At 72.6% G+C, this 114,398-nt stretch carries 96 protein-coding genes, 2 pseudogenes and 1 riboswitch (2 of these 99 running past the window's edge); of the genes and pseudogenes, 65 read left to right on the top strand and 33 right to left on the bottom strand.

Features of this window, described 5'->3' with window-relative positions:
* The 3 genes from ACFZDL_RS03165 to ACFZDL_RS03155 form a co-directional block, all read left to right on the top strand.
* Positions 1–56, top strand: partial view of a CinA family protein gene (locus ACFZDL_RS03165; RefSeq protein WP_353590826.1) — the 3' end only. It extends 487 nt beyond the left edge of the window; only the last 56 of its 543 coding nucleotides appear in the window; its start codon lies off the left edge, out of view; it ends in the stop codon at positions 54–56.
* Positions 57–165: 109 nt separating this feature from the next.
* Entirely contained in the window at positions 166–549 is a 384-nt protein-coding gene (locus ACFZDL_RS03160; protein ID WP_065965310.1) for a helix-turn-helix domain-containing protein, read from the top strand.
* A 199-nt stretch (positions 550–748) separates the two neighbouring features.
* A complete protein-coding gene (locus ACFZDL_RS03155) occupies positions 749–1,228 on the top strand; it encodes a DNA starvation/stationary phase protection protein (RefSeq protein ID WP_353590827.1) in 480 nt (159 codons plus the stop codon).
* A gap of 406 nt (positions 1,229–1,634) precedes the next feature.
* Here the strand turns inward: ACFZDL_RS03155 and ACFZDL_RS03150 are convergent, their stop codons facing one another.
* From ACFZDL_RS03150 to ACFZDL_RS03140, 3 genes are all read right to left on the bottom strand, one after another.
* Positions 1,635–2,408, bottom strand: coding sequence for an SDR family NAD(P)-dependent oxidoreductase (locus tag ACFZDL_RS03150; RefSeq protein WP_353590828.1), 774 nt, complete (start codon positions 2,406–2,408; stop codon positions 1,635–1,637).
* A gap of 80 nt (positions 2,409–2,488) precedes the next feature.
* Positions 2,489–3,286, bottom strand: a complete 798-nt coding sequence (locus tag ACFZDL_RS03145; RefSeq protein ID WP_353590829.1) for a DNA-formamidopyrimidine glycosylase family protein — start codon at positions 3,284–3,286, stop codon at positions 2,489–2,491.
* Positions 3,287–3,328: 42 nt separating this feature from the next.
* Positions 3,329–7,933: an ATP-dependent helicase gene (locus tag ACFZDL_RS03140; protein ID WP_353590830.1), complete on the bottom strand. Its 4,605-nt coding sequence runs from the start codon at positions 7,931–7,933 to the stop codon at positions 3,329–3,331.
* A gap of 100 nt (positions 7,934–8,033) precedes the next feature.
* Between ACFZDL_RS03140 and ACFZDL_RS03135 the strand changes: the two genes are divergently transcribed.
* The 3 genes from ACFZDL_RS03135 (at position 8,034) to ACFZDL_RS03125 (ending at position 10,047) form a co-directional block, all read left to right on the top strand.
* A complete protein-coding gene (locus ACFZDL_RS03135) occupies positions 8,034–8,906 on the top strand; it encodes an AraC family transcriptional regulator (RefSeq protein WP_353590831.1) in 873 nt (290 codons plus the stop codon).
* 80 nt (positions 8,907–8,986) lie between these two features.
* Positions 8,987–9,748, top strand: a complete 762-nt coding sequence (locus ACFZDL_RS03130) for an AzlC family ABC transporter permease (RefSeq protein ID WP_391190145.1) — start codon at positions 8,987–8,989, stop codon at positions 9,746–9,748.
* Positions 9,745–10,047, top strand: coding sequence for an AzlD domain-containing protein (locus tag ACFZDL_RS03125; RefSeq protein WP_353590832.1), 303 nt, complete (start codon positions 9,745–9,747; stop codon positions 10,045–10,047). Before ACFZDL_RS03130 ends, ACFZDL_RS03125 begins: the two co-directional genes overlap by 4 nt.
* Here ACFZDL_RS03125 and ACFZDL_RS03120 read toward each other — a convergent pair.
* Positions 10,044–10,976: a hypothetical protein gene (locus ACFZDL_RS03120; protein ID WP_353590833.1), complete on the bottom strand. Its 933-nt coding sequence runs from the start codon at positions 10,974–10,976 to the stop codon at positions 10,044–10,046. The genes ACFZDL_RS03125 and ACFZDL_RS03120 overlap by 4 nt on opposite strands.
* Before the next feature lie 80 nt (positions 10,977–11,056).
* On the opposite strand from ACFZDL_RS03120, the gene ACFZDL_RS03115 reads away from it, so the two are divergent.
* The 4 genes and pseudogenes from ACFZDL_RS03115 to recX form a co-directional block, all read left to right on the top strand.
* Entirely contained in the window at positions 11,057–11,251 is a 195-nt protein-coding gene (locus tag ACFZDL_RS03115) for a DUF3046 domain-containing protein (protein WP_353590834.1), read from the top strand.
* A gap of 75 nt (positions 11,252–11,326) precedes the next feature.
* Positions 11,327–12,538 carry an AI-2E family transporter gene (locus tag ACFZDL_RS03110; protein WP_353590835.1) on the top strand — a complete coding sequence of 404 codons (1,212 nt, stop codon included), beginning with the start codon at positions 11,327–11,329 and terminating at the stop codon, positions 12,536–12,538.
* 139 nt (positions 12,539–12,677) lie between these two features.
* A complete protein-coding gene (gene recA, locus ACFZDL_RS03105) occupies positions 12,678–13,811 on the top strand; it encodes a recombinase RecA (protein WP_353590836.1) in 1,134 nt (377 codons plus the stop codon).
* Positions 13,778–14,416, top strand: a pseudogene (recX, locus tag ACFZDL_RS03100) (recombination regulator RecX); the annotation flags it as partial. The gene recA and the pseudogene recX, both read left to right, overlap by 34 nt.
* Before the next feature lie 124 nt (positions 14,417–14,540).
* Here recX and ACFZDL_RS03095 read toward each other — a convergent pair.
* From ACFZDL_RS03095 to ACFZDL_RS03060, 8 genes are all read right to left on the bottom strand, one after another.
* The gene (locus ACFZDL_RS03095) at positions 14,541–14,933 is read right to left on the bottom strand and encodes a rhodanese-like domain-containing protein (protein ID WP_353590837.1); all 393 of its coding nucleotides are present in this window, start codon (positions 14,931–14,933) and stop codon (positions 14,541–14,543) included.
* Positions 14,934–14,937: 4 nt separating this feature from the next.
* Positions 14,938–15,495: a cysteine dioxygenase gene (locus tag ACFZDL_RS03090; RefSeq protein ID WP_353590838.1), complete on the bottom strand. Its 558-nt coding sequence runs from the start codon at positions 15,493–15,495 to the stop codon at positions 14,938–14,940.
* Between the two features lie 61 nt (positions 15,496–15,556).
* Complete coding sequence (locus ACFZDL_RS03085; protein WP_353590839.1) at positions 15,557–15,646, bottom strand: putative leader peptide; 90 nt, start codon at positions 15,644–15,646, stop codon at positions 15,557–15,559.
* A gap of 127 nt (positions 15,647–15,773) precedes the next feature.
* Positions 15,774–17,570: an FAD-dependent monooxygenase gene (locus tag ACFZDL_RS03080; RefSeq protein ID WP_353590840.1), complete on the bottom strand. Its 1,797-nt coding sequence runs from the start codon at positions 17,568–17,570 to the stop codon at positions 15,774–15,776.
* 174 nt (positions 17,571–17,744) lie between these two features.
* Positions 17,745–18,686: an amino acid ABC transporter permease gene (locus ACFZDL_RS03075; protein ID WP_353590841.1), complete on the bottom strand. Its 942-nt coding sequence runs from the start codon at positions 18,684–18,686 to the stop codon at positions 17,745–17,747.
* On the bottom strand, positions 18,683–19,330 hold the full coding sequence (locus ACFZDL_RS03070) for an amino acid ABC transporter permease (protein WP_311723818.1): 648 nt from the start codon (positions 19,328–19,330) through the stop codon (positions 18,683–18,685). The genes ACFZDL_RS03075 and ACFZDL_RS03070 overlap by 4 nt, the downstream gene beginning before the upstream one ends.
* A gap of 72 nt (positions 19,331–19,402) precedes the next feature.
* Positions 19,403–20,308 (bottom strand): glutamate ABC transporter substrate-binding protein, encoded by a 906-nt coding sequence (locus tag ACFZDL_RS03065; RefSeq protein ID WP_353590842.1) that lies wholly within the window; start codon positions 20,306–20,308, stop codon positions 19,403–19,405.
* 97 nt (positions 20,309–20,405) lie between these two features.
* Complete coding sequence (locus ACFZDL_RS03060; protein WP_353590843.1) at positions 20,406–21,182, bottom strand: amino acid ABC transporter ATP-binding protein; 777 nt, start codon at positions 21,180–21,182, stop codon at positions 20,406–20,408.
* 273 nt (positions 21,183–21,455) lie between these two features.
* Here ACFZDL_RS03060 and ACFZDL_RS03055 point away from each other — a divergent pair, with 273 nt between their 5' ends.
* Positions 21,456–22,166, top strand: coding sequence for a response regulator transcription factor (locus ACFZDL_RS03055; protein ID WP_353590844.1), 711 nt, complete (start codon positions 21,456–21,458; stop codon positions 22,164–22,166).
* 21 nt (positions 22,167–22,187) lie between these two features.
* Positions 22,188–23,597 (top strand): HAMP domain-containing sensor histidine kinase, encoded by a 1,410-nt coding sequence (locus ACFZDL_RS03050; protein WP_353590845.1) that lies wholly within the window; start codon positions 22,188–22,190, stop codon positions 23,595–23,597.
* Positions 23,598–23,642: 45 nt separating this feature from the next.
* Here the strand turns inward: ACFZDL_RS03050 and ACFZDL_RS03045 are convergent, their stop codons facing one another.
* Positions 23,643–24,641 carry a TAXI family TRAP transporter solute-binding subunit gene (locus ACFZDL_RS03045; RefSeq protein WP_353590846.1) on the bottom strand — a complete coding sequence of 333 codons (999 nt, stop codon included), beginning with the start codon at positions 24,639–24,641 and terminating at the stop codon, positions 23,643–23,645.
* A 116-nt stretch (positions 24,642–24,757) separates the two neighbouring features.
* On the opposite strand from ACFZDL_RS03045, the gene miaB reads away from it, so the two are divergent.
* From miaB to ACFZDL_RS03030, 3 genes are all read left to right on the top strand, one after another.
* The gene (miaB, locus tag ACFZDL_RS03040) at positions 24,758–26,275 is read left to right on the top strand and encodes a tRNA (N6-isopentenyl adenosine(37)-C2)-methylthiotransferase MiaB (protein WP_353590847.1); all 1,518 of its coding nucleotides are present in this window, start codon (positions 24,758–24,760) and stop codon (positions 26,273–26,275) included.
* Between the two features lie 132 nt (positions 26,276–26,407).
* Complete coding sequence (locus ACFZDL_RS03035; RefSeq protein ID WP_353590848.1) at positions 26,408–26,743, top strand: hypothetical protein; 336 nt, start codon at positions 26,408–26,410, stop codon at positions 26,741–26,743.
* 10 nt (positions 26,744–26,753) lie between these two features.
* Complete coding sequence (locus ACFZDL_RS03030; protein ID WP_353590849.1) at positions 26,754–27,476, top strand: class III extradiol dioxygenase subunit B-like domain-containing protein; 723 nt, start codon at positions 26,754–26,756, stop codon at positions 27,474–27,476.
* A gap of 201 nt (positions 27,477–27,677) precedes the next feature.
* Here ACFZDL_RS03030 and ACFZDL_RS03025 read toward each other — a convergent pair whose 3' ends face one another.
* Positions 27,678–27,926 (bottom strand): antitoxin, encoded by a 249-nt coding sequence (locus ACFZDL_RS03025; RefSeq protein WP_353590850.1) that lies wholly within the window; start codon positions 27,924–27,926, stop codon positions 27,678–27,680.
* Positions 27,927–27,950: 24 nt separating this feature from the next.
* Entirely contained in the window at positions 27,951–28,289 is a 339-nt protein-coding gene (locus ACFZDL_RS03020) for a hypothetical protein (protein ID WP_353590851.1), read from the bottom strand.
* A gap of 108 nt (positions 28,290–28,397) precedes the next feature.
* Here ACFZDL_RS03020 and miaA point away from each other — a divergent pair, with 108 nt between their 5' ends.
* The 6 genes from miaA (at position 28,398) to hflX (ending at position 36,683) form a co-directional block, all read left to right on the top strand.
* Positions 28,398–29,336: a tRNA (adenosine(37)-N6)-dimethylallyltransferase MiaA gene (gene miaA, locus ACFZDL_RS03015; RefSeq protein WP_353590852.1), complete on the top strand. Its 939-nt coding sequence runs from the start codon at positions 28,398–28,400 to the stop codon at positions 29,334–29,336.
* Positions 29,337–29,443: 107 nt separating this feature from the next.
* Positions 29,444–30,034 (top strand): hypothetical protein, encoded by a 591-nt coding sequence (locus tag ACFZDL_RS03010; RefSeq protein ID WP_353590853.1) that lies wholly within the window; start codon positions 29,444–29,446, stop codon positions 30,032–30,034.
* A 95-nt stretch (positions 30,035–30,129) separates the two neighbouring features.
* Entirely contained in the window at positions 30,130–31,044 is a 915-nt protein-coding gene (gene dapF, locus ACFZDL_RS03005) for a diaminopimelate epimerase (RefSeq protein ID WP_353590854.1), read from the top strand.
* Positions 31,045–31,179: 135 nt separating this feature from the next.
* A complete protein-coding gene (locus tag ACFZDL_RS03000) occupies positions 31,180–33,369 on the top strand; it encodes an HD domain-containing protein (protein ID WP_353590855.1) in 2,190 nt (729 codons plus the stop codon).
* Positions 33,370–33,482: 113 nt separating this feature from the next.
* Positions 33,483–35,060, top strand: coding sequence for a M1 family metallopeptidase (locus ACFZDL_RS02995; RefSeq protein WP_353590856.1), 1,578 nt, complete (start codon positions 33,483–33,485; stop codon positions 35,058–35,060).
* Positions 35,061–35,177: 117 nt separating this feature from the next.
* On the top strand, positions 35,178–36,683 hold the full coding sequence (hflX, locus tag ACFZDL_RS02990; protein ID WP_353590857.1) for a GTPase HflX: 1,506 nt from the start codon (positions 35,178–35,180) through the stop codon (positions 36,681–36,683).
* Between the two features lie 172 nt (positions 36,684–36,855).
* On the opposite strand, the gene ACFZDL_RS02985 is transcribed toward hflX, so the two are convergent.
* Positions 36,856–38,082: a hypothetical protein gene (locus ACFZDL_RS02985; RefSeq protein WP_353590858.1), complete on the bottom strand. Its 1,227-nt coding sequence runs from the start codon at positions 38,080–38,082 to the stop codon at positions 36,856–36,858.
* Positions 38,083–38,333: 251 nt separating this feature from the next.
* Here ACFZDL_RS02985 and ACFZDL_RS02980 point away from each other — a divergent pair, with 251 nt between their 5' ends.
* The 3 genes from ACFZDL_RS02980 (at position 38,334) to ACFZDL_RS02970 (ending at position 43,213) form a co-directional block, all read left to right on the top strand.
* Positions 38,334–40,310 carry an IucA/IucC family protein gene (locus ACFZDL_RS02980; RefSeq protein ID WP_391190213.1) on the top strand — a complete coding sequence of 659 codons (1,977 nt, stop codon included), beginning with the start codon at positions 38,334–38,336 and terminating at the stop codon, positions 40,308–40,310.
* An 88-nt stretch (positions 40,311–40,398) separates the two neighbouring features.
* A complete protein-coding gene (locus tag ACFZDL_RS02975) occupies positions 40,399–41,094 on the top strand; it encodes a GNAT family N-acetyltransferase (protein WP_353590860.1) in 696 nt (231 codons plus the stop codon).
* 112 nt (positions 41,095–41,206) lie between these two features.
* Positions 41,207–43,213 carry an ATP-dependent DNA helicase gene (locus ACFZDL_RS02970; RefSeq protein WP_353590861.1) on the top strand — a complete coding sequence of 669 codons (2,007 nt, stop codon included), beginning with the start codon at positions 41,207–41,209 and terminating at the stop codon, positions 43,211–43,213.
* Positions 43,214–43,346: 133 nt separating this feature from the next.
* On the opposite strand, the gene lexA is transcribed toward ACFZDL_RS02970, so the two are convergent.
* Positions 43,347–44,150 (bottom strand): transcriptional repressor LexA, encoded by an 804-nt coding sequence (lexA, locus tag ACFZDL_RS02965; RefSeq protein ID WP_353590862.1) that lies wholly within the window; start codon positions 44,148–44,150, stop codon positions 43,347–43,349.
* Positions 44,151–44,582: 432 nt separating this feature from the next.
* Between lexA and nrdR the strand changes: the two genes are divergently transcribed.
* The 3 genes from nrdR (at position 44,583) to ACFZDL_RS02950 (ending at position 48,918) form a co-directional block, all read left to right on the top strand.
* Positions 44,583–45,104, top strand: a complete 522-nt coding sequence (gene nrdR, locus ACFZDL_RS02960) for a transcriptional regulator NrdR (protein WP_353590863.1) — start codon at positions 44,583–44,585, stop codon at positions 45,102–45,104.
* A 113-nt stretch (positions 45,105–45,217) separates the two neighbouring features.
* Positions 45,218–48,091, top strand: a complete 2,874-nt coding sequence (locus ACFZDL_RS02955) for a vitamin B12-dependent ribonucleotide reductase (RefSeq protein ID WP_353590864.1) — start codon at positions 45,218–45,220, stop codon at positions 48,089–48,091.
* A 221-nt stretch (positions 48,092–48,312) separates the two neighbouring features.
* Positions 48,313–48,918: a YdbC family protein gene (locus tag ACFZDL_RS02950; RefSeq protein ID WP_353590865.1), complete on the top strand. Its 606-nt coding sequence runs from the start codon at positions 48,313–48,315 to the stop codon at positions 48,916–48,918.
* A gap of 54 nt (positions 48,919–48,972) precedes the next feature.
* On the opposite strand, the gene ACFZDL_RS02945 is transcribed toward ACFZDL_RS02950, so the two are convergent.
* Positions 48,973–49,596, bottom strand: coding sequence for a TetR/AcrR family transcriptional regulator (locus ACFZDL_RS02945; protein WP_353590866.1), 624 nt, complete (start codon positions 49,594–49,596; stop codon positions 48,973–48,975).
* Positions 49,597–49,715: 119 nt separating this feature from the next.
* Between ACFZDL_RS02945 and abc-f the strand changes: the two genes are divergently transcribed.
* The 5 genes from abc-f (at position 49,716) to ACFZDL_RS02920 (ending at position 54,546) form a co-directional block, all read left to right on the top strand.
* Entirely contained in the window at positions 49,716–51,326 is a 1,611-nt protein-coding gene (abc-f, locus tag ACFZDL_RS02940) for a ribosomal protection-like ABC-F family protein (protein WP_353590867.1), read from the top strand.
* A gap of 9 nt (positions 51,327–51,335) precedes the next feature.
* Positions 51,336–52,010, top strand: a complete 675-nt coding sequence (locus ACFZDL_RS02935) for a histidine phosphatase family protein (RefSeq protein WP_353590868.1) — start codon at positions 51,336–51,338, stop codon at positions 52,008–52,010.
* Positions 52,007–52,906, top strand: a complete 900-nt coding sequence (locus ACFZDL_RS02930) for an ADP-ribosylglycohydrolase family protein (RefSeq protein ID WP_353590869.1) — start codon at positions 52,007–52,009, stop codon at positions 52,904–52,906. The genes ACFZDL_RS02935 and ACFZDL_RS02930 overlap by 4 nt, the downstream gene beginning before the upstream one ends.
* Before the next feature lie 218 nt (positions 52,907–53,124).
* On the top strand, positions 53,125–53,826 hold the full coding sequence (locus tag ACFZDL_RS02925; RefSeq protein ID WP_353590870.1) for a ribonuclease HII: 702 nt from the start codon (positions 53,125–53,127) through the stop codon (positions 53,824–53,826).
* A gap of 60 nt (positions 53,827–53,886) precedes the next feature.
* Positions 53,887–54,546, top strand: a complete 660-nt coding sequence (locus ACFZDL_RS02920; RefSeq protein WP_353590871.1) for a hypothetical protein — start codon at positions 53,887–53,889, stop codon at positions 54,544–54,546.
* A 12-nt stretch (positions 54,547–54,558) separates the two neighbouring features.
* Here ACFZDL_RS02920 and ACFZDL_RS02915 read toward each other — a convergent pair whose 3' ends face one another.
* Together ACFZDL_RS02915 and ACFZDL_RS02910 are read right to left on the bottom strand one after the other, a co-directional pair.
* Positions 54,559–55,182 carry a hypothetical protein gene (locus ACFZDL_RS02915; protein ID WP_391190111.1) on the bottom strand — a complete coding sequence of 208 codons (624 nt, stop codon included), beginning with the start codon at positions 55,180–55,182 and terminating at the stop codon, positions 54,559–54,561.
* A 218-nt stretch (positions 55,183–55,400) separates the two neighbouring features.
* Complete coding sequence (locus ACFZDL_RS02910) at positions 55,401–57,590, bottom strand: DEAD/DEAH box helicase (RefSeq protein WP_353590872.1); 2,190 nt, start codon at positions 57,588–57,590, stop codon at positions 55,401–55,403.
* A 110-nt stretch (positions 57,591–57,700) separates the two neighbouring features.
* Between ACFZDL_RS02910 and ACFZDL_RS02905 the strand changes: the two genes are divergently transcribed.
* The 6 genes and pseudogenes from ACFZDL_RS02905 to ACFZDL_RS02880 all read left to right on the top strand — a co-directional run.
* Entirely contained in the window at positions 57,701–59,050 is a 1,350-nt protein-coding gene (locus ACFZDL_RS02905; protein WP_353590873.1) for a DUF4192 domain-containing protein, read from the top strand.
* 97 nt (positions 59,051–59,147) lie between these two features.
* Entirely contained in the window at positions 59,148–59,909 is a 762-nt protein-coding gene (locus tag ACFZDL_RS02900; RefSeq protein ID WP_353590874.1) for an NUDIX domain-containing protein, read from the top strand.
* A gap of 129 nt (positions 59,910–60,038) precedes the next feature.
* A complete protein-coding gene (locus ACFZDL_RS02895; RefSeq protein ID WP_353590875.1) occupies positions 60,039–62,300 on the top strand; it encodes an ABC transporter ATP-binding protein in 2,262 nt (753 codons plus the stop codon).
* 302 nt (positions 62,301–62,602) lie between these two features.
* Positions 62,603–63,553: an FCD domain-containing protein gene (locus ACFZDL_RS02890; RefSeq protein WP_353590876.1), complete on the top strand. Its 951-nt coding sequence runs from the start codon at positions 62,603–62,605 to the stop codon at positions 63,551–63,553.
* A 462-nt stretch (positions 63,554–64,015) separates the two neighbouring features.
* Positions 64,016–65,578, top strand: coding sequence for an RNA polymerase sigma factor (locus ACFZDL_RS02885; protein ID WP_353590877.1), 1,563 nt, complete (start codon positions 64,016–64,018; stop codon positions 65,576–65,578).
* Between the two features lie 178 nt (positions 65,579–65,756).
* A pseudogene (locus ACFZDL_RS02880) lies at positions 65,757–66,578 on the top strand (S1 family peptidase); the annotation flags it as partial.
* A gap of 294 nt (positions 66,579–66,872) precedes the next feature.
* Here ACFZDL_RS02880 and ACFZDL_RS02875 read toward each other — a convergent pair.
* On the bottom strand, positions 66,873–67,103 hold the full coding sequence (locus tag ACFZDL_RS02875; protein ID WP_353590878.1) for a hypothetical protein: 231 nt from the start codon (positions 67,101–67,103) through the stop codon (positions 66,873–66,875).
* Positions 67,104–67,545: 442 nt separating this feature from the next.
* On the opposite strand from ACFZDL_RS02875, the gene ACFZDL_RS02870 reads away from it, so the two are divergent.
* The 5 genes from ACFZDL_RS02870 (at position 67,546) to ACFZDL_RS02850 (ending at position 74,066) form a co-directional block, all read left to right on the top strand.
* A complete protein-coding gene (locus ACFZDL_RS02870) occupies positions 67,546–69,678 on the top strand; it encodes a DNA topoisomerase IV subunit B (RefSeq protein WP_353590879.1) in 2,133 nt (710 codons plus the stop codon).
* A 138-nt stretch (positions 69,679–69,816) separates the two neighbouring features.
* Entirely contained in the window at positions 69,817–70,968 is a 1,152-nt protein-coding gene (locus ACFZDL_RS02865) for a histidine kinase (RefSeq protein WP_353590880.1), read from the top strand.
* Between the two features lie 77 nt (positions 70,969–71,045).
* On the top strand, positions 71,046–71,843 hold the full coding sequence (locus tag ACFZDL_RS02860; protein WP_353590881.1) for a response regulator transcription factor: 798 nt from the start codon (positions 71,046–71,048) through the stop codon (positions 71,841–71,843).
* A gap of 172 nt (positions 71,844–72,015) precedes the next feature.
* Positions 72,016–72,462: a DUF485 domain-containing protein gene (locus tag ACFZDL_RS02855; protein ID WP_391190210.1), complete on the top strand. Its 447-nt coding sequence runs from the start codon at positions 72,016–72,018 to the stop codon at positions 72,460–72,462.
* Positions 72,459–74,066 (top strand): cation acetate symporter, encoded by a 1,608-nt coding sequence (locus ACFZDL_RS02850; protein ID WP_353590883.1) that lies wholly within the window; start codon positions 72,459–72,461, stop codon positions 74,064–74,066. The genes ACFZDL_RS02855 and ACFZDL_RS02850 overlap by 4 nt, the downstream gene beginning before the upstream one ends.
* A 14-nt stretch (positions 74,067–74,080) precedes the next feature.
* On the opposite strand, the gene ACFZDL_RS02845 is transcribed toward ACFZDL_RS02850, so the two are convergent.
* From ACFZDL_RS02845 to ACFZDL_RS02835, 3 genes are all read right to left on the bottom strand, one after another.
* Positions 74,081–74,800 (bottom strand): response regulator, encoded by a 720-nt coding sequence (locus ACFZDL_RS02845; protein ID WP_353590884.1) that lies wholly within the window; start codon positions 74,798–74,800, stop codon positions 74,081–74,083.
* Between the two features lie 13 nt (positions 74,801–74,813).
* Positions 74,814–76,484 (bottom strand): sensor histidine kinase, encoded by a 1,671-nt coding sequence (locus ACFZDL_RS02840; RefSeq protein ID WP_353590885.1) that lies wholly within the window; start codon positions 76,482–76,484, stop codon positions 74,814–74,816.
* 107 nt (positions 76,485–76,591) lie between these two features.
* Positions 76,592–77,605 (bottom strand): sucrase ferredoxin, encoded by a 1,014-nt coding sequence (locus ACFZDL_RS02835; protein WP_353590886.1) that lies wholly within the window; start codon positions 77,603–77,605, stop codon positions 76,592–76,594.
* A 201-nt stretch (positions 77,606–77,806) separates the two neighbouring features.
* Here ACFZDL_RS02835 and ACFZDL_RS02830 point away from each other — a divergent pair, with 201 nt between their 5' ends.
* The gene (locus ACFZDL_RS02830) at positions 77,807–78,226 is read left to right on the top strand and encodes a tetratricopeptide repeat protein (RefSeq protein WP_353590887.1); all 420 of its coding nucleotides are present in this window, start codon (positions 77,807–77,809) and stop codon (positions 78,224–78,226) included.
* 43 nt (positions 78,227–78,269) lie between these two features.
* Here ACFZDL_RS02830 and ACFZDL_RS02825 read toward each other — a convergent pair whose 3' ends face one another.
* Positions 78,270–80,270 (bottom strand): BTAD domain-containing putative transcriptional regulator, encoded by a 2,001-nt coding sequence (locus tag ACFZDL_RS02825; protein WP_353590888.1) that lies wholly within the window; start codon positions 80,268–80,270, stop codon positions 78,270–78,272.
* Between the two features lie 118 nt (positions 80,271–80,388).
* On the opposite strand from ACFZDL_RS02825, the gene ACFZDL_RS02820 reads away from it, so the two are divergent.
* Positions 80,389–81,267: an alpha/beta hydrolase gene (locus ACFZDL_RS02820; RefSeq protein ID WP_353590889.1), complete on the top strand. Its 879-nt coding sequence runs from the start codon at positions 80,389–80,391 to the stop codon at positions 81,265–81,267.
* Between the two features lie 82 nt (positions 81,268–81,349).
* On the opposite strand, the gene ACFZDL_RS02815 is transcribed toward ACFZDL_RS02820, so the two are convergent.
* Positions 81,350–83,803 (bottom strand): DNA topoisomerase IV subunit A, encoded by a 2,454-nt coding sequence (locus tag ACFZDL_RS02815; RefSeq protein ID WP_353590890.1) that lies wholly within the window; start codon positions 83,801–83,803, stop codon positions 81,350–81,352.
* A gap of 212 nt (positions 83,804–84,015) precedes the next feature.
* On the opposite strand from ACFZDL_RS02815, the gene ACFZDL_RS02810 reads away from it, so the two are divergent.
* The 4 genes from ACFZDL_RS02810 to ACFZDL_RS02795 all read left to right on the top strand — a co-directional run bounded on the left by ACFZDL_RS02810 (position 84,016) and on the right by ACFZDL_RS02795 (position 89,087).
* Entirely contained in the window at positions 84,016–85,401 is a 1,386-nt protein-coding gene (locus tag ACFZDL_RS02810; protein WP_353590891.1) for a pitrilysin family protein, read from the top strand.
* Positions 85,402–85,418: 17 nt separating this feature from the next.
* A complete protein-coding gene (locus ACFZDL_RS02805) occupies positions 85,419–86,801 on the top strand; it encodes a pitrilysin family protein (protein WP_353591092.1) in 1,383 nt (460 codons plus the stop codon).
* Positions 86,802–87,032: 231 nt separating this feature from the next.
* Positions 87,033–87,227, top strand: a riboswitch (cyclic di-AMP (ydaO/yuaA leader).
* Between the two features lie 13 nt (positions 87,228–87,240).
* The gene (locus tag ACFZDL_RS02800; RefSeq protein ID WP_353590892.1) at positions 87,241–88,065 is read left to right on the top strand and encodes a M23 family metallopeptidase; all 825 of its coding nucleotides are present in this window, start codon (positions 87,241–87,243) and stop codon (positions 88,063–88,065) included.
* Positions 88,066–88,346: 281 nt separating this feature from the next.
* A complete protein-coding gene (locus tag ACFZDL_RS02795; protein ID WP_353591093.1) occupies positions 88,347–89,087 on the top strand; it encodes a GntR family transcriptional regulator in 741 nt (246 codons plus the stop codon).
* A 212-nt stretch (positions 89,088–89,299) separates the two neighbouring features.
* On the opposite strand, the gene ACFZDL_RS02790 is transcribed toward ACFZDL_RS02795, so the two are convergent.
* Positions 89,300–89,581, bottom strand: coding sequence for an HPr family phosphocarrier protein (locus ACFZDL_RS02790; protein ID WP_353590893.1), 282 nt, complete (start codon positions 89,579–89,581; stop codon positions 89,300–89,302).
* Positions 89,582–89,793: 212 nt separating this feature from the next.
* Here ACFZDL_RS02790 and ACFZDL_RS02785 point away from each other — a divergent pair, with 212 nt between their 5' ends.
* From ACFZDL_RS02785 to ACFZDL_RS02770, 4 genes are read left to right on the top strand one after another with little or no spacing between them, the layout of a single operon-like run.
* Positions 89,794–92,751: a GNAT family N-acetyltransferase gene (locus tag ACFZDL_RS02785; RefSeq protein ID WP_353590894.1), complete on the top strand. Its 2,958-nt coding sequence runs from the start codon at positions 89,794–89,796 to the stop codon at positions 92,749–92,751.
* A gap of 59 nt (positions 92,752–92,810) precedes the next feature.
* A complete protein-coding gene (locus ACFZDL_RS02780) occupies positions 92,811–93,407 on the top strand; it encodes a DUF5998 family protein (protein WP_353590895.1) in 597 nt (198 codons plus the stop codon).
* The gene (locus tag ACFZDL_RS02775) at positions 93,407–94,648 is read left to right on the top strand and encodes a nucleotide pyrophosphatase/phosphodiesterase family protein (protein ID WP_353590896.1); all 1,242 of its coding nucleotides are present in this window, start codon (positions 93,407–93,409) and stop codon (positions 94,646–94,648) included. The genes ACFZDL_RS02780 and ACFZDL_RS02775 overlap by 1 nt, the downstream gene beginning before the upstream one ends.
* A 54-nt stretch (positions 94,649–94,702) precedes the next feature.
* Entirely contained in the window at positions 94,703–95,353 is a 651-nt protein-coding gene (locus ACFZDL_RS02770) for a thymidine kinase (protein WP_353590897.1), read from the top strand.
* Between the two features lie 236 nt (positions 95,354–95,589).
* Here ACFZDL_RS02770 and ACFZDL_RS02765 read toward each other — a convergent pair whose 3' ends face one another.
* Complete coding sequence (locus tag ACFZDL_RS02765; RefSeq protein WP_353590898.1) at positions 95,590–96,387, bottom strand: VOC family protein; 798 nt, start codon at positions 96,385–96,387, stop codon at positions 95,590–95,592.
* 275 nt (positions 96,388–96,662) lie between these two features.
* On the opposite strand from ACFZDL_RS02765, the gene ACFZDL_RS02760 reads away from it, so the two are divergent.
* Positions 96,663–97,499, top strand: coding sequence for a sulfurtransferase (locus ACFZDL_RS02760; RefSeq protein ID WP_353590899.1), 837 nt, complete (start codon positions 96,663–96,665; stop codon positions 97,497–97,499).
* A 76-nt stretch (positions 97,500–97,575) separates the two neighbouring features.
* On the opposite strand, the gene sepH is transcribed toward ACFZDL_RS02760, so the two are convergent.
* From sepH to ACFZDL_RS02745, 3 genes are all read right to left on the bottom strand, one after another.
* On the bottom strand, positions 97,576–98,664 hold the full coding sequence (gene sepH, locus ACFZDL_RS02755) for a septation protein SepH (protein WP_391190089.1): 1,089 nt from the start codon (positions 98,662–98,664) through the stop codon (positions 97,576–97,578).
* Between the two features lie 487 nt (positions 98,665–99,151).
* Positions 99,152–100,462, bottom strand: coding sequence for a D-arabinono-1,4-lactone oxidase (locus tag ACFZDL_RS02750; RefSeq protein ID WP_353590901.1), 1,311 nt, complete (start codon positions 100,460–100,462; stop codon positions 99,152–99,154).
* Positions 100,431–101,687, bottom strand: coding sequence for an MFS transporter (locus ACFZDL_RS02745; RefSeq protein WP_353590902.1), 1,257 nt, complete (start codon positions 101,685–101,687; stop codon positions 100,431–100,433). Before ACFZDL_RS02745 ends, ACFZDL_RS02750 begins: the two co-directional genes overlap by 32 nt.
* Positions 101,688–101,826: 139 nt before the next feature.
* Here ACFZDL_RS02745 and ACFZDL_RS02740 point away from each other — a divergent pair, with 139 nt between their 5' ends.
* Together ACFZDL_RS02740 and ACFZDL_RS02735 are read left to right on the top strand one after the other, a co-directional pair.
* Positions 101,827–102,981: a ferrochelatase gene (locus ACFZDL_RS02740; RefSeq protein ID WP_353590903.1), complete on the top strand. Its 1,155-nt coding sequence runs from the start codon at positions 101,827–101,829 to the stop codon at positions 102,979–102,981.
* A 132-nt stretch (positions 102,982–103,113) separates the two neighbouring features.
* Positions 103,114–103,932: an inositol monophosphatase family protein gene (locus ACFZDL_RS02735; protein ID WP_353590904.1), complete on the top strand. Its 819-nt coding sequence runs from the start codon at positions 103,114–103,116 to the stop codon at positions 103,930–103,932.
* Positions 103,933–104,027: 95 nt separating this feature from the next.
* Here ACFZDL_RS02735 and ACFZDL_RS02730 read toward each other — a convergent pair whose 3' ends face one another.
* Entirely contained in the window at positions 104,028–104,198 is a 171-nt protein-coding gene (locus ACFZDL_RS02730) for a hypothetical protein (protein WP_353590905.1), read from the bottom strand.
* A 327-nt stretch (positions 104,199–104,525) separates the two neighbouring features.
* Here ACFZDL_RS02730 and ACFZDL_RS02725 point away from each other — a divergent pair, with 327 nt between their 5' ends.
* The 4 genes from ACFZDL_RS02725 to ACFZDL_RS02710 all read left to right on the top strand — a co-directional run bounded on the left by ACFZDL_RS02725 (position 104,526) and on the right by ACFZDL_RS02710 (position 107,913).
* Complete coding sequence (locus tag ACFZDL_RS02725) at positions 104,526–105,179, top strand: response regulator transcription factor (RefSeq protein WP_065965394.1); 654 nt, start codon at positions 104,526–104,528, stop codon at positions 105,177–105,179.
* A 6-nt stretch (positions 105,180–105,185) separates the two neighbouring features.
* Entirely contained in the window at positions 105,186–106,424 is a 1,239-nt protein-coding gene (locus ACFZDL_RS02720; protein ID WP_353590906.1) for a HAMP domain-containing sensor histidine kinase, read from the top strand.
* Positions 106,425–106,888: 464 nt separating this feature from the next.
* Positions 106,889–107,191 carry a DUF4193 domain-containing protein gene (locus tag ACFZDL_RS02715; RefSeq protein WP_014175864.1) on the top strand — a complete coding sequence of 101 codons (303 nt, stop codon included), beginning with the start codon at positions 106,889–106,891 and terminating at the stop codon, positions 107,189–107,191.
* A 14-nt stretch (positions 107,192–107,205) separates the two neighbouring features.
* A complete protein-coding gene (locus tag ACFZDL_RS02710; RefSeq protein WP_391190081.1) occupies positions 107,206–107,913 on the top strand; it encodes a hypothetical protein in 708 nt (235 codons plus the stop codon).
* A 25-nt stretch (positions 107,914–107,938) separates the two neighbouring features.
* Here ACFZDL_RS02710 and ACFZDL_RS02705 read toward each other — a convergent pair whose 3' ends face one another.
* Positions 107,939–108,385, bottom strand: coding sequence for a DUF3093 domain-containing protein (locus tag ACFZDL_RS02705; protein WP_353590907.1), 447 nt, complete (start codon positions 108,383–108,385; stop codon positions 107,939–107,941).
* A gap of 59 nt (positions 108,386–108,444) precedes the next feature.
* Here ACFZDL_RS02705 and ACFZDL_RS02700 point away from each other — a divergent pair, with 59 nt between their 5' ends.
* The 5 genes from ACFZDL_RS02700 to ACFZDL_RS02680 form a co-directional block, all read left to right on the top strand.
* Positions 108,445–109,050: a PaaI family thioesterase gene (locus ACFZDL_RS02700; protein ID WP_353590908.1), complete on the top strand. Its 606-nt coding sequence runs from the start codon at positions 108,445–108,447 to the stop codon at positions 109,048–109,050.
* Between the two features lie 62 nt (positions 109,051–109,112).
* Positions 109,113–109,640, top strand: coding sequence for a dUTP diphosphatase (gene dut, locus ACFZDL_RS02695; protein WP_353591095.1), 528 nt, complete (start codon positions 109,113–109,115; stop codon positions 109,638–109,640).
* A gap of 1 nt (position 109,641) precedes the next feature.
* Positions 109,642–110,436, top strand: a complete 795-nt coding sequence (locus ACFZDL_RS02690; protein ID WP_353590909.1) for a DUF3710 domain-containing protein — start codon at positions 109,642–109,644, stop codon at positions 110,434–110,436.
* Positions 110,437–110,716: 280 nt separating this feature from the next.
* Positions 110,717–111,601, top strand: coding sequence for a hypothetical protein (locus ACFZDL_RS02685; RefSeq protein ID WP_353590910.1), 885 nt, complete (start codon positions 110,717–110,719; stop codon positions 111,599–111,601).
* 236 nt (positions 111,602–111,837) lie between these two features.
* A protein-coding gene (locus ACFZDL_RS02680) for a sensor histidine kinase KdpD (RefSeq protein WP_353590911.1) crosses the window boundary here: on the top strand, positions 111,838–114,398 show its 5' portion. It continues 13 nt past the right edge of the window; only the first 2,561 of its 2,574 coding nucleotides appear in the window; it begins with the start codon at positions 111,838–111,840; its stop codon lies off the right edge, out of view.

Below are 114,398 nucleotides of genomic sequence, written 5' to 3'. Positions count from 1 at the left end.
GGGAATTGATCGCGACTGCGAGGGCACAGGATACGGAACAACACGGGGGGATTTGATGTTTGCAGCCCTGAGTGAACACGACATCGCTCCCCGCACGGGCGAAGCAAGAGGCGGTACGGTGGGGCGTGAAGGATCCGGATCCGAGGTCCGAGGAGGGAGCCAGCGATGATTCTGCTCCGTCGCCTGCTGGGTGACGTGCTGCGCCGGCAGCGCCAGCGCCAGGGCCGTACCCTGCGCGAGGTGTCCTCCTCCGCCCGGGTGTCCCTCGGCTATCTCTCAGAAGTGGAGCGCGGCCAGAAGGAGGCGTCCTCCGAGCTGCTGTCCGCGATCTGTGACGCACTGGACGTCAGGATGTCCCAGGTCATGCGAGAGGTGAGCGACGAGCTGTCGCTCGCGGAGCTGGCGGAGTCGACGGCGGCGAGCGAGAAGGTGCCCGCGCCGATGCGGCCCATGCTCAATTCGGTTTCCGTGACGTCCGTGACGGGTGTCCCGGAGGAGCGGGTGACCATCAAGGCGCCTACGGAGGCTGTGGACGTGGTCGCGGCCTGAGCGCCGTGGCGCCCTGGAGCGTCGCGCCCTGACAGCGGAGAGCTTTTGAGCCCCGGTCGGTACTGCACCGACCGGGGCTCGACGTTTGCCCGGTCGCGCACGGGTGACTCTATGGGAAGGTGGAGGGAGGGATCAAAAGGCACCAAATGGTTCAAAAGGTATTCAAAAAGTAGTCAACAGGTCGAAAAGGAGGAGATGGATGTCTGTGGTGAAGAGCCCGCTCTCGGAGGAGAACCTCAAGGTCGTCGGCGACGCGCTGCAGGGTGCTCTCGTCGACCTCGTCGACTTGGCGCTCGTGAGCAAGCAGGTCCACTGGACCATCGTCGGCCCGCGGTTCCGTTCGGTCCATCTGCAGCTGGACGAGGTCGTCACCACCGCCAGGACGCACGCCGACACCGTCGCGGAGCGGGCCTCGGCGCTCGGGGTGCCCCCGGACGGCCGTGCCGCCACTGTGGCCGCGACCAGCGGCATCGAGAAGGCCAAGAGCGGCTGGACCGAGGACCGGGATGCCGTACGGGCCCTGGTGGCCGGCCTTGGATCCGTGATCACCCGCATGCGGGACCGCATCGAGGCCACGGCCGACCCCGACCCGGTGACACAGGACATCCTCATCGGGCTCACGCGTGATCTGGAGAAGCACCACTGGATGTTCCAGGCGGAGAACGTCAACGGCCGTTAGTCCGGTTGCCCGGGGGCGGCGGTGGTTTCCGGTTCCGGGTGCGGGGCGGAGAGGCTGGGCAGGCGGGGGCGCGGGACCTCTGACACGCGCCCATGAGCCTTCCGTGCGCCCTCCCGTCGTCACTGAGCGGGCGTCTAGCGTCGGCCGAAGGAGGCAGTCGATGGCAGCCGTGGGAGGGGCCGACAACCAGCGCCGCGGACCCGTCCGGTGGGCGGTCGCACTCGCTCTCGGAGGGGTGTGGTGGTGGGCGGTGCTGCGGCTGGCCGCGGCGCCGGAGCAGACCGGGCCGGTCGAGGGGGCGTTCACGGCGGGCGGCTGGGGGCTGAGTCTGCTGCCGGTCCACTGCGGTCCCTCCCGGGGGCGGTCGTGGCGCCGGCTCTGGTCGGGGCCATGGTCGCGGCCGGGGTCACCAGGGCATGGCGACGCCGCCGTTCGGGCGCAGGATCTGGCCCGTCATGAAGGATGAGGCGTCGGACGCCAGGTGGAGCACGGCGTGCGCGACGTCCGTCGGTTCGCCCACCCGCCCCAACGGGGTGCGCCGCACCATCGGCTCTTCCGCCAGGCGCTGCTCCTCGTCGCTGTGTCGGTCGGTCATGGGCGTGCGGATCCATCCGGGGGCGACGGCGTTGACGCGGATGCCGTGGCGGCCCACCTCGGCGGCGAGGGTCTTGGTGAGCTGGACGACGGCGGCCTTGGCGACGCCGTAGCAGAGCAGGCCGGGCGCGCCGGTGTCGATGGCGCCGGAGGCCATCGTGACGATGGTGCCGCCCGTGCCCTGCTCGATCATGGCGCGGGCCGCCTCCTGGCAGCCGTACAGCACCCCTTTGAAGTTGACCGCCAGGACGCGGTCGAGATCGGCGTCGTCCGTCTCCAGGACGGTGCTGCTGTGCATGACCCCGGCGATGTTGGCCATGATGTCCAGGCCTCCGCCGCTGCGTACGGCCGCCACCGCGCCGGCGATCTGCGCGCGGTCGGCGACATCGAGGGTGTGGGCGTGGGCGCTGCCCCCGGCTGCGGTGATGTCGTCGGCTGTCCGTTGTGCGCCCTCGCCGTCCAGGTCCGCGCAGTGGACGGTCGCGCCGGCCTCGGCGAGCAGGGTGGCGCTGGCCCGGCCGATTCCGCTGGCCGCGCCGGTGACCAGTGCGGTGCGGCCGGTGAGGTCGTACGCGGTGAGGGTCATGGCGTGACCGTACGACCGGGTCTGACGGGTCGTCAATTAGTTGACCGGCCGGGCGGTGGAGCAGTCGGCCGGATGCGCGGTCAGCCGTCGACGGCCGGGCCCGGCTGGCAGGCCGGGCACCAGTAGGTGCTGCGCTCCTGGCCGGTGCGGCCCTGCTCCATGCGTACGGGAGTCCCACAGCGCAGACAGGGCTTGCCCGCCCGGCCGTAGACCCACAGCCGGCGGTCAGCGCGCGACTCGGCCGTGGTGATGCGCGCCGGCCGGGTCTTGTTGGCCTCCAGCAGCCTTTTGGCGAGGGCCACCAGGCGCTCCGGGGACGGCACTTCGCCGATGGCGAGCCAGGGGGAGACGCGCAGCAGGAAACACAGCTCCGACTTGTACACATTGCCGATCCCGGCGAGGTTGCGCTGATCGAGCAGCGCGTCGCCGAGGGGGCGGGCGGGGTCGGAGAGCAGTCGGCGCACGGCCTCCTGCGGATCCCAGTCGGGGCCGAGGAGATCGGGGCCGAGGTGGCCGACCGCCCGGTCCTCGTCCGCGGTGCGGAGCAGTTCGAGAACGGGGAGGCGGTAGCCGACGGCCGTGCGCTCGGCGGTGCTGAGGACGGCGCGCACCTGGTGGAGCGGTCCGCCGCGCCACCGCTCGCCGGGGTCGTACAGATGCCAGGCGCCGTCCATCCGCAGATGGGAGTGGAGCGTCAGGCCGCCCTCCAGGCGGGTGAGGAGATGCTTCCCGCGCGCGGTGACGTCCCCCACCCGGCGCCCGGTGAGGTCGACCGTGGCCAGTCGGGGGACGCGCAGGTCGCAGCCGGTGAGCGGCCGGCCCGCCAGGGCCTGGTGCAGGCGCCTGGCCGTCCGCCAGACAGTGTCTCCTTCGGGCATGGGTCCATGATGCCGCCCGGCAGGCCGGGTGTACCCCGCTGGTCAGGGGCGCAGGCGCAGGCCGCGGGGGGTGGGGTGGAAGCCCGCGGCCTCCAGGGCACGCCCCGTCGGGGAGGACAGCGCGGCCGCCCCGTTGACCCGCTCCACGGTCACCGTGCCCAGCGAGCCCGACCGCGCGGCCTGGGCCAGCGCCTCGACCGCCGCGTCGAGGCGGGTGTCGTCGTGCCAGGCGAGCAGCGTCTTGCCGCCGCGCTCCATATAGAGGCTCAGCTCTCCGTCGACGAGGACCACCAGGGAGCCCGCCTTTCGGCCCGGCCGGTGGGTCGCGTCCGCGGGCGGATCGGGCCAGGCGAGGGCCGCCCCGTACGCGTTCGCGGGGTCGGCCGCGGCGAGGACGACGGCGCGGCGGGCGGGATCGCCGGTGTCACGGGCCGTACTGACCGCGCGCAGCCGGTCGACCGCTCCGTCCATGGCGAACTGGGCGGCGCCCAGCCCCTCGACCACATAGCCGCGGCGGGCCTGGCCGCTGTCCTCGAAGGCGGACAGCACGCGATAGGCGGCGGAGAACCCGCCCTCGACGCCTTCGGCGGCGACCGCGCCACGGGTCACCACGCCGTGTCGGTCCAGGAGCGTACGGGCCAGGGCGTGGGCGCGGTGGGTGGGCTCGAGCTCGCGCTCGGGCAGCAGGGACCAGCGGCCCGCGACGGTGGGCGGCCCGTTCCGGGAGGCGGTGGGGCGGGCGGACAGGCTTCCGTAGCGGCCCCGGGGGACCGCGCGCCTGGCCCGGTGGGCGGTGGAGCCGGCCGTGCGGCCCGAGCCCATCAGGGCCCGCAGCGGGGCGAGGGTGTCGCCGGTGAGCCGGCCGGACCAGGCCAGGTCCCAGACGGCCTCGGCGAGCTGGGGGTCCTGGACGTCGTGTCCGGCGGCCCGGACCTGCTCGGCGATCTGCCGGAAGAACAGGCCGTAGCCCCCGGCCAGCGCGTCCAGCACGGCCTGGTGGAGAGGGCCGAGCTCCAGGGGGTGCGGCGAGTGCAGCAGCAGCGGGGCGGCCTCGGCGAGGTGGAGGGTGACCCAGCCGTCCTTGCCGGGCAGCGCGCCCGCCCCGGCCCACACGACCTCGCCGCTCGCGGTGAGCTCGTCCAGCATGGTGGGGGTGTAGTCGCTGACCCGGGAGGGAAGGACCAGCTTCTCCAGGGCGGAGGCGGGCACCGGGGCGCCCTGCAGCTGCTCGATGGCGCGCACCAGCCCGTCGATCCCGCGCAGGCTGTGGGTGCCCAGGTGCTGCCACCGGGGGAGGAACGCGGCGAGCGCGGCCGGCGGGACGGGCTCCAGCTCATGGCGGAGCGCGGCCAGGGAGCGGCGTCGCAGCCGGCGCAGCACGGCGGCGTCGCACCACTCCTGGCTGACGCCGGCCGGGGCGAACTCGCCCTGGACGATGCGGCCGCTCGCCGCGAGACCGTGCAGCGCCCCGTCGGTGACGGCGGTGCCCAGGCCGAAACGGGCCGCCGCCTGGGCGGAGGTGAACGGGCCGTGGGTGCGGGCGAAGCGCGCGAGGAGATCCCCGAGAGGGTCCTTGACCGGCTCGGTGAACGCCTCGGGGACCCCGACGGGCAGCGCCGTCCCGAGAGCGTCCCGCAGCCGTCCCGCGTCCTCGACGGCCGCCCAGTGGTCCTGGCCGGCGATACGGACGCGGATGGCCCGGCGGGCGCCCGACAGATCACGCGCCCACTGGGGATCGGCGCCGCGCTCGGCCAGCTCGGCGTCGGTCAGCGGCCCGAGGAGGCGCAGCAGGTCGGCCACGCCCTCGGTGTCCTTGACCCGGCGGTCGTCCGTGAGCCACTGCAGCTCGCGCTCCAGCTCGGCCAGGACGTCGGCGTCCAGCAGCTCGCGCAGCTCCGCCTGGCCGAGGAGCTCGGCCAGCAGCCGGGAGTCGAGGGAGAGCGCGGCGGCCCGGCGCTCGGCCAGCGGGGAGTCGCCCTCGTACAGGAACTGGGCCACATAGCCGAAGAGCAGCGAGCGGGCGAACGGGGACGGCTCCGGGGTGGTGACCTCCACCAGCCGGACCCGGCGGGACTCGAGGTCGCCCATGAGCTCGGTGAGACCGGGGACGTCGAACACGTCCTGCAGGCATTCGCGGACGGCTTCGAGCACGATCGGGAACGAACCGAACTCGCTCGCCACCTGCAGGAGCTGCGCGGCCCGCTGGCGCTGCTGCCACAGCGGGGTGCGCTTGCCGGGGTCGCGGCGCGGCAGCAGCAGGGCGCGGGCGGCGCACTCGCGGAACCGGGAGGCGAACAGCGCCGAGCCGCCGACCTGGTCGGTGACGATCTGGCCGACCTCGTCCTTGTCGAAGGCGACGTCGGCCGCTCCGACGGGGGACTGCTCGAAGTCGTACTCCCGGCCCTGGGCCGGCGGATCGGCGTCCAGCAGGTCCAGGCCCATCAGGTCGGCGTCGGGCAGGCGCAGCACGATGCCGTCGTCCGCGTGCATCGCCTGCGCGTCAAGACCGAACCGCTCGGACAGCCGCGCTCCCAGAGCCAGCGCCCAGGGGGCGTGGACCTGCGCGCCGAACGGGGAGTGGATGACCACGCGCCAGTCGCCCAGCTCGTCCCGGAAGCGCTCCACGACGATCGTGCGGTCGTCCGGCACATGGCCGCAGGCGCGGCGCTGCTCGTCCAGATACGCCAGCACGTTGTCCGCGGCCCAGGTGTCGAGCCCGGCGGCCAGCAGCCGGGCCCGGGCCGCCTCGGGGGCCAGGCCGCCGATCTCCCGCAGGAACGCGCCCAGAGCGCGGCCCAGCTCCAACGGGCGGCCCAGCTGGTCGCCCTTCCAGAACGGGAGGCGGCCGGGGACGCCGGGGGCGGGGGTGACCACGACCCGGTCGCGGGTGATGTCCTCGATCCGCCACGAGGTGGTGCCGAGGGTGAACACATCGCCCACCCGGGACTCGTACACCATCTCCTCGTCGAGCTCGCCGACCCTGCCCCCGCCCTTCTTGGGGTCCGAGCCCGCCAGGAAGACGCCGAACAGGCCGCGGTCGGGGATCGTGCCGCCCGAGGTGACGGCCAGCCGCTGCGCCCCGGGGCGGCCGGTGACGGTGCCCGCCACGCGGTCCCATACCAGGCGCGGCCGCAGCTCGGCGAAGGCGTCGGAGGGATAGCGGCCCGCGAGCATGTCGAGGACCGAGGTGAAGGCGGACTCCGGAAGCGCGGCGAAGGGGGCGGCGCGGCGGACCAGGGCCAACAGCTCGTCCACGTCCCAGGTGTCCACGGCCGTCATGGCGACGAGCTGCTGGGCCAGTACGTCCAGCGGATTGGCGGGCACTCGCAGCGACTCGATGGCCCCCTCGCGCATCCGCTCGGTGACCACCGCCGCCTGCACCAGGTCGCCGCGGTACTTGGGGAAGACCACGCCGGTGGAGACCGCGCCCACCTGGTGGCCGGCGCGGCCCACGCGCTGCAGCCCGGAGGCCACCGAGGGCGGCGACTCGACCTGGACGACGAGGTCGACCGCGCCCATGTCGATGCCCAGCTCCAGGCTGGAGGTGGCCACCACCGCGGGCAGCCGCCCCGCCTTGAGGTCTTCCTCCACCAGCGCCCGCTGCTCCTTGGACACCGAGCCGTGGTGCGCGCGGGCCAGCAGCGCGGGCGCCCCCTTGGCCGCCCCCGACTCGGCCATCAGCTCGGCCGGTGAGTGGTCCTCGGGAAGAGCCTCCCCGGTGGCCCGCTCGTACGCGATCTCGTTGAGCCGGTTGCACAGCCGCTCGGCGAGGCGGCGGGAGTTGGCGAAGACGATCGTCGAGCGGTGGGCCTGCACAAGATCGGCGATCCGCTCCTCCACATGGGGCCAGATGGACGGCTTCTCGCCCGTGTCGGTGTCGCCGTCCCGCACCGGCGAGCCGCCCAGCTCGCCCAGGTCCTCGACCGGGACCACCACCGACAGGTCGAACTCCTTGCCCGAGGGCGGCTGGACGATCTCCACCCTGCGCCGCGGCGACAGGAAGCGCGCCACCTCGTCCACCGGTCGCACGGTCGCCGACAGGCCGATCCGCCGGGCCGGGCGGGTCAGCAGCTCGTCGAGCCGCTCCAGGGAGAGCGCGAGATGCGCGCCGCGCTTGGTCCCGGCGACGGCGTGCACCTCGTCAAGGATCACCGTCTCCACGCCGCGCAGCGCTTCCCGCGCGGAGGAGGTGAGCATCAGGAACAGCGACTCGGGGGTGGTGATGAGAATGTCCGGCGGGCGGCTGACCAGCGCGCGGCGCTCGGCGGCGGGGGTGTCGCCGGAGCGGACGCCCACCCGGATCTCCGGCTCTGGCAGCCCGAGCCGCACGGACTCCTGGCGGATGCCGGTGAGCGGGGAGCGCAGGTTGCGCTCGACGTCCACCGCCAGGGCCTTGAGGGGTGAGATGTACAGCACCCGGCAGCGCCGCCGGGCCTCGGCCGGTGGGGGCGTGCTGGCCAGCCGGTCGAGCGCGGCGAGGAACGCGGCCAGGGTCTTGCCCGAGCCGGTGGGGGCCACGACCAGCACGTCCGAGCCCTCGGCGATCGCCCGCCAGGCGCCCTCCTGCGCGGCCGTGGGCGCGGTGAAGGCACCCGCGAACCAACCGCGGGTGGCGGGGGAGAATCCGTCGAGTGCTGGGCGTGCCATGTCCTCCATCGTGCACCGGGCCACTGACAACGGGCGGACCCGCAGGTCATGGCGCCGGGCTGGTGGTTCCCCGGCTCGGCCAGCGGCGCAGAATGAGCCCATGGACACCAGGCGGGCGGGAGAGCGAACGAGAGAGTGGGCACGGCACTGGCGCTGGACCGCGCTGCCGGGGCTCGACCTGCTGCGGGCCCGGTATGTGCGGCACACCTTTCCCCTGCACTCCCACGACGGGTATGTGTTCGGCGCCGTCACCCGCGGGGTGGAGGAGGTCGGGCTGCCGGGCGGCACCGAGCGGGCCGGCCCCGGCACCGTCGTCATGATCAACCCGGAGGTGCCGCACACCGCGCGCGCCGGGGCGCCGGAGGGCTGGACCTACGCCACGCTCTATCCCTCCGCGTCGGTGATCGCCGAGATCGCGGCCGAGACCACCACGGTCCGCGGCACGGTCGGGTTCGCCGAGCCCGTGGTCGAGGACGCTCACGCCGCCCACCTCATCAACGCGGTGCACCGGGCGGCCGAGGAGGGCGACGCGCTCGCCGCCGACAGCCTGCTGCGCGTCGCCGTCGCCCGCCTGCTGCGCCACCACGGCTGTTCGCTCCCCGCGCGCACGGCGGGTACCGCGGGCGCGCGTACGGCGGTGCGCGCCCGCGAGGTGCTCGAGGAGCGGATGGCGGATCCGCCCACCCTCGAGCAGCTGGCGGCCGAGCTCGGCACCGGCCCCTTCGCCCTCCTGCGCGCCTTCCGCGCCGCCCACGGGATGCCGCCGCACACCTGGCTCACCGACGCCCGGGTGCGCAGGGCCCGCCGCCTGCTGGAGGGCGGGGCCGCGCCGGCCGAGGCCGCCGCGGCCGTCGGCTTCACCGACCAGCCCCATCTGAACCGGCACTTCACCCGGATCGTCGGAGTGCCGCCGGGCGCCTACCGGCGCGAGCGCGCCGCCGCCGACCGGCTGAGGAGCGCGGCCAGGGCGTAGGCGAGCGGCGGATCCGTCCGTGCGAGGGGGTGCAAGAACGTACAAGACCGGGCGCCGTCCGGTCTCCTACTGTGCGGGGTGTGGCAGAACAGATCGACATACCTACCGGCACGGAGGCCGGATCCGGCCCCGGCAGCGGCTCCGAACCCAAGGCGAGCGCGGCGGTGGTCCGCGACGCGCTGGGCGTGGGGGTCGCCGTCGGGCTCTCCGGCTTCGCCTTCGGCGTGACGTCGGCGGGCGCCGGCCTCAGCGTCCCGCAGACCTGTGCGCTCAGCCTCCTCGTCTTCACCGGCGCCTCGCAGTTCGCCCTCGTCGGCGCGCTGGCGGCGGGCGGCAATCCGCTCACCGCCGCCGCGGGCGCGTTCTTCCTGGGCGTGCGCAACGCCTTCTACGGGCTGCGGCTGTCCGGCCTCCTGGGCCTGCCCAGGGCGGTGCGCCCGCTGGCCGCCCACTGGGTCATCGACGAGACCTCCGCCGTCGCCCTCGCGCAGCCCGACCGGCGCACCGCGCGGCTCGGCTTCACCGTCACGGGCCTGAGCCTGTACGCCCTGTGGAACCTGACCACGCTGGTCGGCGCCCTCGGGGCGTCCGCGCTCGGCGACACCGCGGCCTGGGGCCTGGACGCCGCGGGCCCGGCGGTCTTCCTCGCCCTGCTGGCCCCCATGCTCCGCGGCACGGTCGAGCGGGCCGCGGCCGGCCTCGGGGTGCTGCTCGTCCTCGGCGCTCTGCCGCTGCTGCCCGCCGGGGTGCCGGTCCTGGTGGCGGCGCTCGCCGCGCCCGCCGTCCTCGCCGTACACGGCCTGCGAGCCCGCCGCGCCGCCGGGGAGGGTGGGGTCCGTTGAACACCTGGATCGCCATCGGCGTCACCGCGGCCGGGTGCTACCTGGCCAAACTGCTGGGCCTGTCGGTCCCCGCCGGTGCCCTGGAACGCCCTGCCGTCCGCCGTCTGGCCGCACTGCTCCCCGTCGCGCTGCTGGCCGCCCTCACCGCCCAGCAGACCTTCGGCGACGGGCAGCACCTCGTCCTCGACGCGCGGGCCGCCGGGCTCGGCGCGGCGGCGATCGCCCTGGTGCTGCGCGCTCCCTTTCTGGTGGTGGTCGCCGTCGCCGTGGTCGTCACCGCGGGCGTGCGGGCCTTCTAGCCGAGCGCGCGGCCGTAGGCGCGCAGCGTCAGCAGGGCCTCGATGGTCACGATCGGCCGCCATTCCAGGGCCGCCCCGGGCGCCCACGAGCGCCGGCCGAGGGGCCAGCCGCCGTCCTCGCGCTGGGAGTCCGCGAGGAAGTCCAGCGACCGTTCCACCTCGGCGTCGGTGAACCACGGGCGGGCCGGCGAGTCGGGGGTGCGCGCCACTTCGTACACGAAGATCCGCTCGCCCGGGGCGCGGCCCTCCGGCAGTGGGCGGTCCTCGGCGCGCTCGGGGTCCAGCACCACCAGCCCCTGTTTGCGCACCCGACGGCCGAGCCGCTCCGCCGCCGCCAACGCGCGGGGGCGGTCCGGCGCGCCGTCGAGGAAGGCCACGGCCGCCAGTACCTCGTGCGGCCGGGGCGCCGCGCCCTCCTCCAGGGCCGCGACCGCCGCCCAGCAGAAATCCGTCGCCCGGAACAGCCACGCGTGCCACACGTCGTTGCGGTGCAGCAGCCCCACCACAGGACCGGTCGCGAGCAGATCGCCTGCCGCGCCGTCCGCCACGGGGTTCCAGGAGGCCACCGCGGCGCCGGGCGGCGCGGGGCGGTGCGCCGGGAGCGCGCCGTCCGGGGTGGTGATCTCCGTCAGATAGCGGCACAGGAGCTCCACGCGCTGTCCCCCGCAGCGGCCGATCCCGTCCAGGACGCGCAGTGCGTGCGCGGCGTGCTGCGGGCGGCTGTGCGGGCCGCGCAGATCCGGCTCCAGGGCGTGGCCGTAGCCCCCGTCGTCACCCAGGTACGCGGCCAGCGCGGTCTCGACCGGGTCGGCGCTCCCGCCCAGGAAGTGGTACGCGAATCTGCGCTGCTCGAGCACCCGGGCGGTCAGCCACACGAACTGTTCGGCGCGGGCCAGCGGGGAGGAGGGGACTACTGCGGATCGGTCCATGGGCCGACCGTAGGGCCGGAAAGCGCTGTCGCACGGCGGCTCGCGTCCGACTGCACCCCCAGGAGCGCGATACTGATCGCATGCGGTTGACGGATTTCTGGCAGCGGATGGCGGCCTACTTCGGCGAGGGGTACGCGGACTCCTTCGCGCGCGACCATGTGATGTCCGAGCTCGGCGGCCGCACTGTGCACCAGGCGCTGGAGGCCGGCTGGGAGGCCAAGGACGTCTGGCGCGGGGTGTGCGCCGCCCTGGAGATCCCGGCCGACAGGCGCTGAGCGGCCGCCGGCCCGTGAGCCCACAGTTCGCGGGGTGGCCGGATATCTTTCACCGATGTACGCCACACTTGCTCAGTGGCCCCAGCAGAAGAGACCCTCCCGCCCGACGCCGATGGCGTCCCCGCCGGCCCCCAGGCCGCCGCCCCCAGCGAGGCGCGGCCCGGTACGGCCATGCCGCGCTGGCTGCCGCGCGCCATGGTGCTCGCGCTCGCCCTGCTGGCCTGTTACCGCCTGGCCACCTGGGCCTTCGACCAGCTGACCGGACTGCTCCTCAACATCCTGATCGCGTTTTTCCTCGCGCTCGCCATAGAACCGGCCGTGGACCGGATGGCCGCGCGCGGTGTGCGCCGCGGGGTGGCCACCGGGCTGGTCTTCCTCGGCATCCTGATCGGCGTCGCGGGGTTCTTCACCTTGCTCGGCTCGATGCTCGCCGACCAGATCATGACCATGGTCGAGGACTTCCCGAAGTATCTGGACCAGTTGGTCAGCTGGGTCAACGAGACCTTCCACACCGAGCTGTCGCGGGTCGAGATCCAGGACAGCGTGCTCCACTCGGACTGGCTGCAGAGCTACGTCAAGAACAGCGCGAACAACGTGCTGGACGTCTCCGCTCAGGTCCTCGGGGGGCTCTTCAAGGTCCTGACGGTGACCCTCTTCGCCTTCTACTTCGCCGCCGACGGCCCCCGGCTGCGCCGCGCCCTGTGCTCGGTCCTGCCGCCGACCCGGCAGGCCGAGGTGTTGCGCGCCTGGGAGATCGCGGTCGCCAAGACCGGCGGCTACATCTACTCGCGCGGCCTGATGGCGCTGATCTCCGGCATCGCGCACTATGTCCTGCTGGAATGGCTGGGCGTGCCCTACGCCCCGGCGCTGGCGGTCTGGGTGGGGCTGATCTCCCAGTTCATCCCGACCATCGGCACCTACCTGGCGGGCGCCCTGCCGATGCTGATCGCCTTCACCGTCGAGCCGTGGTACGCGCTGTGGGTGCTGGTCTTCGTCGTGGTCTACCAGCAGTTCGAGAACTATCTGCTGCAGCCGCGCATCACCGCCAGGACCGTGGACATCCACCCGGCCGTCTCCTTCGGCTCGGTGATCGCCGGCACCGCGCTGCTCGGCGCGGTGGGCGCGCTGATCGCGATCCCGGCGACCGCGACGCTGCAGGCGTTCCTCGGCGCGTACATCAAGCGGTACGACGTCGCGGACGACCTGCGGGTCCAGGGCCGGACCCGGCGGCGGGGCGGCATGCGGGCCCTCATGCGGATGCGGGACGCGCTGAAGCGGCGTAGTTGACACGAAAATCGAACATCCATTCTCATGGTGGATCTCGCCTGAGTTATCCACAGGCAGAGGACGTCCGGGCCGCTTGTCAGTGGCAGGCGTTAGCGTCGTGGACGTGAAGCGATCGACTCAAGCAAACCGGGTGGAACCCATGGCAGGAACCGACCGCGAGAAGGCGCTCGACGCCGCGCTCGCACAGATTGAACGGCAATTCGGCAAAGGCGCAGTGATGCGCATGGGGGAGCGGCCGAACGAGCCGATCGAGATCATCTCCACCGGATCGACAGCGCTCGACGTGGCCCTCGGCGTCGGCGGTCTGCCGCGCGGCCGTGTGGTGGAGGTCTTCGGTCCCGAGTCCTCCGGTAAGACCACCCTCACCCTCCACGCGGTGGCAAACGCGCAGCGGGCCGGCGGCACCGTCGCCTTCGTGGACGCCGAGCACGCCCTCGACCCGGACTACGCGCAGAAGCTGGGCGTGGACACCGACTCCCTCATCCTGTCCCAGCCGGACAACGGCGAGCAGGCGCTCGAGATCACCGACATGCTGATCCGCTCCGGCGCGCTCGACCTGATCGTCATCGACTCCGTCGCCGCCCTGGTGCCGCGGGCCGAGATCGAGGGCGAGATGGGCGACTCCCACGTCGGCCTCCAGGCCCGGCTGATGAGCCAGGCGCTCCGTAAGATCACCGGTGCGCTCAACCAGTCCAAGACCACCGCGATCTTCATCAACCAGCTCCGCGAGAAGGTCGGCGTCATGTTCGGCTCGCCCGAGACGACGACCGGTGGCCGGGCGCTGAAGTTCTACGCCTCGGTGCGCCTGGACATCCGCCGTATCGAAACCCTCAAGGACGGCACGGAAGCGGTCGGCAACCGCACCCGCGTCAAGGTCGTCAAGAACAAGGTCGCGCCGCCCTTCAAGCAGGCCGAGTTCGACATCCTCTACGGCCAGGGCATCAGCCGCGAGGGCGGCCTGATCGACATGGGCGTGGAGCACGGCTTCATCCGCAAGTCCGGCGCTTGGTACACCTACGAGGGCGACCAGCTCGGCCAGGGCAAGGAGAACGCCCGGAACTTCCTGAAGGACAACCCCGACCTCGCCAACGAGATCGAGCGGAAGATCAAGGAGAAGCTGGGCATCGGCGTCAAGAAGGAGGAGCCGGCCGCTGAGCCCGGCGCCGACGCGGCCGCCCCGGCCGCGGCCCCGGCCGCGCCGGTGAAGGCGGCGCCCGCCACGGCGGCCAAGGCCGGGACGAAGGCGGCCAAGACCGCCGCGGCCAAGAGCTGACCGTGACGCGGCGGACCGACTGGCCGGACGGCCAAGGCCGTCCGGTCGGCCCGGACAGCGGCGGCCCCTCCTCGTCGAGGGCCGAGCAGGGGCCGCCGCGCAGCCCGGAGGAGCAGGCGCGGGCGATCTGTCTGCGCCTGCTCACCGGAACCCCGCGCACACGCAGACAGCTGGCGGAGGCGCTGCGCACCCGGGGCATCCCCGACGAGGTGGCGCAGGAGGTGCTGTCCCGGTTCGAGGACGTCGGGCTGATCGACGACGCGGCGTTCGCGGACGCCTGGGTGGAGTCCCGCCACCACAGCCGGGGCCTCGCCCGCCGGGCGCTCGCGCGCGAGCTGCGCACCAAGGGGGTGGACTCGGCTCTGATCGACGAGGCCGTGGGGCAGCTCGACGCCGAGCAGGAGGAGCGCACCGCCCGTGAGCTGGTCGAGCGCAAGCTGAGGGCCACCCGCGGCCTCGACCGGGAGAAGAGGCTGCGCCGCCTGGCCGGGATGCTCGCGCGCAAGGGCTATCCGGAGGGGGTGGCGCTGCGGGTGGTGCGGCGCGCGCTGGAAGAGGAGGGGGAGGACCCGGAGCTGCTGGAGCGGCATCTGCCCGACGCATAGGGCCCGGCGCACAGGGGTGGCCCGGCGCACAGGGGTGGTACGAGCGGCTGACCGGCCTGCTACTCGCCCCCGACCGGCCCTCGGCAGGCCCTCGGGCCGGTCGGGCTGTTCTCGTGACAGCTGTTCAGGAGTGAGGTCTCACCGGCAGGCCGGCCGCGCGCCAGGCCTGGAAGCCGCCCGCGAGGTCCGTGGCGCGGGACAGCCCGAGCTGCCGCAGCGAGACCGCCGCGAGGCTCGACGCGTACCCCTCGTTGCACACCACCACGACCCGCAGATCGTGGTCCGTGGCCTCGGGCAGCCGGTGGTCGCACAGCGGGTCGAGCCGCCACTCCAGTTCGTTCCGCTCGACGATCAGCGCGCCCGGGATGGTCCCGTCGCGCTCCCGCAGCGCGGCATACCGTATGTCCACCAGCAGCCCGCCCTCGGCCTGTGCCGCCGCGGCCTCCGCGGGGCCGAGGCGGTCGAGGCCGGCGCGGGCCTCGGCCAGCAGTTCGTCGATGCTTCGCTTCGCGCTCATCGGCTCACTCCCACTCGCCCGGCAGCTCGATCTGCTCCAGCCGCAGCACCTGTCCGGTGCGGCTGTAGCGGCGCATCAGCGGCAGCGGCGGGTAGTAGGCGTGCACCGACACGGCATGCCGCTCCGTGGAGGTGTTGAGCACCTCGTGTACGTGGTGCGGGCCGAAGGCCCGCCCCTGTCCGGCGGAAAGCAGCCGCTCACGGTCGACGTCGTCGGCCAGTTCAAGGGTCTTCCAGCCCTCGGTGGGCAGCCTCGCGGCGAGCGAGAGCTCGTGCAGTTCACCGGCCGCCGTGACGAACGCGCCGTGCGAGCCGCCGTGGTCGTGCCAGCCGGTGCCGGTGCCGGGAGGCCAGCCGATCAGCCACGCCTCGCTGCCGCCCGGCCCGTCGAGCCGCAGCCAGGTGCGGCCTTCCGGGTCGAGGGGGAGCGAGTCGACGAGCGCGGTGTCGGCGGCCGTACGGCGGGCGAATTCGAGGAGTTCGGCCGGGCCTGGCGCGGTGTCGGCGGCGGGCCGGGCGGGCGCCGAGGGCTGGGTGGGGGTGGAAGTGCGTACGTCGGGCACTGAGACCGTCCTGAGTGATCGCGAAAGGAGCGCGACCCGAGCCGCGCGAGGAAGAAGTCGATCAGCAGGAGGGGCGACAGACGCAGCCCGCGTAGCGGACGAGGTCCACATGGACCCTCCGCCAGAAGCGAGGTACCCGAGCGTCAGTCACAGGGCGTACTCAACCACGGGCCGAAAAGCAAGGTCAACTTCTGCTGTCCACCCCTTGGACGCACCTGCCGCGCACGCCCTCGCCCTTCTTGCCGCGCCCGCCGCCGCGCGGGCCGTGCGCGCCGTCCCTATCGGTGCGCCGTCGCCTCCGCCTCCACCGACGGCCCCTCAGCGCCGCCTCGCGCTGCCTTCCCACCCAGCGCCGCGTCCGCGCACGCGTACAGCTCGGCCGGACGCACCCCTGACAGCGCCGCGACCAGATGCCCGTCGGGCCGCACCAGCAGCACCGTGTGGGCCGGGGCCCCGGGGTACTCCTCGGCGACCAGCAGCTCGGCCCGTACCGGCAGCGCCGCGACCGCCGCCGCCAGCCGTGGCATCAGCCCCGCGCGCAGCCAGTGGCGGCGGTCCCACACCCCCGTCCCGGGGGCGACGAGGACGACCAGGAGCTCCCGCCCCAGCCGCGCCCGCAGCCGGGTGAGCGACCCGTCCGACGCGGTCACCGGCACATCGGTGGCGAGCGCGCCGATCTCGGTGTCGACCGTGACCGAGCCCTCGGGGGCCGCCGCGGGCATCAGGGGCGTGCGGCCGTAGACCGGGGGCTCGCCCAGCGGGCCGCGCCCCAGGTGACCGTCGGTGAGCAGCGCGTCGTGCGCGCGCACCGCGCCAGGCAGTACGGAACGCCGCACCGCGTGCCAGCCGCCGGACGCCCGCACAAGCGGCAGCGCCTGGTCCGTGGCGCGCAGCCGGGCGCTCACCGCGCCGCGCCGCTCGGCCTGATAGCTGTCGAGCAGCGCGTCCGTCGCCCCGTGGTGCCAGGCGAGGGCCAGCTTCCAGGAGAGGTTGCCGACGTCGCGCAGCCCCTCGTCGAGCCCCTGGGTGCCGAGCGCGCCGAGCAGATGGGCGGCGTCCCCGGCGAGGAAGGCGCGGCCGATGTGCCAGCGGCGCGCGAGCCGGTGGTGCACGGTGTGCACGCCGGTGTCCAGAAGCTCATAGGGGGGCGCGGGGTCGCCGCACCACCCCGTGAGGGTGTCGTGCACCCGCGCGAGGAGCGCGTCCGGCGTGACCAGGTCCCGGCCCGGCGGCAGCAGCCAGTCCAGCCGCCAGACGCCGCGCGGCAGCGGCCGGGCCGTCACCTCCGCGTCGGCGCCGCGCCACGGCGGCGAGCGGTGCAGCACGGCCTCGCCGGGCCAGGGGAGTTCGGTACGCAGCGCGGCGACCGCGTGCCGCTCCACCGCGGTGCGGCCCGGGAAGCGCACGCCCAGGAGCTTGCGGACGGTGGACCGCGGCCCGTCGCAGCCGATCAGATAACTCCCCCGCCACCAGGTGCTCTGGGCGCCCCGGGTGTGGATGCTGACGCCCCGGGCGTCCTGTTCCAGGGTGTCGAGGCGGGTGCCCGGGACGATCCGCACCAGGCCCTCGCCGGGGACGGTGGCCAGCGCGGCGCGCAGGGCGCGGGTGAGCTCGTGCTGGGGCAGGTGCAGCGGCGAGGACAACTGCGACTCCTCCGCCTCCGCTGCCTCCTCCGCCACGTCGCCCTCCGGGCCGGCACCGGGCCCGTCGTCGTAGCCGCCGGAGCCGCCGTCACGGACATAGCCGACGTCATAGCCGCGCCCGGCGGGGCCGTCCTGGCCGCCCGCCGCGCCCGGGGGGAACAGCCCGCCGGGCACCAGGGTCAGCCGCCTGACCACCTGCCGCCGCCGCATCGTGCGCCAGCCGGTCCACGGCACGGCCGCCTGCCCGGCCCGGCAGCCCAGCCGCTCCAGCAGGGCGGCGGTGTCGGGGCGCAGCACGGCCGTACGGGCGGGGCGGCGCTCCTCGTCGCCCGCGCTCTCGTCGAGCAGGATGACGGGCACCTCGACGCGCGCGAGCGCGAGGGTCAGGGCGAGGCCGACCGGGCCCGCCCCGGCGATGATCACCGGGTCCACGGCGCGGTTCCCGTGACCCTGCGGGACGTACGTGAGTTGAGGAAACTGGCAGTTGAAACCCGGTGCGCGATCACACAAAGTATGCAACCCACTGCGGGTCCCCGCGTCAAGCGACGGGGGCGGTGGCGCGTACGCCACCGCCCCCTCGGACCGGATACCGGATCGGGTATACGGTCAGTTCTTCGCCGCCGTGCCGGCCGGTCCGGCGACCTCGGACTGGTCGACGACGTCCAGAGCGTCTCCCGCCGCGACCGGCTGCTCGGCCGGGGCGACCGCGATGCCGCTCTTGGCGCGCCGGCCGCGCCGCTCGATCCAGGTGGCCAGGGCGGACAGCGCCAGACACAGGGCCACGTAGATCACACCGCCGACGATGATCACCGGGACGTAGGGGCTCTCGTCGTTGACGACGGTCACCTCGGCGATGTGCTGCATCTTGTACAGCAGTTCCTGGTACGTGATGACGTAGCCCAGCGAGGTGTCCTTCAAGGTGACCACCAGCTGGCTGATGATGGTCGGCAGCATCGCGCGGACACCCTGCGGAATCAGGATGGTCGTCATGACCTGGGTCTTGCGCATACCCAGGGCGTAGGCGGCCTCACGCTGTCCCTTGGGCACCGAGTTGATGCCCGCCCGCAACACCTCGGCCTGCACCGAGCCGTTGTAGACGGTCAGACCCACGACCAGGGCCCAGAACTCCGTCCCGTCGCCGGTGAACCCCAGGTCGTTCTTGTAGGTGAGGAAGAGCACCCACAGGGCGTAGATGGTGATCAGCAGCGGGACGGCCCGGAACAGCTCGATGAATCCGGTCGTGAACAGGCGGACCCACTTGTGATCCGAGAGCCGGCCGACGGCCAGCACCACGCCGAGCGCCAGCGACAGCACCGCGGCCACCGCGAACACCTGGAGGGTGGTCAGCAGGCCGTCGACGATGTCGTTGCGGACACCCGCGTAGTTGAAGATGTCCCACATCTCCGGTGCGAACTGACCCTTGTCGTTCAGCCGCACGATGATGAAGGCGATCAGGCCGATCACGGCGAGCGTGCCGATGACCGAGTACACGCGGTTGCGGATACGCGCCTTGGGACCGGGTGCGTCGTACAGGACGCTTGCGCTCATCGGGCCACCTCCATGCGGCGCTCCAGCAGTCGGAAGAGTCCGCTGATGGTGAAGGTGATGACCAGGTAGCTGAGCGCGATCCACAGGAAGATCCAGGCGATCGCGTACCCCTTGTCACTCAGCAGCTTCGAGACGCTGAACAGCTCGGTGTTGCTGAAGGCACCCGCGATGGCGGAGTTCTTGGTGAGCGCGATGAATATGCTGCTCAGCGGGGGGATCACGGTCCGGGTGGCCTGCGGCAGGACGATCATCCGCAGGGTCTGGAAGAAGGTCATCCCCAGGCTCCGGGCCGCCTCCGCCTGCCCGATCGGCACGGTGCCGATGCCGGAGCGCACGGCCTCGCAGACGAACGTCGAGGTGTAGCAGCCCAGCGCCCCCACGGCGAGCTTGTAGGGGCTCGTCCCGGGGAAGAGGATCTGGGGGATCACGAAGAACGTGATCAGGAACAGCAGGGTCAGCGGAGTGTTCCGCAGCAGGGTGACCCAGGCGGTGCCGAAGGCACGGAGCGGCGGAATGGGGGACACCCTGAAGCCGGCCATGATGATGCCGAGGATGAGGGCGAGCGCCGCGCTGGCCGCGGTCAGCGACAGGGTCCCGAGGAACCCGTCGCGGAACTCAGGAAAGTAATCGAAGAGTAGATTCATCTGTTCTCCGCGCTAGCGGTCAGGTCAGCACGAGGGATCGCACCGGCTTCAGGGCGTACGGGGAGAACCGGCTCAGTAGCGCGGCAGGGGCGTCTTCGGGGCGACGTAGGCGGACCCGGACTTGCCGAGTGTGCCCTCGTACGCCTTCTTGTAGTCGCCGTTCTTGATGTGCTTCTCGAGCGCGTCGGAGATCGCGTCGCGCAGCGCCTTGTCGTCCTTGTTCATGCCGATGCCGTAGGGCTCCTCGGTGAACGGCTTGCCGACGACCTTGAGCTTGCTCGGGCGCTGGGCCGCGTAGCCCTTGAGGATCGCGTCATCGGTGGTGACCGCGTCCACCTGGCCGTCCAGCAGCTGCTTGACACACAGCGAGTACTTGCCGAGCTCGGTGGTCTTGGCGCCGTACTTCGCCTTCTTGATCTCCTGGAGCGGAGTGGAGCCGACGATCGAACAGACCTTCTTGCCCTTGACGGAGTCCGGGCCGGTGATGCCCTTCTCGTCCTTGCGCACCAGCAGGTCCGCGCCGGCCACGTAGTACGGGCCCGCGAAGCCGACCTGCTTCTTGCGCTCGTCGTTGATGGTGTAGGTGCCGACGTAGTAGTCGACCTGGCCCTTGGAGATGGAGGTCTCGCGGACGTTGGAGTCGACCGTCTTGAACTCGATCTGGTCCTCGGAGAAGCCCAGGTCGGCGGCGACCATCTTGGCGATCTCGATGTCGAAGCCGGAGCGCTTGCCGTTGGTGTCCTCGAAGCCGAGGTAGGGCTGGTCGGCCTTGGCACCGATGATGAGCTTGCCGCGCTTCTGGGCCGCCTTGAGGGTCGGCGAGTCCAGCTTCACGTCCTTGGCGACGGTGTACTTGCCGCTGACGACCTCGCCGCCCTTGGGCTTGTCGCCGGCCGTGCCTTCCTTGCCACCACAGGCGGCGGTCGCCGCCAGAGCCAGAACCACCGAAGCCGCTGCGGCCGTCTTACGAATTCTCATCGTGCATCCCTCAAGTTTTGTTGTGCGTGCGTGCAGACGTGGGTGAGCCGTGCGGGGCTCAGTGGTGAAGCCAGGTGCGGGGAACCCGGGTGTGGCCTCAGTGGTGAAGGATCTTCGACAGGAAGTCCTTGGCCCGGTCGCTGCGGGGGTTGTTGAAGAACTCCTCGGGCTTGGCCTCTTCGACGATCCGGCCGTCGGCCATGAAGACCACCCGGTTCGCCGCGGAGCGCGCGAAGCCCATCTCGTGGGTGACCACGACCATCGTCATGCCGTCCCGGGCGAGCTGCTGCATGACGTCCAGCACCTCGTTGATCATCTCCGGGTCGAGCGCGGAGGTCGGCTCGTCGAACAGGATCGCCTTCGGGTCCATGGCCAGCGCTCGGGCTATGGCCACGCGCTGCTGCTGACCACCGGACATCTGCGCGGGGTACTTGTCCGCCTGCTTGCCCACGCCCACTCGGTCGAGCAGCGTGCGGGCCTTCTCCTCGGCGGTCTTCTTGTCAGTCTTGCGCACCTTCAGCTGGCCCAGCATCACGTTCTCGAGCACCGTCTTGTGCGCGAAAAGGTTGAATGACTGGAAGACCATGCCGACGTCGGCGCGCAGCCGGGCGAGCTCCTTGCCCTCTTGAGGCAGTGGCTTGCCGTCGATCGTAATGGTGCCGGAGTCGATCGTCTCCAGGCGGTTGATGGTGCGGCAGAGGGTCGACTTGCCGGACCCGGAAGGGCCGATCACAACGACCACTTCGCCCCGTGCGATGTTCAGGTTGATGTCCTGGAGCACATGCAGCGCGCCGAAGTGCTTGTTGACTCCTGACAGCGCAACCAACGCGTCCGCAACCGGAGTTGCGTCCTTGGTCACCGGTACTTCGCTCATTCGGCGTTTCGCTCCGTCCTCCTCGGTTGGGAGGACCTTAGGGGGCCGCCGAGACCAGCGTCATTACATCTGAGCGGAAATTGAGGATAACGATCCGGCGGCGGGGCGACACTCTGTGTGAGCGGGGCCCGAGGCTGCCGTACCGGCTACATAACGGAAACCTAAGTGTGACTAGATGCGTCTTGACGAGCACGTACCTACTGGGCGTGGATGCCCTGTGGCCATGTTGTCGAAACACATGCGCCACTCAGTGGAAAGGTGGTGGAGAGGTCGGTGAGACTGCTGCTCGTCGAGGACGACAACCATGTCGCCGCGGCTTTGTCCGCGGTGCTCGCGAGGCACGGTTTCGAAGTCACGCACGCCAGAAGCGGTGAGGAGGCGCTCAGAGCGCTGCTTCCCGACTCGGGGCCGCCGTTCGGTGTCGTGCTCCTCGACCTCGGGCTGCCGGACCAGGACGGCTTCCAGGTGTGCGGCCGTATCCGCAAGCGGACCACCACTCCCGTGATCATGGTGACCGCGCGGGCGGATGTAAGATCCCGCATCCATGGTCTCAACCTCGGTGCCGACGACTATGTGGTCAAACCCTACGACACCATGGAGCTGCTCGCCCGGATCCACGCTGTGAGTCGGCGCACGCTTCCGGCCGACACCGCCCCGAGCGCCGAGGAGAGCACCGACAGCCGCAACGCCCCCCTGCGGATCGGCCCCGTCACCCTCGACCTGGCCACCCGGCAGGTCGCGGTGGACGGTACGACCATCTCGCTCACCCGCAAGGAGTTCGACCTGCTCGCGCTGCTCGCCCAGCGCCCCGGCGTGGTGTTCCGCCGCGAGCAGATCATCAGCGAGGTGTGGCGCACCAGTTGGGAGGGGACCGGGCGCACCCTGGAGGTGCATATCGCCTCACTCCGCTCCAAACTCCGCATGCCCGCGCTGATAGAGACGGTCCGCGGCGTCGGATACCGCCTGGTGTCACCGGCGAACTGAGGAACCGCGAGACTTCTCCCCGTGCGCACCCGACTTCTCCCGCTCCTCATCGTCCTCATGGCCGGCGTGCTGCTGGCGCTCGGCTTCCCGCTGGCCGGCAGCGTGGCCGCCCGCGAACAGCAGCGCGTGGTCGTCGACCGGATCGACGACACCGCGCGGTTCGCCGCGCTCGCCCAGTTCGTCACGGCCGGGCCGACCGCCGCCACCACCGCGGAGGACGACGAACGGCTCAGCACCCTGAGGGCCGAACTCCGGCGCTACCACGACCTGTACGGCATCCGGGCCGGCGTCTACTACCGGAACGGCAGGCCCATGGCCCAGGCGCCGGGGGAATGGCGGCTGCCCGAGACCGGCGACGGCGCCGAGGCGTTCGACGAGGCCCTCCAGGGCCGCCGCAGCCACGACCCCGACCAGGTGTGGCCCTGGCAGCAGGAGGGCCGGCTCACCGTCGCCTCCCCCGTGGTGCGCGACGGCGACGTGGTGGCCGTCGTGGTCACCGATTCGCCCACCGGGCAGATGCGGTCGCGCATCCTGCACGGCTGGCTGCTGATCGGCGCGGGGGAGGCCGCCGCGATGCTCCTGGCGGTCGGGGCGGCCTTCCGGCTCACCGGCTGGGTGCTGCGCCCCGTACGCATCCTCGACACGGCCACCCACGACATCGCCACCGGGCGTCTGCAGTCCCGCGTCGCGGCCGCCTCCGGGCCGCCGGAGCTGCGCCGTCTGGCCCGCTCGTTCAACGAGATGGCCGACAACGTCGAAGAAGTCCTCGAACAGCAGCGGGCCTTCGTCGCCGACGCCTCCCACCAGCTGCGCAACCCGCTGTCCGCGCTGCTGCTGCGGATCGAACTGCTGGCCCTCGACCTGCCGGAGGGCCACGAGGAGATCGCCTCGGTGCGCACCGAGGGCAAGCGCCTGGCCCAGGTCCTGGACGACCTCCTCGACCTGGCCCTGGCCGAGCACTCCACCACCGACCTCAAGCTCACCGACATCGCCGAGCTCGCCACCGACCGGGTCGACGCCTGGCTGCCGGTCGCCGAGCGGGAGGGCGTGCGCCTGTCCTACCAGGGCCCGCAGGCCGTGGCCGGCTGGGCCGACCCGGTGGCGCTGTCCAGCGCGCTGGACGCGGTCGTGGACAACGCCGTGAAGTTCACGCCGGCGGGCGCGGAGGTGGTGGTCTCCGCCCAGCCCGACGGGGACACGGTCGCCATCGTCGTCGCCGACGGGGGCCCCGGCCTCACCGAGGACGAGCTCGCGCGCGTGGGCGACCGCTTCTGGCGCAGCAGTCGTCACCAGAACATCAACGGCTCCGGCCTGGGGCTGTCGATCTCGCGGGCGCTGCTCACCGCGGGCGGCGGCTCCATCGCGTACGCCCCCAACGAGCCGTGCGGGCTGCGCGTGACCATCACCGTGCCGCGCACCGGGCCGCAATAGCAGCAATAGCCGCAATAAGGGGCTGCCGGGTGCGGGTCGTGGACCTTATGGCTTGACCGAGCGGTAGTAGCGCTCCGCGCCCGTGTGGAGTTCCAGCGGGTCGGTGAAGATCGCGGTGCGCAGGTCCACCTTCTGCGCCGCGTGCACCTTGGAGCCGATGCGGTCCCGGTTCTTGATCACGGTCCGGGTGACGGCCTCCGCGAGCGCGGGGTCCACCCGGTCCGTGGTGACCAGGAGGTTGGGCACCGCGATCGTCTTGACGGCGTCGCGCTGGTGCATGTCCTCGTACGCGTCGGCGGGCACCGACGCCGCCCGGTAGTAGCGGGTCACGCCGCCCTGGCGGTGCAGCGGGCCGATGAGGTCGCCGAGCTGGACCAGCCGGATCGGATAGTCATGGGCCAGGGTGCGCACGGCGGTCGTCGGCAGCCCGCCGGACCAGAAGAACGCGTCCAGCTTCCTGGCCTTCAGCAGGCCCGGCATCCGGTCGATGCCCTCCCGTACGGCCTTGACGTCCTTGCCCATGTCGAGCCCGGCGGCCTTGAGCAGCGACTTGGCGATCAGCTGTACGCCCGAGTCGTCCTCGCCGACGCCGACCCGCAGCCCCTTGAGGTCCCGGGCGGACCGCACCCGGGAGCCCTTGGGCACCACCAGCTGCATGTAGTCGTCGTACAGCCGCGCACAGGCGCGCAGCCGATCGGCGCCCTTCCCGCCCTCCTCGCGGTAGGCGGCGACCGCGTCGGTGGCGGCGATGGCGAACGTGGCGCGGCCCTCGGCGAGCCGCCGGACGTTGTCCGGGGACCCCTTGCTGCGCTGCAGCGTCACATCCAGGTCGGGGAGGTCCCGGGAGAGGTCACGCCGCAGCATCTTGCCGTAGGTTTCGTACACGCCGGTGGGCACGCCGGTCGCGAAGGTGACCGGGCCCCGGGGCGACTCGTCGCCCCCGATCGGCAGCAGCCACCACAGGAGCAGTGCGAGCGCGACGGCTCCGGCGGCGGCGGACTGCAGCGCGCGGCGCCGGCCGAGGCGCGGAAGACGTACGGCCATGAGCAGGATCATGACAGTGTCCCCCGCCCTTTGGGGAGCCGGGGGCCGCCGGGGCCTCACGGGCGGCCTTCATCATTTCGCACGGGGGCCTGATCGCGGCCCCTTACCCTGGATGGGTGAGCAGCAGTGAGGTAGCCGGTTTGAAGACCTACGAGGTGCGCACCTACGGGTGCCAGATGAACGTCCACGACTCCGAGCGGCTTTCCGGCCTCTTGGAGGAGGCCGGCTACGTCCGCGCGCCCGAGGGCGCGGGCGAGGGCGACGAGGCCTTCGCCGACGTCGTCGTGTTCAACACCTGCGCGGTGCGGGAGAACGCCGACAACAGGCTGTACGGCAACCTCGGCCGGCTCGCGCCGATCAAGGCCAGGCGCCCCGGCATGCAGATCGCCGTCGGAGGGTGCCTGGCCCAGAAGGACCGCGACACCATCGTCAAGAAGGCCCCCTGGGTCGACGTGGTCTTCGGCACCCACAACATCGGCAGCCTGCCGGTGCTGCTCGAGCGCGCCCGGATCCAGGAAGAGGCCCAGGTCGAGATCGCCGAATCCCTGGAGGCCTTCCCCTCCACCCTGCCGACGCGGCGCGAGTCGGCGTACGCGGCGTGGGTCTCCATCTCCGTCGGCTGTAACAACACCTGCACCTTCTGTATCGTCCCGGCGCTGCGCGGCAAGGAGAAGGACCGCCGTCCCGGCGACATCCTCGCCGAGGTGGAGACGCTGGTCGCCGAGGGCGTCAGCGAGATCACCCTGCTGGGCCAGAACGTGAACGCGTACGGGTCCGACATCGGCGACCGCGAGGCGTTCAGCAAGCTGCTGCGGGCCTGCGGGAAGGTGGCCGGCCTGGAGCGCGTCCGCTTCACCTCGCCGCACCCCCGCGACTTCACGGACGACGTCATCGCCGCCATGGCCGAGACCGAGAACGTGATGCCCCAGCTGCACATGCCGCTCCAGTCCGGCTCCGACACCGTGCTGAAGGCGATGCGCCGCTCGTACCGGCAGGAGCGCTACCTCGGGATCATCGAGAAGGTGCGCGCCGCCATGCCTGACGCCGCGATCTCGACCGACATCATCGTCGGCTTCCCCGGCGAGACCGACGCCGACTTCGAGCAGACGCTGCACGTGGTGCGCGAGGCGCGGTTCGCGCAGGCGTTCACCTTCCAGTACTCCAAGCGGCCCGGCACGCCCGCCGCCGAGATGGACGGGCAGGTGCCGAAGGCCGTCGTGCAGGAGCGCTACGAGCGGCTGGTCGCCCTCCAGGAGGAGATCTCCTGGGAGGAGAACAAGAAGCAGGTCGGCCGGACCGTGGAGGTGCTGGTCGCCGAGGGCGAGGGCCGCAAGGACGGCGCCACCCAGCGGCTGTCCGGCCGCGCCCCCGACAACCGCCTCGTCCACTTCGCGCGGCCCGAGGAGAGCGTCCGTCCGGGTGATGTCGTCACCGTGGACATCACCTACGCCGCGCCGCACCACCTGCTCGCCGAGGGCCCGGCCAGGGGCGTGCGGCGCACCCGCTCGGGCGACGCGTGGGAGCGGCGCAACGCGGCCGAGGCGAAGAAGCCCGCGGGCGTGATGCTGGGCCTGCCGACCGTCGGCGCCCCGCCGCCGGTGGCCGCGTCCGCCGCGGGGTGCGGCTGCGACTGAGTGACCGCACCGGCTGAGCGACGGCACCAGCTGGGTGACCGCACGACGGACTCGTGACCGCACGACTGACTGTGTGACTGCACGACTGAGCAACCGGGTGACTGGACGCCCGGATCCGACGGGGAGATGGGCGTGACGGGGGACGGCGTGACCGGGGACGGCGTGACGACGTGGTGGGGGCTGCTCGTGGAGGACTACCTCCAGATCGTGGGCCCGGGCGCCAGGAACCACTCGGTCACCCCGCTGGCACACATCAGAGGGACCCGGGAGGAGGCCCTGCAGGCGCTGCGCGAGCGCGCGCTGCGCTACGAGCCGAGGCACCCCGTCAACCCGTACCGGAAGCTGGTGTACCGCGACGGCGATGTCTTCCTGATGGTGCTGGAGGCCGCGACGGGCAACTACTGCTACCGGTTCCGGGTGGCCGAGCTGCTGTGGGACTCGGCGCCCCGGCCCGAGCCCGCCGGATAGGCTGGCGATCATGCTGATCGCCGCCGCTGTCTGCCCCTGCCCACCGCTCCTGGTGCCCGACGTCGCCGCCGGCGCGGCCGGTGAGCTGGACGCGCTGCGCGCGGCGTGTCTGGACGCGGTCGGTGTGCTGGCCGCGGCGCGGCCCGAGCGGCTGATCGTCGTCGGGCCCGCGGAGCGCGACGGGCGGGGCCCGCACCCGCAGGGCACGCCCGGCTCCTTCCAGGGCTTCGGGGTGGACCTGGACGTACGGCTCGGGGGCTGGGGCCAGGCCGCGGCCGAGGCCTCCGAGCGGGCGCTGCCGCCTTCGCTGGCCGTGGCCGCGTGGCTGCTGGAGCGCGCGAGGTGGCAGGCGGCGCCGGTCGAAGGGCTGGGTGTGGGGGAACCTCTGGCGTCCGAGCGGTGTAGAGAAGTTGGAAGGGAGCTGGCGGCGCAGGCCGAGCGGGTCGCGCTGCTGGTGATGGGCGACGGCAGCGCGTGCCGGTCGCTGAAGGCTCCGGGCTATCTCGACGAGCGCGCGGCCGGCTTCGACGCGGACGTGGCGCGGGCGCTGGGCGCGGCGGACGTCGGCGCGCTCGCCGCGCTGGACGAGGAGCTGGCGGCGGAGCTGAAGGCGGCGGGCCGGGCACCGTTGCAGGTGCTTGCGGGCGCGGGCGAGGGGGCCGTGCTGAAGGGGGAGTTGCGGTATGAGGGAGCGCCGTACGGCGTGGGGTATTTCGTCGCGATGTGGTCGTAGCGGCCCGCGATGCGGTCGCAGCGTCTCGCGATGCGGTCGTGGGGCGTCGAGACGCGGTCCTGGCGCCTTTCGACGCGCTCGTGGCGGCCGTGAGGGCGGGCGCGTCTCCGCGGCGGCTGGGCAAGGCGGCGGGCGGCGGGCCGGGAGTGGACATGGGTGCGGCCGCGGAGCGGCTGCTCCGCGGCCGTTCACCGGTGGGGCTCAGGTGCTGGGCCGGCCGTGGCCTTTGGCCTTGCCCTCCTGTGGATGGGAGAAGCGGCCGAGGGCGTTCTTGGCCTTGTCCGCACCGTTCTCGAGCTTGTTGCGGTACTTGCCCTTGGTCTTGCTGTCGACCGTCTTGACGGCCTTGTCCAGGCCTCGCTCGATCTTCTCTTCGTGCTGCCGTGTGAAGTCGACGGCCTTGTCCTTCATGACTCCGGCCTTGGCCTTGAGGTTGTCCAGCACGCTCATGGGCCACCTTCCCTCGGTCAATGACTATCTGCGGGCGCTCTCGCCGGTTTCGCTGTCCGCGCCGCCGGAGGGCTTCCGCACGGTCTTCTGCGCGGCATCCGGCGCCGTCTCCTGTTCAGGATGGTGCACGGCCTCCCGCGCGGCATCGGCCTCCTGCTTGGACTGCTGCTTCGGAATACCGATGCCGTCGCCCGGCGAGGCCTCCGCCTCGCCGTCTTTCGGCGCAGTCTCGTCAGCCCGGCCGGCCGTCGCTCCGGCTGCCGGGGTGTCGCTCTGGGCCTGCTCGGTTGACGCCTCGGGCGGTCGGCTCGCCTCCTTGGAGGCTCGGCGAAACCAATCAAAAACACCCATATGCTTCTCCATACCCTACTCGTGCGGGCGATATCGCGTGCCGCTCAGGCAACGACCCCGGAAGTGCTCCGTCACGTCGCTCGTTCGAGTAGGCCGCCTGGGGTTTGCGAGACTGGTGCGGTGAATACCGCAGGCCCTCCACCCCGCGTCATCGCCGTCGTCGGCCCCACCGCGGCCGGAAAGTCCGATCTCGGCGTCGCCCTCGCCCGCCACCTCGGCGGCGAGGTGATCAACGCCGACTCCATGCAGCTCTACCGGGGCATGGACATCGGCACCGCCAAGCTGACCGAGGAGGAGCGGCAAGGGGTGCCGCACCGGCTGCTGGACATCTGGGATGTCGCCGAGACGGCCAGTGTCGCCGAGTACCAGCGGCTCGCCCGTGCCGAGATCGACCGGCTGCTCGCAGAGGGCCGCACCCCCGTCCTGGTCGGCGGCTCGGGGCTGTACATCCGGGGGGCGATCGACGCCCTCGAGTTCCCCGGCACGGACCCGGCCGTCCGGGCCCGGCTGGAGGCCGAGCTGGCGGAGCTCGGCTCGGGGGTGCTGCACGCCCGGCTCGCCGCCGCCGACCCGGAGGCCGCCCGCGCGATCCTGCCCAGCAACGGCCGGCGGGTGGTCCGGGCGCTGGAGGTCATCGAGATCACCGGCCGCCCCTTCACCGCCAATCTGCCGGGCCATGAGGCCGTCTACGACACCCTGCAGATCGGCGTCGACGTCGAGCGGCCCGAGCTGGACGAGCGGATCGCCCTGCGCGTGGACCGCATGTGGGAGGCAGGGCTCGTGGACGAGGTACGGCGGCTGGAGGGCGTCGGGCTGCGCGCCGGGCGCACCGCCTCCCGCGCGCTCGGCTATCAGCAGGTGCTCTCCGCACTGGCCGGGGAGTACGGGGAGGACCAGGCGCGCGCCGAGACCGTGCGCGCCACCAAACGGTTCGCGCGCCGCCAGGACTCCTGGTTCCGCCGCGACCCGCGCGTCCACTGGCTCAGCGGCGCGGCCGCCCGCCGCGGAGCGCTTCTGCCGGACGCGCTGGCGTTGGTCGACCGAGCGGTCACAGCCTGATCACGTGATGGCATCGGGACGCTCCGTGTGCCATACCGGCCCCCACGGGCATGCCATCATCGAGCTCCGATCGTGCTGTTGTTCAGGAGTTGGGAGGGCGGGTGGCGATGGAGGCCGGCCCTCGCGACGTATCGCGGCAGTCGCCCCACGGCGATCCGGGACCGATCACCTCCGACGGTCCGGACCTCACGTCCGAGGGTCCGGACCTCACGTCCGAGGGTCCGGACCTCACGTCCGAGGGTCCGGACCTCACGTCCGACGGTCCGGATCTCACCTCCGACGGTCCGGACGACGACCCGGTCTCCGGCGAACCCGGCGCCCCGGCCCTCGATGACGGCACCGAGGGCCTGCCCGCCGCGGGCGAGTCCTTCAGCGAGTTGCGCCCGCCCCGTCGGCTGCGGATCTGGCAGATCGCGCCGATCGTGGGCCTCGCCATCCTGGGCTCCCTGATGTTCGCCTTCCCGCTCGCCTTCGAATTCGGCGACGGCGGGGCGGTGGTCGCCATGCTCGGTCTGCTGCTCAGCTGCTGCGCCGCCGGATGGGGTCTGATGGCCGCCCGCCGCGTGGGCTACACCTGGCCCGGACTGCCGCCCAGGGGCTCCGGACGCCGCCCCGACTGGCGGTTCGTCGTGCTGTACGTGGTGGTCGTGGCGCTGCTGGCCGCCCTCACCTTCTGGCGCGTGGCCCGCCTCCGCTGAGCCCCGTCGGCAGCGGAGCCCTGCCGCCGGCCGAGGCCTGTCGGCAGGGGGAGCCTGGTCGGGCGGTTGTCCTGGGCGGCCCGTAGGATCGAGGGATGAGCGACGCGCCCCGCCTGGCCTTCCTCAAGGGCCACGGCACCGAGAACGACTTCGTCATCGTCCCCGACCCCGACGGACGGCTCGAGCTGTCCCCGGCCGCCGTCGTCCGTATCTGCGACCGTCGGGCCGGTGTCGGCGGCGACGGGCTGATCCGCGTCGTACGGTCCTCGGTGCACCCCGAGGCGCGGGGCATGGCCGACGAGGCCGAGTGGTTCATGGACTACCGCAACAGTGACGGCAGCGTGGCCGAGATGTGCGGCAACGGCGTCCGCGTCTTCGCCCGCTATCTGGAGCGGGCCGGGCTCGTCGAGGCAGGCGATCTCGCGGTCGCCACCCGGGCCGGCGTGCGCCGGATCCACATCGCCAAGGACGACCTCGGCGGCGCGGACGCCCCCGGCGGGGCGATCACCGTCGGGATGGGCAAGGCCGCGCTGCCCGAGCCCGGCCCCGACGGCCCGGTCACAGTCACCGTCGGCGAGCACAGCTGGCCCGCCCGCCATGTCGACATGGGCAATCCGCACGCGGTCGCGTTCGTCGACGACCTCGGCCAGGCGGGGCGCCTGCTCGATGCTCCCGCCGTCGCCCCGGGTTCGGCGTATCCGCACGGCACCAACGTCGAGTTCGTGGTCGACCGCGGCCCGCGCCATGTGGCGATGCGGGTGCACGAGCGTGGTTCGGGCGAGACCCGCTCCTGCGGCACCGGTGCCTGCGCGGTGATGGTGGCCACCGCCCGGCGGGACGGCGCCGATCCCGCTGCCGACGGTCACCCCGTCACCTACACCGTCGACGTCCCCGGCGGACGCCTGGTGATCAGCGAGTTCCCGGACGGGACGGTGGAGATGACCGGCCCGGCCGTGATCGTCGCCGAGGGTGAGCTCGACCCCGCCTGGCTGGACACGGTCCTCGCCTGACAGTTCACCCCAATGGGTGATCCATTTCACTCTGGGCGAGAGCCGGTCGGCCGTGCGTGATGGGCTCGGTAGCATCAAGCACCGGCCCGGGGGAGTGCCCACGCCGGTTGACGCTCGACGCCGCCGGAGGTGCCCATGAGCGCAGAGGCCACCGACCATGCCGTTCTCGGCCGCAGGCGCGGCCTCCCGCGCATCGACCTGCGCAATCTCCGCAGGTTCAGCAGGGCCGCCCTGTTGGGCTCGCCTGCCCGCGGGCGCCTGCCGGACGCGATCGAGCATGTGGCCAAGGTGCACCGGGCCCACCACCCCGGAGCCGATCTCGACGTGTTGCGCAAGGCGTATGTGCTCGCCGAGTCCTCGCACCGCGGTCAGATGCGCAAGAGCGGCGAGCCGTACATCACCCATCCGCTCGCCGTCACCCTGATCCTCGCCGAACTGGGCGCCGAGACCACGACCTTGACGGCGTCGCTCCTCCACGACACGGTCGAGGACACGGACGTGACGCTGGATCAGGTGGGCGAGCAGTTCGGCGAGGAGGTCCGCTATCTCGTCGACGGCGTCACCAAGTTGGAGAAGGTCGACTACGGAGCGGCGGCCGAGCCCGAGACCTTCCGCAAGATGCTCGTCGCCACGGGCAACGACGTGCGCGTGATGTCCATCAAGCTCGCCGACCGCCTGCACAACATGCGCACCCTGGGCGTGATGCGCCCCGAGAAACAGGCCCGCATCGCGAAGGTCACCCGCGATGTGCTGATTCCGCTCGCCGAGCGGCTGGGCGTCCAGGCCCTCAAGACCGAGCTGGAGGACCTGGTCTTCGCCATCCTCCACCCCGCGGAGTACGCCCGCACCCGCGAGCTCCTGCTGGAGCACACGCGCCGCCCGGACCCGCTCGCCCGCGCCGCCGAGGACGTACGCGCCGTGCTGCACGAGGCGGGCATCGCCGCCGAAGTCCTCGTCCGGCCCCGGCACTTCGTGTCCGTCCACCGGGTCGGCCTCAAGCGCGGCGAGCTGACCGGCTCCGACCTCGGCCGACTGCTCGTCCTCGTCACGGAGGACGCCGACTGTTACGCGGTCCTCGGCGAGCTGCACACCTGTTTCACCCCGGTCATCTCGGAGTTCAAGGACTTCATCGCGGTCCCCAAGTTCAACCTGTACCAGTCGCTGCACACGGCCGTGGCCGGGCGCGACGGCGAGGTCGCCGAAGTCCTCATCCGCACCCACCAGATGCACCGGGTCGCCGAGGCCGGAGTGATCGCCCTCGGCAATCCGTACGCGACCAACGCTCCGAACGCGCCGGTGGAGGCCGCGGACGCCCCCGACGGCGAGCGCGCCGACCCGACCCGTCCCGGCTGGCTGTCGCGGCTGTTGGCCTGGCAGAGCGCCGCCCCCGACCCCGACACCTTCTGGTCCTCGCTGCGCGCCGAGCTCGCCCAGGACCGGGAGATCACCGTCTTCCGGGCCGACGGCGGCACCCTGGGCCTGCCCGCGGGCGCGAGCTGCGTGGACGCCGCGTACGCCCAGTACGGCGAGGCCGCCCATGACTGCATCGGGGCCAGGGTCAACGGCCGTATCGCGACGCTGAGCACCGTGCTGCGCGACGGCGACACGCTCCAGCTGCTCATGGCGCGCGACACCCGGGACGCCGCGTCCTCAGGGCCCTCGCCCGAGTGGCTGGACCACGCCCGTACGCCCGCCGCGCGCATCGCCATCAGCCGCTGGCTGGCCGCCAATCCGGAGCGCCGGCAGCCCCAGTCGGCCACCGCCCCGGACCCCGCCCCGGCCGGGACCGCCGTGGCCACCGGGACCGCTGGAGCCGCTGCGCCCGGTGAGGCCGGGGCCCGGGCGGCGGTCGCTCCGGGCGTAGCCGCCGATCTGCCCGGCGCGGCCGTGCGGCTGGCGGGCTGCTGCACCCCCGTGCCTCCGGACGCCGTCATCGGCTTCGCGGTGCGCGGCGGGGCCGTCACCGTCCACCGCGAGCAGTGCCCCGCGGTGTCCCGGATGACGGCGGCCGGGCGCGGCACGGTGGGGGTGCGCTGGCTGGACGGGGAGGGCGGCGACGGGGGCGACTACCGTGTGACCCTCCTGGCCGAGGCGTTCAGCAGACCGCACCTGCTGGCCGATCTCACCGAGGCCATCGCCGCCGAAGGGGTGGCCGTCGTCTCGGCCGCCGTCGAGCCGCCCCGCGAGCAGCGCGTCCGCCATACGTACACACTCCAGCTGCCCGACCCCGGCCGGTTGCCGACGCTGATGCGCGCCATGCGCGATGTGCCCGGCGTCTACGACGTGACGCGGGCGGGCCGCAGCATGGCGGCGGCGCGGTCCTGAACCCGGTCGGCGCCTTTCCCGGCCCCTTCGGTCCCTTTGGCGCCGACCCCCGTTCGGGTGGGCTTGGGCCGTGCCGTCGGACGCTTTTGTCCAGGCGTTGATAGCCGTAGGGCATGCTGTCTTCCCCGAGGGGCCGCCCCTCGTCAGCCCGGCGCGCGGGGCGTCGCAGGACCGCCGTCGCGGCCGCCGCGATCACCGCCGCCCTCGTCGTGGTCTGTCCGTCCTCCGCCGCGGGGCGGGTGCCCTCGGCGGAGCCGCCGCCCCCAGTCCCCCGGGGCATCGGCGACCGGCTCTTCCCGTATCTCGGCAACCCCGGCTACGACGTCGCGGCCTATGACATCGCCTTCCGCTACCACAGCAACGACCGGCCGCTGGACGCCGTCACCACCCTCGACGCCCGCGCCACCGCCCCGCTGCGCACCTTCAACCTCGACTTCACGCACGGCTCCGTGCGCTCCGTACGGGTCGACGGCAGGCCCGCCCGGTTCGCCGGCTCGGGGGAGGACCTCGTCATCACTCCGGCCCGGCCCGTCCGGAGCGGCGCCGCCTTCCGGGTCACCATCACCCACACCAGCGACCCGAGCGGCGGCGGGGGCGGCTGGATCCGCACCCAGGACGGGCTCGCGATGGCCAACCAGGCCGACGCCGCCCACCGCGTCTTCCCCTGCAACGACCACCCCTCCGACAAGGCGCGCTTCACCTTCAGCGTCACCGCCCCCGAGCCCCTCACGGTCGTCGCGAACGGGAAGTCGCTGGGGCGCAGCCGCGAGGGGGACAGCCTCACCTGGCGCTACCGCCTCACCCACCCCATGGCCACCGAGCTGGCGCAGATCTCCATCGGCCGTTCGGCCGTCCTGCACCACACCGGCCCCGGTGGGCTGCCGATGCGCGATGTCGTGCCCGCGGCGGACCGCTCGCGCCTGGCCAAGTGGTCGGCGCGCACACCGGGACAGCTGGAGTGGATGGAGAAGAAGGTCGGCCCGTACCCCTTCGAGACGTACGGCGTGCTGATCGCCAAGGCCACGACCGGCTTCGAGCTGGAGACCCAGACGCTGTCCCTCTTCGAGAGCGGACTGTTCACCACCTCGGGGCTGCCGTCGTGGTACATCGAGTCGATCATGGTGCATGAGCTGGCGCACCAGTGGTTCGGCGACAGTGTCAGCCCGCGCCGCTGGTCCGACCTGTGGCTCAACGAGGGCCATGCCACCTGGTACGAGGCGCTGTACGGGGACGAGCGCGGGAAGATGCCGCTCGAGAAGCGGATGCGCCTCGCCTACGGGCAGTCCGACGCCTGGCGCGCCTCCGGGGGCCCGCCCGCCGCACCCCTGCCCTCCGACCCGGACCACCAGATCGGCATCTTCCGCCCGGTCGTCTACGACGGCAGCGCCCTGGTCCTGTACGCGCTGCGGCAGCGGATCGGGCGGGCGGCGTTCGAGCGGCTGGAGCGGCGGTGGGCGCACGAGTACCGCGACGGCGTGGCCTCGACCGCGGACTTCATCCGGCTGGCGTCGCAGGTGGCGGGCCGCGATCTCAACGGATTCCTGCGGCCCTGGCTGTACGGGAGGACGACGCCGAAGATGCCGGGGCACCCCGACTGGAAGCCCGACGCCAGGTCCTCGGGGAGGGCCATGGCCAAGGCTGACGGAAAGGCGGAGCGCCGGGCGCGGAAGTCCGCCGGGAAACCCGGGTGACGGCCCGGCCGCCGCGTGCGACCATCGACAGGTCGGCGCCGCGGCCGGCGGCCGGGAATCCTCCGGGTCCGCCACGCGTTGTCGACGGTGACAGTACTCAACGACGTAAGGATCGATTTGACCCACTCCTCTTCCCTTCCGCAGGACCGGCAGCGCTTCACCTTCGCCGAGAGCCTTCGGGCCGACGCCCTGATGGAAGAGGACGTCGCCTGGAGTCACGAGGTCGACCAGGAGCGTGACGGCGATCAGTACGACCGCTCCGAGCGGGCCGCGCTGCGGCGTGTCGTGGGCCTGTCCACCGAGCTGGAGGACGTCACCGAGGTCGAGTACCGGCAGCTGCGCCTGGAGCGCGTGGTGCTGGTCGGCGTCTGGACCTCCGGCACCGTGCAGGACGCGGAGAACTCCCTGGCGGAGCTGGCCGCGCTCGCGGAGACGGCGGGCGCCCTCGTGCTCGACGGGGTCATCCAGCGGCGCGACAAGCCCGATCCGGCCACGTACATCGGCTCCGGCAAGGCCCAGGAGCTGCGCGACTTGGTGATCGAGTCCGGTGCCGACACCGTCGTGTGCGACGGTGAGCTGAGCCCCGGCCAGCTGATCCACCTGGAGGACGTCGTCAAGGTCAAGGTGGTGGACCGCACCGCCCTGATCCTCGACATCTTCGCCCAGCACGCCAAGTCCCGCGAGGGCAAGGCGCAGGTCTCCCTGGCCCAGATGCAGTACATGCTGCCGAGGCTGCGCGGCTGGGGCCAGTCGCTGTCCCGGCAGATGGGTGGCGGTGGCTCCGGAGCGGCGGGCGGCGGTATGGCCACCCGTGGTCCCGGTGAGACCAAGATCGAGACCGACCGGCGCCGCATCCGCGAGAAGATGGCGAAGATGCGCCGGGAGATCGCGGAGATGAAGACCGGCCGCGACATCAAGCGGCAGGAGCGCAAGCGCCACAAGGTGCCCTCGGTCGCCATCGCCGGATACACGAACGCGGGGAAGTCCTCGCTGCTCAACCGGCTGACCGGCGCTGGCGTGCTGGTGGAGAACGCGCTGTTCGCCACCCTTGACCCGACCGTGCGCCGGGCCGAGACGCCCAGCGGGCGGCTGTACACCCTCGCGGACACGGTCGGCTTTGTGCGGCATCTGCCGCACCATCTGGTCGAGGCGTTCCGCTCCACCATGGAGGAGGTCGGCGATGCCGATCTGATCGTCCATGTCGTGGACGGCTCGCATCCGGTGCCGGAGGAGCAGCTGGCCGCCGTGCGCGAGGTGATCCGTGATGTGGGTGCGGTCGATGTGCCCGAGATCGTGGTGATCAACAAGGCGGATTTGGCGGACCCGCTGGTGCTGCAGCGGTTGCTGCGCCTCGAGAAGAGCGCCATCGCGGTGTCGGCCCGTACGGGGCAGGGCATCGACGAGCTGCTGGGGCTGATCGACAGCGAGCTGCCGCGGCCTCAGGTCGAGATCGAGGCGCTGGTGCCCTACACCCAGGGCAAGCTGGTCGCGCGCACCCATGCCGAGGGCGAGGTGATCTCCGAGGAGCACACCCCGGAGGGCACGCTGCTCAAGGCTCGGGTGCACGAGGAGCTGGCCGCCGAGCTGCGGCGGTATGTGCCCGCCACCTCCGCACAGGGCTAGCCCACACCCCTTCCACGGCGAAGGCCCGCCCCCGGGTTTCCGGGGGCGGGCCTTCGCCGTCTGGTCTCTATCTGTATCCGTATCCGTATCTGTACGAACGTGGCGGCTCTGTATGAAACGTGGCGGCCGGCCGGTGCCGACCGCCACGTCCTTCCGGCTCTGCCGGCCGGTACTACTGGTTGGCGAACTTCTTGCTGACCGCGTTGTAGACGGCCTTCGCCTCAGGGCCGAGGTGCGGACCCGCCAGCCATGTGGCGTTGGACGGGCCGATCGAGGTGTTCGACACCAGCGCCGGCTTGCCGTCCGAGCCGGCTGCGACCCAGCCACCGCCGGAGGAACCAGCGGTCATCGTGCACCCGATGCGGTACATCGTCGGCTGCTTGGCGTCGAGCGAGAGCCTGCCCGGCTTGTCCGCGCACTGGTTCATCTTCTGGCCGTCGAACGGCGGGGCGGCCGGGTATCCCGTGGCCGTGATCTCGCTGATGGACTTCACCGCCGGGGCGTTGAAGTCGACCGGCAGCGCGCCGCCGACCGTCTCCTCGAGCGACTTGCCGCCGCTGGTCTCCGGCTTCACATGCAGCACCGCGAAGTCGTACGGGGCGCCCTTGCCGCCGATGGCCGCGCCGTTGTCGATCCACTGCGAGGAGGTCTGCGCCCAGTCGGCCCACCAGACGCCCTTCGGCGCCAGCTGCTCCTTGGTGGCGTTCTCCAGCTCCTCGACCGACTTGCCGGCGTCGTTGTACGAGGGGACGAACATCAGGTTCTTGTACCAGCCGCCGCCCTTGCCCGCGTGGACGCAGTGGCCCGCCGTCCACACCAGGTTGGACTTGCCCGGGTGCGCCGGGTCCTGCACGACGGTGGCGGAGCAGACCATCGAGCCCTCGGGGCCGTCGAAGAAGACCTTGCCCGCCTCGGGGACGTTGGCGCTGTAGGGGCTCGCGACCTCCTTGGCCTTGACCGGCTGGGGGTCGGGGTCGGTGACGCCCTGGTCGCCCGAGATGTCGTTGTCGTCGACCGGGGTGTCGGGCTCCTGGGCCTCCTTCATCCGGTCCGGCTTCCACAGGTCCTTGATGATCGGGTTGATGAAGTCGCCGGCCTCACGCAGCCAGTCGTCCTTGTCCCACTTGTTCCAGGCGCCGTTCTTCCACTTGTCCAGGTCGACCCCGAGCTCCTTCAACTTGTCGTTGAGGTTGTCGGGAAGGGTGATGTCCCCCGCGCTCTGCGACGACGAGGCAGACGGCTCGGACCCCGCGTTGTCGTCCGAGGGGCCGCACGCCGTGGCGGTCAGCGCCAGCACCGAGGCGATCGCCGCGGCGGCCAGCACGGAGGAGTTGCTGCGGGCGCGCAGCGCCCTCCACCTGGACCCTGGGCGCGAGGCTGGCTGGCGATTGGATGGCATGGGCGGAACTCCCCCTGATGTTCTGGGCTGCTCTGAGTGCTGCTGTGAAATTGTCATGCACCGCCCCGATGAGGGGACGGCCCCCACTATGCCGGTGCCGCCTACGACGGCCGCAGCCGGGTCCTTGGTTCCCGGCCGCACGGATCTTCCGCTTGCCCGTGATCCCGCGCCCCGCGCGTCGTTGGTACGTGCGGGGGACAGCCGAAAGGCGTTCAGCAGCAGGAGGACCGACAGCCGTGCCCGCACCCGATATGCCGCACTCCCCCGGGGAACACCACCCACACCCCCTCCCGCCGGCACCGCAGACCGCTGCCGTGACGACCCGGACCGACCCCCAGGAGCGCGAGAGGATCCATGGCGAGGGAGCCGCCGAGGCGGCGGCCGTCCCGCGGCAGGGCCGCCGCGCGGACGGCGCCCACGACGGAACACGTGACACCGCCCTGGACGATGACCTGGACCACCCCGACCCCTGGGTCGCGGCGGACGCCTGCGCCATCGAGAACCTGCTGCGCTGCTGGGTACGAGAGTGCGGTGCGGCACCCCCCGCCGCCGGCACCCTGCGCATCCCGCTCCCCGCGGCGGGCACCGCCTTGTTGGTGCCCGTGCGCCACTGGTCGGCCACCGGATGGCACCGCTTCGGCCAGCCCGCATTCGACGGCGGCGCCCCGGACGCGCCCGCCCTCGACGCGGTCACCGTCGCGGCCCTCCTCGGCCGGGAGGCGGCCTATGGCCCCGAACGGCCCAGCTCCCCGGCACGGGTCACCGAACTCGTCGGCCGCGTCGCGGACTCCGTGCGGCACACCGCCCAATTCCTGTCCTCCCGCCGGGCCACGCCCGCCGACCCCGCTGCACACACCCCCTTTCTGACCGCCGAACAGTCCCTTCTTCTGGGACACCCCCTCCATCCCACTCCCAAGAGCCGCGAGGGGATCTCCGACGCCGAATCGCCCGTCTTCTCACCGGAGTCGCGCGGCTCCTTCCCCCTGCACTGGATCGCCGTCGACCGGTCCGTTCTGGCCCGCGACTCGGCCTGGACCGAACGCGGCCGGACCGTGCCCGCCGAACGGCTCGCCCTCTCGCTCGCGGGCCCGGACCTCGAACGGCCGCCCGGCACCGTCCCCTTGCCACTGCACCCCTGGCAGGCCCGGGAGATCCGGTACCGCCCGGAGGTCACCGCGCTGTTCGACGCGGGGCTGCTGCATGACCTGGGACCGGCCGGAGAGCCCTGGCACCCCACCTCCTCCCTCCGCACCGTCTACCGGACCGGCGCACCCACGATGCTCAAGCTGTCGCTCGCCCTGCGGATCACCAACTCCCGCCGGGAGAACCTCCGCAAGGAGCTGTGGCGCGGCGTCGAGGTGCACCGGCTCCTGCGCAGCGGCCTTTCCGGGCAGTGGCGGGCGGCCTGCCCGGGGCGCCCCGGCTTCGACATCGTCCGCGACCCCGCCTGGCTCGCGGTCGACAGCACCGACGGCACCCCGCTCAGCGGACTCGACGTCGTCATCCGGCACAACCCGTTCGGGCCGGGCGACGAGGCCGTATGCCTGACGGGCCTCACCGCCCTCCGCCCCTGGCCGGACCGCAGGACGATGTGCTCACGGCTCGCCCGGATCGTCGCCCGGCTCGCCACCCGCACCGGCCACCGGCCGGCGACGATCAGCACCGAGTGGTTCCTGCGCTATCTGCACACCGTCGTACGGCCCGTGCTCTGGCTGGACGGCGAGGCCGGCATCGCCCTGGAAGCACACCAGCAGAACACCTTGGTACTCCTCGACCCCGACGGCTGGCCGGCCGGCGGCCGCTACCGCGACAACCAGGGGTACTACTTCCGTGAGTCCCGGCGCACCGAACTCCAGCGGCGGCTCCCCGAAGTCGGCACCCACAGCGACACCTTCGTCTCCGACGAGGTCGCCGACGAACGGCTCGCCTACTACCTCGGTGTCAACAACGTCCTCGGTCTGATCGGAGCGTTCGGCTCCCAACGGCTCGCTGACGAGCGCCTTCTGCTGGCCGCGTTCCGCCGCTTCCTCGCCGAGGCCGCGTCCGGCCCCGCGAAGACCCGCTCCACACTCCCCGCCAGGCTCCTGGAGACGCCCACCCTGCGCTGCAAGGCCAACCTGCTCACCCGGCTGCGCGGCCTGGACGAACTCGTGGGACCGGTGGACACCCAGTCCGTCTATGTCACCATCGCCAACCCCCTTTTCCGCTCGGTGACATCCATGGCGTGACTCCCCGGCATGACATCCATGGCGTGAGGCCGCGTCGACTACCAGGCGCCCCACAACGCCCCGGTAACCACGAGAGGAGAGCGCCGCCATGCCGCCCACCGACTCCGGCACCAGCTCCAGCACCGAGGACACCCTCGACATGCGGCCCTCTGAGGAGCACGCCGCACGTCTTGTCGAGGAGCACCTTGCCGGGCCGACTGCCCCCGACCGGCCGGACCTGCTCGACCAGGTCGCCCGGTGGGGGCCCGTCGGCACGGCGGTGGGCGCCTTCCAGCTCGTCCCGGTCCACCTCGAGCGCGATGTCGAGCTCATCGCGCGATGGATGAACGACCCGGCCGTCTCCGCTTTCTGGGAACTGTCCGGCCCGCCGGAGACCACCGCGCGGCACCTGCGCCCCCAGCTCGACGGCGACGGCCGCAGTGTGCCCTGCCTGGGGGTCCTGGACGGGGTGCCGATGAGCTACTGGGAGGTGTACCGCGCCGACCTCGCCCCCCTCGCCAGGTACTACCCGGCCCGGCCGCAGGACACGGGTCTCCACCTGCTCATCGGCCGCGTACGCGATCGAGGCCGGGGCATCGGCACGGCTCTGCTGCGCGCCGTCGCCGATCTCGTGCTCGACCGGCGACCCTCCTGCGGACGCGTGGTCGCGGAACCCGATCTGCGGAACACCCCATGCGTCGCCGCCTTCCTCGGCGCCGGCTTCCGGCTGTCCGCCGAAGTGGAACTGCCGGACAAGCACGCGGCCCTCATGCTGCGGGATCGCACCCTGCGCCACCTCCTGTGATCCAACGGCGCCAGTTCGCGCCTCTGACTTCAATACACCGCCCGCCCCGTTCAGGTTCCGCGCCAGGAGTCCCGCCCGTGATGTCAGTGCCGCCGCGTAGGCTGACAGTCCTATGACTGCATCGTCCCCGCCTCCACTCGCCGACCTGCTGCATGCCGCCGTCACCGCCGTGGGCGGCAGCGAGCGCCCTGGCCAGATCGCCATGGCCGAAGCCGTAGCCGGGGCGATCGACGACAACGCCCATCTGCTCGTCCAGGCCGGCACCGGCACCGGAAAGTCCCTCGGCTATCTCGTGCCCGCCATCGCCCACGGGGAGCGTGTCGTCGTCGCGACGGCCACCCTGGCCCTGCAGCGCCAGCTCGTCGAGCGGGATCTGCCGCGCACCGTCGACGCCCTGCATCCGCTGCTGCGCCGCCGCCCCGAGTTCGCCATGCTCAAGGGCCGCTCGAACTACCTGTGCCTGCACCGGCTCCACGAGGGTGTGCCGCAGGAGGACGCCGAGGCGGGGGAGGTCGGGCTGTTCGACCCGTTCGAGGCCGCCGAGCCCACCAGCAAGCTGGGCAAGGACCTGCTGCGGATGCGCGACTGGGCCGACGAGACCGAGACCGGCGACCGCGACGACCTGACCCCCGGCGTCTCCGACCGGGCCTGGTCCCAGGTCTCCGTCTCCTCCCGCGAATGCCTCGGCGCGTCCAAGTGTGCCTACGGCGCCGAATGCTTCGCCGAGGCCGCTCGCGAGCGGGCCAAGCTGGCCGAGGTCGTGGTCACCAACCACGCCCTGCTGGCCATCGACGCCATCGAGGGCGCGCCCGTGCTGCCGAGCCATGAGGTGCTGATCGTCGACGAGGCCCATGAGCTCGTCTCCCGGGTCACCGGAGTCGCCAGCGGAGAGCTCACCCCGGGCCAGGTCAACCGCGCGGTGCGCCGCGCCGCCAAGCTGGTCAACGAGAAGGCGGCGGACGCCCTGCAGACCGCCGCCGAGACCTTCGAGCGGCTTATGGAGCTGGCGCTGCCCGGACGCCTCGAGGAGATCCCCGAAGACCTCGGCTACGCCCTGATGGCGCTCCGCGACGCGGCCCGTACGGTCATTTCGGCGCTCGGTGCCACGCGTGACGCCTCGGTCCAGGACGAGGACGCCGTGCGCAAGCAGGCCCTCGCCTCCGTGGAGAACATCCACCAGGTGGCCGAGCGCGTCGTGGAGGGGTCCGAGTACGACGTGGTCTGGTACGAGCGGCACGACCGCTTCGGCGCCTCGCTGCGCGTCGCCCCGCTCTCGGTGTCCGGCCTGCTGCGCGAGAAGCTTTTCGAGGACCGCTCCGTGGTTCTCACCTCCGCCACCCTCAAGCTGGGCGGGGATTTCAACGGCGTGGCCGCCTCGCTCGGCCTCTTTCCCGAGGGCGTCCGGGACGCCGGGGACGAGGAGGGTGCCGCACCCCCGTGGAAGGGGCTCGATGTCGGTTCGCCCTTCGACTACTCCAAGCAGGGGATCCTTTACGTTGCCAAGCATCTCGCCCAGCCCGGTCGCGAGGGCAGCCGCTCGGACATGCTCGACGAGCTCGCCGAGCTGGTGGAGGCCGCGGGCGGCCGGACTCTCGGCCTCTTCTCCTCGATGCGCGCGGCCCAGGCGGCCGCTGAGGAGCTGCGTGGTCGTCTGGACATGCCCATCCTGCTCCAGGGCGAGGAGACGCTCGGCGAGCTGATCCGCACCTTCGCCGGCGACGCCCGTACGTGCCTGTTCGGCACGCTCTCGCTCTGGCAGGGCGTCGATGTGCCCGGTCCGAACTGCCAGCTGGTGGTGATGGACCGGGTCCCGTTCCCGCGCCCCGACGACCCTCTGATGAGCGCTCGCCAGAAGGCCGTGGAGGAGGCCGGCGGCAATGGCTTCATGGCCGTCGCGGCCACGCATGCCGCCCTGCTGATGGCGCAGGGAGCGGGCCGGCTCGTGCGCGCCTCGGGAGACCGCGGGGTCGTCGCCGTGCTCGACCCGCGGGTCGAGCGGGCCCGCTACGGGTCCTTTCTGCGCAAGTCCATGCCGGACTTCTGGTACACGACCGACCGCAATCAGGTGCGCCGCTCGCTGGCGGCCATCGACGCCGCGGCCAAGACGGCCGACGCCTAGGTCCGGCCCAGGCCCTCTGGGGGCGCGGCGCGGACACAGCAGGGCCCCGGAACCGGCGCAGAGGTTCCGGGGCCCGGTCGCTGGGCGCGGAGGGTCGACGCGCCTGGACCTGCCGAGCACAGATCAGCCGAACTCAGACCCGGCGCAGCACCGCGACCACCTTGCCCAGGATGGTCGCCTCGTCGCCCGGGATCGGCTGGTACGCGGCGTTGTGCGGGAGCAGCCACACATGGCCGTCCTCGCGCTTGAAGCGCTTGACCGTGGCCTCTCCGTCGAGCATGGCGGCGACGATGTCACCGTTCTCGGCGACGGGCTGGCGGCGGACCGTCACCCAGTCGCCGTCGCAGATGGCGGCCTCGATCATGGAGTCGCCGACCACCTTCAGGACGAAGAGCTCACCGTCTCCGACGAGCTGCCGGGGGAGCGGGAAGACGTCCTCGACCGACTCCTCGGCGAGGATGGGGCCACCGGCCGCGATCCGGCCGACGAGGGGAACGTACGAGGCGGCGGGCTTGCCGGTGGTGTCGGCGGGCTGGGTGCTGGGCTGGTCGGAGCCGCGCACCTCGTACGCCCGGGGCCGGTGCGGGTCGCGCCGCAGGAAGCCCTTGCGCTCCAGCGCCATGAGCTGATGGGCGACGGACGAGGTGCTGGAGAGGCCCACCGCCTGCCCGATCTCACGCATGGACGGCGGGTAGCCGCGCCGCTGCACAGAGTCGCGAATGACTTCGATGACCCGGCGCTGCCGGTCGGTCAGCCCGGAGCTGTCCGCCCGGATCCCTGGAGGTCGGCCGGGTAGGGAGCGCGTGGGCTTCTGCCCCTCCGGGTTCGTGACTGCGTCATTCATCGCGTGGCCCTGGTTCATCGCATGCGTGTGTTCGAGTCGGCTCTGGGAGCGCTCCTGGGTGGTGATGGTGGCGCTCTCTGTGGTGGTTGTCACGACGGCCCCTCTCGAGATGTTCTCCCTAGTAGGGCAACGGTAGTTGCTTTCGAAAGGTTGCGCCAAACACACGTTCGAGTGAAATTTCGCAGATGAGCTGACGTGATCACAGGATTGGGTGTATGGGGCGGTTGATTCGATGGTCGGCTGGGGCGGCGTCCAGTGTGACACCCGCACCCCCGTGGCGCGCGGGCCGGTCGGCTTCGCGTAGTCTCGTGCCTGCTCGCGGGTCGGGACACGCCGCTGCTGCGGTTGGATGTCAAGCACCACATCTAGTGGTTTGATGGATCGTAGTCGCCCACAAGTTGTGGTCCCCGGTTATTCACGGCCGAGCGCTTCGCCTATGCTTGTGGCCGCTTCGAAAGGCCCGCGAGGGCCGGTCGAAGCATGTCAGCCATGCGCCGTTCTTGAGGGTGAGGAGGGTACGGAGTCATGCACTGCCCCTTCTGTAGGCACCCCGACAGTCGAGTCGTCGACAGCCGGACCACAGACGACGGTTGTTCGATCCGCAGGCGCCGCCAGTGCCCCGACTGCTCGCGCCGCTTCACGACCGTGGAGACCGCGTCACTGATGGTGATCAAGCGGAGCGGGGTCACCGAGCCCTTCAGTCGCGACAAGGTCATCTCCGGGGTGCGCAAGGCGTGCCAGGGCCGCCCGGTCACCGAGGACGCCCTCGCCAAGCTCGGCCAGCGGGTGGAGGAGGCCGTACGGGCCACCGGCAGCGCGGAGCTGTCCACCCACGACGTGGGGCTCGCCATACTCGGCCCGCTCCAGGAGCTCGACCTCGTCGCATACCTCCGCTTCGCCTCCGTCTACCGCGCCTTCGACTCCCTCGAAGACTTCGAGGCTGCGGTCACGGAGCTGCGCAACCAGCAACGGCCTCCCGCGAACGACCGCGGGCCCGGCGCCGACGGGGCCGCGGAGGTCCCCGCGTCCGCCACCGCCGCCGACTGAGTCGCGGCGGCCAAGGCCTGCCGGGGGCGGGATGCCCTCGGATGAACGACATACACCGTGCCATGGGAAGAAATGGGCACATCAGGGCGTTTTCGCCCGTACAGGGAGGCGGAATGACAGAGACGACGAGCGGCCCCGCGCGAGGCTCCCGCTCCAAGGGAAGCAAGGCGGCCAAGGGTCTGCGTATCGAGCGCGTCCACACCACCCCCGGCGTGCATCCGTATGACGAGGTGGTCTGGGAACGCCGTGACGTCGTCATGACCAACTGGCGCGATGGATCGATCAACTTCGAACAGCGCGGCGTCGAGTTCCCCGACTTCTGGTCGGTGAACGCGGTCAACATCGTCACAAGCAAGTACTTCCGTGGCGCGGTCGGCTCTCCGGACCGCGAGTCGAGCCTGAAGCAGCTCATCGACCGGGTGGTGCGCACCTACCGCCAGGCCGGCGAGGACAACGGCTACTTCGCCTCCCCCGCGGACGCCGAGATCTTCGACCACGAACTCACCTACGCCCTGCTGCACCAGGTCTTCAGCTTCAACTCGCCGGTGTGGTTCAACGTCGGAACCAAGCAGCCGCAGCAGGTCAGCGCCTGCTTCATCCTCTCCGTGGACGACTCCATGGAGTCGATCCTCGACTGGTACAAGGAAGAGGGGATGATCTTCAAGGGCGGCTCCGGCGCCGGCCTGAACCTCTCCCGCATCCGCTCCTCCAAGGAGCTGCTCTCCTCCGGCGGCAACGCCTCCGGCCCGGTCTCCTTCATGCGCGGCGCCGACGCCTCCGCCGGAACGATCAAGTCGGGCGGCGCCACCCGCCGGGCCGCCAAGATGGTCGTCCTCGACGTCGACCACCCGGACGTCGAGGCCTTCATCGAGACCAAGGTGAAGGAGGAGGAGAAGATCCGCGCCCTGCGCGACGCGGGCTTCGACATGGACCTGGGCGGCGAGGACATCACGTCCGTCCAGTACCAGAACGCCAACAACTCGGTCCGTGTGAACGACACGTTCATGAAGGCCGTGGAGTCCGGCTCCAAGTTCGGTCTGCGCGCCCGTATGACCGGCGAGATCCTCGAAGAGGTCGACGCCAAGTCGCTCTTCCGCAAGATGGCCGAGGCCGCTTGGGCCTGCGCCGACCCGGGCATCCAGTACGACGACACGATCAACCACTGGCACACCTCGCCGGAGACGGGCCGGATCACCGCCTCCAACCCCTGCAGCGAGTACATGCACCTGGACAACTCCTCGTGCAACCTGGCCTCGCTCAACCTGATGAAGTTCCTCGACGACGATGACGCGGGTCACCAGCGCTTCGACGCCGAGCGCTTCGCCAAGGTCGTCGAGCTCGTCATCACCGCGATGGACATCTCCATCTGCTTCGCGGACTTCCCGACCCAGAAGATCGGCGAGACCACCCGCGCCTTCCGCCAGCTGGGCATCGGCTACGCCAACCTCGGCGCCCTGCTGATGGCCACCGGCCACGCCTACGACAGCGACGGCGGCCGGGCCCTGGCCGGGGCCATCACCTCGCTGATGACCGGCACGTCCTACCGGCGCTCCGCCGAGCTGGCCGCGGTCGTCGGCCCGTACGAGGGTTACGCCCGCAACGCCGACGCCCACAAGCGCGTCATGAAGCAGCACTCGGACGCCAACGCCGTCGCCAAGCGCATGGACGACCTGGACACGCCGGTGTGGGCCGCGGCCACCGAGGCCTGGCAGGACGTGATCCGCCTCGGCGAGAAGAACGGCTTCCGCAACGCGCAGGCGTCGGTGCTCGCGCCGACCGGCACCATCGGCCTGATGATGGACTGCGACACCACGGGCGTCGAGCCGGACCTGGCCCTGGTCAAGTTCAAGAAGCTCGTCGGCGGCGGCTCGATGCAGATCGTGAACAACACGGTCCCCAAGGCGCTGAAGCGGCTCGGCTACCAGCCCGAGCAGGTCGAGGCGATCGTCGCCCACATCGCCGAGCACGGCAACGTCATCGACGCGCCGGGGCTCAAGCCCGAGCACTACGAGGTGTTCGACTGCGCCATGGGCGAGCGCTCCATCTCGCCGATGGGCCATGTGCGCATGATGGCCGCGGCCCAGCCCTTCCTGTCCGGCGCGATCTCCAAGACGGTCAACATGCCGGAGTCGGCCACCGTCGAGGAGATCGAGGAGATCTACTTCGAGGGCTGGAAGCTGGGCCTGAAGGCTCTGGCGATCTACCGCGACAACTGCAAGGTCGGCCAGCCCCTCTCGGCCAAGAAGAAGGAGGAGAAGGCCGCCGAGCAGGCCGAGCCCGAGGCCGAGAAGGTCATCGAGTACCGCCCGGTCCGCAAGCGCCTTCCCAAGGGCCGTCCCGGCATCACGACCTCCTTCACGGTGGGCGGCGCCGAGGGCTACATGACGGCGAACTCCTACCCGGACGACGGCCTCGGTGAGGTGTTCCTGAAGATGTCCAAGCAGGGCTCGACCCTCGCGGGCATGATGGACGCCTTCTCGATCGCCGTCTCGGTCGGCCTGCAGTACGGCGTGCCGCTGGAGACCTACGTCTCGAAGTTCACCAACATGCGCTTCGAGCCGGCCGGGATGACGGACGACCCGGACGTGCGGATGGCGCAGTCGATCGTCGACTACATCTTCCGCCGGCTGGCGCTGGACTTCCTGCCCTTCGAGACCCGGTCGGCGCTCGGGATCCACTCCGCGGAGGAGCGTCAGCGCCACCTGGAGACCGGTTCGTACGAGCAGTCCATCGACGATGCCGAGGTGGACGTCGAGGGCCTGGCACAGTCGGCCCCGCGCCATGTGGAGGCCCCGCAGGCGGCCACATCCAAGCCGCGGGCCGTCGCCCCGGCACCGAAGCAGGCCCACAGCTCCACCGAGCTCGCCGAGATCCAGTTCGGGCTGAACGCCGACGCGCCGCTGTGCTTCTCCTGCGGGACGAAGATGCGCCGGGCGGGCAGCTGTTACCTGTGCGAGGGCTGCGGCTCGACCAGCGGCTGCAGCTGACCACCAGCCCCTGGTGGGTGAACCGCTGAGGCGGGGTGCGGGCCCTCGGCCCGCACCCCGCCTCTGTCGCTCCGGGGAGCGCGCCTGGCCGCTCCGACGGGTGCGCGCGGGGCGTACGGCCGAGCGGAACCTCGAACGCACTGTCGCCGGGCGACCCCCATGCGCAGCCGGACTCCTTCAGTCCGTGATGCGGGCCACCTTCTGGGCCGTACGATGGCGCGGTGCTGGTCAAGTGGATTCGCTGCACCGTGGTGGACCGCCGCGGTTTCGAGCGGGGGCAGCGGAAGTGGGCGGGGTTGCTCGGCGAACCGGGATTCCGGGGGCAGGGCGGCGGCTGGAGCCGGGGGCGGCCGAACGTGGCGCACATCTTCGCGTTCTGGGAGAGCAGAGCGTTCTACGACTCCTTCATGGCGCGCTCGCACGACCGCTTGGCGGCCGCGCAGTCCGGCACGTACCGGGACATGCAGGTGCGGCTGTTCGAGCACCGCTTCGATGTGAAGGTGGGCTTCCAGCCGCGGTTCACGGACGCGGACGTGGTGCGGGTGGCGCACTGCCGGGTGCACCCGGAGCGCGTGGAGCACTTCACGCTGGTGCAGGAGAAGGTGTGGAATCCGGCGATGGCGGGGTCGCCGGGGATGCTGCGCGGCGTGTTCGGGGAGGCTCCCGGCAGTGAGTTCCTGGTGCTGTCGATGTGGAACTCGGCCGCCGAGCACGGCAAGTACCGCGTGGAGCGGGTGGAACGCCTCGCTCTGCGTGCGCAGACCGAGGCGGACGTAGCGGCGATCGCGGGCGATGTCGTGGGAGTCGAGTCCGCCTGGACGGTGTGAGGCGGGACCGGATCCCCGGGCGCCGGCGCCCCGGCCCCCGCCCCGGGTCCGGGCTCAGGGGACCGGTGCGTACGCGCCCGCCCGGACGGCGGCGGCGACCGCCGCGGCGCACTGGTCGGCCAGCGCCTGGTCGATGGGCTCGCGGGTGATGAACACCCGGAAGAACAGCGGGGCGGAGACGGCCCGTACGACCGCCGCGGCGTCGGTGCCCGCAGGGGCCTCGCCGCGGTCGACGGCCCGCAGGACCACGGACGCGCAGCGGGAGAACCGCTCGGCGTAGAAGCCGTGGAGGGCCGCCGCGGCGCGCTCGGACTGGAACGCGGCGGCGATGAAGGCGGTGGGCGCGGCGGCCGCGGAAGCGTCGGTGAAGGTATCGGTGACCTCGCGTGCGAGGGCTTGCAGATCGCCGTCGAGGCCGCCGGTGTCGGGCGGCGTCCAGGTGTCCTCGCCGGCCAGGTCGAGGGCGTCGGCGAGCAGTTCTTCGATACCGCCCCACCTGCGGTAGAGGGTCGTTTTGTGGACGCCGGAGTGCTCGGCGACGTATTCGACGGTCAGCCCCGGATAGCCGTGCTCGGCGAGGCCGGTGAGCACGGCGTCGCGGACGGCGGCGCGGGTGCGCGCGGTGCGCCCGCCGGGGCGGACGGTGCCGGGCGCCTGGGAGTCGGTCTCCGAAGGCAAGGGCAACTCCAGTTGCGTTAGTCGGTTTGCTGTGCCATGATCAGGGTAACGCAACTCTAGTTGTGTTTGTGGGGTGGCGCTCGACCGTCACCCGTGTCCGACTGTTCGGAGGTGCGCCTTTGCCCACTCAGATCTCGCTGCGCGACGTGACCCTCTCCCGCGGGGACCGCCCGCTGCTCGACGGGGCGTCGTTCTCGGTGCGGCCCGGCGAGCGCGTCGGCATCGTGGGCGAGAACGGAGCGGGTAAATCCACGCTGCTGCGGCTGCTGGCCGGCGCCGAGGAGGCCGAGGACGGCGCGGTCGTGACGATGGCCGACGGCGGGGTCGGCCACCTTGCCCAGACACCACAGCTGGCCCCCGACCGCACGGTCCGCGACGCGATCGACGCGGCCCTGGCCGAGGTGCGCGCCATGGAGCGCGGGCTGCGCGAGCTGGAGGCGGACCTCGGCTCGGGTGGGCCCGGCGCCCTCGAGGCCTACGGCGACCTGCTCACCGCCTTCGAGGCCCGCGGCGGCTACGAGGCCGACGCCAGGGTGGACAAGGCCCTGCACGGGCTGGGGCTGGCGCATATCGCGCGGGACCGCCGCCTGGGCAGCCTGTCGGGGGGCGAACAGGCCCGACTGGGGCTGGCCTGTCTGGTCGCGGCGGCCCCCGAAGTGATGCTGCTCGACGAGCCGACGAACCACCTCGACGACGCGGCGCTCACCTGGCTGGAGGACGCTCTGCGGGCACATCCGGGGACGGTCGTCGCGGTCTCCCACGACCGGGTGTTCCTGGAGCGGGTGGCCACCGCGATCGTCGAGGTGGACGCCGACCGGCGTGCCCTGGTGCGCTACGGAGGGGGATACGCCGGCTTCCTGGCCGAGCAGGCCGCCGCCCGGCGCCGCTGGGAGCAGTGTTACGAGCAGTGGCTGGCGCAGACAGCCGAGCTGACCGAGGCGGCCACGACCGTCGCCCAGCGCGTCGCCCCGGGCCGGGCCATGAAGGACGGCAACAAGATGGCGTACGACCGGGACAAGGGCCGGGTGCAGTCCTCGATCTCCAGCCGGGTGCGCAATGCGCAGGAGCGCCTGCGCAGGCTGCTGGCGGATCCGGTGCCGCGCCCTCCGGAGCCCCTGCGGTTCCTGGCGCGCCCCGAGACGGGCACGGCTGAGGGGGCGCTCGTCGCCCTCGAGCGGGTGCGGGTGGCGGACCGGCTGGCGGTGGAACGGCTCACGGTCGCCGCGGGCGAGCGGCTGCTCGTCCACGGGGCCAACGGAGCGGGCAAGTCGACGCTGTTGAAGGTCATGGCCGGGGTCCGGACGCCGGACGCGGGCACGGTGCTGCGACGGGGCCGGATCGGCTATCTCGCCCAGGAGATGCCGGTCACCAGCCCCGGGGAGCGGCTGCTGACGGCGTTCGGGCGCGGGATGGCGGGGACCCCTGAGGAGCACAGCGAACTGCTGCTGTCGTTCGGGCTCTTCCGGGAGCGCGATCTGACGGTGCCGGTGGGGGCCCTCTCGGTCGGCCAGCGCCGCCGCCTGGCGCTGGCCCGGCTGCTGGCCCGCCCCGCGGATCTGCTGCTCCTCGACGAGCCGACCAACCACTTGGCGCTCGGTCTCGTGGAGGAGCTGGAACAGGCTCTCGCGGACTGGACCGGAGCACTGGTGGTGGTCTCGCACGACCGGCTGCTGCGCCGCCGGTTCACCGGCCGCCAGTGCGAGATACGCGAGGGCAGACCGGTGGCCTAGGGTGGCCCCATGGCACGACCCCGGCGCATCGTTCTCGTACGACACGGCGAATCGGAAGGGAACGCTGATGACACGGTGTACGAGCGGGTGCCCGACCATGCCCTGAGGCTGACGGAGACAGGGCGGCGGCAGTCCGTCGAGACAGGGAAGCGGCTGCGCGCGATGTTCGCCGACGAGCGGATCTCGGTCTACGTCTCGCCGTACCGGCGCACCCACCAGACCCTGGAACTGCTCGGCCTCGACCCGTCGCGCACCCGCGTCAGGGAGGAGCCGCGGCTGCGAGAGCAGGACTGGGGAAACTGGCAGGACCGCGAGGACGTCCGCAAGCAGAAGGCCTACCGGGACGCGTATGGGCACTTCTTCTACCGCTTCGCCCAGGGGGAGTCGGGCGCCGACGTCTACGACCGGGTGGACGCCTTCCTGGAGAGCCTGTGGCGCAGCTTCGAGGACCCGGCCCACCCGCCGAACGTTCTGCTGGTGACACACGGGCTGACCATGCGGCTGTTCTGCATGCGGTGGCTTCACTGGACCGTCGCGGAGTTCGAGTCGCTGTCCAATCCGGACAATGGCGAGACACGCGCCCTGCTGCTCGGCCCCGACGGGCGGTACCACCTCGACCGGCCCTTCGAGCGCTGGTGCGCCCCCGAGCCCTACGGCCTTACCAGTTGGAGTGCGCGGCGATGAGCGGAGACCGATTCGAGCGGGCGCTGCGGAGCCTGCGCGGACTGGCTGTGGGCGACGCCCTCGGCTCACAGTTCTTCGTACCCGTCAACTATCCGCTGCTGGGGCGGCGCGAGCTGCCGCCCGGCCCCTGGCAGTGGACCGATGACACCGAGATGGCCGGCTCCGTGCTGGCCATCCTGGTCACCCACGGCCGTATCGACCAGGACGCGCTCGCCCACTCCTTCGCCGAGCACCATGACTTCGACCGCGGCTACGGGCCCGCGGTGAACCGGATGCTCAGGCTGATCAGAGAGGGCGGCGACTGGCGGGATCTGGCCGCCGGCCTCTTCCAGGGGCAGGGCTCGTGGGGCAACGGCGCCGCGATGCGGATCGCGCCGCTGGGCGCCTGGTTCGCGGACGATCCGGAGCAGGCCACCCATCAGGCGGAGATTTCCGCGTACACCACGCACCAGCACCGGGAAGCCGTGGCGGGGGCGATGGCGGTGGCCGCGGCGGCGGCGCTGGCCGCCGATCCGGCGGGCGTCGGCGGGCCGGACGCCCTGCTGGAGCGGGTGATCTCGCTCGTCCCGCGCAGCGCCGTCCAGGCGGGGCTGCGCCGCGCCCGCGACATGCTCGACTACGCGGACGCGGGGACCGTCGCGGCGGTGCTCGGCTGTGGCCGCCGTACCAGCGCGCACGACACCGTCCCGTTCGCCCTGTGGTCGGCGGCCCGGCACCTCGGCGCCTTTGAGGAGGCGTTCTGGGTGACCGCCCAGGTGGGCGGGGATGTGGACACCAACTGCGCCATCGTCGGGGGTGTGCTCGCGGCCGCGGCGGCCGGTGCGCCACCGGGTGAGTGGCAGGACCGGACCGAACCGCTCCCGGGCTGGGTCCCGACCGCGGGTGACACGCACTGACATGCGCTGCCACGCACTGCCACGCACTGGCACGTGCTGACACGGGAGTGACACGCAGTGCCGCAGGGAGGTGGCCCCTCGGTGTGCGGCCGCGCGCCGTTCGAACCACCCACCGGCCGCGTCGCGTTGAGGGGCGCGGTGGGCGAGGGCCGACCGCGGGCCGTCAGGAGGAACCCGATGCACGCGCGGTCTCCGGGCGGCGTAATGTGGTCCTCGCCATGGTCTACGAACCGCCCACTCACCGCGTCGAGCGCTCGCTCCGCGCCACCACAGGAGCCAAGGTCGTCGTCGGGATCGACGAGGTCGGGCGCGGGGCCTGGGCCGGTCCGGTGACGGTCTGCGCGGCGGTCACCGGTCTGCGGCGACCGCCGGCCGGACTCACCGACTCCAAGCTGCTGAGCCCCAAGAAGCGCACGGCGCTCGCCCGGGAGTTGGAGACGTGGGTCACCTCATTCGCCCTTGGCCATGCCTCCTCCGAGGAGATCGACGCCCTGGGAATGACGGCGGCCCTCCGGCTCGCCGCCACCCGCGCGCTCGACGGGCTGCCCGTGCGCCCCGACGCCGTGATACTCGACGGGAAGCATGACTATCTGGGCGAGCCCTGGAGGGTCCGTACGGTCATCAAGGGCGATCAGTCCTGCGTGGCCGTCGCCGCGGCCTCGGTGATCGCCAAGGTCCGGCGGGACACGCTGATGGCGGAACTGGGAGTCGCCCACGCGGACTTCCGCTTCGGCGACAACGCGGGGTATCCCTCACCGACCCACCGCGCCGCCCTGACGGAGCTGGGTCCCACCCCCTACCACCGGCTGTCCTGGGCCTATCTGGACGGGTTGCCCCGCTGGCGGCACCTCAAGCGGGTCCGCAGCGTCCCCGGACCAGCCGATGCGGAGGATCACGGTCAACTCGGCTTCGACTTCTGAACGATTCTTTTCACCCACCCGCTGATGCGACTCGCACCGGCGTTTGATAGACATCAGCCCATGCCTCTCATCCCCGAGGAGCCTCAGATTCACGAGAGTGTCCCGGGTCCTCGCGCGACACCGGCCGCAGGCCGCACCGCGCCGACCCCTCGTCCCGTCCCTGGCCCCGGCCCCCGGCCCGCCCCACGGCGGCCCGGCAGCCCCGGCCCCAACCGCGGCTCCGCCGCGACCCCCTCGGCCCCGGCACAGCGCACCGCGAGTGACGTGGCCAAGCCCGGCCCGCCCGCTGCCGCAGCCAAGCCCGTGCCGCCCGCCGCTTCCGCGACGTCGTCCGGTCCGCAGATCCAGCTGATCCCCGCCTCGCCGGAGGGGGCCCTGGACGCGGCGGACGAGGCCGTGGACCTGCTGCTGGACTCCGGCCGGGCGCCCGGCGACATCCTGGTGATGACCACTGGGGAACAGCATCCGTGGGCGGCGCATGAGCTCTCCTTCGGCGAGGCGTCGTACTGGGCGCAGCAGGACGCCGGTGACGACGTCTTCTACGCCGCCACCGCTGCCCGCCGCGTCACGGCCCGCCCGGTCGTGGTCGTCGCGGTCAACGGAGGAGCCGACGACGCCGTCGCCCTGGCGCTGCCCGAGGCGATGCGCCGCGCCGGAACGCTGCTGATCGTCTGCGGAGACCCCGCACGGATCAACAGCCTCATCGCCGCGGGCGTCTGATTCCGCGGCCGCTCACACGGCCGCGGAACGGCGCAGCGCCTCGCGCGCCTCGCCGCGGTGGTGCGGTACTGCCGCCGTGACGCTGTCATCGGTGGCGGTGCCGAAGCCGAGGCCGCTGTGGCGGGAGGCGGAGTGCGGCCGACGGCCGCCCCGCCCTTCGCCCAGCACCTGCCAGCCCGCCCGGGTCAGCGTGATGTAGGCGCCGCAGCGAAGCCCGTGCAGGGTGCAAGCATCGCGCAGGCCCCACATCCAGGCGCCGTCCTCCTCCGTCCACTGGCTCTCGCCCTCCCGGCAGTAGAGCAGCACAGCGGTACGGACCGGTGTGCGGCGCCGCAGATCGTGCGGGATGACCCGGCGCAGCTGGGCCAGGAGCGCGTTCCGGAACTCCCAGCCGTCGGCGGCCCAGGAGCGGCGCCGGGCGAACGAGGCACTGGCCGCCAGCCGTTCCTCCGGATCCAGGACCGCGACCACGGCCGTCGAGGGCGTGGGCAGATGACGGCTGTGCAGGCCGGTGACGACCTCGCGCGGATTGCGCAGCAGCGGAATACCGGCGGCGGCCCACTCGGCGGGCTCGAGCATCCGGCCCAGGCCGGATACGTGATCGGTGGCCGGCGGCGGAGCGAAGCCGAAGGTCACGGTCCTCCCTTCGTCTGCGCGCCCACGGTCCGTGCGAAGGTCGGGCATGGGCGCACACCACGACACGGCTCCGGCGCACCACGAGTGGCCCGGAAGCAGGGAACTGCTTCAATTCTCGCGGTCGTACAGGCGCGCGGCAACGAGCAATTGGCACGCCTGACCGGTTTGGGGCGGTCCGCCGTCAATATTCCGCAAGCCGCCCTCACCTGCGGCGGGCGTCATCCCTGCACTGCGAGAACCAGCGGAAAGACCGCCTCCGCCCCGGCCCGGCGGAGCAGCCGGGCGGCCACGGCCAGCGTCCAGCCGGTGTCCGCCATGTCGTCGACGAGGAGCACCGGCCCCGAGGCCCGCCCGAGCGCCTCGGCCAGCCCGGGCGGCACCGTCAGCGCCCCGTGCAGCGCCCGCAGCCGCTGGGCGCTGTTGGTGCGCGGCACCCGGGTGTCGGCCCCCGCGTCGAGGTGGGAGACCGCACCGAGCAGGGGCATCCGGCCGACGGAGGCGATCCGCTCGCCCAGCGTCTGGATCAGCCGCGGCCGGGTGTGCGAGGCCACCGTGACCACGCCGACCGGACGGGCCGGGGCGTCCGGCGCCCCCGACGCCCAGCCGCCGGGCCCCTTGGCCCAGTCGGCGAGCACCGTCACCACGGCGTCGGCCACATCGTCCGGAACCGGCTCGTCCGGGCTGTGCGGGGCGAACAGCGGCCGCAGCCGGTTTCCCCAGCCGATGTCGGAGAGACGGCCGAGCGCCCGCCCGGGGGCGGCCTGCTCACCCGCCGGGATCCGGCCCTTGAGCTCGATGCCGACCGCCGGCAGCCCGGTCGGCCACATACGGCGCGGCTCCACCTCGACTCCGGGGCGCCCCAACTCGCCGCGCGCCGCCTCCAGCGACGCCGCGGACACCTCGGCGGTGAACCTGGCCCCGGCACAGTTGTCGCAGCGCCCGCACGGCGCCGCCGCCTCGTCGTCCAGCTGCCGCCGCAGGAACTCCATCCGGCAACCGGCCGCCGCGGCATAGTCCCGCATCGCCTGCTGCTCCGACTCCCGCTGCCGCGCCACCCATGCGTAGCGCTCCGCGTCGTACGTCCAGGGCTGCCCCGTGGCGGTCCAGCCGCCGCGCACCCGTCGGACCGCGCCGTCCACATCGAGCACCTTGAGCATGGTCTCCAGGCGCGAGCGGCGCAGATCGACCTGCGGCTCGAGCGCGGGCAGGGACACCGGCCGGTCCGCCGCCACCAGCACCTCGAGGGTGCGGCGCACCTGCTCCTCGGACGGGAAGGCGAGCGAGGCGAAATACCGCCAGATGGCCTCGTCCTCACGGCCCGGCAGCAGCAGCACCTCGGCGTGGTCCACACCACGCCCGGCCCGCCCGACCTGCTGGTAATAGGCGATGGGGGAGGAGGGAGAGCCCAGGTGCACCACAAAGCCCAGATCCGGCTTGTCGAAGCCCATGCCGAGCGCGGAGGTGGCCACCAGGGCCTTGACCCGGTTTCCCAGCAGGTCCTCCTCGGCCTGCTGACGGTCGGCGTTCTCCGTCTTGCCGGTGTAGGAGGCCACCGTATGGCCGCGCTGCCGCAAGAACGCGGTCACCTCCTCGGCCGCCGCCACCGTGAGGGTGTAGATGATCCCCGAGCCCGGGAGCTCGGGGAGGTGGTCGGCGAGCCAGGCCAGCCGGTGCGCCGCGTCCGGCAGCCGCAGCACACCAAGGCTCAGACTCTCCCGGTCCAGTGGCCCGCGCAGCACCAGCGCCCGTGAGCCGTCCGCGCCGGAGCCATCCGCTTCCTGTCCGCCCGTGCCCAGCTGATCGGCGACGTCCGCGGTCACCCGGGCGTTGGCAGTCGCGGTCGTGGCCAGCACGGGCACGCCCGGCGGCAGGTCGGCGAGCATGGTGCGCAGCCTGCGGTAGTCGGGGCGGAAGTCATGGCCCCAGTCGGAGATGCAGTGTGCCTCGTCGACGACCAGCAGACCGGTGGCCGCGGCGAGCTTGGGCAGCACCTCGTCCCGGAAGTCGGGGTTGTTCAGCCGCTCGGGGCTGACGAGCAGCACATCCACCTCACCGGCGGCCACCTCGGCCTGGATGGTGTCCCACTCCTCGGTGTTGGCCGAATTGATCGTGCGCGCGCGGATACCGGCCCGCCCAGCGGCCTCGACCTGGTTGCGCATCAGCGCCAGCAGCGGGGAGACGATCACCGTCGGGCCGCTGCCGCGCTCGCGCAGCAGGGAGGTGGCGACGAAATACACCGCGGACTTGCCCCAGCCCGTGCGCTGCACGACCAGCGCCCGGCGCCGGTGGGAGACCAGCGCCTCGATCGCCCGCCACTGGTCCTCCCGCAGGCGGGCGGAGCCGGAGACATCCCCGACGAGGCGGGCCAGGACGCGGTCGGCCGCGATGCGCAGGTCTTCGTCGCTCATGCCCCCATGCAACCCGATCCCACCGACATCGCGCGAACCGGACCCCGAGCCTGTGGATAACGTTATCCACAGGCCTGGCGGGCCGGGCCCGACTGGGAGACCGTCGGGTCATGACTCGACACAACGAAGCGGCCGGCCTGTCCGGCGATGACCAGATCACGCTCCGCAGCCCGGCCGAGCTCGCCGACGCCCTGCCCTACGTCCTCGGGTTCCACCCGGACGACAGCATCGTGATGATCGCGCTGCACGGGCCGCGCGGCCGCTTCGGCGGCCGGCTCAGGCTCGGCATTCCCCGGACGAGCGAGGAGTGGCCCGAGGTCTGTGACCAGCTCGCCGAATGCCTGGTGGCGGGCAGCGAGCGGAGGGCGGGCCGGCCCGACGGGACGGTGCTGTTCCTGTGCCAGGAGCCGGCCGAGGGCGAGTCGGGGCAGGACGTGATGGAGCGCCTGCGGCCGCTCGCCCAGCGGCTGCGCACCGCGTGCGGCGGGCTGGAGGTGCCGGTCTTCGAAGCGCTGTGCATCTCCGACGGCCGGTTCTGGTCGTATGTCTGCCCCGACCGGCGCTGCTGCCCGCCGGAAGGCGTCCCGCTCACCCTGCCCGGCACCTCCGTGATGGCGGCTGCGGCGACCTACGCGGGTATTCATGTGCGCGGGTCGCTGCGCGAGATGGAGGCCAGGCTCGCGCCGCTCGCCGCGCCCCGGGCCGCGGAGCAGGAGCGGGCGCTGGACGCGGCGGGCAGTGAGCTCGTGCCCAGGATCCTGGGCGGCACGGACTCAGCGACGGTGCGCGAGGAGACGCTCGTCCTCGCCGGCGGCATGCTGGCCCGGTTCCGTGCCGCGCCGCCGATCGCCGACCCGGTCGCGGCCGATGTCCACGACGACGGGCTGATCGGCGACGAGGAGGCGGCCGCGGTCATCATCGGGCTGCAGGACCGGTTGGCGCGCGACCGGGCCGCGCAGTGGATGGAAGGGCCGGAGGCTGAAGCGGCGCTGAGGCTGTGGCGCGCCCTCGCCCGCCGCTGCGTCGGCTCGTACGGGGAGCACGCCGCAGCACCGCTCACCCTCGCGGGCTGGGTCGCCTGGTCGCTCGGGGACGAGCCGGCGGCGCGCGTCGCGCTCGGCCGCGCGCTGTGCGTCGACCCCCACTATCTGTTCGCCAGGTTGCTGCATCAGGCGTGCAACGAGGGGCTTGACCCGGAGCTTCTGCGCCGCTCTCTGCGGCAGGAGCGTGTCGACCGGGCCTTGCAGACCGCGGTGCGCGGGGAGCTGGAGCGACTGGGCGCCGCTGCCGCCACGGCGTCCGCCGGATCGCCCGGCGGATCCGGCGGGTCCGGTGGGCCCGGGCGGCAGCGCGACGTCCGGGCCAAGAGCCCAGGGGCGCAGGCGGCCGGGCGGCGTCCCGCGGTCCGGACGCGGATGCGGCGCAGGCCCGGGCAGCGAGGGGCCCGCAGCCGCCATTGAGCCGCGGCGGGGCCACCGTGGCGGGAGCGCTTCCATCAACATCGACGATCATGCTGAAGGGACTGATTATCGTCAGGCAGACGACTATGATCGCCACATGCCCTACGATCCAGCGGCCTTCCCGCCGTTCGCCGTCACTGTGGATCTGGTCGTGCTGACGGTCCGGCGGCACGCGCTGTGCGCGCTGGCCGTCCGCCGTGGTGAGCCGCCCTTCCAGGGGCGCTGGGCTCTGCCGGGCGGCTTCGTGCGGGCCGACGAGGACCTCACCGCGGCGGCCGCCAGGGAACTGGCCGAGGAGACCGGGCTGCTCGCTCATGACCCCGCGGTCCCGGCTCCTCCCAACGCCGCCCATCTCGAACAACTCGCCACCTACGGAGACCCGAAGCGCGACCCCAGGATGCGGGTGGTGAGCGTCGCGCACCTCGCGCTCGCGCCGGACCTCCCCGCGCCGCGTCCCGGGGGCGACGCGCACAGCGTGCGCTGGGCGCCGGTCGAGTCCCTGCTCGACCAGGACGGGTCCTTCGCCCGCGACGCAGAGCTGGCCGCCCCACTCGCCTTCGACCACGCCCGCATCCTCGCGGACGGCGTGGAGCGCGCCCGCTCCAAGATCGAGTACTCCTCTCTGGCCACCGCCTTCTGCCCTCAGGAGTTCACGGTCGGCGAGCTGCGCCGGGTGTACGAGGCGGTGTGGGGAGTGGCCCTCGACCCCCGCAACTTCCACCGGAAGGTCACCGGAACGCCCGGGTTCCTGGTGCCCACGGGCGGTACGACGACCCGTCAGGGCGGCCGTCCCGCACAACTGTTCCGGGCCGGGGGCGCGACGCTGCTCAACCCGCCCATGCTTCGTCCCGAGGTGTGATGGCCCATGACACGACGACTCGACAGGGGGTGTAGGTGCCGACGAAATAGGACATAGCGGGTTACCGTGCCCTGGTACGTCACCAGTCCCCACGTGCCACGAGCGGTTCCACGCCCCGCGGGAGAAGCCATGATCCAGGCCACCGGACTGACCAGCACCCCCCGCCGCAACCATCGGCCTGTCGTCGACGATCTCACCTTCGAGGCTCCACCGGGCCGCGTGACCGCCTTGTTCGGCGCCTCCGGCGCGGGCAAGACCAGCGCGCTGAGGCTTCTGCTCCAGCTCGACCGTGGCCACGGCGCCGCCTTCTTCCGGGGCCGCCCGCTCCACCGCATCCGGCGGCCGGCCCGGGAGATCGGGGTCCTTCTGGACGATGTCCCCGGCCACCCCGGCCGTACCGCGCGCGGCCACCTCAGGATGCTCGGAGCCGCCGTCGGGGTGCCGGCCGCCCGCGCCGACGTGGTGCTGGACGTGGTCGGCCTCACCGAGCTGGCCGATGAGCGCATCGGTGACCTGGCGGCCGGCATGGAGCGCCGCCTCGGCCTGGCCACGGCCCTGCTGGGAGACCCGCACACCCTCGTCCTGGACGCCCCCACACGTGGTCTGTCCGCCCGCGAGACCGTCTGGATGCACGGCCTGCTGCGGCAGTTCGCCGGGCAGGGCGGTGCGGTCCTCGTCACCGACCAGGACCCGGAGACCGTCACCCGCCTCGCCGATCAGGTCCTCACCCTGGACGGCGGCCGACTGATCGCGGACCAGCCGGTCGCCGAGTTCGCGCGCACCCGGCTGCGCCCCCGCGTCGCGGTGCTCTCACCGGTGGCCGGGCGGCTGGCCGCCGTGCTCGAAGAAGAGGCGCGGCCCGCCCAGCCGCCGGCCCCGCGCGAGGGCGAGGTCGAGGTCGGGGTGGCGAGCGGCGTCGACGCCCGGAACGGGGTCGATTCCGGGGCCCACTCCACGGCAGGTGATGCCAAGGGGGCCGAGGCGGCCAGAGCGGAGGCCAACACAGCGGTCAGGACGGCGGCTGGGTCAGGGGCTGGGTCAGGGGCCGCGGACGGAGCGGTGGTGACCGGCTCCCTGGCTGTCGACGGGACGGCGGAGGCCACCGCCGCGTCCGCTGACAGAGTCGCTGACAGGGCCGCTGACGGAGTTGTCGGCGGAGCGGAGGGCGAGGAGGGAGGCGGGATCGGGAGCAAGGCCGGGCCGGACGGCCTGATCGGGCGACCGAGCGCTGCCGTGCCCGGGGATGCCTCGGGGGCCACGGACGCCGGCGTGCCCGCCGGTGCCTCGGGGTCCACGGACGCCGGCGTGCCCGCTGACGGCTCGGGATCCGCGGGTCCTGTGGGGTCTGGCGACGCGTCAGTGTCCGCTGATGTCGCCGTGGCCGCGGGCGGCGGGTCCGCGGGCGGTGGGCGGCTTTCGGTGGTGCGGGAGGACGAGACGCGCATCTCCGTCTATGGGCTGCCCTGCGCCGCCGTCGGTGAGGCCGCGTACCGCCATGGCATCGTCGTGCACCGGCTGGTCGAGGAGACCGCCGACATGGGCCTGGAGGCCACGCGCGGCGAGACCGCCGCCCGCGACCCCCGGGTCACCCCGCCCCGCGTGCTCCCGCGGCTGCCGCTGCCCGGCCCGGCCTGGCCGTTGCGCTACGAGCTGCGCCGCGCGACCGGGGTGCGGACCGGCTGGCTGATCGCCGTCGCGGCCCTCGTGGCCTCGCTCGTCGGTTCCGTACTGCTCGCTCGGGAGGGTGGGGCGGGGGAGCTGCACCGGATCACCGGCTGGCCCGCCGACGTCCCGCTGCCGCCGGTGGCGATCGCCTCCGGGCTCCTGGGCGCGCTGTCCTTCGGGGAGGAGTTCCGCTATCCCGCGCTGGCCCCGGCCCGGGACACGGTGCCACGCCGTCTCAGTCTGCTGGCCGCCAAGTTCCTGGTGTGCGCCGTTGGCGCGCTGCTGCTGTCCTTCGCCGTCCTCGCCCTGGACGGGGCGGCGCTCCTCCTGCTGGTCGGCGGTGACGCGGTGCCGCTGCCGGGCGACTGGCCGATGCTGATCGCGAGCGTGTGCGCCCTCGCGATCGGCTCCGGCTGGGCCGGGCTGATGGCGGCGGCCGTCTTCCGGTCCACCGCCCTCGGCCTGGCCACCCTGCTGGCGGTGCCCGTTCTGGCGGTGCCGGTGGTCCAGCGGCTGATGGCCGATCCGTCGGTGCGCTCGCTCGTCGGGCTGCCGCACCGGCTGCGCGCGGAGGCGCTGGAGCAGCCGCACTCCATGGCGGACCGGGGCCTGGCGCTCGCCCTGCGGCTGGCGTCCCAGCCCGTGGGGCAGGCTCTGCTGCTGTCGCTGGTCGTCCTGCTGTGCGCGTACGCCCTCACCGGTCTGCGCGGCCGCGCGCGGCAGTGACGCCGTGTGTGACGCCGTGCCGCTGTCGCGCCGATGCCGGGCTGGTCACCCGCGAGGAACGCGCGGGTCGGCACCCCGGAGCCGTGTCGGGGCGGCACCTCAAAGCCGCGGCCCTCGGCGCGCCGAGTGGCTCCACCCGGCGTAGCGCCGGCGCGGTGTCCGCGCAGCGCCTGCGCGGCAGTGGACCAGGCCGGGAGGGGTTCCGCAGGTCCTTCGCGTGAAGTGGTCGCAACTCCCCGAAGGGTGCTGTTTTCTGTCCGATTCAGCGTCAATTATGAGGTAATGGGCGATCACCCTTTCGTGTGCTTTTCACCAAAGACCTCAAGGGCTTCCGGGGTGTCGCCGACAAAGGATGCGTGAGTACCCTTGCGCACACCACGATGACCGCGGCTCGCCCCGCCGATTCCGGCCTCGCCGGCCCGGGCGAGCTTGACCGCTATCCCTACGCCGACGCCCCCGGCGGCGACCGCGGCGGCGCCCCCTCCTGGGACGGCGCCGACACCGAGATCGGCCGAGTGGGCCGACGCGCGGCCGGCAGCCGGGGTCGCGGGCTGCACGGCCAACTCGTCCAGCAGCTGGGCCAGATGATCGTCTCCGGCGATCTGGGAGCCGACCGCCCGCTCGTCCCCGAGGAGATCGGCCAGCGCTTCGAGGTCTCCCGCACCGTCGTGCGGGAATCGCTGCGCGTGCTGGAGGCCAAGGGCCTGGTCAGCGCCCGCCCCAATGTGGGCACCCGGGTTCGCCCCGTCAGCGACTGGAACCTCCTGGACCCCGACATCATCGAGTGGCGGGCCTTCGGTCCGCAGCGCGACGACCAGCGCCGTGAGCTGTGCGAGCTGCGCTGGACCATCGAGCCGCTGGCCGCCCGTCTCGCCGCCGGCTCCGGCCGTGACGACGTCCAGCAGCGGCTCGCCGACATGGCGGAGATCATGGGCCATGCGCTGGGACAGGGCGACGCGCTGACGTTCTCGCGCGCCGACGCGGAGTTCCACGCCCTGCTGCTGCAGGTCGCGGGCAACCGCATGCTGGAGCACCTGGCGGGCATCGTCGCCGCCGCGCTGCATGTCTCCGGCGCCCCGGTCACCGGCTGCGACCGGCTGACCGAGGCCGGGGTGGGCCACCACCGCCGGATCGTCGAGGCCATCGGCACCGGCGACGCCGCGGCGGCGGAGGCCGCGATGCGCCAGCTGCTGATCGTGCACCCCGATCTCGACCACGCCGAGGTGGGGGTGCCCGCGCCGCGCGAGCACTGATCCCGCGGGCCGCGGCGTACGGCGCAATCCCGCCGGCCGCGGCGTACGGCGTAGGAGAGCGGCGTCGCCGGAACCCGCGCGGCGGGTTCGGCGACGCGACGCGGCGAGGCGATGCGGCGCTGCCGATCGCGGCGGCGCAACGCCCATCGCCGCGGATGCGGTGGCGTGAGCGCGGTACATGATCAACTAAAGCCGATCTGTCCGGTCGATATGTCCACTGAGTGGGCATTGCGACCGCTATGGAGTGTGACTCGGGACACGAGGAATGGGCGTAACGCTCTTTGGGGCAGCGCGATGATTAAAGAGGTGGCAGCCGCAGAGGGAATACGGGCGCCGTTCGCGGCGCTGTACTCCACCCGCAGCACTCCGCCCGCGCCGTCGGTTCATCCTGCCGGCGGTCGTCGGCTCCAGTCCCCAGCGGACGGGGCCGGAAGCCGTTTCCATCGTTCCGAGAGGTTGTTCGTGTCGGCCAGCACATCCCGTACGCTCCCGCCGGAGATCGCCGAGTCCGAGTCTGTCATGGCGCTCATCGAGCGGGGAAAGGCTGAGGGGCAGATCGCCGGCGATGACGTGCGTCGGGCCTTCGAGGCTGACCAGATTCCGCCAACCCAGTGGAAGAACGTTCTGCGCAGCCTCAACCAGGTCCTCGACGAGGAGGGTGTGACGCTGATGGTCAGTGCCGCAGAGGCGCCCAAGCGCACCCGCAAGAGCGTCGCAGCGAAGAGTCCGGCAAAGCGCACCGCCACCAAGACCGTCACGGCCAAGACGGTCCCCGCGAAGAAGACCCCTGCCGCTGCTCCGGCCGCCCAGGCGGCCGAGGCGGGAGACGGCGTGGCCGGCGAGGCCGCGTCGGCGCCCGCGAAGAAGGCCGCGGCCAAGAAGGCCACAGCCAAGAAGGCGGTGGCCAAGAAGACCGCCGCCAAGAAGACGGTGGCGAAGAAGACCACCGCCAAGAAGGACCCGGACGAGCTCCTCGAGGGTGAGGACGTCATCGAGGACGCTCCCGGCGGCAAGCCCGGAGCCGAAGGCGCCGAGGGCGAGCCCGAGAACCAGGGCTTCGTGCTCTCCGACGAGGACGAGGACGACGCGCCGGCGCAGCAGGTCGCCGCGGCGGGCGCGACCGCCGACCCGGTCAAGGACTACCTGAAGCAGATCGGCAAGGTCCCGCTCCTCAACGCCGAGCAGGAGGTCGAGCTCGCCAAGCGCATCGAGGCCGGCCTGTTCGCCGAGGACAAGCTCGCCAACTCCGACAAGCTCGCGCCCAAGCTCAAGCGCGAGCTGGAGATCATCGCCGAGGACGGCCGCCGGGCCAAGAACCACCTCCTGGAGGCCAACCTCCGGCTGGTGGTCTCCCTGGCCAAGCGCTACACCGGCCGCGGCATGCTCTTCCTGGACCTCATCCAGGAAGGCAACCTGGGTCTGATCCGCGCCGTCGAGAAGTTCGACTACACCAAGGGCTACAAGTTCTCTACGTACGCCACCTGGTGGATCCGTCAGGCGATCACCCGGGCGATGGCCGACCAGGCCCGCACCATCCGTATCCCGGTGCACATGGTCGAGGTCATCAACAAGCTCGCGCGAGTGCAGCGCCAGATGCTCCAGGACCTGGGCCGCGAGCCCACCCCGGAGGAGCTGGCCAAGGAGCTCGACATGACCCCCGAGAAGGTCATCGAGGTCCAGAAGTACGGCCGCGAGCCGATCTCCCTCCACACCCCGCTCGGTGAGGACGGCGACAGCGAGTTCGGTGACCTGATCGAGGACTCCGAGGCGGTCGTTCCGGCCGACGCGGTGAGCTTCACGCTGCTGCAGGAGCAGCTGCACTCCGTCCTCGACACGCTGAGCGAGCGCGAGGCGGGCGTGGTCTCCATGCGCTTCGGCCTGACCGACGGCCAGCCGAAGACGCTCGACGAGATCGGCAAGGTCTACGGGGTGACGCGTGAGCGCATCCGGCAGATCGAGTCGAAGACGATGTCGAAGCTGCGCCACCCGTCCCGGTCCCAGGTCCTGCGCGACTACCTGGACTGACGGACGCCGGATTCACGGACCGGACTCACGGTCCACACAGCGCGAAGGCCGGGCCCTGGCAGGGCCCGGCCTTCGCGCTGTCCGCGTCCACCCCCCGTTCGGTCCCTCCCGGGATGCGGAACGGCGAGGGCTGGGTGACGCTGGGTGTGCGACGCGCTCCGTACGGTCAGGAGGCTGAATGCGAAGGTCGCTGTCCGCCCTGTTTGCTCCGCTCGCGGCCCCGCTGGTCACCGCCCTGGCCATGCTGTTGATCCTGCCTCCCTCGGCGACGGCAGACCGCACGGTGGTCGGCGGCCACCCTGCTCATACGGAATTGGCGCCCTGGGCGGTGGCGCTGGCGAGCCGTGAGCGGTTCGGCGGGGCCCGTTCGGGCCAGTTCTGCGGCGGCGTGGTGGTGGGCCCCACCACGGTGCTCACGGCCGCGCACTGTCTGAGCCGCGAGGTGCTCGGTGTGGACTGGTGGAAGGTCAGGGACCTTCGCGTGATCATCGGCCGGGACGATCTGCGCGGCAGCGGAGGGGTGGAGATGGCTCCGCGTCTGGTCTGGGTCAATCCGGCGTACGAGCCGGTCGGCCGGGCCGGGGACGTCGCCGTGCTCACCCTCGGCCAGCGGCTGCCCAGGGTCTACGGCATCTCCATGGCGGCCGACGGAGATCCGGCCTATCAGCCGGGGGCGCGGGCGGCGGTGTACGGCTGGGGCGACACGCGGGGCAATGGCAGCTACGCCTCGACGCTGCGGGCCACCCGTGTGCGGGTGCTGCCGGACGAGTCGTGCGAGGAGGCCTATCCGGGGAACGCGGAGGGGGAGTACCGCTCGGATTCCATGATGTGCGCCGGGCTGCCGGAGGGGGGCCGGGACGCCTGTCAGGGGGACAGCGGCGGACCGCTGATCGCCCGCGGGAAGCTCGTGGGCCTGGTGTCCTGGGGGAGCGGCTGCGCGGAGGCCGGCCGGCCGGGCGTCTATACGCGGATCTCGTCAGTGCTGCCGCTCGCGACCGCCTCCGAGGTGGACCAGGCGGCGGACCAGGCATCGGCGGACCAAGCGGCAGCGGACCAGGCGTCGCCGGACCTGGCGGCGGAGTCCGGGGCGGACTCGGCCTCGGCGGACCTGGCGACCGCGTCCGAGGCGGCGGACTGGGATCCCGAGACCGACGCGGAGCGAGGGGCTGTCACGGGCGGCCACGGAGAGTGAGGGGCGGGTACGAGGACGGGCGGCCGCCCCTTGATAGGGGCGGCCGCCCGAGGTCCCGGCCCTGGGCCGGTGTCGCTCGTCGTCGTCGGGTGATGCGAGGTGTCAGCGTTCGTCGTCGGACGCGGACGCCGGGACGGCCGTCAGCCGCTCGGTCTCGTCCTGTATCTCCGCGGCGATCTTCTTGAGTTCCGGCTCGAACTTGCGCCCGTGGTGGGCGCAGAAGAGCAGTTCACCGCCGCTTGCCAGGACGACGCGCAGGTATGCCTGGGCGCCGCAGCGGTCGCAGCGGTCAGCGGCCGTCAGGGGGCTCGCGGGGGTCAGAACAGTAGTCACGTCGCCTCTTCTCTAGCTCGACGAGCTGTCGTACCAGGGTCAACATCCAACCAAGCCGAAAACGTTCCCGCTCGTGGCTTTTTCTCAAAAATTGCTTCTGAGTAGACCGGATGGTGACGGTTGGCGGCGAATGAGCCGTATTGCGTTGGTTTACGGTTTCACGTCGCTTGTCGGATTTGTCCTCCCGGCCGGGTTGCCGGTTGTTGGTGAGGACGTGCCCGGAGCCTAAATGGTTCATGCCTGAAAGGGAACGTGATGTTTGTGTCACCCCATCGAGCGATCGAACGTACGAGCGAAAGTCAAGGAGTCTGGACTAGCATGGACGTTCTCATGGGTGGCGGCACAACGGCTCTATCAGGCCTCGGTACGCTCTGACGGGCGACCCTGCCACCAAGTCGGCCCCCAGTGGGGCCAACAAGAAATTCAGCGAGGAGCGAACCGCGTGACCGCCGACACGTCCGTGCCGTCCACTGCGCTGCTGACCGGAGCAGACCGGGGCGGCTCCAACTACACCGCGCGGCACCTGCTCGTCCTGGAGGGGCTCGAAGCGGTACGCAAGCGCCCCGGTATGTACATCGGCTCCACGGACAGCCGCGGCCTCATGCACTGTCTGTGGGAGATCATCGACAACTCCGTCGACGAGGCGCTCGGTGGCTACTGCGACCACATCGAAGTGATCCTGCACGACGACGGCTCGGTGGAGGTGCGGGACAACGGCCGCGGGATCCCGGTCGACGTCGAGCCCAAGACCGGCCTGTCGGGCGTCGAGGTCGTGATGACCAAGCTGCACGCGGGCGGCAAGTTCGGCGGCGGCTCGTACGCGGCCTCCGGCGGTCTGCACGGCGTCGGCGCCTCCGTGGTGAACGCGCTGTCCTCCCGGCTCGACGTGGAGGTGGACCGGGACGGCAAGACCCACTCGATCAGCTTCCGGCGCGGCGTCCCCGGCATCTTCACCGAATCGGGCCCCGAGGCCCCCTTCGATCCGTCGAGCGGCCTCCTCAAGGGCAAGCGGGTCCCCAAGACCCGCACCGGCACCCGCATCCGCTACTGGGCGGACCGGCAGATCTTTCTCAAGGACGCCAAGCTCTCCTTGGAGACGCTGCACGCGCGCGCCCGCCAGACGGCCTTCCTGGTGCCTGGCCTGACGCTGATCGTCCGGGACGAGCGGACCGCCGAGGGCCGGGACGGCGCCGAGGGCCCCTCGGAGGAGACCTTCCGCTTCGACGGCGGCATCAGCGAGTTCTGCGAGTACCTGGCACAGGACAAGGCCGTCTGCGATGTGCTGCGGCTGTCCGGGCAGGGCACCTTCAAGGAGACTGTCCCGGTCCTGGACGAGCGCGGCCATATGACGCCGACCGAGGTCACGCGCGAGCTCGGCGTCGACATCGCGCTGCGCTGGGGCACCGGCTACGACGCCACCATAAAGTCCTTCGTCAACATCATCGCCACCCCTAAGGGCGGCACCCATGTCACCGGCTTCGAGCGCTCGGTGACCAAGACGGTCAACGAGGTGCTGCGCACCGCCAAGCTGCTGCGCGTCGCCGAGGACGACGTCGTCAAGGACGACGCCATGGAGGGGCTCACCGCGGTCGTGACCGTGCGGCTGGCGGAGCCGCAGTTCGAGGGGCAGACCAAGGAGGTGCTGGGCACCTCCGCGGCCTCCCGGATCGTGGCGAACGTGGTGGCCAAGGAGCTCAAGGCGTTTTTGACCTCCACCAAGCGGGACGCCAAGCAGCAGGCCCGCGCCGTGCTGGAGAAGATCGTGGCGGCCGCCCGCACCCGCATCGCGGCCCGTCAGCACAAGGAGGCGCAGCGCCGCAAGACCGCGCTGGAGTCCTCCTCGCTGCCCGCGAAGCTGGCCGACTGCCGCAGCGATGACGTGGACCGCAGCGAGCTGTTCATCGTCGAGGGCGACTCGGCGCTCGGTACGGCCAAGCTCGCGCGGAACTCCGAGTTCCAGGCGCTGCTGCCGATCCGCGGAAAGATCCTCAACGTTCAGAAGGCGTCGGTCTCCGACATGCTGAAGAACGCCGAGTGCGGCTCGATCATCCAGGTCATAGGGGCCGGCTCGGGTCGGACGTTCGACATCGACCAGGCCCGCTACGGCAAGGTGATCTTCCTCGCCGACGCGGATGTGGACGGCGCCCACATCCGTATCCTGCTGCTCACCCTCTTCCAGCGCTATATGCGGCCGATGGTCGAGCAGGGGCGGGTCTTCTCGGCCGTGCCGCCCCTGCACCGGGTGGAGCTGGTCAACCCCAAGCGGGGTCAGGACAAGTACGTCTACACCTACTCCGACCAAGAGCTCCAGGAGACGCTGCTTGACCTCCAGCGCCGGGGTGTGCGCTACAAGGACGGCATTCAGCGCTATAAGGGTCTGGGCGAGATGGACGCCGATCAGCTCGCGGAGACCACGATGGACCCGCGCCACCGCACCCTGCGGCGGATCAACATCAGCGACCTGGAAGCCGCGGAGCAGGTCTTCGACCTGCTCATGGGCAATGAGGTCGCGCCCCGTAAGGAGTTCATCACCAACTCGGCGGCGACCTTGGACCGGTCGCGCATCGACGCCTGACGTACCCCGCCCGGCAGCAGCCAAGTGCCTCTCCACCCCAGGGTGGAGGGGCACTTTCCACCCTGGACCCGCCTCAGGGCCGATCCGCGCGGCAGGGGTCGTTCCGTAGCGTCTGAGCGGCAGACCCAGGGAGGGCCGATGAACCGATGGACCCAGTGGCCCTCGCGGCAGGCGCTCACGCGTCAGGGCGTGCCCCCGGTCCGGCTGGTGATCAACACGGGGATGTGGATCTTCGGGGCGGGCCTGCTGCTGTGGGACGTGCTCCGCGACGACGCCTTCCCGAGGTGGGCGCGGATCGTCCTGCTCGCCGCCGTCGCCGGATGCGGGGCCACGGTGTACGCGTTCCGCCGCGTCACCGTCGACCACCGGCTGGGCCCGGCCCTCGCCCTGCTCGCCCTGCTGCTCGGGGCGGGTGCGGCGCTCCTGGCCGTGGGAGCCGACAACCCGGCGGCCGCGGTGTGGATCGTCGGGGTGATCGTCTCGATGGAGCGGCTGCCGCTGATGGTCGGCCTGCCCGCCGGAATCGTGGCATCCGGTTCGTTCGCGCTCTTCGGCGACCACGGCCTGCTCGCCGGTCTGGCCACTGGCCTCGGCTTTCTGCTCATCGGCTATACGCTGCGGCTGGACGAGGAGGCGCGCGGCACCGGCTACCGGCTGCTGGAGCAGGAGCGGGCGGCGCGCCAAGCCGAGGCGCAGAGCGCGGCGCTCGCCGAGCGGGCCCGGATCGCCCGGGAGATCCACGACGTGCTGGCGCACAGCCTCTCCGCCCAGCTGGTGCACCTGGAGGCGGCCAGGCTGCTGATCGAGCGCGGGGAGGACCGGGCCATGGTGCTGGAGCGGGTGGTCGCGGCTCGCGGGATGGCGCGCCACGGCCTGGCCGAGACCCGCCAGGCGCTGTACGCGCTGCGCGGCGAGATGGCCCCGGTCGAGGACTTCCTGCGGGAGTCCGCCGCGACCGAGGGCGCGCGGTTCGAGACGCGGGGCGCACCGCGCGAGCTGGCCGCCGAGGCGGGGCTCGCGGTCCGGAGGGTCGCGCAGGAGGCGCTGACCAACGTGCGCAAGCACGCGCCGGGCGCCCGGGTGGAGATGCGGTTCGTCTACCGGGCGGAGGAGGTGCTCCTCGAGATACGGGACGACGGGGCCCGCGGGAGCTCGTCCGGCGCCCCGGCGGCGACCGGGGCCGGATACGGTCTGCGGGGAATGCGGGAGCGCGCCGAGCTCCTCGGCGGCACGCTGGAGGCAGGACCCGCCGAAGGGGGCTTCGTGGTGCGCCTGCGGCTCCCGGCGTGACATCGGCGTGAGGGAGACACGGCAAGGCGCGGCGAGAGCCGGAGAGACACAGGGCGATGACAGGGGGGATGCGGCCAATGGGCGAAGGGCGGGGGGCCGCCGGCCCACGGGTGGTGCGCGTACTGGTCGTCGACGACCAGATCATGGTGCGCGAGGGCATCGTGCTGCTGCTGGGGCTGCTGCCCGGTATCGAGGTCGTCGGCTCGGCGGGCGACGGCGAGGAGGCGCTGCGGCTGGTCGCCGAGGTCTCCCCGGACGTGGCGCTGATGGATCTGCGGATGCCCCGATGCGACGGCGTCGAGGCGACCCGGCGCATCCGCGCCGAACACCCCGCGACCCAGGTCGTGGTGGTGACCACCTACGCGGACGACGACTGGCTCTTCCCGGCCCTGGAGGCGGGTGCCCGGGGCTATGTGACCAAGGACGCGGACGCGGAGGAGATCGCCCGCGCCATCGAGGACGTGATGTCGGGGCAGGCGGGGCTGTCGCCGAAGGTGCAGCGCAGGCTGCTGGAGCGACTGGTCGACAACGCGACAACCACCACAGGCGCCGCGGGCGAGGCGGCCGCCGCCGGCGGGACGGCCGCGAAGACGGGGGCCGGGGCCGTGCCGGGCCCGCTGCCCGACGGGCTCACGCCCCGTGAGGCGGAGGTCCTGAGGCTGGTCGCCGAGGGGCTGTCCAACGCGGAGATCGCCCGTCGGCTGTACATCGGCCCGGCGACCGTGAAGACCCACATCAACAACCTCTTCGCCAAGGCGGGGGTGCGCGACCGCGCCCAGGCCGTGCGCTACGCCTACCGGAGGGGGATCGCCCGGCCGCCCGGCCCCGCCACCCCGGCCTCCGGCCCCGGGCCCGGCCCCGGATCCGGCCCGTAATACGATCCCGGCCCCGGACCCGGCCCGTAATACGGTCCCGGTTCCGGGATGTTCGTCACCTGAGTCACCTGATGGGGTGAACGTCCGTTATTGAAGGGTCCGGGGTCTCCTGCTCCGTCCATCCTTGGCACGCGGCCAATGCGGCAGTGGAGCAAGGAGTGTTCGGGTGGACATGCAGGACAACGCGCGCGACGCCGGGGCGGTCGGGCTGGGGTATTCCTGGTACGGCACGGCCGCTTCCGGCTGGGGCGAGGACGAGACCGGCGGCGGACCCCGGCGCGCGCGCCCGCCCGCCGCGGCGGACGTCTACACCGAGGTGCACGGCAGCGCCGCCTTCCAGGAAGTGCGCAGACGCTACCGCCGCTTCGTCTTCCCCGCGGCCGCCCTCTTCCTCCTGTGGTATCTCGCCTACGTCGTCGCGGCGACCACCGCGCCCGGTCTGATGGCCCGCCCCGTCGTCGGCGCGCTCAATGTGGCGATGCTCGCCGGGCTCGCCCAGTTCGCCACCACCTTCCTGCTGACCTGGGCGTACGCTCGCCATGCCCGGCTGCGCCGGGACCGGGACGCGCTGGAGCTCCGCTGGGTGACGCAGGAGATGATGCGGGGGCACGGCCGGTGACGGGAAATCAGCAGGGCCTGGCGCTGCTGCTCTTCGGAGTGTTCGTCGCCGCCACCCTCGCGATCACCACCTGGGCGGGCCGGCGGCGGCACGGCTCCCCGGAGGAGTTCTACGCGGGCGGGCGGCTGTTCTCACCGATGGAGAACGGCTTCGCCATCGCGGGCGACTACATGTCGGCCGCCTCGTTCCTCGGCATCTCCGGCCTGATCGCGCTCTTCGGCTACGACGGCGTGCTGTACTGCGTCGGCTTCTTCGTCGCCTGGCTGGTCGTGCTGCTCCTGGTGGCCGAACTGGTCCGCAACTGCGGCCGGTTCACCCTCGCCGACGTGCTCGCCGCCCGGATGGGCGAGCCTCCGGTCCGGATCGCCGCGGGCGTCTCGTCCGTCACCGTCTGCGTGCTCTACCTCGTCGCCCAGATGGTCGGGGCGGGCAGCCTGATCGCCCTGCTGATCGGTGAGACCGGCCCGCGCGCCCGCGCCTGGACGGTCATCGGCGTGGGCACCCTGATGGTGATCTTCGTGGCGCTCGGCGGCATGCGCGCCACGACCTGGATCCAGATCGTCAAGGCGGTGCTGCTGATGGCCGGGGCGGCCACGCTCACCGCCCTCGTCCTGATCCGGTTCCACGGCGATGTGGACGCGCTGCTCAGCTCGGCGGCGCAGCACAGCGGACACGGCCGGGACTTCCTCGCCCCGGGGCTGAAGTACGGCGGCGGCTGGACCGCGCGGCTGGACTTCATCAGCCTCGGACTCGCCCTCGTCCTCGGCACCGCCGGGCTGCCGCACATCCTCTCGCGCTTCTACACCGTGCCCACCGCCCGGGCCGCCCGCCGCTCGGTCATCTGGTCGATCGGGCTGATCGGCGGCTTCTACCTGATGACCATCGTGCTGGGCTTCGGCGCCGCCGCCGTGCTGGGCACCGACACCGTACGGACCGCCAGCCCGGCCGGGAACACCGCGGTGCCGCTGCTCGCGCTCGACCTCGGCGGGGGCGCCGGATCGACCGGCGGCACGGTGCTGTTCGCCATGGTCGCCGCCGTCGCCTTCGCCACCATCCTCGCCGTGGTCGCCGGGATCACCCTGGCCTCCTCCGCCTCGGTCGCCCACGACCTGTACGCCTCGCTGAGCCGCCGCGCGGTCCGTACGCCGCGCAGCGAGGTCGCGGTCGCGCGGATCGCGGCCGTCGGGATCGGGGCGGCAGCCATCGGCCTCGGGCTGCTCGCCCAAGAGCTCAATGTGGCCTTCCTGGTCGGGCTCGCCTTCGCGGTCGCCGCCTCGGCAAACCTGCCGGTGCTGCTGTACTCGCTCTTCTGGCGGCGGTTCACCACGCGCGGCGCGGTATGGGCGGTCTACGGCGGGCTGCTCCCGGCTGTCGTGCTGGTGGTGCTCTCCCCGGTGGTGTCCGGCGGCCCGGAGGCGATCTTCCCCGGGGTGGACTTCCATGTCTTCCCGCTGGACAACCCGGGCCTCGTCTCCGTGCCCCTCGGCTTCCTGGCCGGCTGGCTCGGCACCGTCACCTCACACCAGGCCGCGGGCGCCACCGGACCCGCCGCCAAGCACGCCGAGATGGAGGTGCGGGCCCTCACGGGGGCGGGCGCGGCTTGACCCTGGGGTGCGCCTCACACCCATACGTAGCGGTGCTCCGGGCGCCCCGTCTCGCCGTACTTCAGGCTGAGCCGGACCCGGCCCGTGCGCTCCAGGAGCTTGAGGTAGCGCTGGGCGGTCTGGCGGCTGAGCGAGGACCGCTCGGCGACCTCCTGTGCCGACAGCGGCCCCTCGGCGCCCCGCAGCACCTCCCGCACCAGGTCGGCCGTGAGCGCGGAGTGCCCCTTGGGCAGCTCCGCCGGGCCTGCCGAGGCGCCGCCCACGGCGCCGAAGATCCGGTCGACCTGGTCCTGGCCGGCCTCGCCGCCGCCCTCCAGGGCGCGCCGCAGCGCCGCGTAGCCCTGCAGCTTGGCGCGCAGCCCGGCGAAGGTGAAGGGCTTGACCAGGTACTGCAGCGCGCCGTGGCGCATCGCCGCCTGCACGGTCGCGATGTCCCGGGCGGCGGTCACCATGATGATGTCGGTGTGGTGCCCGCGCTCGCGCAGCCGCCGCACCAGCGCGAGGCCCGTCTCGTCCGGCAGATAGTGGTCGAGCAGCACCAGATCGACCGTGGCGCGGTCCAGGAAGGCCAGCGCCTCGGCGGCCGTGTGCGCTTGCCCCGCGACGCGGAAGCCGGGCACCTTCTCCACATACGCCGCGTTGACCCGGGCCACGCGTACGTCGTCGTCCACGACCAACACATTGATGGGAGCGCTGGCGCTGCTGGCACCGCCCGCGCTGTTCACGCCCGTCACCTCCGTACCTCCCTCATCGCGGCTCTCCTGCCGCGCTCAGCCGGGGCCCGCTCGGCTCCTCGGCCAGCGCCTCGGGCAGCACCACCGTGAACTCCGCGCCCCCGCCGTCCCGGTCGGCCACCCGCACGCTGCCGCCCTGCCGCTCGGCGAGGCGGCGCACCAGGGCCAGGCCGATACCGCGCTTGCGGTGCGCGGGCGGCTCCTTGGTCGACCAGCCCTCGGCGAAGACGACGTCGCGCCGGTCGGCCGGGATGCCGGGCCCGCTGTCGGAGACCCGCAGCACGACCGTGCTGTCGTCGGCGGACAGCTCCACCTCGACCAGCGGACCGGCCGAGCCGGCCGCCGCGTCCACCGCGTTGTCGATGAGGTTGCCGACGATCGTCACCAGGCCCGGCGGGTCCACCAGCCGGTTCGGCAGCAGCGTCCCTGGGGCGATGCGCAGCGAGACCCCGCGCTCGGCGGCGACCGTGGCCTTGCCGACCAGCAGGGCGGCCAGCAGCGGGTCGTGGACGCGCTCGGTGACCTGCTCGGCGGTGGCCCGGTGCACCCCGACCGCCTCCGTGACGAACTCCACCGCCTCCTCGTACAGCTCGAGCTCCAGCAGTCCGAGGAGGGTGTGCAGGTGGTTGGCGTGCTCGTGGTCCTGGGCGCGCAGCGCGTCGATCAGCCCCCGGGTGCCGTCCAGCTCGCGGCCCAGCCGCTCCAGCTCGGTGCGGTCGCGCAAGGTGGCCACGGCCCCGCCGTCGTCCGTCGGCATCCGGTTGGCGACCAGCACCCGGCCGCCGCTGACGGTCAGCAGATCGGATCCGGTGACCCGCCCGGCGAGCACATCGGTGGTGCGGCCCGGCGGCAGCACCGCGTCCAGCGGCTGCCCGGTGTCCTCGGCGCGCAGGTCCAGGAGCCGCTGCGCCTCGTCGTTGACCAGCCGGATGCGGCCGCGCGCGTCCAGGGCCAGGACCCCCTCGCGGATGCCGTGCAGCATGGCCTCGCGCTCGGCGAGCAGCGCGGAGATATCGGAGAAGGCCAGGTCGTGGGTGCGGCGGCGAAGCCTGAGGGCGACGATGTACGCCGCCAGGGCGCCCACCGCGAGCGCGCCGCCCGCGTAGGCGAGCAGCCCCGGCACCGCGCCGATGAGCCGGTCGCGCACGCTCTCGTACGAGATGCCGACCGAAACGGCGCCGACGATACGGCCGTCCTCGTCGCGCAGCGGGACCTTGCCGCGGGCCGAGCGGCCGAGCGTGCCGTTGTCGATCTCCATGACCTCCCGGCCGGCGAGGGCGTCGCTGGGGTCGGTGGAGACATGCCGGCCGATCTCCTCGGAAGAGGTGTGGGACCAGCGCACGCCCCGCCTGTCCATGATCACGACATATTCGGCGCCGGTCGCCCGGCGGATCCGCTCCGCCTGGTCCTGGACCGGCCCATCGGGGGAGGGGCGGCTGTGCGCGAGCGCGTCGGGGAGCCCCGGGGCGGAGGCAGTGGTCTGCGCGATGGCGAGGGCGCGGCGCATGGCCTGGTCGTCCAGCTGGGAGCTGAGCCGGGCGAGGAAGAGGCCGGTCGCGAGCACGATGACGCCCGTGGCGATGGTCAGCTGCATCAGCAGGACCTGGGAGAAGACACGTCTGGGCCAGCCGATGCGCCACCTGGGGGCCTCGGCACGCGGCCCCCGGGGTATCGCGGCGCTCATGGCAAGGAGGGTAACCAAGCGCGGGTCCGCGGCACGGCGCCAGGACCCCTCTTCGCGTCTGGACCGGCGCCGCTCTCGCGGGGGTGACTGCTCGCCGCGGGGGTTCCTCAATTGATGGCTGCGCCGACGCCCACTGATGGTTGCCCCACGGCCGCCGCGGCGGCGACGGTCGGGACGGGGCGCCCGGCGCGCACCGCCCGCATGCTGATGACGTCCATGCGGGCCGGGGAGCCCAGAACCGACCCGCAGCTCTCCGGCCGCGGTGGCGCGGCGGCGACCTGGACGACGCCGATCCGCCACCGGCGTCCGTCGCAGTGCCCGACGGTGACGGTCCAGGCGGGGGCGGCGCCCTCGGTCCGCAGCACGGACAGCGCGTCGGCCCCCGTTTCGCCGGTCAGCTCGCGGACCGCCAGCTCGGCGGCCTGGCCGGGGCGCTCCCAGGTGGACCGGCCGCGGCAGCCCTCGGTGACGACCCTGCCCTCCCGCAGCGCGTCCAGGACGTCCCGCACGGACTGCGCGGTGGCCCGCCCGTAGGCGTACCCGTACGGCAGGACCATGAGCGTCGGCGAGAAGCGGTGGCCGCCGATGTGGGTGATCTCCCAGGTGCCGTGCGCCCCGGAGACGGTCAGCTCGGCGGCCAGCGGGCGGCCGAGGAGAGCGCAGCAGCGGTCGCGCTTGCCGTTGGTGCACACGAGCACCAAGGGGTCGCCGGTGTAGTTCTCCCACCCCTGGCCGGGCCCCGCGGCGGCGGGGCGCAGACCGCCCGGGTCGCCCGCGCCCAGCGCGGCGAAGTCGAGGGCGAGCAGCCGCTCGGGCTCGGAGAGCGCGGTCGTACGGATCCAGGAGCGGCCCGGGCGGGTGTGCGCGACGAAGACGCGCTGCCGTGGGTGGGTGTGGCAGTCGGCGTGCCGGCCGGGGCGCCGGATCAGCGCGACGCGGACGCCGGTGTCCTTGGTGGCGCGCTCCAGCGCGCGGCCGACGGCCGGGGCCAGATGGCTGCCGGTCAGGGCGTCGGCACCCCAGGGGCCGGGCTGTTCGAGCAGCAGCCAGGTGGTGGCGGCGGTCGCCGTCCCGGCGAGCGGCTCGGACAGATCGCGGGAAGCGGTCGCGCACGTGCTCACGAAGGTAAGCCTAACCTCTCTTGTGACCTTGGTCCTCCGAAGGCGCGCTTTCGGGGCGAGAGGCCCGTCCGCCCGGGTGCCGCCGGGCGCGGACGGGCGCCGTCGGGTTCCGCGGGGGCGGACGGGACGGGAAAATGGCGGTCGCGGGCATGAGGGGGCTCGCACGGGGGTGTGTCCAGGGGCGGGAGGGGGCTGTCACGTATGGGGCTGCGTGCGCGTAAGGGCTGGTGCGCCTGGTGGCGCGGACGCCGGGGGAGGCGCGGGCCCGCGCGCCTTGGCCCGGTGCTGGAGGCGATGGTCACCGCGGCGTACGAGCAGCGGCGGCCGATCCCCGAGGCGCTGGCCCGCGAGGCGGCCGAGGCCGGGGATCCGCGCGGGATGACGGTCCACGGCATCGGGCTCGTCCACCGCGGGGCGTACGCCGAGGCCGAGCGCTGGCTCGGCCGGGCCATCGAGGCGGGGGACACCCTGGCGATGGTGGTGCTCGGCACCCTGTGCATGGATCTGGGCAGGCTGGACGAGGCGGAGCGGCATCTGCGCCGGGCGGCGGACAGCGGCCACTCCGGCGCCCGGGTGGCCCTGCGGCAACTGCGCGCGCGGCGCAACGGCTCGGGGCCCTAAAGGGTGTTGCAGATGCCCTGTTCACGGCCTTCTGCAACACCTTTCAGCCGCGCCGGCCGGTGGTGCGCAGCGCCGTGGCGAGTTCGCCCAGGTACGTCGAGACCGGCCCCAGAGTGAGCAGCCCGCTGCCCGCCCCGGCCAGCTCCGCCGCCGCGGGGGTGAGTTCGTGGTGGGCGCGCTCCATCGTCTCCCGGTCGCCGACCGCGACGGCCGCCCGGGCGGTCAGGCACCACAGGGCCTCGAACAGCAGGTCGCGGGGTGGGTCCGGGGTCTCGCGCAGCGCCGCCGCGGCCTCGTCGCGGCGATTCTGGGCCAGCAGGACCAAGGGGCGGGCCCAGGGCTCGTACGGCCCCCAGTCGACGTGCTCACCGGCCGGGGCGGGCAGCGCGTGCCGGATGCGCAGGCACAGCAGCGCGAGCGGCAGCAGGCCGTGCTCGAGACCGGGCATGCCGGCCCCCTCCAGCCGCGCGGCGGCGTCCCGGTAGGCCGCCTCCGCCGCCCCCTGTTCCGCCCCCTGTCCCGCCGCCGGGCCGGTCTCGGCGAGCCGTAGCGCGGCGTACCACTGCGTGAACACGCCGACCAGGGGCAGCTCGTGGCGCTCGGCCAGGCGGTCGGCGGCGCTCGCGTGGCGGTCGGCTCCGGCGAAGTCCGCCAGGGCGGCGCGGGCCTGGAGCCGTATGAGGTGGCCGAGGACTTCGAAGGTGGTCAGGGCGTGCCGGGCGGACAGGGCGATCAGCTCGGCGCCGAGCGCGTCCCGGCGCGGCGCCAGGCCGGCGCGGTGGAAGGTCTGCATGAACGTGGCGTTGAGGGCGAACGCCAGCAGCGCGGGATCGTCCAGGCGGCGGGCGATCTCCTCCGCCTGCCTGGCGGCCTGCGGCCCGCGCGCCGCCCGGGTGCCCCGTGACTCCAGGGCGATCGTCGCCAGCAGCCGGGCCCGGGCCGCCTCGTGCCCGCCGGATGGCAGGGCGGACAGCGTGCGCTCGGCCGCCGCGACGACCCGCGCGGCCTGCTCCGGGTCGTCGAGCCGCGTCCAGACGGCCGGGACGTCGTACGCACCGATCACGCGGGCGGTCAGTTCCGCGTCGCCCAGCTCCTCGGCCGCCGCGACGGCCGCCACGCGGTGGCGGCGGGCCGTCTCCAGGCCGCTGCCGCCGGTCACCGCGAGACTGCGCAGCAGACCCACCGTCGACTCCAGGCGTGCCCGGGCGCCGGAGGGCACGGTGCGGTCATAGGCGGCCGCCGTACGCGCCCACACGCGGTCGGCCGCCCCGGCGGGCCCCGGGCCGGGGTCGAGGTGGGCTGCGTGGCCGAGGATGTCCGCCTCCAGGGCGCGCAGCCGCGGGCCGGGATCCACGCCCAGCTGCTCGGACAGGAGCGTACGCGCCCGGCGCAGGACCGCCAGCGCGTCGCCCTGGCGGCCGGAGCGGTACAGCGCCAGGGCCAGCAGCCGCCAGGCGTCCTCGCGCCAGGGGTGCTCGGCCACATGGGAGTCCAGGTCCACCGCCGCCTCGGCGGCCAGGCCCAGCGTGAGCCGGGCCTCGGCCCGCCGTTCGACGGCGTGCAGCCGCAGCTCCGCGAGGCGCGAGCGGTCCGCGCGGGCCCACGGCTCGTCGGTGAACTCCGCGTAGGCGGGTCCGCGCCACCACTCCAGCGCCTGATCCAGCCGTGCGAGCGCGTCCTTGGGCGGCAGCGCCGCGGCGGCGGTCACCGCACGTTCGAAGCTCCAGGCGTCCACCGCGCCCGGGTCGGCGCGCAGCGCGTACCCCGGGCCCTCGGTGACCAGCAGGCGGGCCGGGGCGCGGGGCGGGCGCTCCGGTTCCAGGGCGCGCCGCAGCGCGGCCACGAAGGTGCGCAGCGCGCCCACCGCGTCGGCGGGCGGCTCCGTCCACAGGTCCTCGACCAGGCGGCGGACCGGGACCACACGGCGGCGGGCGACGATCAGCCGGGCCAGCACGGCGCGGTGGCGTGGCCCCTTCAGGGTGATCGCGTCCCCGGCCCCGTCCCAGGCCGCCACCGGACCCAGCACGCCGAACAGGAACCGCACGCCAGACCACCCTTTCCGAGGCAGCGCCCCCGGTCACGGTAACGCGCGCATCCGATGCTCATTCGCGCCCGGCACGCTGACGACGCCCGAACGTCTTCACCTGGAAAGGGGCGGAACCATGCCGCCTGTCATCGCCGGCTTCGCTCACCACCGTGTCCCCGTCGCCGACGGCGTGTCCCTCCACGCGGCCGTCGGCGGCTCGGGCACCCCGGTCGTGCTGCTGCACGGCTTTCCGCAGACCCACCTGATGTGGCGGCACGTCGCCGCCGACCTCGCGGCCGACCACACCGTGATCTGCCCCGATCTGCGCGGCTACGGCGCCAGCGACAAACCCGCCGACCCCGACGGCACCGCCTACGCCAAGCGCACCATGGCCGCCGACATCGTGGCCCTGGCCCGCGCCCTGGGGCATGAGCGGTTCGCGCTGGCCGGGCACGACCGCGGCGCCTTGGTCGCCTTCCGCGCCGCCCTCGACCACCCGGCGGCCATCACCCACCTGGCCTGCCTCGATGTGCTGCCGACCCTGGACATGTGGGAGGCGCTGCACGGCACCACCGCCGCCGTGGGCTTCCACCTCTATCTGATGGCCCAGCCCCCCGGACTGCCCGAGCGGCTGATCGGCGCCGCCCCGGACCTCTTCTTCGGCCACTTCCTCGACCTGTGGACCGGCGACCCGCGGGCCGTCCCGGCCGATGTCCGCGCCGCGTACCTGGACGCCTGCCGTGAGGCGGTGCCCTCGATCGTCGCCGACTACCGGGCCTCCGCCGGCATCGACACCGACCACGACCGGGCCGACCGCGCCGCCGGCCGCCGGCTGGGGATGCCGGTCACCGTGCTCCAGCAGGACTGGGGCGCCGCCCTCGGCTACGACGCCGCCGCGCTGTGGCGCGCCTGGGCGCCCGACCTGCGGCACACCACCGTCACCTGCGGCCACTTCATGGCCGAGGAGGCCCCCGCCGACATCGCCAAGGCCCTGCGGGACCTGCTCACCCGCTGACCGGCGCGCACGAAGCGGGCCCGGGCCGTACGCACGAGACGACGGCCCGGCCGCTTCGGCCCACGCGCCGGGGCCGGGCCCGCTACACCGGCCCGGCCACCACGGCCACCGGCTTGGCGAGCGCGATCCCCGAGCCGTCGCGGCGCGGGTCGGTCTCCGGCAGCGGTGCCGGGGTGCCGGTCGCGGTGGCCGCGAGGGCCGGGGTCGCGCCCGCCCAGGCCATGACCAGGCAGTCCTCGCCCTTCAGGAACCTCTGGCAGCGCACGCCGCCGGTGGCCCGGCCCTTGCGCGGGTACTGGTCGAACGGAGTGAGCTTGGCCGACTGCTGCACCGAGTCGTCGAGCGTGCCGTGCGAGCCGGCGACCGTGAACACCACCGCGTCGACCGCCGGATCGACGGCCGTGAACGAGATCACCTTCGCTCCCGAGCCCAGCTTGATGCCGGCCATACCGCCCGCCGGGCGGCCCTGCGGCCGCACCTGGCTCGCCGGATAGCGCAGCAGCTGCGCGTCGTCGGTGATGAAGACCAGGTCCTCCTCGCCGGTGCGCAGCTCCACCGCGCCGACGATACGGTCGCCCTCCTTGAGGCCGATGACCTCCAACTCGTCCTTGTTGGCGGGATAGTCGGGGACCACGCGCTTGACGACGCCCTGCTCCGTGCCGATCGCGAGACCCGGTGAGGACTCGTCGAGTGTGGTGAGGCACACCAGCTCCTCGCCCTCCTCCAGCGACAGGAACTCCGCGATCGGAGCCCCGCCCGCCAGGTTCGGCGCGCCGGCCGTCTCGGGCAGTATCGGCAGATCGACCACCGCGAGCCGCAGCAGCCGCCCGGTCGAGGTCACCGCCCCCAGGTCCCCGCGGGCCGTGGCCGGGACCGCGGAGACGATCACGTCGTGCTTGACGCGCTTGGCCTGGCCCTCGCCCGGGAACGGCTCACCGTTGGCCGTGCGGGCCAGCAGGCCGGTCGAGGACAGCAGCACCCGGCACGGGTCGTCGGCGACCTCCAGCGGCACCGCGGTCACCGGGGCGTCCGCCGACTCCTGCAGCACCGTACGCCGCGGCGTGCCGAACTTCTTGGCCACCTGGGCCAGTTCCGCCGAGACCAGCTTGCGCAGCTCGGCGTCCGACTCCAGGATCCGGGTCAGCTCCTCGATCTCCGCCTTGAGGCGGTCGCGCTCCGACTCCAGCTCGATCCGGTCGAACTTGGTCAGCCGGCGCAGCGGGGTGTCCAGAATGTACTGCGTCTGGACCTCGGAGAGCTGGAAGCGGGCGATCAGGGACTCCTTCGCCTGCGCCGCGTTCTCGCTGGAGCGGATGAGGCGGATGACCTCGTCGATGTCCAGCAGGGCGACCAGCAGGCCCTCGACCAGGTGCAGCCGGTCCCGCCGCTTGCCGCGCCGGAACTCGCTGCGCCGCCGCACCACATCGAAGCGGTGGTCGAGATAGACCTCCAGCAGCTCCTTGAGCCCCAGCGTCAGCGGCTGGCCGTCGACCAGCGCCACATTGTTGATGCCGAAGGACTCCTCCATCGGCGTCAGCTTGTACAGCTGCTCCAGTACGGCCTCGGGGTTGAAGCCGTTCTTGACCTCGATGACCAGGCGCAGGCCGTGCTCGCGGTCCGTGAGGTCCTTGACGTCCGCGATGCCCTGCAGCTTCTTCGCGCCGACCAGGTCCTTGATCTTCGAGATGACCTTCTCGGGGCCGACCGTGAAGGGCAGTTCGGTGACGACCAGGCCCTTGCGGCGCGCCGTCACGGTCTCCACGGAGACCGTGGCGCGGATCTTGAAGGTGCCGCGCCCCTTCTCGTACGCGTCCCGGACGCCGCCCAGGCCCACGATCCGGCCGCCGGTCGGCAGGTCGGGGCCCGGCACGAACCGCATCAGGGTGTCCAGGTCAGCGGCCGGGTGCTTGATCAGATGGCGGGCTGCGGCGATCACCTCGCCCAGGTTGTGCGGGGCCATGTTGGTCGCCATGCCGACCGCGATCCCGGAGGAACCGTTGACCAGCAGGTTGGGATAGGCGGCCGGCAGCGCCAGCGGCTCCTGCTCGCTGCCGTCGTAGTTCGGCGCGAAGTCGACCGTGTCCTCGTCGATCGACTCGGTCATCAGCGAGGTCGCCGAGGCCATCCGGCACTCGGTGTAGCGCATCGCCGCGGGCGGGTCGTCATTGCCCAGGGAGCCGAAGTTGCCGTGGCCGTCGACCAGCGGCACCCGCATCGAGAAGGGCTGGGCCATGCGCACCAGCGCGTCGTAGATCGACGCGTCGCCATGGGGGTGCAGCTTGCCCATGACCTCGCCGACGACCCGGGCGCACTTGACGAAGCCGCGCTCGGGCCGCAGGCCCATCTCGTTCATCTGGTAGAGGATGCGCCGGTGCACCGGCTTGAGCCCGTCCCGGGCGTCTGGCAGCGCGCGCGAGTAGATGACCGAGTACGCGTACTCGAGGAAGGAGCCCTGCATCTCGTCGACGACGTCGATGTCGAGGATGCGCTCCTCGAAGTCGTCCGGCGGAGGGGTTTTCGTGCTGCGGCGGGCCATCGCGCTTGCGGCTCCTTCAACTGCCGAGGCGGGATCTGACGCCGACCATTGTGGACCGGGCCACCGACAAGTGTGGAACGGGCCACTGACAACGGCCGTCCGTGAGATTCCCCGGCGGGAACTTCGCCAGATGTCCGTGCGCTTGCATACAGTGACAGGACCGCACTTCAAGCGGCTCGCACGCGCTTCATCCCGCGATCGAAGGGACGTACATGCCCATGGGTCACACGGCCACGGAACAAGCCGGCTCCGGCGGCCTGACAGCGACCGAGCACCGGCTGGCCAACGGCCTGCGGGTGGTGCTCTCCGAGGACCACCTGACCCCGGTCGCGGCGGTCTGCCTGTGGTACGACGTCGGCTCGCGCCACGAAGTCAAGGGGCGTACGGGCCTGGCTCACCTTTTCGAGCACCTGATGTTCCAGGGCTCGGCGCAGGTGAAGGGGAACGGCCACTTCGAACTGGTGCAGGGCGCCGGCGGCTCGCTGAACGGGACGACCAGCTTCGAGCGGACCAACTACTTCGAGACGATGCCCGCCCACCAGGTGGAGCTGGCGCTGTGGCTCGAGGCGGACCGCATGGGGTCGTTGCTGACCGCGCTGGACGAGGAGAGCCTGGAGAACCAGCGCGACGTCGTCAAGAACGAGCGCCGCCAGCGCTACGACAACGTGCCCTACGGCACGGCCTTCGAGCGCCTGGTCGCCATGGCCTACCCCGAGGGCCACCCGTACCACCACACCCCGATCGGCTCGATGGCCGACCTGGACGCGGCCTCCTTGGAGGACGCCCGCGAGTTCTTCCGCACGTACTACGCGCCGAACAACGCCGTGCTGGCGGTCGTGGGCGACATCGACCCCGAGCAGACGCTGCTTTGGATCGAGAAGTACTTCGGCACCATCCCCTCCCACGACGGCAAGCGCCCGCCCCGCGACGGCACGCTGCCGGAGGTGATCGGCGGACAGCTGCGCGAGGTCGTCGAGGAGGAGGTCCCGGCCCGCGCCCTGATGGCCGCCTACCGGCTGCCGCACGACGGCACCCGCGAGGCCGACGCCGCCGACCTGGCGCTGACCGTCCTGGGCGGCGGGGAGTCCTCCCGCCTCCACAACCGCCTGGTGCGCCGGGACCGTACGGCGGTGGCCGCGGGCTTCGGCCTGCTGCGGCTGTCGGGCGCCCCCTCGCTCGGCTGGCTGGACGTGAAGACCTCCGGCGGCGTGGAGGTCCCCGACATCGAGGCCGCCGTCGACGAGGAGCTGGCCCGGTTCGCCGAGGAGGGGCCGACCCCCGAGGAGATGGAGCGCGCCCAGGCCCAGCTGGAGCGCGAGTGGCTGGACCGGCTGGCGACCGTCGGCGGCCGAGCCGACGAGCTGTGCCGTTACGCGGTGCTGTTCGGCGACCCGCAGCTGGCGCTGACCGCCGTCGAGCGCGTCCTGCAGGTGACGGCCGAGGAGGTGCGGGCCGTGGCCCAGGCCAGGCTGCGCCCCGACAACCGCGCGGTGCTGGTGTACGAACCGCTCCAGGGTGCCGAGCAGGCCGACGCCGACGCCACGGACAACGGCGCAGCAGCCGACGACAACGACGCAGAAGGGGAGTCGGCCCAGTGAGCGACGCCGTCACCGCCATGACCTTCCACCCGCAGCCGCAGGCGGGTGCCGCCAAGCCGTGGGCCTTCCCGGCCCCCGAGCGCGCCGAGCTGTCCAACGGGCTGACCGTGCTGCGCTGCCACCGCCCCGGCCAGCAGGTCGTCGCCGTGGAGATCAACCTCGCCGCCCCGCTGGACGCCGAGCCGGCCGGGCTCGACGGCATCGCGACGATCATGGCTCGCGCCCTGTCCGAGGGCACCGACAAGCACACCGCCGAGGAGTTCGCCGCCGAACTGGAGCGCTGCGGCGCCACCCTGGACGCCCACGCCGACCACCCCGGCGTCCGGGTGTCCCTGGAGGTCCCCGTCTCCCGGCTGCCCAAGGCGCTCGGCCTGCTGGCCGACGCGCTGCGCGCCCCCGCCTTCCCCGAGGGCGAGGTCGAGCGGCTGGTGCGCAACCGCCTGGACGAGATCCCGCACGAGCTGGCCAACCCGGCCCGGCGCGCCTCGATGGCGCTGTCCAAGGAGCTGTTCCCGGCCGAGGCCCGGATGTCCCGGCCGCGTCAGGGCACCCAGGAGACCGTCGAGGGCATCGACGCCGCGGCCGTGCGGGCCTTCTACGAGGCGCATGTCCGCCCGTCCTCCTCGACCGTCGTGGTCGTCGGCGACCTGGCCGGCGTCGACCTCGACAAGGCGCTGGCCGAATCCCTCGGCGCCTGGACGGGCGGGGCCGCCGAGCCCCGCCCCATGCCGCCGATCACCGCCGACGACACCGGCCGCGTGATCATCGTCGACCGGCCGGGCGCGGTGCAGACCCAGCTGCTCATCGGGCGGATCGGCGCCGACCGCCATGACCGGGTCTGGCCCGCCCAGGTGCTGGGCACCTACTGCCTGGGCGGCACCCTGACCTCCCGGCTCGACCGCGTGCTGCGTGAGGAGAAGGGCTACACGTACGGCGTGCGCGCCTTCGGCCAGGTGCTCCGCTCCGCGGCCCCGGACGCCTCCGGAGGGGCCACGGGCGCCGCGATGCTGGCCATCAGCGGCTCGGTGGCCACCGAGGTCACCGGCCCCGCCCTGGAGGACCTGTGGAAGGTGCTGGGCACGCTGAAGGAAGAGGGCCTGACGGACGCCGAGCGCGACGTCGCCGTGCAGAACCTGGTCGGGGTGGCCCCCCTGAAGTACGAGACGGCGGCGGCCGTCGCGGGCACGCTCGCCGACCAGGTCGAGCAGCACCTGCCGGACGACTTCCAGGCGCAGTTGTACGCGCGCCTCGCGGAGACCGGCACGGTGGAGGCGACCGCCGCGGTGGTGAGCGCCTTCCCGTCCGACCGGCTGGTCACGGTGCTCGTCGGTGACGCCTCGCAGATCGAGGAGCCGGTCAAGGCGCTCGGCATCGGCGAGGTGCGCGTCATCCAGGGCTGACGGCCTGACGGCCCGACAAAACAGGACCCCTGACGCCGTTTCAGGCGCCAGGGGTCCTGTTTTTCGAATCGTCTCACCGGTCGATTCGCCCGCTTTATAGCAGAGGTCGCCCGTCTGGGTGTTCGTGTCTGTGGGGAAACCAACAAAAACGCGGAACCGTTTGGTGAACGAAAGCGATCACGCTTAGCGTCAGTCCGGTTGTCCGACCGAGACACGCCGCACCCGCGGCACGGACAACCATCGCCGAGTCCCCGTACGGCGCGAGCCAGGGGAGCCGGGGACCCAGCCTCGTCCGCCGCCCACGGCGCCGGACGGGTGATCCCCAGGGGTGAATCGGACGCCTTCCCCACGCGGGGGAGGGGCCCGTAGGAGACCTTCCTGCTCCGAACCCGTCAGCTAACCCGGTAGGCGAGAGGGAAGGAAAGGAGTGCGCCGGACCATGGCGTTCACCCGTACCACCGGGAAGCACCGCCGCCCCACCAGGGCCCCCCGCACCGCCCGTTCCGGCGCCAACCTCGCGGGCATAGCCACGCTGGCCGCCTCCGGTGTGGTCGCCGGCTTCGCCGCCCCGGCCCTGGCCGCGACGGACGACCCGCGCGGCTTCGAGGACACCGGGCTGCGCCAGGCGGTCGCCATGGACGACGGGCTCGCCGACCAGGTCGAGGCCCAGGCGCAGAGCCAGCAGAGCGCCGCCGAGGAGGCCGCCGCCAAGGCGCAGGCCGAGGCCGCGGCCCGCAAGGAGGCCGCGCGGCAGGCGGCCGAGGCGAAGCGAAAGGCCGAGGCGGCCGCGAAGAAGGCCAAGCAGGAGCGCGAGGCCAAGGAGCGCGCGGCGCGCGAGGCCGAGCGGAAGCGGCTGAACATGTTCGTGCTGCCGGTCACCGGCTCGTACGTCTCCACCAGCTACCAGGCGTCCAGCGGCCTGTGGTCCTCCGGCAGCCACACCGGTGTGGACTTCCACGCCGCGTCCGGTACCCCGGTGCACTCCGTCGGCTCCGGCACCGTGGTCGAGGCCGGCTGGGGCGGCGCGTACGGCAACAACATCGTGATCAAGATGAACGACGGCACCTACACCCAGTACGGCCATCTGTCGTCCCTCGGGGTCTCCGTCGGCCAGACGGTCACCCCGGGCCAGCAGATCGGCCTGTCCGGCGCCACGGGCAATGTCACCGGCCCGCATCTGCACTTCGAGGCCCGCACCAGCGCCGACTACGGCTCGGACATCGACCCCGTCGCCTACCTGCGCTCGCACGGTGTGAACATCTGAGCATCCCCGCTCGCTTCCCGAAGGCCCTCGGTCCCACGGACCCGGGGGCCTTCGGCGTACCCGGTCGGCCGCCCGGCCGCCGGCCGCCTGGCCACCCGGCCATCCGACCGCCTGGCCACCCGCCCTCCTGGCCAAAAATATCCATGAAATCTCCGTGCCTATCGGAAATTCAAGCTGTTTAGAATAGAGTCGCTGAACACGCGTCAATCGGCTGCGTTTCGCGGAGATTAAGGCGGAGGTTCGACAATGCGGGACCGGAAGTGAGCGGCGATACGACCGCGATGCAGGGCGGTCACCGGATTTCGGCGCACGCGGTGTGCACGGCGATCCGCGACGACATCGTCTCCGGCACCTTCGCGCCCGGCAGCCGGTTGATCGAGGAACTTCTCGCCCGGCGGTACGGCGTCTCGCGCGTGCCCGTGCGCGAGGCGCTGCGCACCCTGGAGTCGGAAGGCTTTGTGACCACCCGCAGACACGCGGGCGCCTGCGTCGCGCAGCCGTCCGACCGGGAGGCCGCCGACCTGTTGGACATCCGCGCGCTGCTGGAGCCGCTGGGGGCCGCCCGGGCCGCCCAGCGGCGCACCGAGGCGCATCTGAAGGTGTTGCGCGGCCTGGTCCGGCTCGGCCAGGAGCGGGCCCGGCGCGGGCAGTTGGGCGAGCTGCGGCCGCTCGGTGACTGGTTCCACGAGACGATGGCCCAGGCCTCCGGGAGCCCGAGCCTGGCCGGGCTGCTGGTGCAGCTGAGGCGCAAGATCGCGTGGGTGTACGCGGTGGAGCCGGCCCACAGGGCGGCGCCGTCCGCCCCGGGCGGCGCCCTGCGCTCCGACGTCTCGCTGCGGGCCGTGGAGTCCTGGGGCGAGCACGGCGCGCTGGTCGACGCCGTGGCGCGCGGCGACGCCGACCGCGCGCGGGCGCTCGCCGCGGCGCACGCCGAGCGCTCGATGTCGGAATACCGGCTGCGCCGCCCCGCCCGCGTGAGAAGTTCGAAACATTCCGTAAACACGGCGGGCGTCCGGAATTAACAGCGGCCCCGTATACAACTTCTGAGAATTACCGTCGGTGTGTCGCGGTCGTGGATTTCCGCGCCCGCGGATTTCGCGTTCCCGTATTTCACCGGCCCTGCTTTGTGTGGTTCCCGGTTTTGCGCCGTCCCCGTATCGCGTGGGACAAACAGTGCGGCCGCGGTCCCCAGTCGTGGGTCACCGCGGCCGCGCCGTGTCCGGGGTGGAGTCAGTCAGACGGTCTCCGGAAGCTCCTCGAGCCCCTCCGCGACCAGCTTGGCCAGACGGTCGAGCGCGATCTCGGCGTCGTCCGAGTCGGAGGCGAGGACGACCTCCTCGCCGCCCTGGGCGCCCAGGCCGAGCACGGCGAGCATGGAAGCGGCGTTGACCGGGGTGCCGTCCGCCTTGGCGATCGTGATGGGGACGCCGGCGGCGGTGGCCGCCCGGACGAAGATCGACGCGGGGCGGGCGTGCAGGCCCTCGGCCCAGCCGATGTTGACGCGGCGCTCAGCCATGGTGTTGCCCTTCAGGTGCGGAGTTGCTGTTGTCTAGACCAATATCATACGGGTGTCGCATGTTTGAGTATGCCCGGAACGGTGTCCGAGTAGGCCCGCCCATGTCCGTACGGGTCCGATATTGACCTTCCCTCGACACCTCCCCCCAACGCAAGGGCGTCCGCCATACGGACGTCCGGACCCACTTCCGCCCGGGCCGTACTCTTGGCCGCATGCGGCTGCCGTCCGACACCCACGCCTACCCGGCCCACTGGGAGGCCGATGTGGTGCTCCGCGACGGCGGCACCGCCCGGATCCGCCCCATCACCCCCGACGACGCACAGCGCCTGGTCAGCTTCTACGAGCGGGTCTCCGACGAGTCCAAGTACTACCGCTTCTTCGCGCCCTACCCCCGGCTCTCCGACCGCGACGTGCACCGCTTCACGCACCATGACTACGTCGACCGGGTGGGCCTGGCCGCCACGGTCGGGGGCGAGTTCATCGCCACCGTCCGCTACGACCGGATCGACGGCCAGGGCCTGCCCTCGGCGGCGCCGGCCGACGAGGCCGAGGTCGCGTTCCTCGTCCAGGACGCCCACCAGGGCCGCGGGGTGGCCTCCGCGCTCCTCGAGCACATCGCCGCCGTCGCCCGGGAGCGCGGGATCCGCCGCTTCGCCGCCGAGGTGCTGCCCGCCAACACCAAGATGATCAAGGTGTTCACGGACGCGGGCTACACCCAGAAGCGCAGCTTCGAGGACGGCGTCGTCCGCCTGGAGTTCGACCTCGAACCCACCGACCGCTCCCTGGCCGTCATGCGCGCCCGCGAGCAGCGCGCCGAGGCCCGCTCCGTACAGCGGCTGCTCGCCCCCGGCTCCGTCGCCGTGATCGGCACCGGGCGCGCCCCGGGCGGCGTCGGCCGCACCGTGCTGCGCAGCATCCTCGACGCCGGGTTCACCGGGCGCCTGTACGCCGTCAACCGCGCCTTTCCCGGGGACCAGGCGCGGCTGGACCCCGAGGGCGTCCCGGCCCACCGCTCCATCCGCGAGATCGACGGCCCGGTCGACCTCGCCGTCGTCGCCGTCCCGGCCGCACAGGTGCCCTCCGTGGTCGCGGACTGCGGCGACAGCGGCGTCCAGGGCCTCGTCGTGGTCTCCGCCGGCTACGCGGAGAGCGGGCCCGAGGGCCGCGACCGCCAGCGCGAGCTGGTCCGCCAGGCGCGCACCTACGGCATGCGGATCATCGGCCCCAACGCCTTCGGCGTCATCAACACCGCCGACGGCGTGCGGCTGAACGCCTCCCTCTCGCCACGGCTGCCCGCCCCCGGCCGGCTCGGCCTCTTCACCCAGTCCGGGGCGATAGGCATCGCGCTGCTGTCCGGGCTCGACCTGCGCGGCGCGGGGACCGCCGGGGTCTCCACCTTCGTCTCCGCGGGCAACCGCGCCGACGTCTCGGGCAACGACGTCCTGCAGTACTGGTACGACGACCCGCGGACCGACGTCGCCCTGATGTACCTCGAGTCCATCGGCAACCCCCGCAAGTTCACCCGGCTCGCCAAGCGCACGGCCGCGGTCAAGCCGGTCGTGGTCGTCAAGGGCGCCCGCCACAGCGGCAGCGCCCCCACCGGCCACGCCGTCCCCGCCCCCGGCATCCCGGACGCCACCGTCTCCGCCCTGCTGCGGCAGGCGGGCGTGATCCGGGTCGACACCGTCACCGAGCTCGTCGACGCCGGGCTGCTGCTCGCCTCCCAGCCGCTCCCCGGCGGCCCGCGCATCGCCATCCTGGGCAACTCCGAGTCCCTGGGGCTGCTCACCTACGACGCCTGCCTCACCGACGGGCTCCGCCCGCTGCCGCCCCGCGACCTGACCACGGCGGCCACCCCCGACGACTTCCGGCGAGCCCTCTCCGCGGCCCTCGCCGACGACGCGTGCGACGCGGTCGTCGTCACCGCCATCCCCGGCGTCGGCGACGCCGCCGCGGCCGACCTCGCCCAGGCGATGCGCGGCGCGGCCGCCGAGGCCGCGGCGCGCGGTGCGGCCAAGCCGGTGGCGGCGGTCCACCTGGAGATCCCAGGGCTCGCCGAGGCCCTGGCCGCGCCCTGGGACGCCCCGGGGGCCGGCGACGGAGACGTGGACGACAGGGCTGACGAGGCGCCCTTCCCGGCCCCGCGGATCCCCGCCTACCCGGCCGCGGAGCGGGCCGTACGGGCCCTCGCCGAGGCCGTGGGGTACGCGCGGTGGCGGCGCCAGGCCGAGGAGGCTGGTAAGACGGCGCAGCTCCCCGAGTACGAGGACATCGACGAGGCGGGCGCCGCGGCCGACATCGACGTACTGCTCGCGCCGACCGAGGGGGAGCCGACGGCGCAAGCCCAGACCGAGGAGGCCCCGACCGAGGGCGCGCCGACGGAAGCCGCGCCGACCGAAGCCACCCCGGCCGACGGCGCCCCCCGCCCCCAGGCCGCTGCCGCCGCGTCCCCCGACGCGTCGGCGGACGCCCACGCCCCGCACGCCGTCACCCTCTCCGCCCCCGACGCCCAGCGGCTCCTCGCCCGCTACGGCGTCAGCGTGCTGCCCGCGCTTTCCGCCCCCGATCCGGACGCGGCCGTACGGGCGGCGGCCAGGCTCGGTTTCCCCGTCGCGCTCAAGACCACCGCCCCTCATCTGCGCCACCGCGCCGACCTGGGCGGAGTCCGGCTCGACGTCGGCGGGGAGGCGGAACTGCGCCGGGCCTACGCCGAGTTGACCGACTACCTGGGCGCCCCCGAGGAGCTGCGGCTCGTCGTGCAGCGGATGGCCCCGCGCGGCGTCGACACCGTCGTACGGGCCGCCATCGACCCCGCCGCCGGGGCGGTGCTCTCCTTCGGGCTCGCCGGAGCGCCCTCCGAGCTGCTGGGCGACACCGCCCACCGGCTCGTCCCGGCCACCGACCGGGACGCCGCCGAGCTGATCAGATCCATCCGGACCGCGCCGCTCCTGTTCGGCTGGCGCGGCTCAAGACCCGTCGACACCGGGGCGCTCGAAGAGCTCCTGCTGCGGGTGTCCCGTATGGTGGACGACCATCCCGAGGTGGTCGCCGTCGACCTCGAACCGGTCGTCGTCGCCCCGCGCGGCCTTTCCGTGCTCGGTGCGGCCGTCCGGCTGGCACCGCCGCCTCCGCGCACCGATCTCGGCCCCCGCCACCTGCCCAGCTACTGACGTCCGCGGCCATGGCCGGCATGGGCACCCGTGTCGGCGCGGCCCCGTAGGATGGGCACATGGCGAAGACCGGTACGACGACCCAGGGGCTGCGCGCGGCGATCGAGCGCAGCGGCTATTACCCGGCACTCGTTGCCGAAGCGGTGGAGGCCGCCGTGGGTGGTGAGCCGGTCGTCTCGTATCTGGTCCACCAGGAGACCACCTTCGACTCCAACGAGGTCCGCCGCCATGTCACGGTCCTCGTCCTGACCGGCACCCGCTTCATCGTCAGCCACACCGACGAGCAGGCCGCCGACGGCACGTCCCCGTCGCCGTACGCCACCACCTCCACCGAATCCGTGAAGCTGCAGCGGATCTCCTCGGTCGTGCTGAGCCGGGTCGTGGCCAACCCCGAGTCGTACACTCCGGGCACGCTGCCCCGCGAGGTGGTTCTCACCATCGGCTGGGGCGCGGTCAACCGCCTCGACCTCGAGCCCGCCGCCTGCGGCGACCCCAACTGTGAGGCCGACCACGGCTACACCGGCTCCTCCACCGCCGACGACCTGAGCCTGCGGGTCAGCGAGGCGGGCGACGGCCCCGACAGCGTCCGGCAGACCCTCGCCTTCGCCCAGTCGCTCTCCGAAGCCACCGTGGACGCGCCGGACGCCGGCCGCTGATGTCCGACTCCATCGCGGGCTCCGCCACCGCCTCCCCCTGGTATGAGCCCGAGCCCACGCCGCTCGACCCGCGCTCCGCCCCCGCGCCGCGCTACGGCACGGGCTCGCTCGCCGATCTGCTGCCGGCCGTCGCCGCCGGCCAGGGCGTCCCGGGCCTGTCCTCGCTCCCCCCGGGGCTCGCCCTCGCGCCCGCCGACCGCGTGTGCGTGTTCCTGGTCGACGGCCTCGGCTGGGAGCTGCTGCGCGCCCACCCCGCCGAAGCGCCCTTTCTGACCTCGCTGCTGCCCGGCTCGCTGAACGGCACGGGGGCGCCGATCACCGCGGGCTTCCCCTCCACCACCGCGACCTCGCTGGCCTCCGTGGGCACGGGCCTGCCGCCCGGCGCCCACGGCCTGCCAGGCTATACGGTGGCCGACCCCGCCACCGGCCAGCTGATGAACCAGCTGCGCTGGCAGCCGTGGACGGATCCGCACGCCTGGCAGCCGTATCCCACCGTCTTCCAACTGGCCCATGCCGCGGGCGTGCACACCTGCCAGGTGTCCGCGCCGACCTTCGCCGAGACCCCGCTCACCAAGATCGCGCTGAGCGGCGGCACCTTCCACGGCCGGCTCTCCGGCGAGGAGCGGATGGACCTCGCGGCCGAGCAGTTGGCCGCGGGCGACCGTTCGCTCGTCTACACGTACTACAGCGAAGTCGACGGCAAGGGGCACCGCTTCGGCGTCGACTCCGACGAGTGGCGCGCCCAGCTGCGCTATGTGGACGGGCTCGTGCAGCGCCTCGCCGAGCAACTGCCGCCCCGCGCCGCGCTCTATGTGACCGCCGACCACGGCATGATCGACGTCCCCTTCGACCCGGAGTCGCGGATCGACTTCGACGAGGACTGGGAGCTGCGCGCCGGAGTCGCCCTGCTGGGCGGCGAGGGCCGCGCCCGCCATGTGTACGCGGTGCCGGGGGCGGCGGGCGATGTGCTGGCGGTGTGGCGCGAGGTGCTCGGCGAGCGGATGTGGGTGGCGAGCCGTGACGAGGCCATCGAGGCGGGCTGGTTCGGGCAACCCGACGACGCCGGCGGCGGCGTGGACGAGCGGGTGTACCGGCGGATCGGCGATGTGGTGGCCGCCGCCAGCGCGGATGTCGCGATCGTCGCGTCGCGGACCGAGCCGAAGGAGTCGGCGATGGTGGGGCTGCACGGCTCGATGACCCCCGTCGAGCAGCTTGTCCCGCTGCTCGAAGTACGCTCCTGAGCCGTCCTGCCTTGCCCCCGCCCGTTCCTTCCGTATGAAAGGCTCCGCCACCCCATGCCCGAGCTGGTGTTCTTCTCCGGAACCATGGACTGCGGAAAGAGCACACTGGCTCTGCAGATCGGCCACAACCGGTCGGCCCGGGGCCTGGAGGGACTGATCTTCACGCGGGACGACCGCGCGGGCGAGGGCAAGCTGTCCTCCCGGCTCGGCCTGGTCACCGATGCGGTGGAGGCGGCGCCAGGGATGGATCTGTACGCCTACGTCGTGGAGCGGCTGTCGCAGGGTGGCAAGGTCGACTACGTGATCGTGGACGAGGCGCAGTTCCTCGCCACCGAGCAGATCGACCAACTGGCCCGGGTCGTGGACGACCTGGAGCTGGACGTCTTCGCCTTCGGCATCACCACCGACTTCCGCACGAAGCTGTTCCCCGGTTCCCAGCGGCTGATCGAACTCGCGGACCGGCTCGAGACGCTGCAGGTGGAGGCGATGTGCTGGTGCGGGGCGCGGGCCACGCACAACGCCCGCACGGTGGGTGGCGCGATGGTGGTCGAGGGCGAGCAGGTTGTCGTCGGTGACGTCAACCGCCAGGCCGCGGAGGTCGGCTACGAGGTGCTGTGCCGGCGCCACCACCGCCGCAGGATGACCAGCGCCTCCGCCCGTGCGGGCGTACCCTCGCCGGATGTCCTGCCGGTTACTTCTGGCTGACCGTTCCGCAGCGGGTCCGGCGTGGGCAGAGGCCGGCACCGGACCGCGCGGGTCCTTCGCGGCCCGGCCTGCCCTGCACCCGGGCCGGCCGGGCGGGCGACCTGGCACTCCGCCGCCCGCGCCGTCGCCCGAGTCCTTCTCGTCGGCCCGGCGGCGGCGCCGGCCCCGGGCCTGGTGTCGGCGCCGGGACCGTACGACTGTGCCGAGACACCCCAGGCCGTGCCCTGGCCGTCCGTTCAGCCGTCCGTCTCGACCAGGGAGAAGGCCGCCCCCTCCGGGTCCGTGACGGTGGCCGTACGCCCCGCCGCGCCGTCCTGGGGCGGCAGGACGACATAGCCGCCCAGCTCGGCCACCTGACGCACCGCCTTGTCCACGTCGGCCACCGCGAAATACGTCCGCCAGTGCGGGCCCCGGTCGCGCGGCAGGGTGGCGCCCACGCCGTGGATCGCGGCCACCGGCCGCCCCGCCACCCGCAGGGTCAGCGCATCGGACCCGGGCTCGGGGGCCGGGCCGGGGCCGTCCGCCGTCCAGGGCTCGCTGTGGCAGCCGAAGACCATGTCGTAGAACTTGCCGACGGCCGAGGACTCACGGGTCATCAGCTCGTGCCAGACCGGGGAGCCCGGCGCCCCGATCTCCTCGGCGCCCAGGTGCTCGCGCGCCTGCCACACGCCGAAGGCCGCGCCCTCCGGGTCGGCCGCGAGGGCCATCCGGCCCGCCTCGCCCGCGTCCAGCGGGCCCACGGCCACGGTGCCGCCGCAGGCGCGGATCAGCTCCGCCGTCTCGTCGGCGTCGTCGGAGGCCAGATACGTCGTCCAGGCGACCGGCAGGTGGCGCTCCGGAGGCAGTTCGCCCAGCCCTGCGACGGGCCGGTCGCCGATCCGGGCGCGTACGTACGGGCCCAGGTGCTGTGGCCCCGGGGTGAACTCCCAGCCGAACAAGGCGTGGTAGAAGTCCTGCGTCGCAGCCAGGCTGTGCACCATCAGGCTCGTCCAGCAAGGCGTGCCCGGTGTGCGCCGAGTCGCTGCCTCGGTCATCGTCACTCTCTCCTCGGACCGTTGTGGTGTCCGTGCGGCTCCGGCCGGCCCGCTGGTGCGCGGGGCGGTGATGGGGTGGCGCCCGACAGATATTCGCACCCCCTGTCGCAACGCGCGCCCTGGCCGCGCCGCAATTCGCGGCTCCTGCCAGGACAATGCCCGCTTTCAAGCCGCGCATCCGTTTCCGAGCCATGGCCGCGAGGTGTCCGTCATCTGTACAGGGGGTGATCGAGTGGGCCAATCGTCGCAGGCGCATCTACGCAAGGATGGTGCTCATGAACGCCATCATCACCGCATCCGATCTCATGGACGAGCTGGCGGGGGAGCGGCCGCCGCTCCTCCTGGACGTGCGCTACCAGATGGGCGGCCCGCCCGGCCGCCCCGCCTACGAGGCCGGCCACCTCCCCGGCGCGGTCTACGTCGACCTGGAGGCCGAACTCGCGGGCCCCGCGGGCGCGGCCGGCCGCCACCCGCTGCCCGACCTTTCCGTCTTCGGCGCCGCGATGCGCCGGGCCGGAGTCCGCGCGGACCAGCGCGTGGTCGCGTACGACGGCGGACAGGGGTGGGCGGCGGCGCGCGCCTGGTGGCTGCTGCGCTGGGCGGGGCACCCGTCCGTACGCGTTCTCGACGGCGGCCTGGCCGCCTGGAACGAGAGCGGCGGCCCGCTGAGCACCGAGACCCCCGCCCCGCCCGAGGGCGACTTCGAGCCGCGGCCCGGCGCCCTGCCACTGCTGGACGCGGAGGGCGCGGCGGCGCTCGCCCGGCGCGGGCTGCTGCTGGACGCGCGGGCCGCCGAGCGGTACCGGGGCGAGGTGGAGCCGATCGACCCCGTGGCCGGGCACATCCCGGGGGCGGTCTCGGCCCCGACCATGGAGAACGTCACCCCCGATGGCCGGTTCCTGCCCGCCGAGCGGCTGGCCGAGCGCTTCGCGGGGCTCGGCGCCACCGCGGACGCGGAGGTGGGGGTCTACTGCGGCTCGGGCGTCTCGGCCGCCCACCAGGTGCTGGCGCTGGCGGTCGCGGGCATCCCGGCGGCCCTGTACGTCGGCTCCTGGAGCGAGTGGTCCGCCGACCCCGCCCGCCCGGTGGCCACCGGCCCCGACCGCGGCTGAGGGGCATACAGCCCCGGGCCCCGCCGTCGGAGTGCGACGGCGGGGCCCCGCGCGTGTGGAGGTGATGCCGCCGCGCCTACTCCTGTTTCTTGCGGCGGGTGCCGAAGACGATCTCGTCCCAGCTCGGCACCGCCGCCCGGCGGCCCGGACGCACCCCGTCCGCCTCCGCCTGACGGTCCGTGGTGCCGGTCAGCCGCTCGCGGTGGCCGGCGACCGAACGGGGCATCAGGACGTCCGCGTACGCCGAGCCGGCGCTCGCCGCCGGGGCCGGGGGCTCGACGGTCTCGGGCTCCTCGGCGGGCTCGTCCACCGGGGACGACGGGCTCGGCGAGTCCGGCACGACCATGTCGCCCCGGAAGTTCGGCACGGCTTCCAGCAGGCTGGTGAGCGAGTCCCGCTCGCCGCCGAGGCCGTCCTCCAGCGACGCGGACGCCGACGTGGGGTCGGATTCGCCGTCGCCGCGCTCGAACGAGCCCTGCCGGTCCCGGTCCCGATCGCGGTCCCGGTCACGCGGCAGCCGGGCGATCCGCGGTACGAACGGGAAGCTCGGCTCCGGGGTGTCGTCGGTCTCGCCGATCAGCGCGCGGGCCTCGTCGTCCACGGCCTGGACGAGCCGCCGGGGCGGGTCGTAGGTCCAGCTGGCCGAGTGCGGCTCTCCGGCCACGCGGTAGACCAGCAGCACCTCCCAGGTGCCGTCGTCCCGCCGCCAGGAGTCCCACTGCGCGGTGTCCTTCTCCGCGCCGCGCAGCAGCAGCCGCTCCGCGACGGCCTCGCCGAGCTGGGGCCCGGCGTTCTCACCGGGGCGGCGCACGGGTGTCTTGCGGGCGCGCTCGGCCATGAAGGCGCGCTCCGCGAGCACCGGACCCTCGAAGCGGCGCACGCGGTCGACGGGGATGCCCGCCATCTGCGCGACCTCCTCGGCCGAGGCGCCGGCGCGTATACGGGCCTGGATGTCGCGCGGCCGCAGATGGCTCTCGACCTCGATCTCGATCTGGCCGAGCCGAGCGCGGTCGTTGCGCACCGCGGCGCGCAGTCGCTCGTCGATGGGAAGTGTGTACTCCGTGCTGTCCGCAGCCTTGAGCACCAGCCGTGTGCCGTCGTTGCTGACGGCCACGACACGCAGTTCGGGCATGGGGACCTCCCGGGTGGTGCCTGCCGACGTCACGGTTGCGTCGCTGCTCTCCCGCTAGACGAGTGTGGCCTGCCCGGGTGCAGCCTGCCACAACTTTGCCGAGTTGCCCGGCGTGTCGGGCCTGCGCCCCGATCCGCCGTTATGGCACGGTGACCTGTTTGCAGCCCAAAGCGACGGCGCCGTCGCTCGGGGCAGCGATCCCCATGTCATGTCGCGGCGCCGCCGGTTGAGTTGCCGCCTTTTGGCCCCTCCCGTTGGGTCCGGGCGGCCGGACGGGAAAGCGGGGCCAGGGACCGCCACAGTACTCCATTCGGGCCGCTCAGGTGGAGCGGCGCGCCAGCCAAGTTCTCGCCGGGAGGGGCCTGTGGACCATGAACTGGGCGGCGCGGGGCGTGATGTGGGGGCTAAGTTTCACATGATCGACAGAAACGGAACGATCTCCTTCGATTTTGCTCGCATCCCTTTCCGGATGGGAACGAATGTGCGGGCAACGGGGAATGGGGGTTGGCGGCGGGGCGCGTCAGTCGCCCAGGACGCGCCGCAGATAGTCGTTGCCGAACAGCCGCTCCGGGTCGAGCCGGTCGCGGATGGCCGTGAACTCCCGGAACCGCGGATAGGCCTCCGCCAGATACGCGGCGTCGCGGCTGTGCAGCTTGCCCCAGTGCGGGCGCCCGCCATGCGCGGTCATGATCTGCTCGGTCGCCGTGAAGTACGCCCGGTGCGGGGTGCCCCGGTACAGGTGCACCGCGATGTAGGTGGTGTCCCGGCCGGAGGCGGTGGACAGCGGGATGTCGTCGGCCGGTGCGGTGCGCACCTCCACCGGGAAGCCGACCCTGAGGCCCGAGCGCTCCACGGTCGCCTTGAGCTCGCGCAGCACCGCGACCGAGGCCTCGCGGGGCACCGCGTACTCCATCTCCACGAAGCGGACCCGGCGCGGACTGGTGAAGACTTTGTAAGGGATGTCCGTGTACGTGCGGGCCGACAGTGCGCGGCTGGAGATCTTGGCGATGCCGGGGATGGTGGCGGGGACCGCCCGCCCCACCGAACAGGCCACCTGGAAGATGCCGTTGGACAGCAGCTCGTCGTCGACCCAGCCGCTCACCCGGCCCAGCGGGGCGGCGGGCCCGTCGGTGCGGTTATTGCGCTTGGTGTTGCAGTTGCCCGTGTGCGGAAACCAGTAGAACTCGAAGTGCTCGTTCTCCGCGACAAGTTGGTCGAAATCCGCCATGACCCGCTCGAAGGGCATGGGTTCCTCGCGCGCGGTGAGCAGGAACTCCGGCTCCACGGCGAAGGTGATCGCGCTGACGACGCCCAGCGCGCCGAGCCCGATCCGGGCGGCGGAGAAGATCTCCGAATTCTCCCGGTCCGAGCAGCGCAGCACCGAGCCGTCCGCCGTCACCAGCTCCAGGCTCGTGATCTGGGCGGCGATCGACGCGCTGGCCCGGCCCGTCCCGTGCGTCCCGGTGGCGGTGGCCCCGGCCACCGTCTGCTCCATGATGTCGCCCATATTGGTCAGCGACAGGCCGTGCGCCGCCAGGGTGTGGTTGAGCTGCCACAGCGGGGTGCCGGCCGCGACCGTCACCGTCCCCGCCTCCCGGTCGATCTCCCGGACCCCGGCCAGCCGGTCGGGACGTATCAGCAGCCCGTCCGTGGCGGCCGCGGCGGTGAAGGAGTGGCCGGTGCCCACCGCCTTGACCCGCAGGCCCTCCTCTGCGGCCTGGCGCACCACCTCGGCCAGCTCCGCGGTGGACGAGGGGGCGATGCTCCGGGCAGGACGGGCGATCACATTGCCCGCCCAGTTACGCCACACGCCGTTCCGGTTGGTCCTCATGGTCCTTATGGCCATCCGCGCCCGACCCCTCCCGCTGTGGCGCCGGCCGCAGCCGGCGGTACCCGAGGAACGCCACCGCCGCCGCGAACGCCCCGGCGACGGCCGGCACCCCGTATCCCGCGCGCGCCCCGGCGGCGTCGACCACCCATCCGGCGGCCGACGAGCCGAGCGCCACCCCGACCGAGAGCCCGGTGCTCACCCAGGTCATGCCCTCGGTCAGTTTCGCGCGTGGCACGAGCTGTTCGACCAGGGCCATGGTGGTGACCATCGTCGGTGCGACGGCCAGGCCCGCGACGAAGAGCGCCACGGCCAGAAACGAAAGGTTCCCGACCAGTTGGAGGGGGATCATACTCACGGCGATCGCACACACACCCAGCAGCCACCTGCGGGGCGCCGGGCCCGTGAGCCGCAGCAGCCCGAAGACCGCGCCCGCCAGACAGGAACCCGCCGCATAGATGGCGAGCACCACGCTCGCCGCGGCCTTGTTGCCCTGCTCCTCGGCGAACGCCACCGTCACCACGTCGATCGCCCCGAAGAGCGCGCCCACGGCGGCGAAGGCGGTCATCAGCACCAGGAGCCCGGCCGAGCGCAGCGCCGAGCCGCCGGTGTGGTGCTCGCGCGGATGCGGTACGGGCTCGGTGGCGCGCTGCGCGGTCAGCGCCAGCACCCCGACCGCGAGGAAGCAGCCGGCCAGCAGGGGGCCCGCCTCCGGGAACCAGGCGGTGGAAAGACCGACGGACAGGATCGGGCCGACGATGAAGCAGACCTCGTCGACAACCGACTCGAAGGCGTACGCGGCGTGCAGCTTCCGCGGCACGTCACGGTAGATCGCCGCCCAGCGGGCCCGCACCATCGCCCCGATGCTCGGCACGCACCCGGCCGCCGCGGCGAACGCGAACAGCGTCCAGTCCGGCCAGCGCAGATGCGCGCTCAGCAGCAGCCCGGCGATGGCGGTGAGCGCGATCAGGGAGGCCGGGCGCAGCACCCGGCGCTGGCCGTGCCGGTCGACCAGCCGGGAGACCTGGGGACCCAGCGCGGCCGAGGAGATGGAGAGCGCGGCCGACACCGCGCCCGCCAGTCCGTACCGGCCCGTGAGCTCGGAGATCATGGTGACCACGCCGATGGAGGCCATCGAGATCGTCAGCCGGCCGGGGAACCCCGCGGCGGCGAAGCCCTTGGTGCCGGGGGCGGCGAAGATCGCGCGATAAGGGCCGGGATCGGGCAAGGACGGCTCCGGGTGGGCAGGGCGTGGGCAGGGGAGACGATCAGGTAAGGAACGTAGGCGCCGAGACAGGTTACGGCTATCCACAGGGCGGCGCAGGTGTATTTCCCGCCCGTCAGTGCCGGGTGGCAGGATCGGGGACATGCCGGAACAGTCAGCTCAGCCATCTCCCGCTCGGTCGTCCGCCCCGTACGACGCCCTGCTGCTGCTCTCCTTCGGCGGCCCGGAGGGCCCTGAGGACGTGGTGCCGTTCCTGGAGAACGTGACGCGCGGGCGCGGCATCCCCCGGGAGCGGCTGAAGGAGGTGGGCCGGCACTACTTCCTCTTCGGCGGCGTCAGCCCGATCAACGCGCAGAACCGCGAGCTGCTGCAGGCGCTGCGCAAGGACTTCGCGGAGCACGGCCTCGACCTGCCGGTCTACTGGGGGAACCGCAACTGGGCGCCCTATCTGACCGACACCCTGCGCGAGATGGCCGCCGACGGCCACCGCCGCGTCCTGGTTCTGGCCACCAGCGCGTACGCCTCGTACTCCGGCTGCCGCCAGTACCGGGAGAACCTCGCCGACGCGCTGGCCGCGCTCGAGGCGGAGGGCCTGGAGACGCCGCGCGTCGACAAGCTGCGGCACTACTTCAACCACCCCGGCTTCGTCCGGCCCATGGTCGACGCGACGCTCGCCGCGCTCGCCGAGCTGCCCGAGGGCGTGCGCGCCGGGGCGCACCTCGCCTTCACCACGCACTCCATCCCGACCGCCGCCGCCGACACCTCGGGTCCGCCCCAGGACCACGGGGACGGCGGCGCCTATGTGGCCCAGCACCTCGACGTGGCCCGGCTGATCGCCGACGCGGTGCGCGAGGAGACCGGTGTGGAGCACCCCTGGCGGCTGGTCTACCAGTCGCGCAGCGGCGCCCCGCACATCCCGTGGCTGGAGCCGGACATCTGCGACCACCTGGAGGAGCTGCACGGCGCGGGCGCCCCCGCCGCCGTGATGGTCCCGATCGGCTTCGTCTCGGACCATATGGAGGTCAAGTACGACCTCGACACGGAGGCGGCGGCCAAGGCCGAGGAGCTGGGGCTGCCGGTCGCGCGCGCCTCGACCGTGGGCGCGGACCCGCGCTTCGCGGCCGCGGTGCGCGATCTGGTCCTGGAGCGCGCGGCCGCCGAGCGCTTCGCCGCCGGCCGGGAGGCGGCGGCGCCGACGCGCTGCGCGCTGGGCGCGCTCGGCCCGAGCCACGACCTCTGCCCGGCCGGCTGCTGCCCGGCCCGGGCGCCGCGGCCCGCCGCCGCGGGAGCGGACTGAGCGCGCCCAGCGCACCGACCCCGGGAGCCAAGCGGTGTCCCGGCCCCGGCCCGCCGACGTCGAGGCGCGCCAAGACCGAGCGGGGGACACAGCGCCGCCCGCCCGTACGCCTCAAGGAGCACTAGGAGCACGATGACCGACGCCCTCACCACCGAACTCCTCGACGTCGCCCTGGAGGCCGCCCACCGGGCGGGAGAGCTGCTCCGCGACGGCCGCCCGGCCGACCTCGGGGTGGCCGCCACCAAGACCAGCCCCATCGACGTGGTCACCGAGATGGACCTGGCCGCCGAGAAGCTGATCACGGACTTCCTGGCCACCCGCCGCCCCGACGACGGCATCCTCGGGGAGGAGGGCGCGAGCACCGAGGGCAGCAGCGGGGTGCGCTGGGTGATCGACCCGATCGACGGCACGGTCAACTACCTCTACGGCCTGCCGGCCTGGGCGGTGAGCATCGCCGCCGAGCGGGACGGCGAGACGGTGGTGGGCGTGGTGGCGGCCCCGATGCGCCGCGAGACGTACCACGCGGTCCTCGGCGGCGGCGCCTACCTCGTACCCGATGGCCAGGAGCGGGGGGAGCGGGTGCGCTGCCGCCCCGCGCCCGTGCTCGACCAGGCCCTCGTGGGCACCGGCTTCGGCTACCGCACCGACCGGCGCATCGGCCAGGCCGAGGTGGTCCGCGCGCTGCTGCCCAAGGTGCGCGACATCCGGCGCGGCGGATCGGCCGCCATCGACCTGTGCGATGTGGCCTGCGGCCGGCTCAACGGCTACTACGAGCGCGGGCTGAACCCGTGGGACTTCGCGGCCGGTGCGCTGATAGCCCGCGAAGCGGGCGCGCTGACCGAGGGGCGGCCGGGCGTCCCGGCCTCCGGCGAGCTCACCATCGCCGCGCCCCCCGGCCTCTTCGAGCCGCTGCAGCAGCTCCTGGAGGACCTGGGCGCCTGGCACGACTGACGTGAACATGGGGTGAGCACAGCACGACGCCCCGGTGCCGCAAGGGCAGCCGGGGCGCCGCTGGGTCGGTGAACGCGGGTGCCGGGAGACCGCCGTCAGGCGATCGCACCGACCTCCACGCCATGCTCGGCGGCAAGCCGACGGAGGTCTTCGAGCTCCGACAGCTCGACATCGGCAAGGAAGTCGTCGCCCGTCTCACGGGCGCGGGTGAGATCGGACTGGGTGGTCTCTATACGCTGCAGAATGCCTGCGGTGAACGCGTCCATATGCGCCCCCTCGTCGTGGGTCGGTGGCACGGGGGTGTGCCGAGGCGGGACGATCACGTGCGTGGTCCCTGCTGATGGCAGAGAGGCTTGTGGGATGCCACATACAGGGCGTGATCGGGGTGTGCAGTCGTCCTCCCCATCGCTCCGCGAGGGGAAACCTCCGCACAAAAAGAATCTTGAGCAGACCCTTCCGGATCCCCCTTACCGCCGGTTTATGAGCCTTAGAGGCAGGATGGAGGCGCCGGGCGCCGATCGAGTCCGGCCGGATCGAGACCGCCGGGCACCTGATGACGCCCGTGCGGCACCCAAGGGAAGGGCTGACGAACTGTGCGTGTACTCGTCGTCGAGGACGAGCAGCTGCTCGCCGATGCGGTGGCCACCGGACTGCGCCGGGAGGCCATGGCCGTCGACGTCGTGTACGACGGGGCCGCCGCTTTGGAGCGCATCGCGGTCAACGACTACGACGTGGTCGTCCTCGACCGCGACCTCCCGCTGGTCCACGGCGACGACGTGTGCCGCAAGCTCGTCGAGCTCGGCATGCCCACCCGGGTGCTGATGCTCACCGCCTCCGGCGACGTCAGCGACCGCGTCGAGGGGCTGGAGATCGGCGCGGACGACTATCTGCCCAAGCCCTTCGCCTTCAGCGAGCTGATCGCCCGCGTGCGGGCGCTCGGCCGGCGCACCACCGTGGCCCTGCCGCCGGTGCTGGAGCGCGCCGGGATCAAGCTGGATCCCAACCGCCGCGAGGTCTTCCGGGACGGCCGGGAGGTCCAGCTGGCCCCCAAGGAGTTCGCGGTGCTCGAGGTGCTGATGCGCAGCGAGGGCGCCGTCGTCTCCGCCGAGCAGCTGCTGGAGAAGGCGTGGGACGAGAACACCGACCCGTTCACCAACGTGGTCCGGGTCACCGTCATGACGCTGCGCCGCAAGCTCGGCGAGCCCGCGGTGATCGTCACGGTGCCCGGCTCCGGCTACCGGATCTGACCGGGCATGGCCACGACCCCGAGCCCGCCCACCGCACCACCGAAGCCCAGCTGGGCCCCGCGGCCGGTGTCGAGCCCGCGCCCCTGGCTGCGGTCCACGATCCGGATACGGCTCACCCTGCTGTACGGCGGGATGTTCCTGATCGCCGGCGTGGTGCTGCTGACGATCATCTATCTGCTGGCGGCGGACGTCCTGCAGGGGAGCAGCAAGCTCCCCTTCCAGATCGTCAAGATGGACTACACCCTCACCGACCGCACCTGTGATCTGCCCAGCCAGGGCAGCACCACGCTGTTCAACGAGGCGGTGGCGCGGTGCATGAACCACCAGCGCTCCCTCGCCCTCGACGCCCTGCTGCGCCGGTCGCTGCTGGCGCTGCTCGGCCTGGCCGTGCTGGCCTTCGCGTTCGGCTACGCCATGGCCGGGCGGGTGCTCTCGCCGCTCGGCCGGATCACCCGCACCGCGCGCCAGGTCGCGGGTTCGGACCTGTCCCGCCGGATCAAGCTGGACGGCCCGGACGACGAGCTGAAGGAGCTGGCCGACACCTTCGACGAGATGCTGGAGCGCCTGGACCGCGCGTTCACCGCCCAGCAGCGGTTCGTGGCCAACGCCTCGCACGAGCTGCGCACCCCGCTGGCGATCAACCGCACCCTGCTGGAGGTGCAGCTCTCCGACCCGCAGGCGTCCCCGGAGCTCGCCCAGCTCGGCAAGACGCTGCTGGCCACCAACGAGCGCAGCGAGCAGCTGGTGGAGGGCCTTCTGCTGCTCGCCCGCAGCGACAACGAGATCGTCGACCGCAAGCCCGTGGACCTCGCCGAGGTCGCCGTCCAGGCGCTCGAGCAGGTCCGTACGGAGGCGCAGGACAAGGGCGTGGAGGTGCGCGGGGCGCGGAAGCCCGCCGTGGTCCAGGGCAACGGCGTGCTGCTGGAGCGGATCGCGCTGAACCTCATCCAGAACGCGGTGCGGTACAACGTTCCCGAAGGCGGCTGGGTGGAGGTGACCACCGAGGTACGGGAGGGGCAGGCGGTGCTGGTGGTGGCCAATACGGGCCCGGTGGTTCCCGCGTACGAGCTGGACAACATCTTCGAGCCCTTCCGCAGGCTGCGCACCGAGCGCACGGGCAGCGACAAGGGCGTCGGGCTCGGCCTGTCGATCGCCCGTTCCGTGGCCCGCGCGCATGGCGGGCGGATCACCGCCGAGCCGCGGGACGGCGGCGGGCTGGTGATGCGGGTCGTGCTCCCGCTCTGAGACCGGCCGGAACTCCGGGCCGATACCGGCCGGCGTCGAGGAGAAGTTCCAGGACACAGCCACTGCTCACCCCCCTGTCGCCGGGAGGCGCCCTTGTTCGCTTTGGGAGGAATTTTGGCGATCCGACCCCCGCCTGTATCCTGTGTGATCGATCACATGGGCGATTTTCAAGCCATATACTCTGTGTGATCGTCATGGTCGGTGGAAAGCCGGGAAAGTCCGGGTTTTCGGAGGCCGTGATCACGGGAAGTACACGTGAGGGCGCATGTGAGTGCGGCATTCGGACCGTGTACGGTCCCGATCGCCATCCAAGCCGATCACCTCTTCAGGGGTGCGGTTGGGTGTCGATTGAGTAACAGACCTTGATGTGAGGCAAAATCTCCGCCTCGGGTCGGGCACAAGTCCGGCCTCTCACGCGTTACGTGCGCTGGAGACACCGCAGACACCCAGAGGGGGAGAGCGACATGGCAACGGATTACGACACCCCACGCAAGACCGACGACGACGTCAACGAGGACAGCATTGAGGAGCTGAAGGCCCGGCGGAACGACAAGTCCGCGTCGACCGTCGACGTGGACGAGTTCGAGCAGGCCGAGGGCCTGGAGCTGCCCGGCGCGGACCTCTCCAACGAGGAGCTGTCCGTGCGGGTGCTGCCCCGCCAGGCCGACGAGTTCACCTGCATGAGCTGCTTCCTCGTGCACCACCGCAGCCAGCTGGCCAACGAGACCAAGAACGGCCAGCCGATCTGCCGCGACTGCGCGGCATAAGCCGCGGGTCAGGCGTGGATGCGGAGCACGGCGACGTGACCGAGGCGCACGTCGAGCGAGGCCGGATGGCCTCGCTCGCGGCCGCTGTCGGCCGAGGTGCCCGTAAGGGGGGCGAGCGCGCTAGAGCGGGGGTCTACGCGGTCGCCGACCGGATCGTCGCGAACGCTCCGCGGATTCCGGTCCGCGACCTCGCCGCGCTGCGCAAGCAGTTCCCCGGGCTCGGCCCGGAAGAGATCGCGGACAAACTGGTGGCCGGTGCCGCGAACGGCACCTCCACCGTGGGCGCGGGCGTTGGCGCCGCGGCGATGCTGCCGGCCCCGCCCGCCATGCCCACCGAGCTGGCCGCCGAGATCATCGGAGTCGCCTCGATAGAGATCAAGCTCATCGCCGAGCTGCACGAGGTCTACGGGGTGCGCGCGCCCGGCACCGTCCGGCAGCGCGCCATCGCCTATCTCGGGGCGTGGGCCGAGGAGCGCGGCATCGACGCCGCCGTCCCGGCGAGTGTGAACGCCGCGCTCGGCGTTCAGATGAAGCGTGAGCTGCGCCAGCAGGTCCTCAAGCGCAGCTTCCGCAATCTGCCCAACCTCGCGCCCTTCATGATCGGCGCCACCGTGGGCGCCGCGATGAACCGGCGCGACACCAAGAAGCTCGCCCGGAAGATCCGCAAGGATCTGCGCGCCCGGCAGGTGCCCTGGGGCGCCCTTCCGCCGCTGGAGGCCTGACCCGCCGGGCCGGTGTGCCGGGCGGTTACCGGGCCCGTACGGCCGAGAGCGCGGCTGCCAGGGCCTCGGGGTCGCGGGTCGAGACGTACACGTACGGCGTCGGGTCCTGCGGATCGGTGACCTCCACCCGCAGCGCGGTCGGGATGTAGCTGCGCAGCAGCATGAACGCCCGCGGATCGGCCTTGTAGGTGCGCCAGGCGACCGCCTCGTCGCGGTCCAGCGCCTCGGCCGTCCCCAGCGCCGACACCGGGATCTTCGCCTCCCCGGCGACCAGCGAGCCCGCCACCACCCGGACCCGCACCGACCCGTAGGCGCTCACCACGACGGCGGCGGCCGCCGCCCCGCCGATCAGACCGCCGAGCATCGGCAGCGTCCCGAAGGGCAGCATGATCAGCGCCGTCGCGACCCCGACCAGAAATGCGATGAACCACCACGAACGGGGTGCCGTCAGGCGTTCTTCGTAAGGCTGCATGGGCCCAAGCTTGGCATGGCCGCCGACCGGCGCTTCCGGCGCGGGTAAGGTCAGCCGATGTGAGTGGAGCGAAGACCGCGCTGAAGCCGCCGGACGGCGCCAGGGCACCCGTACGGCACCCCGACGCCCCCGCGCCCGGGGAAGTCCTCGGCGCGCACTACGAGGGGTGTTTCGGCTGCGGCCAGGAGCACGGTCTCGGCCTTGAGATCCGGGCCGGTGACGGCGTGAGCGTCACGGCCGAGTTCACCGTGCGCCCCGGCCACCAGGGCGCGCCGGGCCTCGCCCACGGCGGGGTGCTGACCTCGGCGCTGGACGAGTCGCTCGGGTCGCTCAGCTGGCTGCAGGGGGCACCTCCCAGCGGTAGCTGGGGGAGGGTCATCGCGGTGACCGGACGGCTGGAGACGGACTTCCTCCGGCCGGTGCCCGTGGGCGCCGTGCTGTACCTGGACGCGCGGGTGACGGCGGTGCACGGGCGGAAGATCTACTCCACGGCCACGGGCCGGATCGGCGGCCCGGACGGCCCGGTCGCGGTGCGGGCCGACGCGCTCTTCATAGAGGTCAAGGTCGACCACTTCATCAAGAACGGCCGGCCGGAGGAGATCGACGCGGCCCTCGCCGACCCGGATCAGACGAAGGTCGCGCGCGCGTTCGAGGTGAACCCATGAGCGCGGTTTCGGCGACAAGAACGAGCCCAGGCGAACGCACAGGGACAGGCAAAGGGGAAGGCGTGAGTGTGACGCCCGTAGATGTGTTGATCCGTCGGGTGGACCCCGAGGTGCCGATCCCCGCGTACGCCCATCCCGGCGACGCCGGTGCCGACCTCGTCACCACACAGGCGGCCGAGCTCGCCCCCGGTGAGCGCGCGGTACTGCCGACCGGAGTGTCTATCGCGCTGCCGGACGGGTATGCCGCCTTCGTGCATCCGAGGTCCGGACTCGCCGCCCGCTGCGGGGTCGCCATGGTGAATGCGCCCGGGACCATCGATGCCGGGTACCGTGGAGAAATCAAGGTGATCGTGGTCAACCTGGACCCGCGCGAGAGCGTGCGGTTCGAGCGCTACGACCGGGTCGCCCAACTGATCGTCCAGCAGGTCGAGAAGGTGCGCTTCCACGAGGTGGCGGAGCTTCCCGGTTCGGCGCGGGCCGAGGGGGGCTTCGGGTCCACCGGCGGTCATGCCGCTGTGGACGGTTCAACGGGTACGGCCACGGGTGGGACTAGATACGCTTCGGTCGGTTCCGACCGGGAAGGACGATGACGTGTTCGGACGTCGCCGCAAGCGCAGCAAGGAGGACGTCGAGCCGCTCGACGTGGCCTCCGAGGAGTTGGCCGAGAACGGCGAGGACGCCGAGGACGCGGATGCCGCCGCGGACCTCGAGGGGGATGCCGCCGCGGAGCGGGTGAGCCTGCCCCCGGCGCCGCGCCCCGAAGGGCCGTGGGACGTGTCCGAGGTGCGTCAGCCGGGCGAGGGCCGGGTGGACCTGGGCGGACTGTTCGTGCCGGGTGTCGAGGGCATGGAGCTGCGGGTGGAGGTCGCGGGTGACGCGATCGTCGCCGCGACCGTGGTGCTGCGGGACAGCGCCGTCCAGCTCCAGGCGTTCGCCGCGCCCAAGAAGGAAGGCATCTGGGGCGAGGTGCGCGACGAGATCGCCACCGGCATCACCCAGCAGGGCGGGGTCGTCGACGAGGTCGAGGGGCCGCTCGGCTGGGAGCTGCGCGCCCAGGTGCCGGTGCAGCTGCCGGACGGCAAGAACGGCGTGCAGGTGGTCCGCTTCGTCGGCGTGGACGGGCCGCGCTGGTTCCTGCGCGGGGTGATCTCCGGGCAGGGCGCGGTGCAGCCCGAGACCGGCAGCCTGCTGGAAGCGATCTTCCGGGACACGGTCGTGGTGCGCGGCGACGGCCCGATGGCCCCGCGCGATCCGATCGTCCTGAAGCTGCCGGACGACGCGCAGATGGTGCCCGACGGGGTGCAGCAGGAGGAGGCGCAGGGCTCGCGGTTCGCGGGCGGCGCCGACCGGCTGCAGCGCGGCCCGGAGATCAGCGAGGTGCGCTGAGCGCTCGCGCTCTGCGCAATGTCGCTGTCGCCGTCCGAGTCCGAGAGGGGCCCGGGAGCCAGTCTCCCGGGCCCCTCGGGCTTTCCGGAGCCGCTTCCGGTGGCGTTTCCCGGCTTCCGCCGGGCGATTTCCCGGGGCGGATTTTTTCTCGGGTCACATTGAACACAGCCGTCACCCGGCCCGTACTGATGGGCGAGCAAGACCTTGCGCGGCCCGGAGCAGGGGCAGGACGGGGCGCCACCAGTAGACCGTGCTGTTTGTGACCTCACGAGGTGATCAGATGTCCCGTGGCCTTCCGTTACTGCACCGCCGGCGAGTCATGGTTGTCGGCGCCATCGGCGGCGTCACCTGCGCGGCCGTCGCGGTGGGAGCCGCCATGGCCGGGCAGGATGGCTCGGGATCGAGCGGCAACGCGAGCACCAAAGCGGCGTCCACCATCAGCTGCCCCGATGTGACGGGCTCCCTGCCCGAGATCCCCGCGAAGGCCAAGGCGGAGGTGGACCGCAACCTGGCGCTGCTGCAGACGCAGATCGACGAGGCCAACAAGCGGCTGGCGTCCTCCGTGGGCCAGGGCGGTCCGAACTTCGTCCAGAACGCGATCCTCGGCCCGCTGGCGGACAAGCGGAAGTCCACCCTGGACCGCATCGCGATCTCCATCGGCCGTCAGGCCGAGAAGCCACAGGGCCTGGACGCGCTCGCCGAGTGCTCCCTGGGCGGTGACGCGGGCGCGGGGCAGGGTTCCGACGCGGGCGCGGGTGGCGCGGCGGAGCCTCCCGCGTCCGCTCCGGCCACCGCCGAGCCCACCGATCCGGGCACGGGGGCGGAGGACGGCGCGGGCTCGGACGCCGGGGCCGGGACCGGGACCGGGCAGTCGATCAGCTGCCCGGACGTCGCCTCGAAGGTCGGCGCGGTGCCCGCCGCCGCCCAGGCGGAAGTGGACCGCAACATCGCGCTGCTGCAGACGCAGATCGACGAGGCCAACAAGCGGCTGGCGTCGTCGGTGGGCCAGGGCGGCCCGAACTTCGTCCAGAACGCGATCCTCGGCCCGCTGAAGGGCAAGCGCGCCTCGACCATCGACCGCATCCGCATCTCGATCTCCCGCCAGGGCGCGACCGCCCCCTCTGGTCTCGACGCCCTGGCGGGCTGCTCGCTGGCATCCGGCTGATCCAGGTCGTCGGCAGAGCCTGACGCCAGCGGCGCCGGTGGGCCGCACTCCTTCCCTCGGAGTGCGGCCCACCGGCTTTTGTGCGTGAACGACCGGCATGCGCGCCCACACGGGCAGGCGGGCGTAAAGAAAGCGTCAAGAGCGTGGTCACGCCCGTCAGAGAGCCGTCAACGGCGATCGAAAGGGGCCGGAAGGCAGGTTTCCTCAAGAAAACGCCCGACGGGGAAAATGAGACCATGGGACGCGGGAAACTTCGGATCTACCTCGGCGCGGCGCCGGGCGTCGGCAAGACGTACGCCATGCTGTCCGAGGGACACCGGCGGGTCGAGCGGGGCACCGACCTCGTCGTCGGCTTCGTCGAGCACCACGGCCGCCCGCGCACCCAGGTGATGCTCAGCGGCCTCGAGGAGGTGCCCCGCCGGGAGATGGAGTACCGCGGGGCCCGCTTCACCGAGATGGACGTGGACGCGGTCCTGGCCCGCCGCCCCGCCGTCGCCCTCGTCGACGAGCTCGCCCACACCAACGTCCCCGGCTGCCGGAACGCCAAGCGCTGGCAGGACGTCGAGGAGCTGCTGCGGGCGGGCATCGACGTCGTGTCCAACCTCAACATCCAGCACCTGGAGTCGCTGGGCGACGTGGTGGAGTCGATCACGGGGGTACGGCAGCGGGAGACCGTGCCCGACGAGGTCGTCCGCCGCGCCGACCAGATCGAGCTGGTCGACATGTCGCCCCAGGCGCTGCGCCGCCGGATGGCGCACGGCAACATCTACAAGCTGGACAAGGTCGACGCCGCGCTGTCCAACTACTTCCGGCCCGGCAACCTCACCGCGCTGCGCGAGCTGGCCCTGCTGTGGACGGCGGATCGGGTCGACGAGTACCTCCAGCAGTACCGCTCCGAGCACAGCATCAGCTCCACCTGGCAGGCCCGCGAGCGCATCGTCGTCGGCATCACCGGAGGCCCCGAGGGGCGCACCCTCATCCGCCGCGCCGCCCGGATGGCGGCCAAGGGCTCCGGCGGCGAGGTCCTGGCCGTCTACGTCGCCCGGAGCGACGGCCTGACCTCGGCTTCGCCCAAGGAGCTCGCGCTCCAGCGCACCCTCGTGGAGGACCTGGGCGGCACCTTCCACCACGTCATAGGGGAGGACATCCCCCACGCGCTGCTGGACTTCGCACGCGGGGTCAACGCCACCCAGATCGTGCTCGGCTCCAGCCGCCGCAAGACCTGGCAGTACGTCTTCGGGCCCGGCGTGGGCGCCACCGTCGCCCGCGACTCCGGGCCCGACCTCGACGTCCACATCGTCACCCACGACGAGGTCGCCAAGGGCCGCGGGCTGCCGGTCGCGCGCGGCGCCCGGCTCGGCCGCTCCCGGCTGATCGCGGGCTGGCTGACCGGGGTCGCCGGGCCGGTCCTGCTCACCCTGCTGCTCACCCACTGGGGCGGCGCGCTGGCCACCGACGGCGGTCCGGGCTTCGCCAACGAGGTGCTGCTGTTCCTGTTCCTCACCGTGGTCGCGGCGCTGCTCGGCGGGCTGCTGCCGGCCCTCGCCTCGGCGGCCGTCGGCTCGCTGCTGCTCAACTACTACTTCACCCCGCCCACGCACACCCTCACCATCGCCGACCCGCAGAACATCGTCGCCATCGCGGTCTTCGTGGCCGTGGCCGTCTGTGTGGCCTCCGTCGTGGACCTCGCCGCGCGCCGCACCCACCAGGCCGCCCGGCTGCGCGCCGAATCCGAGGTGCTGTCCTTCCTCGCCGGCAGCGTGCTGCGCGGCGAGACCAGCCTGGAGGCGCTGCTGGAGCGGGTCCGCGAGACCTTCGGCATGGACTCGGTGGCGCTGCTGGAGCGGGAGAGCGACGTCGCCCCCTGGACCTGCGCGGGCAGCGTCGGCGGCAACGGGGGAGCGCCGCCGCCCGAGCGGCCCGAGGACGCGGACGTCGACATGCCGGTCGGCGACCACATGGCGCTCGCGCTCCGGGGCCGGGTGCTGCCCGCCGAGGACCGCCGGGTGCTGGCCGCCTTCGCCGCCCAGGCCGCCGTGGTCCTGGACCGCAAGCGGCTGGCGCTCGAGGCCGAGCGGGCCCGGGACCTCGCCGAGGGCAACCGCATCCGCACCGCGCTGCTGGCCGCCGTCAGCCACGATCTGCGCACCCCCCTCGCGGCCATCAAGGCGGCCGTGTCCTCGCTGCGCTCCGACGACGTCGCCTGGTCGCCCGAGGACGAGGCCGAGCTGCTGGAGGGCATCGAGCAGGGCGCCGACCGCCTCGACCACCTGGTCGGCAACCTCCTCGACATGTCCCGGCTGCAGACCGGCACCGTCGCCCCGCTGATCCGCGAGATCGACCTCGACGAGGTGGTCCCGATGGCCCTGGTCGGCGTCCCGGAGACCTCCGTCGGCCTGGAGATCCCCGAGGAGCTGCCGATGGTCGCGGTCGACCCCGGCCTGCTGGAGCGCAGCGTCGCCAACATCGTGGAGAACGCCGTGAAGTACAGCCCGGACGGCATGCCCGTCCTGGTGTCCGCCAGCGCCCTGGGCGACCGCGTCGAGCTGCGCGTCGCCGACCGCGGCCCCGGCGTCCCCGACAGCGCCAAGGACCGCATCTTCGAGCCGTTCCAGCGGTACGGCGACGCCCCGCGCGGCGCGGGGGTCGGCCTCGGGCTCGCGGTCGCCCGCGGCTTCGTGGAGGCGATGGGCGGCCGGCTGGCCGCCGAGGACACCCCGGGCGGCGGGATGACCATGGTGCTCACCCTGCGGGCCGCCGCCGGCCGCGAGCCGGCCGGGACTCCACTGCCCGCCCA

Source organism: Streptomyces sp. NPDC007917 (assembly GCF_042959105.1).
GTDB lineage: Bacteria > Actinomycetota > Actinomycetes > Streptomycetales > Streptomycetaceae > Streptomyces.
This window is presented reverse-complemented; position numbering and strand designations above follow the sequence as displayed.

What these genes read in the sequence shown, in the direction of transcription:
- ACFZDL_RS02815 (WP_353590890.1), bottom strand. Translation starts at nt 83,803, where the DNA reads ATGGCCCGCCGCAGCACGAAAACCCCTCCGCCGGACGACTTCGAGGAG.
- nrdR (WP_353590863.1), top strand. Translation starts at nt 44,583, where the DNA reads ATGCACTGCCCCTTCTGTAGGCACCCCGACAGTCGAGTCGTCGACAGC.
- ACFZDL_RS02955 (WP_353590864.1), top strand. Translation starts at nt 45,218, where the DNA reads ATGACAGAGACGACGAGCGGCCCCGCGCGAGGCTCCCGCTCCAAGGGA.
- ACFZDL_RS02715 (WP_014175864.1), top strand. Translation starts at nt 106,889, where the DNA reads ATGGCAACGGATTACGACACCCCACGCAAGACCGACGACGACGTCAAC.
- ACFZDL_RS02805 (WP_353591092.1), top strand. Translation starts at nt 85,419, where the DNA reads ATGACCTTCCACCCGCAGCCGCAGGCGGGTGCCGCCAAGCCGTGGGCC.
- ACFZDL_RS02770 (WP_353590897.1), top strand. Translation starts at nt 94,703, where the DNA reads ATGCCCGAGCTGGTGTTCTTCTCCGGAACCATGGACTGCGGAAAGAGC.
- recA (WP_353590836.1), top strand. Translation starts at nt 12,678, where the DNA reads ATGGCAGGAACCGACCGCGAGAAGGCGCTCGACGCCGCGCTCGCACAG.
- ACFZDL_RS02800 (WP_353590892.1), top strand. Translation starts at nt 87,241, where the DNA reads ATGGCGTTCACCCGTACCACCGGGAAGCACCGCCGCCCCACCAGGGCC.
- ACFZDL_RS02855 (WP_391190210.1), top strand. Translation starts at nt 72,016, where the DNA reads ATGCAGGACAACGCGCGCGACGCCGGGGCGGTCGGGCTGGGGTATTCC.
- ACFZDL_RS02795 (WP_353591093.1), top strand. Translation starts at nt 88,347, where the DNA reads ATGCAGGGCGGTCACCGGATTTCGGCGCACGCGGTGTGCACGGCGATC.
- ACFZDL_RS02920 (WP_353590871.1), top strand. Translation starts at nt 53,887, where the DNA reads ATGCCTCTCATCCCCGAGGAGCCTCAGATTCACGAGAGTGTCCCGGGT.
- ACFZDL_RS03115 (WP_353590834.1), top strand. Translation starts at nt 11,057, where the DNA reads ATGCGGTTGACGGATTTCTGGCAGCGGATGGCGGCCTACTTCGGCGAG.
- ACFZDL_RS03145 (WP_353590829.1), bottom strand. Translation starts at nt 3,286, where the DNA reads ATGCCCGAAGGAGACACTGTCTGGCGGACGGCCAGGCGCCTGCACCAG.
- ACFZDL_RS03045 (WP_353590846.1), bottom strand. Translation starts at nt 24,641, where the DNA reads ATGGCCGTACGTCTTCCGCGCCTCGGCCGGCGCCGCGCGCTGCAGTCC.
- ACFZDL_RS02810 (WP_353590891.1), top strand. Translation starts at nt 84,016, where the DNA reads ATGCCCATGGGTCACACGGCCACGGAACAAGCCGGCTCCGGCGGCCTG.
- ACFZDL_RS02840 (WP_353590885.1), bottom strand. Translation starts at nt 76,484, where the DNA reads ATGAGCGCCGCGATACCCCGGGGGCCGCGTGCCGAGGCCCCCAGGTGG.
- ACFZDL_RS02985 (WP_353590858.1), bottom strand. Translation starts at nt 38,082, where the DNA reads ATGCCATCCAATCGCCAGCCAGCCTCGCGCCCAGGGTCCAGGTGGAGG.
- ACFZDL_RS02995 (WP_353590856.1), top strand. Translation starts at nt 33,483, where the DNA reads ATGCTGTCTTCCCCGAGGGGCCGCCCCTCGTCAGCCCGGCGCGCGGGG.
- ACFZDL_RS03095 (WP_353590837.1), bottom strand. Translation starts at nt 14,933, where the DNA reads ATGAGCGCGAAGCGAAGCATCGACGAACTGCTGGCCGAGGCCCGCGCC.
- ACFZDL_RS02760 (WP_353590899.1), top strand. Translation starts at nt 96,663, where the DNA reads ATGAACGCCATCATCACCGCATCCGATCTCATGGACGAGCTGGCGGGG.
- ACFZDL_RS02685 (WP_353590910.1), top strand. Translation starts at nt 110,717, where the DNA reads ATGTCCCGTGGCCTTCCGTTACTGCACCGCCGGCGAGTCATGGTTGTC.
- ACFZDL_RS02750 (WP_353590901.1), bottom strand. Translation starts at nt 100,462, where the DNA reads ATGAGGACCAACCGGAACGGCGTGTGGCGTAACTGGGCGGGCAATGTG.
- ACFZDL_RS03140 (WP_353590830.1), bottom strand. Translation starts at nt 7,933, where the DNA reads ATGGCACGCCCAGCACTCGACGGATTCTCCCCCGCCACCCGCGGTTGG.
- ACFZDL_RS02930 (WP_353590869.1), top strand. Translation starts at nt 52,007, where the DNA reads ATGAGCGGAGACCGATTCGAGCGGGCGCTGCGGAGCCTGCGCGGACTG.
- ACFZDL_RS02730 (WP_353590905.1), bottom strand. Translation starts at nt 104,198, where the DNA reads ATGGACGCGTTCACCGCAGGCATTCTGCAGCGTATAGAGACCACCCAG.
- ACFZDL_RS02830 (WP_353590887.1), top strand. Translation starts at nt 77,807, where the DNA reads ATGGGGCTGCGTGCGCGTAAGGGCTGGTGCGCCTGGTGGCGCGGACGC.
- ACFZDL_RS02860 (WP_353590881.1), top strand. Translation starts at nt 71,046, where the DNA reads ATGGGCGAAGGGCGGGGGGCCGCCGGCCCACGGGTGGTGCGCGTACTG.
- ACFZDL_RS03060 (WP_353590843.1), bottom strand. Translation starts at nt 21,182, where the DNA reads ATGAGCGAAGTACCGGTGACCAAGGACGCAACTCCGGTTGCGGACGCG.
- ACFZDL_RS03070 (WP_311723818.1), bottom strand. Translation starts at nt 19,330, where the DNA reads ATGAATCTACTCTTCGATTACTTTCCTGAGTTCCGCGACGGGTTCCTC.
- ACFZDL_RS03155 (WP_353590827.1), top strand. Translation starts at nt 749, where the DNA reads ATGTCTGTGGTGAAGAGCCCGCTCTCGGAGGAGAACCTCAAGGTCGTC.
- ACFZDL_RS02905 (WP_353590873.1), top strand. Translation starts at nt 57,701, where the DNA reads ATGACTCGACACAACGAAGCGGCCGGCCTGTCCGGCGATGACCAGATC.
- ACFZDL_RS02975 (WP_353590860.1), top strand. Translation starts at nt 40,399, where the DNA reads ATGCCGCCCACCGACTCCGGCACCAGCTCCAGCACCGAGGACACCCTC.
- ACFZDL_RS03065 (WP_353590842.1), bottom strand. Translation starts at nt 20,308, where the DNA reads ATGAGAATTCGTAAGACGGCCGCAGCGGCTTCGGTGGTTCTGGCTCTG.
- ACFZDL_RS02735 (WP_353590904.1), top strand. Translation starts at nt 103,114, where the DNA reads ATGACCGACGCCCTCACCACCGAACTCCTCGACGTCGCCCTGGAGGCC.
- ACFZDL_RS02970 (WP_353590861.1), top strand. Translation starts at nt 41,207, where the DNA reads ATGACTGCATCGTCCCCGCCTCCACTCGCCGACCTGCTGCATGCCGCC.
- ACFZDL_RS02720 (WP_353590906.1), top strand. Translation starts at nt 105,186, where the DNA reads ATGGCCACGACCCCGAGCCCGCCCACCGCACCACCGAAGCCCAGCTGG.
- ACFZDL_RS03135 (WP_353590831.1), top strand. Translation starts at nt 8,034, where the DNA reads ATGGACACCAGGCGGGCGGGAGAGCGAACGAGAGAGTGGGCACGGCAC.
- ACFZDL_RS02895 (WP_353590875.1), top strand. Translation starts at nt 60,039, where the DNA reads ATGATCCAGGCCACCGGACTGACCAGCACCCCCCGCCGCAACCATCGG.
- ACFZDL_RS02790 (WP_353590893.1), bottom strand. Translation starts at nt 89,581, where the DNA reads ATGGCTGAGCGCCGCGTCAACATCGGCTGGGCCGAGGGCCTGCACGCC.
- ACFZDL_RS03000 (WP_353590855.1), top strand. Translation starts at nt 31,180, where the DNA reads ATGAGCGCAGAGGCCACCGACCATGCCGTTCTCGGCCGCAGGCGCGGC.
- dapF (WP_353590854.1), top strand. Translation starts at nt 30,130, where the DNA reads ATGAGCGACGCGCCCCGCCTGGCCTTCCTCAAGGGCCACGGCACCGAG.
- ACFZDL_RS03025 (WP_353590850.1), bottom strand. Translation starts at nt 27,926, where the DNA reads ATGAGCGTGCTGGACAACCTCAAGGCCAAGGCCGGAGTCATGAAGGAC.
- ACFZDL_RS02980 (WP_391190213.1), top strand. Translation starts at nt 38,334, where the DNA reads ATGCCGCACTCCCCCGGGGAACACCACCCACACCCCCTCCCGCCGGCA.
- ACFZDL_RS03075 (WP_353590841.1), bottom strand. Translation starts at nt 18,686, where the DNA reads ATGAGCGCAAGCGTCCTGTACGACGCACCCGGTCCCAAGGCGCGTATC.
- ACFZDL_RS02780 (WP_353590895.1), top strand. Translation starts at nt 92,811, where the DNA reads ATGGCGAAGACCGGTACGACGACCCAGGGGCTGCGCGCGGCGATCGAG.
- ACFZDL_RS02865 (WP_353590880.1), top strand. Translation starts at nt 69,817, where the DNA reads ATGAACCGATGGACCCAGTGGCCCTCGCGGCAGGCGCTCACGCGTCAG.
- ACFZDL_RS02775 (WP_353590896.1), top strand. Translation starts at nt 93,407, where the DNA reads ATGTCCGACTCCATCGCGGGCTCCGCCACCGCCTCCCCCTGGTATGAG.
- ACFZDL_RS02705 (WP_353590907.1), bottom strand. Translation starts at nt 108,385, where the DNA reads ATGCAGCCTTACGAAGAACGCCTGACGGCACCCCGTTCGTGGTGGTTC.
- ACFZDL_RS03150 (WP_353590828.1), bottom strand. Translation starts at nt 2,408, where the DNA reads ATGACCCTCACCGCGTACGACCTCACCGGCCGCACCGCACTGGTCACC.
- ACFZDL_RS02785 (WP_353590894.1), top strand. Translation starts at nt 89,794, where the DNA reads ATGCGGCTGCCGTCCGACACCCACGCCTACCCGGCCCACTGGGAGGCC.
- ACFZDL_RS03120 (WP_353590833.1), bottom strand. Translation starts at nt 10,976, where the DNA reads ATGGACCGATCCGCAGTAGTCCCCTCCTCCCCGCTGGCCCGCGCCGAA.
- ACFZDL_RS02925 (WP_353590870.1), top strand. Translation starts at nt 53,125, where the DNA reads ATGGTCTACGAACCGCCCACTCACCGCGTCGAGCGCTCGCTCCGCGCC.
- ACFZDL_RS02935 (WP_353590868.1), top strand. Translation starts at nt 51,336, where the DNA reads ATGGCACGACCCCGGCGCATCGTTCTCGTACGACACGGCGAATCGGAA.
- ACFZDL_RS02820 (WP_353590889.1), top strand. Translation starts at nt 80,389, where the DNA reads ATGCCGCCTGTCATCGCCGGCTTCGCTCACCACCGTGTCCCCGTCGCC.
- ACFZDL_RS03160 (WP_065965310.1), top strand. Translation starts at nt 166, where the DNA reads ATGATTCTGCTCCGTCGCCTGCTGGGTGACGTGCTGCGCCGGCAGCGC.
- ACFZDL_RS02740 (WP_353590903.1), top strand. Translation starts at nt 101,827, where the DNA reads ATGCCGGAACAGTCAGCTCAGCCATCTCCCGCTCGGTCGTCCGCCCCG.
- ACFZDL_RS03030 (WP_353590849.1), top strand. Translation starts at nt 26,754, where the DNA reads ATGCTGATCGCCGCCGCTGTCTGCCCCTGCCCACCGCTCCTGGTGCCC.
- ACFZDL_RS03010 (WP_353590853.1), top strand. Translation starts at nt 29,444, where the DNA reads ATGGAGGCCGGCCCTCGCGACGTATCGCGGCAGTCGCCCCACGGCGAT.
- ACFZDL_RS02765 (WP_353590898.1), bottom strand. Translation starts at nt 96,387, where the DNA reads ATGACCGAGGCAGCGACTCGGCGCACACCGGGCACGCCTTGCTGGACG.
- ACFZDL_RS03020 (WP_353590851.1), bottom strand. Translation starts at nt 28,289, where the DNA reads ATGGAGAAGCATATGGGTGTTTTTGATTGGTTTCGCCGAGCCTCCAAG.
- ACFZDL_RS02910 (WP_353590872.1), bottom strand. Translation starts at nt 57,590, where the DNA reads ATGAGCGACGAAGACCTGCGCATCGCGGCCGACCGCGTCCTGGCCCGC.
- ACFZDL_RS02900 (WP_353590874.1), top strand. Translation starts at nt 59,148, where the DNA reads ATGCCCTACGATCCAGCGGCCTTCCCGCCGTTCGCCGTCACTGTGGAT.